Raw genomic sequence first — 83727 nt, 5'->3', positions numbered from 1 at the left:
AGTCTATGTTAAGCTTCAGAGAGATATCTGCCTGTGAATCCTAAGCTAAAAATACAATTCTGAAAGCAATTCACAACAACTCATGGTGGGAGAAACAAGGCCGTAAACCTGTGAATCCTAAGCTAAAAATACAATTCTGAAAGCAATTCACAACAGATTTATCTTAGTGGCTTTTTGTTGGTTACCTGTGAATCCTAAGCTAAAAATACAATTCTGAAAGCAATTCACAACATTTTCCTAGATGATAAGAAGCCCCGAAAACCTGTGAATCCTAAGCTAAAAATACAATTCTGAAAGCAATTCACAACAGTCTATGTTAAGCTTCAGAGAGATATCTGCCTGTGAATCCTAAGCTAAAAATACAATTCTGAAAGCAATTCACAACCGCGCCCTGCTGTCGCCTCCATCTCCAACCCCTGTGAATCCTAAGCTAAAAATACAATTCTGAAAAAGAATAAATTTAAAATCATAAAAATTCTACTTCAGCTAAAAAGCTTACTCCTTAAAAATAGCATTTTCAGCAGACTTTTTTCCGAAGAAGAAAAAGGGATCAAATGAGCAGCTTCAACTGATTTTCATCAGATTTTCACGACTTTTTAACCCAATGCGCCAAACAAACTTTTTTATATACCTTACTTTTGCACCAGAATTTGAAAACTATGAACAAAGGACTTTATATAGCGACTTTAGAGCCAAACAGTGGAAAATCTTTGATTTCCCTGGGCCTTATGCGGGCCCTGTTAGGGAAAACGGTCAAAGTAGCCTATTTTAGGCCAATAATCAATGAAGAAAAGCCGGGAAAACTCGATAACCACATCGATACCGTCCTTAAATATTTTGATCTTCCCATGTCGTACGAAGATTCTTATGCCTACACCAGGAATGAGGTCATTCAAAAACGCAACGAAGGAAAATCGGGTGAGATTATTGATACCATTATAAGGAAGTACAAAAAACTTGAAGAAACCTTTGATTTTGTGCTGGTAGAAGGCAGTGACTTTTCGGGTGAAGGCAGTGTTTTTGAATTTGACGAGAACGTAAATATCGCCAAAAACCTGGGCCTTCCGGTGATTATAATCGCCAGTGGTCGTGGCAAAACTAAAGAAAGCCTTATGGGAAGCCTGCAAATGGCCTACCAAACGTTCATAAAAAAGGATGTGCAGGTGATCGCTATGGTAAGTAACAAGATTGAACTTGAGAACCTTACTATTGCCACCAACGGCATGAGGGAATTTTTGCCAGATGATGTCGCTGTATTCGCCCTGCCTCTTATAGATATGCTTGCAAATCCAACCCTAAAGGAGATCGTGGAAACCCTTGATGGAAAGGTGCTTTTTGGGGAAGAGTTTCTCGACAACCAGTCGGGAAGCTTTAATGTGGGTGCCATGCAGCTACGGAATTACCTGAAACATCTCAAAAACGAAAGCCTGGTGATCACCCCGGGTGACCGTGCCGATATTATTCTTGGAGCCCTGCAGGCCCATATTTCCAGTAATTATCCGAGAATTTCGGGGATCATCCTCACAGGAGGATTAATTCCTGAAGATTCTATTATTAAATTAATTGAAGGCCTTTCTCAGGTAGTGCCTATTATTTCTGTAGAAGAAGGAACCTTTAGCGTGACCAACCGCGTGGGTGCTATAAATTCAAACATCTATGCCGACAGTACGCAGAAGATAGAGACATCAATCAGCACTTTTGAAAAATACATAAATATAGATCCTCTTATTGAACGTTTCTCGGGCATTCAGGCTAAGGGCCTTACGCCCCGCATGTTCCAGTACAGCCTTGTAAAACGGGCACAGCAGCAACGCAAGCACATCGTATTACCCGAAGGGACAGACGAGCGCATACTTACTGCTGCCTCCCGCCTCATAGCTATGGATATTGTAGATCTTACCATCCTTGGAGATCAGGAAGAGATCAAAAAGATGATCATGAACCTGGCTATTCCTGTAGACCTGGATAAGCTAAATATCATTAACCCTACTACATCTGACTATTTTGACGATTACGTAAACACTTTTTACGAGCTGCGTAAGCACAAAAACATCAATATGGATATTGCCCGCGACCTTATGAGCGATGTTTCCTACTTTGGTACCATGATGATCTACAAGGGGCATGCCGACGGGATGGTTTCGGGAGCGGCTCATACCACCCAACACACCATTCGGCCAGCACTTCAATTCATCAAAACAAAACCTGGGGTATCGGTAGTGTCATCGGTGTTCTTTATGTGTCTAGAAGACCGGGTTTCGGTATTTGGAGATTGCGCAATAAACCCGAATCCTACTGCCGAAGAACTGGCTGAAATATGTATATCTTCTGCAGAAAGCAGTAAAGCCTTCGGAATTGAGCCTAAAATTGCAATGCTCTCCTACTCCTCCGGAAGTTCAGGAAAAGGAGAAGATGTTGACAGGGTTCGCGAAGCCACTGAAATTGTGAAGGTGAAACGACCAGATCTTAAAATAGAAGGCCCAATACAATATGATGCTGCAGTTGACCTTAATGTAGGCCGAAGCAAATTACCGGGATCTGAAGTGGCAGGACAGGCAAGCGTGCTTATCTTCCCTGACCTCAACACCGGGAACAATACCTATAAAGCGGTACAGAGAGAAACAGGCGCATTGGCCATTGGTCCCATGCTACAGGGACTTAACCAGCCGGTAAATGACCTTAGCCGTGGTTGTACTGTAGATGATGTCTTTAACACAGTAATTTTAACAGCAATTCAGGCACAAGGACTTTAAATGTATAAGGTTTAAGGTTTAAGGTTTAAGGTTTAAAAGATAAAAATTTCAAATTCAGGATTGAGTACTCCACCTACAACAGGTAAAAAAATAAACTCAATTCTCAATACTAAATACTCATTACTAGATAAATGAAAAATATACTGATAATAAACTCCGGAAGTTCTTCTTTAAAGTTCCAATTGATCGAAATGCCTTCAGAGAAAGTGCTGGCTTCTGGATTGGTTGAAAGAATTGGACAGGCTTCAGGTAAAATACATTACAAGTCTGAAGCATTTTCCACTTCCGAAGAGATGGAGATAAAAGATCATTCTGTAGCATTAAAGGAGGTGACAAAACATCTTATGCACAATGACCACGGTGTGATACATGATCCTGCCGATATTCCTGCTATTGGCCACCGTGTGGTTCATGGAGGTGCAAGTTTCTCGGATACTGTGGTCATAGACGAAAAGGTAAAGCAGAAAATAGAACAGCTGTTTTCACTGGCACCACTTCACAACCCTCCAAACCTAAAAGGTATACAGGTAGCTGAAGAGATCTTTCCCCATGCTACCCAGGTGGCGGTATTTGATACAGCTTTTCACCAAACCATTCCAACCTGCGCCAGTAAATATGCCATTCCAAACGAGCTTTTTGAGAAGAAAAAGATCCAGATGTACGGATTTCATGGTACCAGCCATAAGTATGTTTCAGAAAAAGCCAATGAATATCTTCAAAAGGATCATTCCAAGATCATTACCGTGCATTTGGGTAATGGATGCAGCATGACAGCGGTAAAAGATGGAAAAAGTATAGATCATACATTAGGGTTTGGTCCTGTGAACGGCCTTATCATGGGTACGCGCAGTGGGGATATCGACCAGTCGGTGATTTTCTACCTCATTGAACAATTGGGTTACACTGCGAAAGAAGTCAGCGATCTGCTCCATCACAAAAGCGGAATGCTGGGGCTTACCGGCTACAGTGATCTCAGGGATATTGAAGACCAGGCTGAAAAAGGAAATAAGGAGTGCCAGTTAGCTCTTGAAATGAACGCTTACCGCATTAAAAAATATATTGGTGCCTATGCAGCCGCCATGAATGGGCTGGATGCAGTGGTTTTCACGGCCGGTATTGGAGAAAATTCCGACGTAATTAGGAAACTTGTGTGTACCGATATGGATTACCTGGGCCTCTCACTTGATGAAGAGAAGAACAGTGTTCGGTCAAAAGAAATGAGGAATATTGGGAAAGAAGAATCTAAAGTTAAGATCCTGGTTATTCCTACAAACGAAGAACTGGAAATTGCCAAGCAGACCATTTCTTTCGTATAAATACCTTTTAAAAATGACATTTTTGAGCGGTGAGGTTTACACAAATAAGTGTGCCTCCCCGCTTTTTACTTTTGCAGCAAATACACTGATATCTTCTTCTAATTCTTTCCTGAACTTCTGCTTTAGCGGCTGCACAGAAAAATGTACAGGGCAGGGTTGCTCCGAGCTGCATTTCTTTAGCCCCAGCACACAATCATCAAGCCGGTTAGTACCATCAATAATATTAATCACTTCTATCAAAGGAGTTTTCAAAGCTTTTGCGGTAAGGTAAAATCCGCCGGTAGGCCCTTTTGAAGAAGAAATAATATTTTCACGGGACAGGGACTGCAATAATTTAGAGAGAAAAGGCGAGGGCAGCTTTATTGCTTCTGCAATTTCCTTTGCTCTTATCTTTTTTTGTTCATTAGAATGAACGGCCAGGTAGAGCACGGCATTCACGGCATATTTACTGGAGCTGGATAGCATATTTTTGTAAAATTTGTTTCATTAGATCTGAATTTAAAATCAGGGGAAAGCAGCCAAAATTAAATTAATCATCCTACATATCATATTTTCCCGGTCTTAATTAGGAGTTTTTTATCTTTTTACCTTTATATAGCTTTGCTCCTTCCCTTTTCGGCCTAACTTCAAAGGTACTTATTTCTTCATTACAATATTTAAAGGCCTTATTATCTTTTTATCTTATATTGTTATAAATTTATAAGACTTAACCCCATAACCACTATCATTATGAAACTAAAATTCTACTTTTTTTTAGCCTTTTTAGCTCTTTTACTTAATGCCTGTGGTGAAAAAGAACAAAAGGAAAAAATTAAAATAACCGACCAAAGTACTGCAGTACAAAAAGAAGTGGTACAGGAAGCAGCTTCTACCACTGCTGAAGTAGATGATATGCAGAACAAAGGCGTTGGGCCTATAGATAATTTGAACCTTAACGAAACCATAGATGAAGCTATGGCAGTTCGCGGAAAAGAATTGTTTAACAATATGTGTACAGCCTGCCACAAAATGGATCAAAAATCAATTGGCCCTGCTCTTGCAGGAGTGACTGAAAGACGCAGCCCCGAATGGATTATGAACATGATTTTAAGGCCAGAGAAAATGATCAAAGAAGATCCCATTGCCAAAAAATTACTCATAGAATCAAATATGGCCGTTATGGCAAATCAAAATATGAGCGAAGAAGAAAGTAGGGCAATGCTGGAGTATTTTAGAAGTTACGACCAGGAAAATTAGCCTGATATGATATTCTTAGAAGATTTTTTGAGAGCTTTTATATCATCCTGATTGAATATTTCGACATATTTATATAATAGTATAGGTATCTGTTCCAAATCTCTAAAGTGGTGAAAAACATGACTTTTAACCCTTTGTTGAATATTGTTTAACAGCAATTAGGAGCCTGTAGCAGCTCATTTTGGTAACTTGAAGTCAAGATTAAGTTTAACCAAAAACCAATACAATGAGAAATCAGGAATTTTTAAATAAGTTATCAAACTGTATCAACCACTGCAACTATTGTGCAGATGCCTGTCTTGATGAAGACAACCTCAAAAAAATGGTTGATTGTATCAGAAAAGATAAAGTGTGTGCCTCTGCCTGTGCTTCGCTTGCCGATATTTTAGCCATTAAAGATGCCAACGCCACAGGACTGGTAAAATATTGTGAGCAGGTATGTAAAGAATGTGCCGAAGAATGTGAACAACACGAAACACAACACTGCCAGGATTGTGCAAAAGCATGTCGAGAATGTGAAGAAGCCTGCAAAAAATATTTAGCAGCGTAAAGATTCGATTATTATTAGTAGAGGCTGTCTCAAATTCGATCAAGATCTTTTGAGACAGCCTTTTTTGTATAAACTATCTTTGTACTTAATTATTCCCAGTTCAATTTTTCCATTCAACTTCAGTAAGATCTGAAATCATTACTGATAGAAAAGCACCGCTATTTTTCCTTCCAAAAATGGCATTTTTGAAGCGTATTTTACTGCGAAATTCTTCCATATAATTCATTTTGTTCGTAAAGTTCTTCTGCCCTTTTATAGGGAATCTCTTCTGAAGTAATTCGCCATGACCAGTTTCCCTGAGTACTACCCGGCGTGTTCATTATGGCTTCGCTGCCCAGCCCAAGAATATCCTGCAACGGCAGGATAGCCACAGCTGCTACCGATTGTAATGCCATTCGGCAAAGCACCTCATGAACATTATTTTCAGTGACTTTTTGGCCTGTATATCGCTCCAAATGCTCCCTCACCTCTTTTCCGCTGTCTATAAACCAGCCCACGCTAGTGTTGTTATCATGGGTACCTGTATAAACTATACTATTAAAATCGTGATTATACGGGATGTATGGGTTCTTACGGTTGGCATCTCCAAAAGAAAACTGCAGCACCTTCATGCCCGGAAAATTAAACTCCTCCAAAAGGTCATACACCGCCTGGTCTAATAATCCCAGATCTTCTGCGATAAAAGGCATGTCAGGGAATTCGGTTTTTACCTGGTTGAAGAAATCAATTCCGGGAGTTTCTGTCCATTTTCCGTTTATCGCGGTCTTCTCCCCTGCCGGCACTTCCCAATAATCGGCAAAGGCCCTAAAATGATCAATTCGCACCACATCAAACAAGAGCAGGTTTTGGCGCAGCCGCTCTTTCCACCAACTGTAGTGGTTTGCTTTGAGCACTTTCCAGTCGTAAACCGGAGTTCCCCATAATTGCCCGGTTTTACTGAATAAATCTGGCGGCACACCCGAAATATGTGTCGGTTGTTTTTGATCATCCAGTTTAAAAATTTCAGGATTCGCCCAACAATCGGCACTATCATGATTTATATAAAATGGTACATCTCCAAAGATCTGGATTCCGTTATTGTGGGCTTCCAGTATTAAACGGGACCATTGCGAGAAGAACAGGAACTGCACAAACTTTTCCCGCTCAATTTGATCTTTTAATTCATTTCGGGCCTTTTCCAGGGCTTCCGGTTTCCTGTCCCGCAGTTCAGGTGGCCAGTCGGTCCAGTTTTGCTTGTCGTACTTGTAACGCAGGGCGAGGTAAAGACTGTAATTTTCGAGCCAGTCGGCATGAGTTTCACAAAATTCAGAGAAATCGGGATCTACTGTACCGGCCGACTTAAATTTGCTGTAAGCCGCATCAAAAACTTGGTTTTTGTACGTCACTACGGTGTCAAAAATGACTTTTTTAGCCTGCATTTCGGGAGGTACAGGGAAATCCTCCAGGTTGACATAACCTTCTTCTTCCAGCAACTGCGGACTAATCAACAAAGGATTCCCCGCAAAAGCCGAATGACTGCTGTAGGGGGAATGATGATAAATTCCGTCTGTAGGATTAAGCGGAAGGATTTGCCAGTAGGTATAACCCGATCTTTTCAGGAAATCGAGGAACTTGTAGGCTTCGGGCCCCAGGTCTCCAATCCCAAAACTGCCGGGCAAAGAGGTGATATGTAAAAGAATTCCACTGCTTCTTTTTAGTTTCATATTAATTGTTCTTTTTTAAAAGTGCAACGGGAAAGCTGCTGAAAAGCTTTTGAACTTCAATTTCTTCGGAAGAAAAATCTTCTTCAGAAATGACATTTTTGAAAGTTCCCTTTAGGTTTTCAGGCAAAATTATTTTCAGCTCCTGTTTCTGGTCTTTAATCTGAAGATCTTCAGTAAAAAGATGGGTGACCATGACCGGCACAATAACCAGAACCGTATTTTTTTCATCCTTCCTGGCAAAAGCCACTACGCTTTCGCGCAATTCCCCTTTAACTTCCAGCGGTATATATTCCCCTTTTTCAAAAGTACTGGGTATTTCCCTACGCGCTTTAAGTGCCCGGTGCAGGCAGTACATCTTGATCTTTCCTGAAGTGTAATCTCGCTTCAGGTTCTCAAGGTGCTGCCCCGTTGCTTCGGGAGTTACTAAATCAAATTCGGCCAGATATTTCTTCCGAAGTTCATAATCTACAGGACGGCGGTTATCGGGATCTACATAGCTTAGGTCCCAAAGTTCGGTGCCCTGGTAAATATCGGGTATTCCCGGGGCGGTAACTTTCAGCAGAGATTGAGAAAGTGATTTTATTGCTCCGTAGGCCGAGATCTTCTCGTGAAATTGAGTAAATGATTTCTTGAAAGACGGGTTTTTCAGCAAAGCTTCAAGAAAACCATATACTTTATTTTCATAGTCTTCATTTGGTGCAGCCCATGACGAATTTTCCTTAGCCTCGCGCAGTACCTTTTGCAGGTAGGCTGTAGATCGCTCTAAAAATTCTTCTCCCGGCTCGCCAATATATGGCCAGGCTCCTATGAGCATCTGGAAAATGAAATACTCTTCATTTGCATTGGGAACAGCAGGATCTTTTCTCACATTTTTGGCAATCTCCCTCCAATCGGCTACTTTTTGAAACCACTCTTCTCCCACTTCACTCAGTACATCGAGTCTCATGCGGGCATCTTCCCCACGTTTGGTGTCGTGAGTAGCGGTAGCATTGATAGAAAGCGGAAAATCTTCGAGCCGTAACTTCATTCTCTCGTGAAAACCGTTTACCGAAAGCCCAAAATTTTCGGGTGAATCCCCAACTTCATTGTGGGAGATCAATTCATTATAAATATAAAAGGTAGTGTCTTCAACGCCCTTGGCCGCCAAAGGTCCCGTAAACTGCTGACACCGCTGCAGGAATTGCAGCATGTTTTCCCGGTCTTTTTTTGCCTCTCCCAGAAAAATATCTTTAACCTTTTCCAGCTCATTATTAAGATCGGGCTTATGTGCTGCAGCAGTTTTAAAAGCTGCATCAATGATCTTTTTTTGCCTCTTTCTCAAGGGATATTCTTCAGGATAAATGCGGTATACAGGAAAGGCAGCCAAAAATGCCCCCAAAGCCTGCTTGTATTTTTCCTCTTTTTCGAGAAGGTTGAATTTTAAAGCCAGTTCCCTCAGGTTTTTATATTCGCCCCCCATTCTCTCTTCCAGGATAAATAGCTTTTGCTCATACACCAGGTCATGATAATCTTCCTGCTTTGGGTAAAGTGCCTGGTAAGCGTCAAAAAATTCATTCTCACTCTTAGGGTTGGTAAGTAATTGATTTACAGTCGCTAAAAATCCATATCCACTAGTGCCTTCTACCGGCCAGTGTACAGGTAACTTTTCATCCCATTCCAGGATCTTTTCTATAGTGATGTAAAAATCGGGCCCCAGTTTTTCCCGAAGCCTTTCAAGATAAGCCTTTGGATCCAGGAGTCCGTCGATATGATCAATGCGCAGGCCGTGAATTAGATCTTCCTCACACAACTGAAGTATGAACCGGTGATAACTCTCAAAAACCTCTTTGTCTTCCATTCGTAAGCAAATGAGATCATTTATGGTGAAGAATCTGCGGTAATTAATGTTGGTTTCGGTCTCTTTCCAATGAGCCGGTAAAAAATACTGTTCTTCGAGGATCTTCCTGATTTTTTCTTCGGAAGCGTTGATCTCTTCTACTCTATTGTCAATTTTACTTCGGAAGTCTGGTTCTTTGTCATACTCCCTCAGGAAATATTCTTTCAACTCTTCCCAATTCTCACTTTCACCCGAAAAATTCCTGAATTTATCCTGCCATTTTTCACCGAATTCTCTTCCGAGGATTTCTGCGTAAGAACGGGCGGAGGCCATATATTCATGATCAAAATACCTGAACAAAAATCCCCTTTTTGACACCTTAAGCTGTAATTCTTTGTTCTTAATGACCTCGGGCAGGGGGTTCCCAAGAAACGGGGCCATAACTTTTCCTGATTGTTCCCAATCTATATCGAAGAAATTATAGTGCAAAGATTCGGGGCCAAGTTCAAAGATATCCTGCAACCAGATGTTGTCTCCGTCAAAAGCCATGTGGTTGGGAACGATATCCTGAAGCCATGACATCTTCTTTTGTTTGAGCCTGTTACTTAGATTCCTGAAGGTATCAAGCCTTCCAATAGCTTTATTGAGTTTAAACGGATTGGTAATATCATAGCCGTGGCTGCTCCCCTTGCGCGCCTGAAAAAAAGGTGCCGAATAAATGGTAGAAATCCCAAGTTTCTCAAGGTAGTCGAGAATTTCATTGAGATCTTCAAGCGTGTAATCAGGGGAAAGCTGAATTCTATATGTAGAAACAGGATTTTTCATTCGACAGTGAGGTTAACAGATTCTTCTAGTTCCTGGAAGGCCGGCACCCATTTTACTGCAATTTCATCTCCTTCTTCACTCCGCTCAAGCATAGCCTGATAATGTTCTTCTTTTATGCCAAAAGTGATATTCTGTGCCTGCCATTTTTCGGGAGATAACGGCGTATCTTCCAGCATTTGAAGCAGGGAATTAACTTTTTTCAGCAATTTAAGATCTAACGGATTTTTCTCAAGTTCCAGCATTTTTTCCGTAAGGCGACGGTCAACAAGGAAGTTTAGGGTCACCATGTCAAGGTTGGCCTGTATAGATATTGCCGATTTTATTTGGAGCTCCAGCTTTTTAAAGTTGCAGTCTTTTTTCTTGAGTTCTTTTATAAGCCTGTTGTTAACGGCCATTTCTACAGGTAATTTGAGCCTGGAGGGAACCCGCATGTCAATCTCCTGGAAGGTTTTCAATAAAGGATAAGTGTTGTCATACAACTGCTGCATAGCACCCTCGGCCCCTTTCAGGTTGTTTTCCATCACCTGTTTCATAATAAGATGTTGCTCATCCCTGAACAAATGCCAGAAGGAGTAATTGTGATTTCCGAAGTGCGTATCCATCAAATTGAAAATCTCGTAAATATTTCCTTTTTCGAAGTAAAAAGACATTTTATTGTGCAGTTCTTCAAGTGATTCGGCGTCTATATACTGCCTTACTCCCCCAAAAATATGATGATCTCCCATGTATAGCACGGCATACGAGATATCAAGCTTTTCCCAGGTAATATCGCTGCGAAACTCTGTACGGGCAATCATTAGTTTTTGTTTTCCGGCCTCATAATAGTGACTGGCTTTGGTAGTAGCACTAAAATTATAAAGCGTCACCTCTTCGGGAAATTCTTCAAAAATAGAAGAGATGGCATAGTGGGCTCCAATCCTTATCATATCGAGCTCCATAGGTTTCACAAAAAGCTCGTAAGCCTTATGCACAGTGCCATATTCCGGAATATTACTCGGTATCCTCTTGAGCGATGCTACAAAATCTGGCTCGTAACTGTCGCCACTTACTTCTTCAGCCAGCTGCACAGCCCGTTGTGCATAGAAAATATCCTGCATAGATTCAATGCCGCTCACCTCGTCAAAGAACCAGCCACAACTGGTGTACATCAACATAGTGTGGTACTGCATTTCCAGTAGCTTAAGCAGTTTCACTTCATCCTCTTCGGAAAGCTCCCCTCCAAAATTTTCTGAAAGAAAGTTCTTTACATTACTGTTTTCCCGGTTGAGGATCACCTGTATATATTTATTTCTCACTTCCCAGGGATTGGAAGTATAGGGTTGCATTTGCTTTTCATAAAGAACTATGAGTTTCTCCCGAACCCCGTCAAAAGCCTCCCGCAGGGGTTTACGCCACTTTTGGTTCCAGTCTTCATTGCCACCGGTGTTACAACCACAGTCGCTGCGCCAGCGTTCTACGCCATGATAACAGCTCCAGGAGGTATCTTCAATAATTTGTGCTTCATATTCGGGAGGAAACTTTTCCAGGAATTCTCCGTAAATGGTAAGATTTACCTCTTCATCCTCTTCCAGCGAGTGCAGGCAGTAAGAAAGAGCCATTTCCCCCAGCTTATGATGGTGACCGTAGCTCTCGCCATCGGTTGCAATATGTACAAGTTCCATTTTGTCGTGATCGGCAACCTGGCCTTTAAGTCTATCGGCAAAGGCTTCCCCGTTATTGAGCAGCCCTTCAAACGCCACTGCCTGTGAAGCCGGGCCGTCGTAAAAGAAAAGGCTTATTTCATTGCCCGAAGGCAGCTTGCAGGTATAGGCACGGCGGGTGTTTACTTTGGCACCTGTGGCGTCTTCCCAGTCTTTTGTGCCAATTTTTCTCACCTGTTTAGCCTGATACGGCGATAAAATGGTGAATTTTATACCGTGTTTTGCCAGCATTTCGAGCACATCGGTATTCACGGCGGTTTCTCCCAGCCACATGCCTTCGGGCATACGGCCGTAGCGGGATTTAAAATCCTCGATTCCCCAAATTACCTGTGTTTCCTGATCCCTCTTATTGGCCAGCGGCATGATAAGGTGGTTATAAGCCTGGGCCAGGGCGGCGCCATGACCCGAAAATGTTTCCTGGCTCAGCTTATCGGCTTCCAGGATGGCCTCGTAAGTTTCGGGAGTTTCATTTTGCATCCAGGCCAGTAAAGTAGGCCCAATATTGAAACTCATCCAGGCGTAATTATTCATGATCGCCTGTATTTTTCCCTCCTCATCTAGGATCCTGGAAGCAGAATTCCTCACATAACATTCTGCGTTAATCCTGTGATTCCAGTCGTGGTAAGGGTATGCCGATTCCTGTATCTCTACCTTGTTCAACCAGGGGTTTTCTCTTGGTGGCTGGTAAAAATGCCCGTGCACACATACATATTTCTTGCTCATAATATTTTTTAATTAGTTAGTGATCCCTCCGGGAACTTAGGTTCCAAAAAGGGCATTTTTAAAGGATCTTTTTAAGATTTGTAAATCAAAACAGCCTCAGGGGGCACAGTGATACTTTCTGCTTTTAAGAGCTCCTCCACGTCCATATCTCCTCCCCATTTTTTATCTGCGGAAGCTATAAGGACTTCAAAATTGCCTTTTTCTGAAGTTTTTTCTGAATAAACCGATTTTCCGAAGTTATAGATCCCGATTAAAGCTGAATTTCCTTCCTGTGCAGAAACCTTCAGAAGGTTTTTGCCTTCAGAAGCTTCAAAAATGGTATTTTGATGACCAAACATCTCAAAAGCACCGTCTTTCTTCAGTCTTATTAATTCTTTGTAAAAGTTGAAGAGCTGATCTTGTTGCACATCTTTCTGAAAATCCCATTTCAGTTTAGAATTTTTGAAAGTAGCTTCGGCCTGCGGATCGGGAAATTCCCCATCAGAATGAGAGTGAAAGAAGTACTTAAACTCACTTTTTCGCCCTTCCTGTACTGCTTTTACAAGATCAGGGTCACCATGACTAATAAAGTACTGAAAGCGGTTCTTTTCCCCAAACTCCTCTCCCATAAAAAGCATAGGAACAAAAGGGGCTGAAAGTAAAGTTGCCGCAGCCAACTTCAGTTTATCAAAACTGACCAATTCGGCCATTCTTTCTCCCAAAAGCCGATTGCCCACCTGGTCGTGATTCTGGATACATACCACGAAATTTGATGGCTCCATTCCTTCAGGATTGTTGCCTATGCTACGTTTGCGAAAGGGGGAATAAATGCCATCGTAGATAAAAGCCTGTTTAAAGGATTTCGCCAGGTATTCCATTTTTCCGAAGTCGGCATAATAACCTGCGTCTTCACCTGTTAGCACCGTATGCAGGGCATGGTGAAAATCGTCAACCCACTGGCCTTCAAGTCCAAACCCGCCGCTCTCGTAGTCTTTTATTAATTTAGTGTCGTTGAGATCACTTTCGGCAATAAGCGCATAACTTCTTCCGGTTTTAGCCTCCAGCTCATCGGTCTTCTCGCTCAATTCTTTAAGAAAATGCCTCGCCCCCCTGTCTATAATTTCATGAACCGCATCGAGCCGCAATCCGTCAAAATGAAAGTCTTCAAGCCACATGAGGGCATTCTGTTTAAAATGATGCCTTACCTGATCGGAATATTCGTCATCAAAATTAAGGGCACTACCCCAAGGGGTGTGGTATTTATCTGTAAAATACGGGCCGTATTGGGAGATATAATTACCTTCCGGACCAAGGTGGTTGTACACCACGTCAAGAATGATGCTAAAGCCCCGGGCATGACAGGCGTCTACAAGTTTTTTAAGGCCTGCAACTCCCCCGTAGCTATCTTGCGCCGCGAAGGGATAAACCCCATCGTAACCCCAGTTTCTCGCCCCGGGAAATTGAGCAATGGGCATAAGTTCGAGTGTGTTTATACCCAGTTCTTCAAGATGATCGAGCTTATCGATTACCGCCTCAAAAGTACCTGCCCGGGTAAAAGTGCCCACATGCAGTTCATAGATGATCATTTCTGAAAGCTTCCTGCCCTTCCATAGCTCATCCTGCCATTGATGGGCCTTAAGGTCTACTACTTGTGACCAGGAATGAACGCCTTGGGGTTGTGAAAGAGAAGCAGGATCGGGAAATTCATCTTTGTGATCAATGCGGTATTTATATGTTGCGCCCGGTGGTATATTTTGAACCTCTTTAAACCAGTAGCCTTTTTCGTCCTTTATAAGAGCTTCAAATTTTCCTGATTTTTCGAAGTGTACTTCAACAGATTCGGCAAAAGGTGCCCATACGCAAAATTCAACTTTTTCATGTCCTATATATACTGCACCAACTTTCTTTCCCATAAATATCTTTCTTCCTGAATTTCAAATACACTCAAAGCTAAGAAGGATAAAATGGAAGATTTAATGTTTAATAGTTTTTTAACTAAGGGTGTGCATATACTTACCTAAATTTAAGTGTTTTAGAATGCAGACAGACCCGAAATCACTGGCATTTCGGGAAATAATCAACCATTTATCCAATAAAATCACCCTATGAAAATTAATGGTCATAAGCGAGTTAGTATTAGAAATGTAAAACCCCAAATTGACTGTGGAAAGTACCCTATAAAAAGAGTTGTAGACGAAGACATAAAAATTGAAGCCGACATCTTTGGAGATGGTCATGACAAGGTGGATGCTGTACTTCTTTTTCGCAAGAAAAAGAAAGGTCGGGGTCGTGAGAAAAAATGGCAGGAACAGCCAATGATCTTTGAAGGCAACGACCATTGGAGCTCAACCTTTGCTTTGGGAGAGACCGGAGATTATGAATATACCATAGAATCATGGGTAGATCATTTTTTAACCTGGCAGGATGGCCTTAAGAAAAAAGCCGCCGCCAATCAAAATTTAAAAACTGAGTTACTTATAGGAGCCGAACTTATGGAAGAAGCCCTTCCCCGCGCCTCTTCACCCAATAAAAAGAAGCTGAAAGAATGGATTGAGCTCTTGCGGGATGAAGAGCATGGGCAAAGAGCGGTTTCTGAAGCTTTAAGCGACTCAGCTTCAAAAGCAATGTATGAATCAAGAGATCGCGACAAAGCTTTTCCATACGACAAAACTTTGGAGGTCAGAGTAGAAAGAAAAAAAGCCCTCTTTAGCGCATGGTATGAATTCTTTCCAAGATCGGCATCTCCCGAAAAAGGTAAGCACGGAACTTTCAGGGATTGTGAGAACATACTTCCTGAGGTGTCAAAAATGGGATTTGACACTATCTATTTTCCGCCAATCCACCCAATAGGACGCAGCCACCGTAAAGGCCTTAATAATGCTACGGAAGCCGAGGAAGGAGATCCCGGCTCACCCTGGGCTATTGGAGCCAAAGAAGGTGGTCATAAAGCCATTCATCCCGAATTGGGAACTATGGAAGATTTTACCCGACTGGTAAAAAAGGCTAAAGATATGGGGATTGAAATAGCACTAGATTTTGCTATACAGTGTTCCCCAGACCATCCTTATGTTAAAGATCACCCACAATGGTTTAAATGGAGGCCTGATGGTACAGTACAATATGCCGAAAATCCGCCGAAGAAATACCAGGATGTACTACCGGTAAATTTCGAAACAGCAGACTGGGAGAACCTTTGGGATGAATTAAAAAGTATTGTAGAATTCTGGATTGATAAAGGGGTTACGGTATTTAGAGTTGATAATCCGCACACCAAGACCTTTCCTTTCTGGGAATGGTGCATAAGTGAAATCAACAAAGACCACGAGGGAATAATTTTTCTGGCCGAAGCTTTTACACGGCCCAGAGTTATGGAAGAACTGGCAAAAATAGGCTTTAACCAGTCTTATACTTATTTCACCTGGAGAAATACAAAAGAAGAATTTGAGGAATATCTCACCGAACTAACTAAAACGGAAGTACGGGAATATTACCGGCCCAATTTCTGGCCCAACACGCCTGATATTCTTCCTATTTCCCTGGAGCACAAAGAGGAGCCTTCTTTCCTTATAAGATTGATCCTGGCAGCAACAATGTCTTCTAATTACGGTCTCTACGGCCCCGTCTTTGAATTCGGTCTTAATGAGCCCTACCCCGGAAAAGAAGAATATGTTCATTCCGAAAAATACCAGATCTACCATTGGGACTGGCACCGGAACACCCGTATCAAGGAGATGATTAGTATCCTGAACAGAATAAGAAATGAGAACGAAGCACTGCAAACCACCTGGAATATAGAATTCTGTAAAACAGATAATGATCAATTGATCTCTTATTCAAAGGTTGATAAAGATGGTAACAACAAATTGATCATTGTAGTCAATCTCGACCCTCACCATACACAATCTGGCTGGGTAGAAGTTCCTCTCGAAAGGCTGGAAATTGGCGATCATGACTCCTATTCGGTGAAAGACCTATTAACAGGAGCCAGTTATATATGGCAGGATGCATGGAATTATGTAGAGCTGCACCCAAGGGCCATTCCCGCACATATTTTAAAAGTTGAAACTAAGAAACCAATACAGTAAAAAAGATATAACCAATGATCAAACCACTGCAAGCGAGCGATCAGGAAACCTGGTATAAAGATGCTATTATTTACGAACTGCACATTAAAGCTTTTTTTGATAGCAATGGTGATGGAATAGGAGATTTTGAAGGTCTCCTGCAAAAGCTGGACTACCTGGAAGACCTGGGGGTCACCGCAATATGGCTGTTACCCTTCTATCCTTCCCCCCTTAGGGACGATGGTTATGACATAGCCGATTATTACAGTATCAATCCTTCTTACGGAGATCTTGATACTTTCAAAAAATTGATAGATGAAGCCCATGAACGGGGATTAAAGATCATCACCGAGCTGGTAATTAATCACACCTCAGACCAGCATCCCTGGTTTCAGAAAGCACGCCACGCTCCCGTAGGTTCTCCCGAAAGAGATTATTACGTGTGGACCGATGATCCCACAAAATATAAGGACACCCGAATCATTTTTACAGATACCGAACCTTCCAACTGGACCTGGGATCCTGTTGCACAGCAATATTTCTGGCACCGTTTCTTCAGTCATCAACCCGATTTAAATTTCGACAACCCAAAAGTACAGCAGGAAGTTTTTGATGTACTTGATTTCTGGTTTGACCTGGGTGTAGATGGTTTCAGGCTTGATGCAGTACCTTATCTTTTTGAAAGAGAAGGCACAAATTGTGAAAACCTGCCCGAGACCCATGAATTTCTTCAGAAGCTAAGGGCACATGTAGATAACAAGTATGAAAATAAACTTCTGCTTGCAGAAGCAAACATGTGGCCCGAAGATTCGGCGGCATATTTTGGAGAAGGAAATGAATGTCATATGAACTATCACTTCCCCATTATGCCCAGAATGTTTATGTCGGTCAAAATGGAAGACAGGTATCCTATTATGGATATTATTGACCAGACACCAGAAATTCCTGAGAACTGCCAGTGGGCCATTTTTCTTCGGAATCACGATGAATTGACCCTGGAGATGGTTACCGATGAAGAAAGAGATTACATGTACAAGGTCTACACTAAAGACCCGCAGGCAAAGATCAATGTTGGGATACGTCACAGGCTGGCTCCCCTGCTTGAGAACAATCGCAACAAGATAGAGTTGATGAATGTACTGCTGTTCTCCCTTCCCGGTACCCCGGTGATCTATTACGGAGACGAAATAGGTATGGGTGATAACTATTACCTTGGAGACCGCGATGGGGTGAGAACACCAATGCAATGGTCGTCTGACCGTAATGCAGGGTTCTCCCATGCCAATCCGCATAAGCTTTACCTTCCGGTTATTATAGATCCTGCATACAAGTATGAGTCAATAAATGTTGAGACCGAACAGATGAACTCTTCTTCACTATTATGGTGGATGAAGCGGATCATTAGCATGAGAAAAAAATATAAGGCCTTTGGCCGTGGTGATATTAATTTCCTTTCGCCGAGTAATGCCAAGATCATAGCTTACACCAGAACCTTTGAAGATGAAGACATTCTGGTATTAGGGAACCTTTCCCGCTTCCCGCAGGCAGCCGAGCTAGACCTGGAAGCCTATGAGGGTTATATTCCCGTAGAGGTGTTTAGTCACAACAAGTTTCCACGAATCACAGAGCATCCTTACCTTTTTACCATGGCGCCTCACGGTTACTACTGGTTCCAGTTACAAAAAGAGGAAGGCCATGTAGCACAATCGGAAACTCCGGCTTTGAGCATTGATAATTGGGAGCAACTTCTAAATAATAAGACCAAAACCAAATTAGAACAAAATATACTTCCCGGGTACCTCAACACCTGCCGCTGGTTTGGGGGCAAATCAAGAGTCATTCAGAGTATCTCTGTGGTGAACAAGGTAGATATACCCGTAAAAGATATTCCGTCAACTTTAATCACTATTGAAGTGAGTTATAATGACGGACTTCCCGAGGTTTATCAGCTGCCACTCAGTTTTATGAGTGAAACTTTAGAAGATGCATACAAGGATATTCCGGGGAAAGGAATTATTGCAAAACTTAAGATAGACGGGGAAGAAGGTTATCTTTTTGATTCGGTTTACAGCGAGAACTTCAGAAATGTGCTCTTCAGAAATATTAAAAAAGGAAGAAAACTAAATAGTGGGCGTGGCAACCTGGTATTCTATCACAGTGAGGATCAATTTGATGCTGAAGCAGAAAAGGTTAATTCCAAGATCCTTAATGCAGAGCAAAGTAACACCTCACTTATTTTTGATAACAGGTATTTTTTAAAGTTGTACAGGAAGCTGGATAACACTATTAATCCAGACCTGGAGATTACCCGATATCTTACTGAAAAAACAGAATACAAGAATTCTCCCCGATTTGTGGGAGCAATAGAATACAAACCCGACCCCAAGAACATCATCGTGTTGGGTATGATGCAAGATCTGGTACCAAACCAGGGAGATGCATGGGATTATACAAAGGATGCCTTAAACCGCTTTTTTGACAGGGTACTCACCTTGCCAAAAGACCAGGAGTACGAGCCAATAGCGCATACGCTGAGTCCGCTCTCCTACCAGGATCTTTCAGAAAATATGAAAGAGTTACTGGGGGCTGTTTTTCCCGAAAGGATGTTCCTGCTGGGACAAAGAACTGCCGAGATGCACAAGGCACTGGCAGCAAACCCAATGGAGGTAGATTTTGAGCCGGAACCTTTCTCTTTGCACTACCAGCGATCATTATTTTCTTCCCTGCAATCCCTTACACGGAATGCTTTCCAAAACCTTCAGAAGAGTATTAAAACCCTTCCGAAGCATATTCAGGAGGAAGCACAGGAAGTATTGGATATGAAAGCAGAAGTGCTTAGCACCTTCAAAAAAGTCTACGACCACAAAATTCCTATAATGAAAATCAGGACCCACGGGGATTATCACCTAGGCCAGGTTTTATGGACAGGTAAAGACTTTGTAATAATTGATTTTGAAGGAGAACCGGCGAGGTCCTTTAGTGAAAGAAGATTAAAACGTTCGCCGCTGCGCGATGTAGCCGGAATGGTTCGCTCCTTTCATTACGCTGCCTATAGCAGTATAATGGAATCTGAAATTGACGACCATAATAAAGAAGGAGAGTTAGACACATGGGCCGATAGCTGGTACTATGTGGTCACTAAAATTTTCCTGGAAGGTTATTATGAGCATGTAGGAGAAAATGATTTCATACCGCCAGACAAGGATGATACCGAGATCCTCATGCAGATATTCCTGCTTGAAAAAGCTATCTACGAGATGAACTACGAACTAAACAACCGGCCAGACTGGGTCTTGATCCCGCTTAGGGGAATTAAATCATGCATAAAACAATAAATCATGGCTAAAAAAGAAAGTAATAAAAAAGATATAGATAAAAATATTTCAGGCACCGGAAAAGCTCCGAAAGGTCCTGTAGATAAAGGCAAAAGATCTGCTGAAGAATCGGGAGATGTAAAAGGGCCTAAAGGAGTAGGTAAAAAGACTCCGGAGAAAACAGGATATAAAAAAACCTCTTCAGGAAAGTCGGCTTCAAAAAAAGAAGCGGCTAACAAGAAGACTTCAGGTAAAGCTGAATCTTCTGAAAAAGAGTCGACCAAATTAAATACAGGTTTGCCAAAGACAAAGATGCCCGATGCAGATGCTGCAGCCAATCCGAAGCCGAAAAAACAGACCAAAAAAGCATCAGCAAAAGACAAATCTTCTCCTAAAGAAGGGGCTACCAAATTAAAAACAGGTTTACCAAAAACCAAGATGCCCGATGCAGATGCCGCGGTCAATCCGAAGCCAAAAAAACAGGCTGGAAAAACTTCCGCAGAAAAGAAAAAATCGGGTACTACTTCTAAACCTGCCAAGTTCCAGAAGCCTCTAACCGATGAGCAAGTACCCGATGTTGCCGCCCCTGCAACCAAGGTAACCACTACGCCCCAGGAAAATCCCGAGAAAAAGACCGGCACTAAAAAACCAGCTGATAAAAAAGCAAATAAGAAAAGTACAGATTTAAAAACCGGAGAAAAACAAGCAGAAAAGAAGCCGGTAAAGAAGATGTCCCGGCAGAAAAAAATTGAGGGAATTAGTGCGGAAGAAAAAATGAAGCTGCCCAACACCTCCCCTTCTGAAGATCTTAAAGACGCAGCAAAAGAAACTGCCGATAATATAAAAAAGAAGGTCACTCCAAAAAAGGGCACCAAAAACGACCTCGAAAAAATGGCTAAAGATCTTCTCCCTGATGCCGAAGATATCGAAAACATGAAAGATGCAGCAGGCAGTTTTGCCGAAAAGCTCATTCCAAAAGCCGAAAAAGCAAAGAAAAAACTAGAGGATATCATACCCGATAAAGAGGAAATGATGGCGGCTGCACAAAAAGCCAAAAAACAAGTAGAAGATCTTACCACAGATAAGAAAGAGGAGCAGAAATCATCTTCAGGCAAACCGGTAGAAGCCACTTTACTTACAGAATTTGATATTCACCTGTTCCGTGAAGGCAAACACTACCACCTTTACAACAAGTTGGGATCGCATCTTATGGAATATATGGGTACCGAAGGAGTTTATTTCGCTGTTTGGGCTCCCAATGCTGAAAAAGTTGCGGTAGTGGGAGATTTCAACAATTGGGACAGGGAATCCCACCCCATGAAAGCCCGTTGGGATGGTTCCGGGATATGGGAAGTGTTTATCCCGGGTGCCAAAAAGGGCAGTTTGTACAAGTATTTTATCAGGTCAAACAACGGTTATGAAGCCGATAAAGGAGACCCTTTTGCTTTTCAATGGGAAACCCCACCAAACACAGCTTCTGTGGTATGGGACCTTGAGAACACCTGGAAAGATAAGGTCTGGATAAAAGACAGGCAGAAAAAAGAAGGCAAGCCACAACCAATGTCGGTTTACGAGTTGCACCTGGGATCCTGGAAACGTGTTCCCGAAGATGGGCTTCGTTCTCTTACATATTTAGAACTGGCCGAGCAACTTCCGAAGTATATCAAAGAAATGGGATTCACACACGTAGAATTCATGCCTGTAATGGAGCATCCTTTCTTTGGTTCGTGGGGCTACCAGATCACTGGCTACTTCGCTCCTTCCAGCCGCTTTGGTACTCCGCAGGAATTTATGCAGCTTATTGACAGTCTTCACCAGGCAGGAATTGGAGTGATCCTCGACTGGGTTCCCTCCCACTTCCCTTCAGACTTACATGGGTTGCACTATTTTGATGGCACCTATCTCTATGAACATGCCGATCCTAAAAAAGGTTTTCACCCAGACTGGCAGAGCTACATCTTCAATTACGGCCGTAATGAGGTGCGCTCGTTCCTTATAAGTAACGCAGTATTCTGGCTGGACAAGTTTCATGCCGACGGATTGCGTGTAGATGCCGTGGCCTCTATGTTATATCTGGACTATTCGAGAAAAGAAGGCGAATGGGAACCCAATGAACACGGCGGAAATGAAAATCTGGAAGCGATAAGTTTTCTGAAAGAATTTAATGAAGTAGTGTACAAGGAATTTCCTGATGCCGTGACCATTGCTGAAGAATCTACCGCCTGGCCCATGGTTTCAAAACCTACCTATATTGGAGGCCTTGGCTTCGGAATGAAATGGATGATGGGTTGGATGCACGATACACTGAAGTATTTTAGTGAAGATCCTATCAATAGAAAATACCACCAAAATACCATCACTTTTAGTTCGAATTACGCTTTTACTGAAAACTTCATGCTACCCCTGTCACATGATGAGGTGGTGTATGGAAAACAGGCTATTCTCAATAAAATGCCGGGAGATGAATGGAACAAATTTGCGAATCTTCGCACCTTGTATGCGTACATGTACGCCCACCCCGGAACGAAACTCCTGTTTATGGGTGCAGAATTTGGCCAAACCACCGAGTGGGATCACGATTCCAGCCTTGCGTGGCATTTAACCAATGATAATTATCACCGCCAAATCCAGGAGACCTTTAAAGAACTCAACAAACTGTACAAAAAGGAACCTGCACTGTACGAAAAAGCTTTTTCACATGAAGGGTTTGAATGGGTAGATATTAAAGATGAAGAGAATAGTATTATTAGCTTTTTAAGAAAAGGCAATGATCCTAAAGACAACATTCTCGTAGTGTGTAATTTCACACCATTACCCCGTGAAAATTACCGGATTGGAGTTGAAAAAGCAGGAAAATGGAAAGAGATCTTCAATAGTGATGATAACAGGTTTGGCGGTAGTAACGTGAAGAACGATGGAGAGATAGAAAGTACAGAACTGTCAGCCCACGGGCAAGATAATTCCCTATCCCTCACCATACCACCAATGGGTGTTATCTACCTGAAAAAGGGTTAAGAAAGTCTTCATATTCATAAACAAAACTGCCCCGGGAAATCCCGGGGCAGTTTTTATAAGTAGTGATTGATCCTTAATTAATAACTACTTTTTTAGTAAACTCTTCTTCTCCCCTGTAAAGTTTTACAAAATACTCTCCCGATGGAACTCTTGAGAAATCAAGAGACTTTTGGAAATCCTTACCAGAAGCTTTGACAGTGGCCAGGATTACTCCAGAACCATCTTCAACGGTCATATTCAAAGGCTGCTTGTCGGGGTTTGATATGTAAACATTAAGAACTTCTTCGTGAGTTCGAAAATGGGGCTTCCCTATAGTAGAAGAACTTCCAAGGATTTTTACCCCTTCAGAAGATTTCTGGATCTTCCATGTTTTTGTCGCTAACCTTTTATCCACCTTTAAAAAGTAGATCCCCTGCGGCACCATTTCAAGGTCCAGCCTCTTGTTATACTTTCCACCTCTTACCAGGTCATCCTTGTAAAGCGTTACGCCATATTGATCTTCAAATAAAATAACCGTTCCCTGATTCAAATTAGAAAGGTCTACTAACAAAGTTTGCTCTCCATTTAATCTTACCTCCTCCTCTTTTTCCATATCACCTGCATAAGAAAAGGTGGAAAGGAAAAAAACAATTACTGCAATGTTTTTTAGCTTTTTCATAATTTTCATCGTTTTAGTTAATAGATTAGATATTACACAACAAACATAATCGCTTATCTCCTTTACAAATAGATCAAAATTGGCACAAAAGTGTTCAAAATTGATATTAATAAGGCTCACTAAAACGTTATAGGTTAAATATGCACCTATATCGGGTAATTTTGCAGAAGTAGAGTATTTTCATTCAGATTAAATTTCATTCAAACTTTACTCCTATTTATGAATATTAATGTAAAACCTGAACTGGAAAAAATTGAACCTGCTTTTGGAAGTTCTATTTTGTATAGAACCTATAATAAGAACCACCAAAACAGGAAACATACTTTTTGGCATTATCATCCAGAAATAGAACTGGTTTACGTGAATAAAGGATCAGGAAAAAGACAGATTGGAAGTCACATCTCCTACTATCGTGACGGGGATCTTATGTTAATAGGTTCCAATCTTCCTCACTGTGGCTTTACAGATGGGCTTACAGGTAACGAGAACGAAACCGTGATACAGATGAAACCCGATTTTTTGGGAAATAGTTTTTTCGAACTCCCCGAAATGAAGAACATAAAAGCACTTTTTGAGAAGGCAACCATGGGAATTGTCTATTATGGGGAGTCAAAAAAGGATATTGGAGAGAAAATGGAATCTCTTGAAAATAAACCTCCTTTTCAACGCCTTCTTGGACTTCTTGAAATTTTACACCTAATGGAAAATTCTACGGAATATTCTGTGCTGAATGCAAAGGGGTTCCTTCTGGAAACCGAACTTCAGGACAATCATAGAATCAATAATATATTCAATTTTGTAAAAGAAGAATTTCAACGTCCCATTGGCCTTGAAGAGGTTGCCGGTAAGGTGAGCATGACTGTACCGGCTTTCTGCAGGTATTTTAAGAAAATTACAGGGAAAACATTTACCCAATTCGTAAACGAGTACCGGTTGGTGCACGCTGCCAAATTACTTCATGAGAAACAGGTAAGTATAACCGAAGTGTGTTTTGAAAGTGGATTTAATAATTTCAGCCATTTCAATAAGCAGTTCAAAAAGTTTACGGGAAAATCTCCTTCGCATTACAGAAATGAACTTAAGGTAGTTTTAACCTGATTGCAGGCTAATTCTTAATGAGAAAATTGTATCTTCAAAAGTCCTAAAATAGTTACAGAAAAAAATTACTATCGTGGACCATTTCAACAAAGTATATGAAAGAACATAGCAGTAAACATGTTCGCTACTCCTTTGTTACAAATATGAAATCACTTAAAAACCAAACCTAAGCATGAAAAGAAAAGCAACAGCCGTATGGAACGGCACAATCAAAGAAGGAAAAGGAAATTTATCTACCCAAAGTCAGGTACTGCAAAAAACTCCCTATTCCTTTCACACCCGGTTTGAAGATGAAAAAGGAACAAATCCTGAAGAGCTTATTGGAGCTGCACATGCCGGCTGTTTTACAATGCAGCTTTCGGCCAATCTTAGTAAAGAAGAATTTAATCCGGTTGAACTTGAAACAAAATGCGAGATCACCTTTGAGGATGGAACCATCAAGAAGTCTCACCTAATTCTCACAGCAAAAGTACCCGGCATCTCGCAGGATAAATTTAATGAGCTGGTGAAGCACGCTAAAGAAAATTGTCCTATTTCAAAATTACTTAATTCAGAAATCACCCTGGACTCTACCCTCAACGGTTAAGAGGCCAATTATGACATTAACCTGAAAAGCGCTTCAAAAATGTCATTTTTGAAGTGCTTTTCCATTTTATTATTTTGAACAAACTTTTGATTAACCTCCAGCTCAATGCCCAAATATTGCTGCGGAAATTTTTGGCGCAGATAAGTAGTAAATCCGTCATCAATCCCCAAATAGGGATAATTGAATCTTACCCGCAAATTTTCATTCTGCTGAAGAAGACTTTCTTCAAATCTTTCACAGAATTTCACTTCACTCTTACGGGCGGGATCAAAGAGCAGGCCAATATCAGCATTTCTTACCTCCCCATTAAGCTCTGGCGTAAAACTATGAACCGAAATATGTACAATTTCTTTGCCTGCTGAAATAAGATCGCCAATCCTGCTTTCAATATAAGTCCGGTATGGGATATAAAAATCTTCCAGAATTTGCTCTTTTTGAGCCTCCTGAAGTTGGGCTGTAAATTCTGAAAAAAGCTGCGGATGGCCCAGCGAACGGTTAGGTTCCACCAAAAGCCTGCTTATCATATATTCCTGCCTAAAAACTGCCAAAGGCGAAAGCTCCTGGAATAGATCTAATGCTCCGGGATCATAACCCCGGTGCGTCTCCAGCACTTCCTGCGCTTCTGAAAACAGTTGTTCATATTCCTGCGGAATTTCATTTCCGGCGTGTTCACAGGTTAGTATAAGATTCAAAGCTTAGTTTTAGTGGTTAATTTCAGAATAAATTACTGGTAGTTACACCTCGAAGAACCTGTTTTCCTGAAGACAATTCCCCAATTCCTCATAAACTTTTGTGATCTCTGCTTTAGATGGGTTCTCATCCAAAGTTTTAAGAATTCTTGTAGAAAGGCTTCCGTGCTGCAGTAAAAACTCGATACTCTTCTGGTGTTTTTCAGAAATATTTTCCTTCACAAGTGAATAAATTCTACTCCATAGATCTTTAACAGAACTTTCGGGCTGTAAATCAAAAATATCAGCAAATGCGGCATTTTGAATGATAGTTGCTTCAGCATCTACGATCACGTCATTAAAGATTTCAAAAAGGGCATTTTCATGCCACTTTTTTTGATCCTCCAGAGACACCAGTTCTTCACTAACCAGTAACTTCAGGGCTTCAATGATGAGTACTGCTATGGCAACATCAGCTTTTGGGCATTCCTGCAGGTCTATCACTCTTATTTCGATAGCACCACGATCAAAGCGGGCAATAGCTCCTCTTGAATTCAGAAAATGATGATCGAGAATATTCTCAGTATCATGTGGTTTTATTGCCTTATTGATAGGTTCAAAAATTCGGCTGTAATAATCCTTTTTTGAAAAGAGTTGTTCGGGAATGACTTTACCGGTCATCTCCGGAATTTCTTTTTGATTGGTTTTATATACATGCATCCGGGCATCTTTAAAGCCGGTAAGTTTTCCCTCAAAAATGGGCGAACTGGCACTTAATCCAGGAATTACTGGTAGCAGGATCCTTACCGCAGCATGTAACTTCTCAAATTCTGCATCTCCCAAAAATGGCAGATTTATATGCATACTTTGAACATTGCTCCAGCCATGCCCCCTACAGTCAAAAATACGATTGTAGAGTGCGTATATTTTGCTGTAGTTGTGCTGCCACAACTGCATTTCTGTTTCGGGATCCATGAGAGGATGAGCCGCTGTGGGTAACAGTTTAGCATTAAATTCCTTGAGCAAATCGTTGATTTCGCCAATATTTTCAGCAAAAAGATCATCCAGGGTATCAAGATTGGCGGTAGGCCCATTGGTTTTTAATTCCACTACATGTGCTACAAGCTCATTGCTCCATTCTATCTTACCATTTTCAACATCCGAAGTTAAAGCTCCATTCTTTTTGGTCAATAATTTATCTACAACCGGCTTCACTTTCATTGTGGCAGCGTCTACCAACATGTACTCCAGTTCTATCCCGTAAACTTCAAAAAGCTGATAACTCATTCCGATTTCTTTTCAAGGCGATTTTTAAGAGCAGTAATAATTTCGGTATAAATTTTATCACCATAGAAACGATCTTCTACCCCAAAATCTATGTTTGGATTGTCATTGATTTCTATGACAAGAGGTTTTCCATTTACTTCTTTTACATCAATCCCATAGAGGCCTTTTCCCATAAGCCTTGCCGAACGAAGAGCTACATCCATGATCTTTTTTGGAACTTCATCAATAGACATTACGTCTGCATTACCTTCCTGGTCATCTTTTTTGCTGGCATTCCAGTTGTAGATTTGCCAGTGGCCTTTGGCCATATAGTAACGGCAGGCAAAGAGCGGTTTATCATCAAGAATACCTATTCGCCAGTCATAATCTGAAGGCGTATATTCCTGTGCTATTACAAGTTCAGATTTTTTAAGCATCTCCCCAACCAGTTTTTCATATTCTTCGGCAGTAGCAGCTTTTTTCACCCCAAAAGAAAAAGTAGAATCAGGTGATTTCAAAACTAGCGGAAGTCCGGTCTTCTCAATAACGTTATTGCGGTTGTCTTTGTGAACAATGATAGTTTTAGGAGTGGGAATACCTGAATTCTCAAGGGCTTCGGCCATAAAAACTTTATTACAGCACTTAAGGATAGCATCGGGATAATCAACGATGGCTATATCTTCCTGTTGAGCTTTGCGGGCAAAAGCATAGGCTTCATTGTTCACCTCTGTACTTTGCCTGATAAAAAGGGCGTCAAAAGACGACAGTCTTGAAAGATCTTTTGGAGAGACAAACTCTACATAAAAGTTCATTTTTTCGGCAATCTCTACAAATTTCTTTAGAGCTTTAGGATTACTTGGCGGCGCAGGATCGTGATCTTGCACAAGAATTGCCAGATCGTACTCAAAAGTTTCATTTTTAGGGGTATCGTAACGCTTCTTTGCAAAATACTGTATGGCAAACTGCCTCATAGCATCCCGGTGTTCATTGGGGATCTCTACTTCAGATAAAGCTTTAATAGATTTGATATTCCACCTGTTGGTGTAAGAGAACTTCACTCTCAAAAATGGTATTTGAAAGTGCCGGTGAAACATAGCACTCAGTTCCCTGTACTTTTGAGCAACATTCTGCCCAAAATAAATGCTAAGGGTAAACTCGGCTGACTTAATTCCCTTTAAACTTTTTTGAATAAGATCATCAAATTCATCTGAGACGATCTTAACAAGCTTTGGTTCCCGTAAATCTACCAGGTTCATCACAGTAGGAATTGCGAGGTGACCACGAGCCTCAGCTAAAAGTGAAACATAATACCCCTTACTTTGGTAAGAATAATCCTTACATAAATTAAAAATACGTGCTTTTTTAAGACGGGCATATTCAGGATTTGTAAGATAGTCCCTGGCCGAAATCACCTCCATATTCTCAAGTGCAAGGTTCCAGTTTTCGGGATTATTTACAACTAAAAATTTCTTCATTAAATGGTTTAAATATATTCAAAGGTATATCAAAATTCTTCTGAAAATTCGGTGCCGGAATATTTTTTCAAAAAGCTTAACTAAAAGTAAAACTTCCTTTTTGAAGACCTTTAAAATAATGGTTTATAATTTGTTAACCTAATATTTTTATCCGACAAACATTTTGCGGCAGATTACATTGAGGGTTTGAAAAAACTGAACGTTTGAAAGAGTTCAATGCCTAAAAAGAGCTATATGAACCAATAAAAAACCTCCCGGAAAGGCCGGAAGGTTCTTATTCAATGGAAGCAAACAGATCTTGCTCTATATTAGCCCCGAAATATTTCCTTCCAAATCTATATTTATATTCTCTGATGCAGGGTGTGCCGGTAATCCGGGCATGCGCATCATATCTCCTGTAATTGGGATTAAAAATCCTGCACCGGCAGCGATCTCAATCTCCCTAACGGTTAGCGTAAAACCTGTTGGTCTTCCTATAAGTAAGGGGTTGTCTGACAATGATTTTTGTGTTTTAGCAATACAAACGGGTAAATGATCTAATTCAAGATTGGAAATAGTCTTTAGATCCCGTCTTGCTTTTGCAGCGTATTCAACCCTATCGGCCCCATATATTTTTTTTGCAATGGTCTCTATTTTATTCATAACCGAATCTTCCCAATCATAAAGTGGTGTAAAGTTAGAACGGTCTTCTTCAATAGCTTCTACCACCTTTTTTGCGAGATCAAGAGCGCCTTCCCCTCCTTTTGCCCAGCCATCAGAAACTGCAACTTTTATATTCAGTTTTTTAGCCAGGTCTATGATCACCTGTATCTCTTCATTACTGTCACTGTAGAATTTATTTATGGCTATAACAGGAGTGATATTAAACAGGCGGGCATTTTCCAGGTGTTTCTCTAAATTGGGCAATCCTTTTTCTAAAGCCTCTACATTTGGAATAGTGAGAGAAGAAAGAGGTACCCCACCATGGTATTTTAAAGCTCGTATTGTCGCGGTCATTACCACAACCTTGGGAGTAAGGTCTGCGCTTTGACATTTAATATCCAGAAATTTTTCTGCACCAAGGTCAAAACCAAATCCGGCTTCGGTGACTGTATAATCAGAAAGACTCATCCCCATGCGGGTGGCGATCACAGAATTAGTTCCCTGAGCTATGTTGGCAAACGGGCCAAGGTGGATTATGGCAGGATTCCCTTCTATGGTTTGCACCAGGTTAGGTTTAAGTGCATCTTTTAAGAGTGTAGCCATGGCACCTTCTGCATTGAGGTCGCGGGCATAGATGGCTTTTTTATCAAAGGTGTAGCCAATAAATATGTTTCCCAAACGCCCTTTTAGGTCCTCCAGGTTTTCAGCAAGGCACATGATGGCCATAATTTCGGAAGCCGCAGTAATATCAAACCCGCTTTCTCGGGGAATTCCTGAACCTGTTCCGCCAAGTCCTATAACAATATTCCGCAGGGAACGGTCATTAACATCCATCACCCGTTTTAGGGAAACCGTCCGCGGATCAATTCCTAAATTATTTGTTTTTGACTGAATATTATTATCTACAAGAGCTGCCAAAAGATTGTGAGCTTTTTCAATAGCCGAAAAATCTCCGGTAAAGTGAAGGTTGATGTCTTCCATGGGTAAGACCTGTGAATACCCTCCTCCGGTAGCGCCCCCTTTTAATCCAAAAACAGGGCCTAATGAAGGTTCTCTCAGCACTACAGTGGTTTTCTTGCCAATCCTGTTCATAGCTTCTGAAAGACCTATAGAGACGGTGGTTTTTCCTTCTCCTGCAGGAGTTGGTGAAATAGCCGAAACAAGAACGAGATTGCTTTGTTTTATTTTGTCGTGATCAATATTGTGAAGCGGTATCTTAGCCTTATATTTCCCGTACATCTCAATATCATCTGGATCAAGACCAAGCTTTTGAGCTATTTCTGTAATGGGGGTTAATTGAATTTTATGAGCGATATCCAAATCGGTGAGTGGAGAAGTTGTCATCATATTCCTTCAGGCTTTAGATTTACAGGTCAAAAATATGATGAAACTATTGCTCTAATAATGATCACTATCAGGTTTTCGTACTTTTTTCAAACGTTTTCGCTAGCTTCAGGTGACCGCTTTATAAAAAGAGTCAATATGCTCCTGATCCCCACTCACAAATACAAGGTCTTCTCTTAGTAATTTGACGTTGGGAAATACCGTTTTGATCATTTGCCCTTTTCGGGAAACCGCGAGGATATTGACCCCATAGTTCTTTCTAACATCAACTTCTTCAATAGTCTTTCCTACTACAGCACCACTATCTGCCATCACTCTCACACAGCTTATCTTAAAATCGGGAATAGTTGAAGATTTAAAAGTCTGCAGTCGTTTGTGGGACTGGAAGACCTGGTAATTATCTGCTCTAACCGAATCTATTAAATTTTCCAATTCATCGAGGGGTACAAGAAAATTGGTTAAAACCCGTGAAAAGATTTCAATTGAAGTTTCAAACTCTTCGGGAATTACTTCATCGGCACCAAGCCCCAGTAGAGTTTCTATCTCTTTCACATACCTTGTTCTTACTACTATATGCACCGAAGGAGAAATATGCCTGATATTGGAAACAATGGCTTTGGTAGCGCGAGGATCAGAAATAGCAATAACCACAATACGCGCTTTATTTACATGTACAGCTTCAAGCATGTGCTCCTGCACAGCATCTCCATAAATTATGGGTTCTCCCCTGGCCTTTTGCTGTCTCACGATCTGCGGATTAAGTTCCAGAATCATATACGGGATATCGGCATACTTAGCTGCTTTTGCAAGGTTTGCACCATTGATCCCGTACCCGATTATAAGCAGGTGATCTTCGGGCTCTTGAGCATCCTGTCGGGAAAGTGGAACCGTCCGATGAGAACCTGGTGCTATTTTTCTCAAAATAAAATTCGTGGCCCTTCCCGAAAAAAGGAAAACAAAAGGCGTGAGGAGCATGGTGAACACCGAAACCGAAAGAAAATACTGGTTCATTTCCTCCGAAAGTAGCCCACTTTCTATACCAATACGGGAAAGGATAAAGGCAAATTCCCCCACCTGGAACAATGCCATTCCTGTCAACAATACAGTTCTTATAGGATATTTAAGGGCTGCTGCGGTAAGGGAAACCACTCCTCCTTTTAATATAAATACCACCACGACCATAAGCATGATCACCGCTGCATTTTTCATAAAGAAGTCCAGGTCTAGCAGCATCCCGATTGAGATAAAGAAAAAACTGATGAACAGCTCCCTAAAGGGAAGAATGGTACTTGTAGCCTGGTGACTATAGTCTGACTCCGAGATAATAAGACCTGCCAGGAAAGCTCCAAATGCAAGAGAGAGTCCTGCAGATGCAGTGATAAAAGCCACTGTAAAACAAAGCGCGATGGTAGCCAGTAAAAACAATTCCTTACTTTTTGTCTGGGCAATAAGGTACATGGCCCGCGGCACCAAATATTTTGCTCCAACATAGGTCAAAGCTAATACCAGGGCACTTTTAAGAACAAGAAGAAGCACTTCATTGTAAAGATCACCTGTAGTTCCGGCCATCATGGGAGTGATCAACATCATTGGCACCACAATCAAATCCTGAAATATTAAGATTCCAAGAGCCATACGTCCATGAGGCGCAGTGATCTCATTGCGATCATACAAGATCTTTAGCACAATTGCTGTGCTGGAAAGTGAAAACAGGAAGCCCATGAATACGGCCTCGTTCCAGGAAAAGCCGAGTACAGAAAATATAAATGCAGTTACGATAATACTCAATCCCACCTGAAGCAAACCACCTAAAAAGACAGTTCTTTTCATGGACGCAAGCTGCTTGATTGAAAGTTCCATTCCAATAACAAACATCAACAGGATCACCCCAATTTCGGAAAGGATCTCTATTTGCTCAGGGTTTTCAATAAGTCCGAAGCCAAAGGGGCCAATAATAATCCCTGTAACTAAAAATCCTAACACCGATGGTAACCTTAATCGCTGTAGTAAAAGCACAACAACTACAGAGAAACCAAGTAGTACCACAATGTCCTGGAGTAATGGAAAATGCATGTTCAATCAAATTTTGTAATGCCTAATTTATTGAATTCTGCCCTAACAAAGGGGATTTATCGGGGATGAATAAGAGATAAATAAAGTTTTAAAAAACCATGATGGCAAGTATAATCCTGTGCTTCAGGAATTTTGTATAGGATTTAAGAATCTACGGTTTCAAATTTTATAAATTATGATCTCCAAAAAATCTTTAGATGTTTGGCATAAGCGACATTCCAAAATTTCTGCTGGCATTTTTCCTGGTACTGCCCCTTATCTCAATCTTACATGAAGCAGGGCACGTGTTCTTTGCCTGGCTTATGGGTGCAAAGAATATCCGTATCGTAGTGGGAAGTGGAAAACCTGTCTTTAATCACGGAATATTGGAAATTAGACAGTATTACTTCTGGTATGGGTTCTGTACCTTCGAGAATATTGAACGCAAAGAGAAGCTGGCGAATATTTTAATTTTTTCGGGGGGTGCTCTTTTTAATCTTCTTAGTACCATCGCAGTGATCCTGTTAGTTGAGAACGATGTTTTAAAAGCAGGAATGCTTACCTATCAATTCACGTATTTCTCCATGTACTATGTTTTCTTTGCTCTCCTGCCCATGCTTTATCCGGGAGGAAATTTTAGTGATGGAAAGGTGATCCTTGAACTTTTAAAGAATAAAAAAGAAGTTGTAAAGGAGCGCACGTATCGGCTAAAGTGTAAAGCTAAAGATAAAGAATGGGAGGTCCTCAATCACCGTAATGAATTGATACAGACCTTTGATAAAGAAGAAGATGCACTGGATAAAGCCCGAAAATTGGCTCAGGAGCATCGCCCCAGCCGTATTATCAGGATTAAAGGAGATGATGAAAAAGAAATTCAGAATTATCCCCGAATCCCTTTATAGCACTATTTTACCACCCACAGTGGCACATTCAGGTTTGCATTGAACAATTCCTCGGTCATGGTACCCACAGCGAAAGGAGAAAAAGTGTTACCTCCTTTATCTGCTACCATAAGGAGGTCTACCGGCGAGTTCCGAAGGTTTGCAAGTATCTTCTGTGCTGCTCCCGATTCTCTTCCCATAAAAATGAGAGGCTCAATGTTTTCGGAATAATTCAGTTTCTTCAGGAATTTATCAAATTTTTCTTTCACATGCTTTTCCACTTTTGGCCCCATTGATTCGGGCGAAACATATGGAGAAAATTGTACGGGCACACTGTAAACATGAACCACCTTCAGCAGTACGTCCCCTCCCTCCTGCAGTTCTTTGGTTCTGCTGAAAACTTTTCGGGAATCCTGTGAAAAATCGGTTCCTGCCCAAATAACCTCTATTTTTTCATGGGCAGATGCAGGAACAGCCAAAAGGTCACATCGCAGCAACCTCAGCAGTTTACTACTCACTACTCCTGTTCCTTTCTCATGCTTCTTGTTACCAACCACAGCCAGATTGATACTGTACTTGTCAACGATGTACTTGAGAAGGGATTCGCTGTAAGGATCTTCAGAAATAAGCACCTCCCAGTTTGCAGAGGCCGAAAAATGTGTTTTTACTTTCTCATTTAATTCATCCCCAATCACCTCATCCAGGTTCACATCCTTCAGGTGTTCTTCAAAAAGCTCAGAGATCTCGTATTTCTTGATATTGTGTACAAAATAAACGTTCTCTGCCTGCAGCTTTTCAGCAATAAAAGACGCATAGGTAATTAGTTTTTCATCTATAGCTGAAAGATCCAGGGCGACAAGAATATTTTTGATCTTTTTCATGACTGATTTTCTTTATGGGTTCCTCCTCTTTTTTTGATAATATCTGAAATTACTTCTTCATAACTTTCTAATTCCTTCTGCGCCTTTTTCTCTTCAGATTTTAAGTATTCATCCCGCACGCCAATATAGAGGGAATAACACATGAAGAGCAGGATAAAAGCAAAAGGCAACCCGGTTACTATTGAGGCTGTTTGCAGCGCCTGCAAACCTCCCCCTATTAATAGTACGGCTGCAATGGCACCTTCGGCTACTGCCCAGAAAATACGTTGCCCTACAGGGGCATCTATTTTTCCTCCCGAGGTTAAACTGTCTACTACCAAAGAACCTGAATCTGACGAGGTGACGAAAAAACCTGCGATTAAAATGACTCCGATAATATTTAATACCACCGAAAAAGGAAAGTCTTCAAGATATACAAAGAGCGCAGTGGCCACATTATCATCAACAGCATTAATGATAGTTTGGTCTCCTAAAAGTGCCTGCTGAATAGAGGTACTCCCAAAGGCTGTGATCCAGAAAAAAGTAAGAAGCGAAGGCACAACCAGCACTCCCAGAATAAACTCTTTTATGCTACGCCCCTTTGAAATTCGGGCGATAAACATCCCTACAAAAGGAGACCAGGCAATCCACCAGCCCCAGTAAAAAACGGTCCATGCGTTTTGCCAGTTATTGCCGGTGTAGCTTTCTGTCCAGGATGATATTTCTAAAAAGCTATAGAAATAACTTCCGGTGTTTTGAACGAAAGACTGAAAAATGAAGATTGTTGGCCCCAGTACTACCACCAGAAGCAACAGCAAGACCGCTATTCTCATATTCCATTCACTCAGGAATTTGACGCCTTTATCTACACCCAGCACAACAGAAATTGTGGCAATAGCCGTAATGATCGCAATAAGGCTTACCTGGGTAATGATACCGCTGTCCAATCCAAAAACATGGGCTAGCCCTGCTGCTATTTGCTGTACACCCAGCCCCAGGGAAGTTGCCAGTCCAAAAAGAGTAGCCAAAACAGCAAATATATCAATGAGATCCCCTCTTTTTCCGTAGATTTTATCGCCTAAAACCGGGTAAAAAACTGAGCGTATGGTGAGTGGCAAGCCGTGGGAATAAGTGAAATAAGCAAGTGAAAGCCCTACAAGAGCATAGATTCCCCAAGCATGAAAACCCCAGTGTAAAAAAGTGAAATTCATAGCTTCCTGCGCAGCAGCGGGCGTGCCACCCTCTGTTAATGGCGGATTCATAAAATGTGTTACAGGTTCGGCGATACTCCAAAAAAGGAGCCCAATACCCATCCCTGCACTAAAAAGCATGGCAAACCACGAGAGAGTCTTGAACTCGGGTTTTGCGTCCTTTCCGCCTATTTTAATATTTCCGAATTTACTAAAGGCCAGGTACAGCACAAATATTAAGTAGATGTTGACGCATAAAACAAAGAACCAACCTCCGTTATTGGAAACGAAAGCCTGAATAGCATTAAAATATCCTTCGGCCTGCTCCTCGAAAATAAGGGTGAGTGCTATACTTATAATAATGATAATAGATGAAGTGAAAAACACAGGACCATTGACGTTGAGGCCCATTATAGATTTCCTTTCATCACTTCTTACGATCTTTTTTGCCATGGTCTCTAAATTTTAATTCGTCTCTCCGGACTTAAAAATAATATCCGAAATTAATATTGAACCTCGCTTCCCACTTTGCATCGGGGTTCCCTGCGGCAAAGTCATTTACAAAATTCCCGCCCAGCCAGGAATGGTTATATCCGGCGGCATAATCTACGTAGGTATACAGGTTACCTGCTGAAATCAATACTCCCGTAACATTCATAAATGAATCTTCAAAAGAAGCCGGCTTTTTCTGCATGTACCCAAAATCATTATAGAACTGTAAATTGGATACCGGCCCCCAACTCACCGGCACATCGCGGGCAATTGCAAGGGTATAAAGATTGAAATCGGAAGCTACTTCGTAAGGAGCCCCATAAGCCGCCATGGTAATGATCTCTCGTGAAACACCTTCTGCATTATTGGGATTATGAGAAACCAGCATGGCTTCGGTCTTAAGATTCCACTGCTTAAAATCGGCTTCATAATGCGCAGCCAAAGCGTAATGGTCTCCCTTTCTTTTGGTATTGATATTATAGAGTCCACCGTATTGGGCTGAAACTCCAAGTCGCGACTTTAAACTGTCTCCCCATTTATAGAGCAGCTTGATATTTCCCTGATGCACTTCCTTATTATTCCCCGCCACGTCATAAGAATACCTGCTGGGAGAAACCACTGAAGCATCTCCAAAATTCAACTCCTCGGCATTTTTAAAATAGGCTATCTGGTATTCCCATTTCTCCCCCAGGTTCATATACTTTATTCCCATATCGTGATCGTCCTCCAGTCCCATATAATACCCAAGGTTAAAGAACCAGTTGTGGGAATTGTATTGCTGTATCCCTAATGGAACCTGGGTGAGGCCTACCTGCAGCTCCTCAGCTTCATTAAACCGGTAACCAAACCATCCCTGCTTTAACATTCCGCCGCCAAAAGCTTCAGAATAATGACGGAATTCGGCATTCACATAGATCCCACGATATGCAGCTACAGCATTGATCCTGAACATGTCGTAGCCAAAGTCTCCGCCCCTGCTTTTCTGTTCGGGTTTCCAGGAAGAAAGATTGTAATTGAAACGTAATGCACCCCCTATTTTGACTTCAGGGGATTCCTGCGCCTGCACAAGATTCGAAAAGAAGCAGCCCCACAGGAAAAATAAAAAGATTAAAATTCGTAGAGGTTTTTTCACGGAATAATTTTGAATGAACCTCTAAATTAAGTTGAATAGTATGGAAAGTACCTTTAAAGGCCTATAAAATATTGTTAAGACGCCTGTTCTACGACTTTAAATGTCTGAAAAATGATACAGAATCAATTCTTTTCTGAAAATGTAAAAACTTCCAACACGTCCCAGGTTTTTCCATTGTGTTTAAAGAGAGTTAACGCATCCACCTGAAATTCAGCTGAAAAAATGCCATTTTTGAACTCCTGCCACACTTTTGGAAACTTCTGATAAGTGAGATCCCGCGTGGCTAGAGTAACATGAGGATGCAGCTTCTCCGGATGGTTGGGAGGTAGTAATCCTGATAATTTCTGAAGTAAGTTTTCATGCAGACTGTTTACAGGCTCATGGTTTACCACATTGATAAAGATGGTGCGCTGTTTAAAATGCCCAAAATCACTGAGGGCTATACAAAAAGGGCTTTGATCTTGTGAAACCGATCTAAGAAGGGTAATAAATTGTGTTTCCTGGTCTTCTGAAAGCCACACAGGTGGAATAAGAGTGATATGGGCTGGTAATTTGAGTGCATGCGCAACCTGAAACTTTTCTTTGATCTCCAGTTTCATATTCTTCACCTGCTCTTTCACTGCTGTGGGAGGAACGATGGCTACAAAATAAAGAGCTCTTGAAAATGCCATTTTTGGAAGCTTATACCATGCGGGTCAATAAAGTTTTACCCTTCATTTTTTCCCGCCTGTCACAAGCCGATCCTATCATTACTCCCATTAGCAACCCTCCCAGAGGGCTGTAATATTTAAAACTTGATTCTGTATAGAAGAAAAGCAATAAAAGTAGAATGAAGCCTGCCGCCAGCCCTACACGCATGCCTAACATGGCGCAATAGCCTTCGGGAACCAAACCAAAATCTGTACGTAGAAATTTAACCAGATTTTTAAGGTGAGCCTGCAGTTGCTCATCACCATTATTTCCTTCCAGGTTAATGTCTTTGAACATAATATCCAGCTTGTGTTCAAGTGGTGCCAATTTTTCTGGCGGAAAATTCTTGTATTTCACCTCCTGAAGGATGGTACTAAAACGCTGCCTGATCTTTACCGACTCTGTTGTGCCCGGTGCTGCCGTGTATCGGTCTAACCGTTGAATGGCCTCCTCTATTCTCATTTTTTGAAAGTATGCGCTTGTTACCTGTTTGACGCATATTTGAGAAGAAAGTTACTCTAAAAACACCTCTTTTATAAAAAAACAGCAATTATTTTTTAAAACCCTGTGTGGCGTTGGCCTCAGAAGTAGTACAATTAAAAACTATTTATATCCTGCCGCCTGCAGGTTGAACAATTCCGAATACAGCTTATTGTTTTGCATAAGTTCTTCGTGAGTTCCCAGCTCAAGTACAGCCCCATCTTTTAAGACCATGATCCTGTCGGCAATTCGCACTGTGCTAAAACGGTGAGAGATAATCACGGCCGTTTTGCCCCGGGTAAGTTTAATAAACCTGTCAAAAGCTTCAGTTTCGGCACGGGCATCAAGAGCCGAGGTAGGTTCATCGAGGATCAGGACTTCGGCATCTTTCATATAAGCCCTGGCAATGGCAATCTTTTGCCACTGGCCGCCAGATAGGTCTTTTCCCTGCTTGAACCTTTTGCCCAGCTGTTGGTCATATCCAAAAGGCAGTTCACTCACAACCTGGTTTGCTAGGCTTTTTTCGGCCGCCCCTTCTATACGGCCCTGGTCATTAATTTTGGTGATCTCGCCCATCGCAATGTTTTCCCTGAGGGTGAGTTCAAATTTTACAAAATCCTGAAAAATAACACCAAAGTACCTTTGATAAGCCGCCCTGTCAAATTGTTTTACAGGAATGCCATCCAGTAAGATCTCACCTTCAGTGGGTTCGTAGAACTGAAGCAATAATTTAATAAGTGTCGTTTTTCCGGCGCCGTTCTCTCCAACAAAAGCAAGCTTCTCCTCGGCTTTCAGCTTAAAATTGATATTCCTCACCACCCACCTCTCAGACTTCGGATATTTGAATCCTACATTCCTGAATTCTAAGCCTTCTTTAAGTTCCTTCGGAAGCGGAGTTTTACCTCCTGAAGCCGATTCGTGATAGGAAAGGTCAAGAAATTCGAAATAATCCTGAAGGTATAGTGCGGTCTCGGTGATTGCGGTAAAGCGGGTGAAAAATCCCTGCAGCTTTTGTCTTAGCCGGTTAAACGACCCGGAAAGAAAAGTTAGGTCCCCCAGGGAAAAAACCCCTGCCACGGTTCTAAAGATAATCAGCACATAGGCCCCATAATAAGCTGTGGTGCCAATAACGTTGAAAAAAGATCCCCAGCCGGCACGCTGCTTCGCCAGTTGTTTGCTCTGGGTGTAATAAAGATCAGACAATCCCTTGAACCTGTTGGCAAGATAGTCTGAAAGGCCAAAAAGCTTCACCTCTTTGGCGGTCACATCACTGGCTCCCGCATACCTCAAATAATCGAGCTCCCGCCGTTCCTGCGTCCAGCTTCTGGCCAAAGAATAACTGGTACCGCTAAATTTAACCTCGTTGATCATGGTGGGAACGATAGAAACTACCAGCAGAATAATAAGCCAGGGTTCAAAAACCACCACTCCCGCCAGTAAAGTAGCGATCACTATAATATCTTCGGCCTGGGTAAGAATGTTAGACATCAAGCCAACCCGACCTGTGGTTTGCTGGCGTGCCCTTTCAAGCTTGTCGTAGAATTCTGAATCTTCGAGTTCATCAAGGTTTACTTCGGAAGTTTTCCTGATGATCTTTACTGAAGTATTAATTGAATACTGGTCTCCTAATAACGCGTCACTCAGGCTAATACCACGGCTAAAAAGATCAGATAACACGGCCAGGGCAAATTCGGCTGCCACCAGTGCCCATAGGTGATCAAGGTCTTTGACATCTGCCGCTATTTGTACTACCACCTCGTCAATGATCAATTTTCCCACCCAAAGCATAAGCACGGGCAATACAGCATTTGTAAGACGAAGAAAAATATTCAGGTAAAAAAGCCGCGGATTAACTTTCCTGATCTCCCCGAAGAATCGCGGCACAAATTTTAGGGAAGCAAAACTCTCCCGGAATTTAAATTTATTGGGTTCAAGCGATTTTTGGGGTCGTGGCAAATTATTAAAGTATTAGGTTAAGTAACGGCTTAAGCCTGCTCAAAAATAGCATTTTTGAGGCAGATTATACTCCGGGAATACAGGAAGGGAATTCGCGAGAAAGAAAATTTGAAAATGTAGAACTAAAAGCTACTTCGGAAGGATTGTAGTAGCTGGAAAGCTTCAGTTTATCAATATTTAGATTAAATTGTTGCTTCAAAACACCCATTTTTCACTTCCGGAAGCATTCTACTTCAGTAGTTTTTATTTCAGTCTTGAAGGAAAACATTTTCAGAAATAATAAACACAGAAGTTTCAGAAAAGAGCTTTAAAAATGCCATTTTTGAGACCCCAGAAGATCACATCACGGAAAAATTCCGAAGAAATTTCAGAAAAATTATTAGACAAAATACCAGCCGTGACTGCCTGCCACCGCTCCAAAAATGGTGATAAGGCTTAACACCAGTAAAACCCAGTGGGCGCGGTGAATAATCCTAAAAGCCTTTTCGGGGTCTTCTGCAGCGTATTTCCTGAATAGCCTGTGTAAAAAGAAAGGTTCAAGAATAAAAAGGATCACGGTGAAAATGATCCATACCAGGATCATTGCGTGAATCCACCAAAACCGCAGGTCAAGCAGTCTTTCCCAGCCGTAAAGGTGCAGCATATAGAAACCTGTAAGTGCTGTGAGCAGGGTGGTGATTTTTGCCTGTAGCGAAAATCTTCCTTCAATCTTTTCAAAGGTTTCCATCTGTTCTTCCCTGGAACTCATTCTCTTTACCGCCGGAATGATTACGGTAGTGACCATAGAAACTCCACCTATCCACACAACAACTGCCAGGACGTGAAGTACACGGGCCAGGGTTAAATATTCCATAGTGAGAGTGCTCTTTTTAGGAGGTTAATGCTGATAAAATTAGAGGAAACAGCCATGCCTCCTGCCGGGCATAACATACCTCTCAAAAATGTTATTCACCTTTCTTTTTATCACCATTTACAGGCCCGGCTTCGGCAAGGTAAAAATGATCAAGACTGAAAATAAAGGTAGCCCAAATGATAACCAGTACCACCGAAACAGTGATGCTTACAGTGCGGCCCAGGTAATATCCCATAAAAAAATCGGTAAGGATGGGCAGGGCTGCGGCGGGCAAAATTCCCACAACGGCAAGTAAAATTCTCCTGCGGGCATCTACAATTAGTTCTGCACCACAATTTCTACATTCCCAGGGGGAAAACACATTCTGAAAAAAGTGCTTTTTAAGGTGCAGCCAAAAGGAATACTTGTAACCACAGTTAGGACAGGTTCTTGCTTTCATGATGTGTAATTTATTGCGGGAGGCAAAAGTATTGAAGTTTCTTATAAATAAGTTAAAACTTTTAAAAATTATAGACTTAATTGAGCGCTAAAACTTTTCCTAAAAACTTTAGCGCTTAGTTATTTACTTTTTATTTCAATGTTTCTTCAAGCCATTTGAAAAATTCCTTTTGCCATACAATTGCGTTTTGCGGATTTAAGATCCAGTGGTTTTCCATAGGAAAATAGAGCAATTTACTTTTAATTCCACGTAACTGTGCTGCCTGGAAAGCTTCCAGCCCCTGCCCTATGGGTACGCGAAAATCTTTTCCGCCCTGTACGATCATGATGGGTGTATCCCATTTTTGTACAAAGTTCACCGGATTAAAATCGGTATAGGCTTTGGGAACAGGGTCTTGCCAGTAAGCGCCACCCATATCTTTATTTACGAAGAAAAGTTCTTCAGTAGTACCATACATGCTGCGGGTATTGAAAATTCCGTCGTGAGCAATGAAGCTTTTAAATCGGCCTTCGTGCATTCCGGCAAGAAAAAACACGGAATACCCCCCGTAGCTTGCACCTACAGCACCCAGGCGGTCTTTATCTACATATTCTTCTTTACTTACGGCATCAATAGCCGATAAATAATCCTGAATGTTTTGTCCGCCCCAGTCACCGCTTATTTGTTCATTCCACGCAACGCCATGGCCGGGCATTCCCCTGCGGTTTGGTGCTACCACGATATATCCGTTTGCAGCCATTAACTGGAAGTTCCACCTAAAGGAATAGAACTGAGACAAAGCCGATTGTGGCCCGCCCTGCAGGTAAAGAAGGGTGGGGTACTTTTTATTAGGATCAAAGTCGGGAGGATAGATCACCCAGGTAAGCATCTCCTTCCCATCGGTAGTGGGAACCATCCGCTTTTCAATCCAACTCATTTTTATTCCGTCATAAAACTCATCGTTCACGTGGGTAAGCTGGGTAAGGTCTCCTGTTTTGAGATTAACCGTATAAATTTCGGCTGCATGGTTCATATCGGTCCTGGTGACTACCAGGATATTTCCCGATTGCCCTATCATTCCCGTTAGATCAAACTGACCTTGCGTGATCTGCTTAACTTCAGAAGCTTTTTTGGAGAATGGATCAATTTCAAAAAGCTGCTGGGTGCCTTTTACAGGGGCCAGAAAATAGATCTTTTTGCCATCATTACTCCATAAAAAGCTATTCACTGTTCCGTCCCACTGCTGGGTTAGATTTATTTTGCGGCCGTCTCTCAACACGATAATATCATTCTTATCGGCTTCATATCCGGGTTCGTCCATTTGCAGCCAGGCCAGAACTCCATTTTTGGAAAATGCCGGCTGAGTATCGTAACCTTTATTTTCTGAAGTAAGATTTTCGGTAGTTCCTGTAGCTATATCATAGACATAGATGTCGGTATTTGTACTAACGGCATAATCTTTTCCTTTAAGCTTCTTAGACACGTAGTACACCTTTGTGCCATCATTGTTCCAGATATAATCTTCGGGGCCTCCAAAAGGTTGCAAAGGAGTATCGTGAGGTTCGCCTTCCATGATATCGATCTCTGCCTGGGTTGAAGTATTGTGAAGGAATAAATGGCTGTAATGCCCATCTTCCCATGTATCCCAATGCCGATAATTGAGGTCGTCATAAATATATACGTCAGATTTTTTTAGATCGGGGTAGAAATCTTCTCCTGTAACAGGCTCCACTTCCACTTGCTTCGGAATGATCTTCCATTCCCCTGTAGGTGAAGTTTTTCCGTCACTGTAAATGCTGTCGATACTTTTGACGGCAACCGGCTCTCCTCCTTTTAGCGGGATTACAAAAGTTTCTGAAGTGCCTTGGTTTTCAACCATATCATAAGATCGGGTCCTGAAAATGACACTTTTGCCATCCTCTGTCAATCCCACGCCCGATACGCGATCAATAGACCACAGCTTCTCGGGGGTCATTACCTGGGCGTTAGCGCTAAAGCCGAAGGCTATAAACAATAGAAGGATAAATAAGTTTTTCATGTTTGAATTTATTAATACCGGGAAATTCCCCCGGGAACTTTATGGGGTAAAAGCCGTTAAATTGATATGTTAAAAATAAGAAAAAAGCCTGATGTAGAGAGGTGAAAAATTCCTTGCAACCAATTACCGAAGGCGAAACAGCAATACCTTTTCCTCTTCTCCTGGAAAGCTTATTTCTTCAGCACACTGCATTCCCAGTTTTTCCAACAGCTTTTGAGAAGCGAAGTTTTGTTTAGAAGTTATACCGGTGATTTTAAATTGAGGGATTTCTGCCTTTGCAAACCTTAAGAGGCCCGATGCAGCTTCAAATCCATAGCCCTGTTGCTCATATTGGGGTAAAAAGGCAAAACCTATATCGAGATCACTAAAGCCGTTCCTGACATTGAGGCCGCAAGTACCCAACTTTGCCCCATCGGCTTTGCGAATCACAACGTTATTGGTAAAACCCAATTTTTCGAGCTGCGGCAGCATTTTTTCGACGATGTATTCTTCTGCTTTTGCAATACTGGTAATATTTCGATCTCCAATGTGTTCAAGCCATTTTGGGGTGTTGAGAAGCTCGTAAATAAAAGCGGCATCTTCTCTCCCGGCAGGCCTTAGATAAAGCCTCTCAGTTTCATATAAGGAAACAGGTCTCATGAAAAAACAGAAGGGATTTTTGTCATTTTTGAATAGTTTACTCAGATTTTTCAGCCGGTAGTTTGCTGAAATACTTCAGTAGGCTCGAATTCCGCTTTTGGCGCTATTACATTCAGAAAAAACTTCAGAAATAACTGCTTCCACTTCAGAAGAAATCTTCAGAAGGAAAAAATTTCCGAAGTGATAAAACAACGAATATTACCTAAGATGCGGAGAAACCTTTGGGTTTAGATCTTTCAGAAAAAGATTGAGCTTTTGCAAGGATTCAGTTTCTATGAAATGCTTCTCGATACGCATTGATTCGTTGTGAGTTTCAATTTTATAGCTATCCATATACCGCCTCACCCTTTTGATATCTGATAAAGCAATGCTCTTAGGGATAATAGTATGCCTTATAAGCCGGTCTTCGCGTATGGTGAGGTATTGATATTTTTGGCGGTAATAAGATGTACCTGCCTGAAGGATCCCCAAAAAGATCCATAAATAGCTAAATACTGAACTGCTATTGATGTAAACAGCAAAAAAACCTAACCCAATCATGGTAAGGCCGTACCCGTAGTTGTTCCTGATGACGCTTTTGCAATATCTAATTTTCATGACCTGCACTTTTAAAGTGTTACTTCGGACTCAGTAATTCCTGTTAAATTTTTAACAAGGTATAAATAACAAAATAAATATCCGAATCAATAGGGAAAAACCTGCATCAAGATCTTCAAAACAGTAGAATACAATAACATGGGAATATCGAACTTCAGTAGTCTTACAACTCCTAAAGCTTCCCAAATCACAAGAGAAAATAAATTAGTATTTTGAGCCATTCAAACTAAATCCAAATTTTTATGTTCTCAAAAAAATACCTGCTTGTATTTTTCGCGGCCTTTGCTGCAAGTGCACAATCTACTGATGATGACCTTTTAAAAAAGGCTCAGGAGATCCACCATGAAGTAATTACAATAGACACCCACAACGATATTAATGTAAATAATTTTACTGCCGAAACAAACTACACCCAGGATCTTGACACCCAGGTTAACCTGCCAAAAATGGAAAAAGGAGGGGTTGATGTCACCTGGTTGATTGTCTATACCGGGCAGGAAGAACTTAACGCTGCAGGTTACGAGACGGCGCTTAAACAAGCGCTCGCAAAATTTGAGGCCATTCACCGGCTTGTAGAAGATATAGCTCCAGAACAGATGGGCCTGGCCACCACCAGTGCCGAAGTTCGCAAATTGGTTGCACAGGGAAAGAAAGTGGCGATGATTGGCGTTGAAAATGGCTATCCTATTGGGACAGACCTACAAAACGTTGAGAAATTCTATGATCTGGGCGCGCGCTATATGTCTTTATCTCATAACGGGCACAGCCAGCTTTGTGATTCAAACACCGGCGAAGCTAATAATGAGTGGCTACATGGCGGGCTAAGTGATTTGGGGAAAGAAGTTGTAAAGGAGATGAACCGCCTGGGCATGATGATAGACGTTTCGCACCCTTCTAAAGAATCTATGCGCCAAATGATCGAGCTGTCTAAAGCTCCAATTATTGCTTCACATTCTTCGGCAAGAGGTTTGTGCAACCACAGCCGAAACCTTGATGATGAGCAGCTGCAGTGGTTAAAAGAGAACGGCGGGGTGATTCAAACAGTAGCTTTTGACGCTTATCTCAATACCGAAAAGAACAATGCTTATGATGCTGCGGTGAATAAGGTTTATGCTGAAGTAGGTAAAAAAGTAGGTTTTGAGCTCCTGCCCCGTACTGAAGTATGGCAAATGGAAGAGGAAAAGCGCAGTGCCTACTACGAAGATTTCAGAAAAATGAGAAAACTGGCCGAGCCAAAAATCAAAAAATTAAAAGAAAAAGTTCCACCGGTAGGCATAGTAGATTTTGTAGACCACGTAGATTACCTGGTTGAGAAAATTGGAATAGACCACGTGGGGATTAGTTCAGACTTTGATGGCGGCGGCGGAATAGAAGGCTGGAGTGATGCCTCTCAATCTTTAAATGTGACTCTCGAGTTAGTCAAAAGAGGCTATACCAAAGAAGAGATAGCTAAACTTTGGGGCGAGAACTTACTGCGGGTACTTGACGAAGTACAGGCCGTGGCTCAAAGTCTTCAAACGAAGTAAAAAAATACTACGGAACAAAAACTGCCTGAGATTTGCCCTTTTTAATACCTAAAAGGCTGTTTCAGGCAGTTTTTTTATTTAAAAAAGGAATCTCGAAAATAGAAACATTCAAATATTTCTGAAAACAGGTGGTTTTAAAGCTGACTTCAGCAGAAGAAGGGCTACAGGAAATAGCTCTATAACTTCAGAAAAGATCATCTTCAAAAATGCCATTTTTGAGAGGTAAAAAGATCTTAAGCCTTTGACTTTCTCACCTTTTTATCCCAATAAACAAAGGCTATAAACAAAACAAGACTTATTATAGACGTCCAGATAAGACCCGTTTTGAGACGCTCATAATCTCCTCCCAAATAAGCAATAAAGACTATGAGGGGTGATATACCCAGCATGGTGGCGCCAATGAATTTCCAGTACCCCATTCTTAAGACTCCGCCTACAAAACTAATGGCGTCGTTAGAGAGGAAAGGACTTAGCCGGACAATAATTACCGTCCAGAAGCCGTAATCGTCAATAAAATCTGATATCTTTTTTTCAGTTTTATGCCCCACCACTTTCTCCACGATCACAGGCCCAAAATAGCTTCCAATAAAATAACCGATGCTGGAAGCCAGGAAAACAGCGACAAACAGGATGGCTGCTCCTGCCCATGGCCCGTAAGCCAGTACGGTCACTACCATGAGCAAAGGAGTGGGAATCACCAACAGGAACATTTGCAACACCATGGTTATGATAATTACCACCGGCCCAAACCACCCGAATTGAGAGACCCACTGCTGCGTACGCTGCTTATCGCCACTGGTAAGCACATCCCAGCCGTTATTTAGAAAATCCTGCACCTGCGGTATAAAGAAATAACTTAGTACAAGTGCCACAACAATCGCAAGGGAAATATATAAAGGGGCTTTACTCTGCTTTACAGAAGGGGTTTCAATAGGATCGGGCATAAATTATTTAGATGTTATGGTTACACGGTGAATGGTTCCCGGTTCACCTTCACTGGAGATATACAAATTCCCTGAACTGTCAAAAGCAAGGCCTTCGGGCTGCGGAAATGCTTTTTGATCGAGCAGGTGGAATTCTTTGGGAGTTCCCGATGCATCTAAAATTAATAACCTCGGCTCCCGGGCTTCAAGAATAAAAATTTCTCCGGTTTTAGGATGTATTGCAACTTCGGAAGGAAAAAATGATTCTCCTCTTTTCTCTTCTCTAATCTCGTTGAAGATCTCCTCCTCAAAAGTCAGGGTGAACACCGGCGCTTTATTCACTTCCATAGAAGGTAACTGGGCGGCATAAATACCTTTTTGATCTTCAGAATTGGGGTCAAGAACCTTTACAGCAAGCAAAAGCCTGTCTTCAGCTTCATCATAGAATAATCCTTCCATATCATTTTCTTCAGTAAAAAACGTATCGAAGGTTTTCACCTGTGCTGTATTCATAAAATCTTCTACCTCGTAAATTTTTCCGTTAGCTTCAAGAATATATGCCGTATTCTCTTTTATCGCTATACCTTCAAAATCGCCATTTGCTGCAAATTGAATTTCTTTTTCAATCGCCGAATTATCGAGGTTATAAATAAAGATGCTTCCTTTTTCATCCTGCACACAGGCAATCTTATTAGAACCTAAAAATGCAATTCCCGAAACTTCAGCCAGTTGAGGTGGCAAATCCCAGGTTTGGTCTATGGTTATATCTTTAGAAATATTGGCCTGGTATTCTTCGACCTCTTTCTCATAAGTGAATATAAAAGCTGCCGATAATAGCAAAAGACCAGTGGTAATAAGGAATACCGTTTTATTATGTCCCATTCTTTTCATTGTTTAAAAGTAGAAAAATTAATACTCGGGTAGAAAGATTTTAATCTTTCCTTGAAAAACATTAGCAGGGTTTTAGGAAATCTCATTTCCTAAAGTTTTTTAAACTTGAGGACTTTTTTTTGTAAGTCTTCGTTTATTTGACAGACATTTAACCTATGATTTTGAAAAACCTGCAATTGACGCCTGTAAAAAAATGGGTGTTAGGGATCTCACTAACATTTATCGCCCTTTTTGGCTTCTTTTTCCTGAGTATTTACTGGGGTTGGTGGGGAAAGTTGCCCGATACTGAAGAACTGCGGAACCTCAACCAGAATGAAGCCACAGAAGTTTTTTCTTCGGAAGGAAAACTACTGGGGAAATATTACATTTTTGACAGGCAGCCGGTGCTCTATGAAGATCTACCTCAACATCTAATAGATGCTCTTATTGCGACCGAAGATGTAAGGTTTTATGAGCATTCGGGAATTGACAATCGCAGCCTTCTGCGTGTATTTTTCAAAACCATTCTCATGGGAGATGAATCTTCGGGAGGCGGTAGTACCATCACTTTACAACTTGCAAAAAACCTTTTTGGCCGAAAAGATTACGGCCACCTTAGCATTGTGGTTAATAAAGTGAGGGAAGCCATCATTGCACAACGGCTGGAAGATATTTATTCTAAAGAGGAGATCATCAAACTTTACTTTAATACGGTTCCCTTTAGTGACAACACCTACGGAATAGAAAGTGCGGCCATGAAATTCTTTAATTCCGGCACAAAAGACCTTACCCTCGATGAAGCTGCAACCCTGGTGGGCACGCTAAAAGCATCACATTATTACAACCCGCGGCTTTTTCCCGAAAGAAGCCTGGAAAGGAGAAATGTGGTGCTGTCTCAAATGAACAAGTATGGTTACCTTCCTTCCGAAGAATATGTGAAAAACCGGGTTAAACCCCTGGAATTGGATTATCAGTACTTCAGTAACAATGATGGGGTGGCTCCTTACTTCAGGTCACAGTTAAAAAAAGAACTCAGTAAGATCCTTGACACTCTTGAAAATGAGAAGGGAGAACCATACAACCTTTACAGGGATGGCCTGCAGATTCACACCACGATAGATTACCAGATGCAGCAGCTGGCAGAAGAAGCCATGAAAGAACACATGACTTCGCTGCAGCAGCAGTTCGAAAAAGCATACGGCAAAAATGCACCCTGGAAAAGAGAGGATATTTTAAACGAAGTACTTCAAAACAGCAAACAATATAAAAACCTTGCTGCTGCCGGCTGGAGCCGGGAGAAAATCATGGATTCCCTGCACCGCAAAACCGAGATGGAATTGTTTGACTGGGGGCAGAAGAAATTGCTTTCAGCCAGTATAGCCGATAGTTTACAGCATTACATGAAATTCTTAAACATGGGAATGATCAACCTGGATCCTTCAACCGGGGCAGTAAAGAGCTGGGTGGGAGGAATAAATCACAAGTATTTCAAATATGATCACGTCTCTCAAAGCAGGCGGCAAATTGGCTCTATTTTTAAGCCAGTGGTCTACACTGCAGCAGTTGAAGCCGGTATAGACCCCTGCACTTATTATTCGGTTAGGGAAGTGACCTATGAGGGTGGCTGGACTCCTTCCAATTCGGGTAGCGAGGAAGAAGATCCTTATACCAAATATCCCATGGCTACAGCTTTAGCGCAATCTGTCAATACTATTGCTGTAAAAGTGCTTTTTGACGTGGGGCTTGGAAATGTGCTTACCCAGGCCAAAAAGATGATGTTCCCAGATGATCTTCCCGCCTACCCTTCTATTGCTCTTGGAACGGCCGAAATGAGTGCCGCCGAACTCGCCGGCTCATTTTCGAGTTATGTGAATCGTGGGAAAGCGGCCAAACCTTATTACCTCACCAAAATTCTGGATAAGTACGGCAATGAAATCGCCACATTTGAACCACAGGTTGCGGCACAACCTGCTTTCTCCAATACCACACGACAGGTGATGATAGAAATGATGAAAGGCACAGTGAATTCGGGAACGGCGTCAAGATTGAGATACAAGTATAATTTACCCAACGATATTGCCGGAAAAACAGGTACTACACAAAATAACCGTGACGGCTGGTTTGTGGGGATCACACCAAAACTGATCTCTGTAACCTGGGCAGGTACCGATGATGCAAGGATTGGCTTCCCGTCTACCTATTTAGGGCAGGGAGCAAATTCGGCTTTACCGGCTTTTGCCATACTCCTGCAAAAGATGAATGCCAGGCCTGAATTCAGCGACATCACCCAGGCAAAATTTGCAGCACCTTCTTCTACGGTACAAATGATGCTCAATTGTGAACCCGAAAAAAGAGATAACTTCCTGGAAAGACTTTTCACTAAAGGAGACAAGCCTAAAAAGGCCAAAAAAGAAAAAAAAGGCCTGTTTGGTAAGATCAAAGGCCTGTTTAAAAAGAATAATTAAGTGGAATATAAGGTTTGAATTGATCTTTATATTCAAATATTATATTTTACTGCTAATTAAAGGCTAATCCCTTCCGAAGCATAAAGGACAACTGAAATACCTACGAAAAAAGGGTGTCAAAAATGCTATTTTTGACACCCTTTAAAATTTTAGTTTCAAGAGAAATTTCCTGGAAATATTAAAATGTCGCCTGATTAATTTTTTGCCGCAGCTTCCTCATATAATCTTCCCTAAGCCAGTCGCGGTAATTTTTGGTGCTGTTGCTTATACAGTAAGAGTACTTGCGTATACGGTAGGCTATATCTTCTTCAAGCTCTTTAGCTAAAAGACGGGCATCAAAGACATCTTCACTGTTTTCTACACACATGGTAGTATGCTGGTCTAAAGAACGCTCGAGAACTGTTTTAGATTTAAGTCCTTTTTTAATGATATCGTCGTATTCTTCATCTACATCAAAAGACACATCTTTAGTGTTTGCAAATTTCTTCCGAAGTTCTTTTGGCATTTCATATCTAAAATTCTGCTCAATTTCTTCGTCGCTTACCAGGTTCTCAAGGAAGTAGTCTGGAGATCTAAAAATTTGCTTCCAGTCAATAGGTGCACTCCAAAGGCCAAAGCGTGCAGCATTGTTTCCAAGATCTATAACCGAGAATTCGCTTTTTCCGGGTAGTACACGGGAACCACGACCAATCATCTGGTAGTAAAGAGTAAGAGATTTTGTAGCCCGGTTCAAAATAATCGATTCCACCGAAGGTTCATCAAAACCAGTTGTAAGTATACTCACCGAAGTTAAAATAGCATCGGGTTTTTTCCTGAACCAGCGTAAAATGTCTTTTCTATCCTGTTTGCTGGTGGTATTGTCAAGATGCCTTACATCATAACCTGCATTTCGAAAAGTCTCGTATACCTCTTTTGAAGTGTTTATCCCGTTATTAAAAATAAGGGTCTTCTTGCCCTGAGATTTTTCCATGTAAGCATCGAGAAGCTTCTCCTGCATGCTAAAATTAGAATACAGTTCTTCGGAAGATTTCACGGTATAATCTCCATTTATACCAACCTTAAGCGTAGACAGGCCTACATCATAGCTATAGGTATTGGCCTTTGCTAAAAATCCTTTAGAAATTAAGCTGCTTATAGAATCGCCCACAATAAGTTCCCGGTAATTATCTTTCATGGGAAGCTTGATATTTGAGCTAAGAGGCGTGGCTGTAACCCCAAGGATAAAACACTTATTAAAGAATTTAAAGAGCTTTCTAAAAGAATTGTAATGAGCCTCGTCAATAATCACCATTCCCAGGTTGTCTAACTCTACTTTGTCGTCGTTAAGGCGATTGTTAAGAGTTTCTACCATGGCGACAAAACACATGAACTCATCCTGGTCTGGCAGCTCTTTGATGCTGGAATTAATGATCTTGTTGTGCACCCCAAAACCGGTGAGCATTCGGGAAGTTTGCTTACAAAGCTCTATTCTATGGGTAAGGATAAGCACCTTTTTATTGGCACGCTGAATATATTCCCTTACTATTTGTGAAAATATTACTGTTTTGCCCCCACCAGTAGGAAGCTGGTAAAGAAGGTTGTAGCGTTCGGGATGAGCTTCGAGCACCTTAAATATCTTATCGATATCCTCCTGTTGGTACTCATAAAGTTCCTTGTCCATTTTTTTCTCAACGATCCCGAAAGTGTCCTGCGTCATCTATTTTTTTCTTTCAATTGCAATTTTGCAAAAATAGCTGAAATAAAGGTTCATCCAAAAATTTAGACCAAAAAATCCTGATAAAGAATTTTTTGCGTTTAACAATCTTCTCATTTTAAATGAGTTATCTTTACAAATGGATTCTTTTCCTGCCCCAGGTTTTCGTTTTTGTTAAGTCGGGATCATGTATGTGGAGTAAACGAAAACAAATAAAGCTTATAGCGTCTTTACGTGGTAATAAATTACTTAAAGACCTTCCGCAGGAAGACCTTTTGAAGCTTCTTTCTGAAATGGAGGAAGTTGTGTGGCCAAAACACACCTGTAACATCAATAAAGACAGGACCTTCTATTATTTTCACTTTCTCGTATCGGGCAGGTTAAAAGTCTACCAGATTGAGCAGAATACCGGAAGGGAGTTCACCTTTTTTCTTCTGGGAAATACTGATGCCTTTGATATTCTCTGCCTTCTTGACGGATATGAACACAACGTTTATTACGAAGCCATAGACCGGGTTGTGCTTTTATCTCTTCCTATGGAAAGAATGAAAATATGGGTATCGAACCATCCCGGGGTCAACAAAAACCTTCTACCATATATGAGTAATCAAATGAGAATTCTGGAAGAGTACGCCTCAAACGTCACATTAGTTGATATTTCTACAAGGTTAGCCAGGCTTATATTGAGTAACATAAACAAAGAATCGCGTGAACTGGAGTTGATCAATGATCTTTCTAACGAAGAGCTGGCCAATTTAATTGGTTCTACCCGGGCTGTAGTAAACCGACATTTGCAGGAGTTCAAAAATGACGGAATCATAAGCCTTGGCCGGCAAAAAGTTGAGATAAAAGATATAGATTTGCTTCTCCTGAAGGCTAATAAAAACGGGGCTTCAGCTCCTTAATACTTTAACACGATATGCTACCTGGGTAGTATTTGATCCCATTTGCTCATAGTACTTTTATAAGATATTAATCCAAAATATATGAGCTATGAAAAATTTAATTTTTGGAATGTTCCTGTTTGGTTTTATTGCCACAGGTAATTCACAGATCCTTTTAGAGGAAACAAAGATCGAATACCAACCGGTATCATTGGCACTAGATCGAAAGTCCCACCAGCTTTCGATTGAACTACCCGAAAAATTGTCGGGGGAATTTCAGCAAAACCCATTGGCTTTTATGAAAACCAGGTTTAATGTACAAAAGTTCCTGAAAGATAACGAAGAAACAGATTATGATGCTTTTGAAGTTTTTTTCAAAAGCAAAAAAGGGTATTTAAAAGCCTCTTTTAACAAGACTGGAGACCTTATTTCTTCAAATCAGAAATTTAAAAACATACCCCTGCCCCAGGATGTGCGTTTAGAGGTCTTTAGACTTCACCGGAATGCTATGATAGAAGGTACAAAATATACCGCATTTTCAAAAGGATGGGATATTACTAAAGAGATCTATAGAATAAAAATTAAAGATGGTGACAAGACTCGCAGAGTCCGCATCAATAGGAACAATGACCAATTGTCTCTCGCCGGATTCTAAGAATAAAGAACTAAAAAAAGAGACGCCGAAAAGCCATTTTTGACACTTCAGGTTTACTTCTTTTAAAATTTAAACCCGAACGTAGATAATAGTTTTCCGGCAGTCTTTTATTTTTTTTCAAAAAGATCTGAAGACAGGTAGCGATCTCCTCGGTCACAAACAATACTTACCACTACCCCGCTCTCAAGTTCGCTACACAGTTTCACGGCAGCCGCAGCAGCACCTCCGCTGCTCATTCCGGCAAAGATCCCTTCTTCCTCGGCAAGCCTTGCAGTCATAGTTCTGGCTTCCTGTTCATTTACTTCCATAACGCGATCTACCTTGCTTTCATCAAAAATAGAAGGTAAATATTCTTTAGGCCATTTTCTTATTCCGGGAATACGGGCGTCATCACCGGGTTGTACACCTACTATTTGTACATTTTTGTCCTGTTCTTTTAAAAAGGTAGATGTTCCCATTATGGTACCTGTAGTCCCCATAGAAGAGACAAAATGTGTAATCTTATTATTTGTATCCCGCCAAATTTCAGGTCCTGTTGTGGCGTAATGGGCCTGCCAGTTGTCATCGTTTCCAAACTGGTTGAGCATAAAATAATTTCCTTCTTTCATCCTGGCTTCAGCAAAATCCCTCGAACCTTCAATACCTCCTTCGGCGCTTGTAAGAATTACCTTTGCCCCGTAGGCTCTCATGGTCTGTACTCTTTCAGCAGTAGAATTTTCGGGCATTACCAGCTCAATGTTCAGCTGCAGTAAACGGGCCACCATTGCCAGGGCTATTCCGGTATTTCCGCTGGTAGCTTCAATCAGTTTGGTTTCACGGGTAATATTTCCCCTTTCCAGAGCTTTTTTGATCATATTATAGGCGGGCCGGTCTTTCACGCTACCTCCGGGGTTTTGCCCTTCGAGTTTAAAATATAGCTCTACCGCAGGATTCTCAACCAGTTTTTGTGCCCTCACAAGAGGCGTATTTCCTATAAGATCTAATACTGTTCGATTCATTTCTGAAGATTTTTAATTTTTATTACCGGGTCATGGGTGACAAATGAATTGGCCGGAACTGTACGGGTAAGCCAGGCATTCCCCCCAATGATACTATTCGCGCCAATAACCGTCTCCCCACCAAGTATGGTAGCATTGGCATAAATTGTCACGTTGTCTTCAATGGTAGGATGCCGTTTCTTATTGCGCAATTCTCTTTCTACGTACAAAGCCCCCAAAGTAACCCCCTGGTAAATTTTCACATTGTTTTTTATAATGGTTGTCTCCCCAATTACCACACCTGTGGCGTGATCAATAAAAAAGGAATCGCCAATCTGCGCCCCGGGATTAATGTCGGTCCCTGTTAATTTGTGTGCACATTCTGTCATTAATCGCGGCACCAGCGGAAGATTCATTTTATAAAGCTCATGACTAAGGCGGTATACTGCGATAGCAAAAAAACCGGGATAAGAAAGGTATACCTCTTCTACAGAATTCGCTGCCGGATCGTTGTTTGCTATTGCAATAGCATCCAGATTAATCTTTTGAAGCAGGTGGGGCAATTTACTGCAGTACTCTTCCCATATTTCTGAACAGGATTTACCCGGCTCCCAACACACCAAATCCCCCAGCTCCTTAAAATCGGCAGCCAGCTTATCCAGATTATCTTCTACGGGAGTATCCTTGTCAAACAAGGTATAAAATAGATTTTGGGTAAAAGCTTCAGCTTTAGTCTTGATCCTGAACCTTAGGTTTGTATTCTTCTTTTGAGCGGTAATTTGCTTAATTATGTCCTCGTGGTTCATACAATTCAGTTGATTTGTAAAATTACTAAATAGCTGCTCAATGCAGGTAGAGCTTTACTACTGATTTTTCGATAAAAAAATTAACTATAAAAGAAAGGTTAAAAAAATCACATCTTAACACTTTGTATCTCAATGTGTTGTACTTTTAGTAGTGACATTAATCAAAAACTTTTAACCATGGCACAAGATCAAAAAAAACAGAACGAGAAGCAGGACAAAAAGAGTGAAAAGTCTACTCAAAAAACTGAAAGACAGCAAACCAAAAAATAAGCCTGTCTTTTATATTACATGTTTGTATTTTTTTAGGCCACCTCAAAAGGGTGGCTTTATCTTTTCACACCCATGGTTTTTTGAAGCCCTTCACTCATCTCCAATAACCATTTGAGCCTGTCTGTAAGAATATGAACTTCCTGTAATTTCTCACGTACGCCTTCTTTCTCAACGCTTTCATCTTTCTCAAGATCAAGTAGCTCCTGGTATAGATTTTCATAAAATGTGGCAGCCCTGTCAATCTCTTCTGAAAGATCTTCTTTTTGAGCCTCATCATTTTTTACTGAAGCCTGTAAATTAGCTTTGATAGCCGATAAATAGTTGGCAAAATGAGCTGAAGCCTTTGTAGTGGGATGAGATCGTATAAACGTACCCAAAGAAACTGTAGCCGAAAGAAACTCCTGGTTGAGTGATACGATCCTGAAGATTTCCTCAAGATGTTTTTTATCTGTCTTTGGCTCCTGCGCCATGCGTTGAAAAGCGGCATTTAAATCTCCCATCGCCAAAAAAGCTTTTTTTCTTGCGAGGCGATAAGACGCAGGCAAGGCTGACTTATGATTATAAAAAGCTTCTACTTCTTTAAGAAAGGAAAGGTTTGCCTTTATACTTTCTCTTATAAAATTCTGAATAAGTGTATACTCCCATGTAGGCCAAAGAAACTTAGCTCCCAAAAATGCCAGCCCAGCTCCCACTACTGTATCCAGTACCCTAAACTCAATTACTTCAAGAACATTTGGTTTTAAAAGGCTGTAGACAAAAATTACATTAAGCGTAATAAATGCCGCTGCAGTCTTGTAATTGCGCTGTATCATAGAATGGGCAAGCACCAGGCATATTACCGCAAGGATAGCGTAGACGGTTTGATTTCTTATAAAGAAAACCAGAGAAATAGCCACAGCACCGCCAATGAGGGTACCATAAAGCCTGTGTTTAAACCTTTCCTGAGTGAGTGCATAGCCAGGGCGCATAATAACCAGGGTGGTCAATAAGATCCAGTAGGCGTTTTGTACTGCAAAGAATTCCCCAATTACATAACCCAGGGCCATAACAACCGTCAACCGCAGGGAATGTCGAAATATTGGAGACTTGAAGTCTAGATTATCCTGAAGCGTTTTGAAGTTATAATCTGGAGTGGTGAGAAATTTGGCAGCATCTTTCCTTCCAAGCTTTAGCTTTTCATCACCTTTCCACTCTTTCATAAGCCTCATTAAGGAAAGTAATTTTTGATGCTGTTTTTCCTTAAAATTCAGGAAGTTTCGGTAAACGAGTAAAGCTTCAGCATCAGTTGATTTATTGGCCGACGCCTCAAATTCTTTATATGCTTTCCAGGCTTGTCTTCTTTTAATTAATAACTCACCTTCTTCAAGGTTTAGAAATTTGTTTTGAGGTGTCTGTCCAAGAATCCTTAAATGAGCAGCCATTACCAGGCTCCATTCCTGGATGTGCTGGATCTTATCTTCATGAGAAACAAATAAGGCTCTCATTCTGGAAAAATTTACAGGATGTGCCATTCCCAGTTCCAAAATATCAACCAGTTCCATAAAGATGAGCAGCCTTTTTCTCACCATTTCCGATCGTCCAAAATTCTTTCTTCGGGTTATAACAAGTTCCCGAATAATCTCGTGCTTTTCATTAATGGACGTTTGCAATGCAAAAAGCTCTTTTTCAGCCTGCTCCCGCTTTTCATCTGTAACGCTCATAAGATGGGAACGCTTCTCCAGGTATTGAGCTGTAAGTTCAAAGACATCCCTTAGAAGCTGGTCTGTTTCCCGTCTCTGCAATAAATAATGGAAGAAAAGCGAAAATAAAAGATACCATACACCACCCATCCCAATCCAAAATGCGTGGAGGAGAATACTTCCTTCCGCAGTGACCTGGGTCATACTTAACACCACTGCAAATAATCCCGAAAAAGCAATGAGCGAAGCCCTGAACCCAAAGACCGAGATCATGGAGTAATGAAAGATCTGCAATACCAGTACAACAATAAAAAAGACAGGATATGCCAGAGAGAGGCCTGTGAGAATGGTGGCAGCTACGGCAATAGCAATAGATAAAGAAACACCTATCACCCGGCGCCTCAAACTTCCCGGCACGTCACTGGGAGAAGTGAGTAGCACCCCAACTGCCATGGCGATCCCTATTTTTATTTCTCCCATTTGAGAGGTGACCAGTAAGGGTACGATAGCTGCAACAGCAAACCGGATTCCTTTAGAGAATTCGCCCGTCTTCAAAAGTGTAAAAAAGGACTGCAGTTGCCTATAAAGATTCAAAAGAAGTGAAGTTTCTGCAAAATTACATGCTTTACCAAAGCAGACGCAGCAAAATTGAATAAAATGATGACCCCATGAAGAATTTAACCTTTAATTAGTATCTCAGCTTTGGCTTTAGCCCCCGTGCGTTGTAATTTTAAGATCCATCAAAAAGGCCGAATTGACAGGCCATTCCAAACTTTAATTAAAAAAAGAACTATGAAGATTTTAATGGTTTTGACTTCTCATGATAAATTGGGAGACACAGGTAAGAAAACAGGATTTTGGGTAGAAGAATTTGCTGCACCTTATTATGTACTTGCAGATGCCGGTGCCGAGATCACCCTTGCATCGCCAAAAGGGGGCCAACCTCCCATTGATCCATCAAGTACTACCGAAGACGCGCAAACCGAAGCCACAAAGCGTTTTGATAAAGACGATGACCTGCAAAAAAAGCTTTCGCTTACAAAAAAACTGGAAGACGTTGACGCTAAAGAATTTGACGCAGTATTTTATCCAGGTGGTCACGGTCCGCTTTGGGACCTTGCAAATGATCTAAAGTCGATTGCACTTATTGAAGCTTTTAACGAGCAAATGAAACCTATGGCTTTTGTTTGTCATGCCCCCGGTGTACTGGCAAATGTTGAAGATCACAAAAACCCTTTAGTAAGAGGTAAAAAAGTTACCGGCTTTGCAAATTCTGAAGAAGATGCAGTGGGCCTTACCAATGTAGTTCCTTTTCTTGTTGAAGATAAAATGAACCAGTTGGGAGCAGACTACAGCAAAGGTGACGACTGGAGTTCTTACGTACTGGTAGACGGCAAACTAATAACCGGACAAAACCCGGCTTCTTCTGAAAAAGCAGCCCGCGAACTCCTGAACATGCTTCAAAAATAAAAGCAGCCTATGGCTCAAAAAGAAAAATCTGTTACCGAAGTAATCAAAGAGCATGAAGCTTCCGGAAAGTATTTTGATGTAGACGGCATAAAAACCTTTGCATTAAAATACGGCCGGGGCGAACCTGTTCTTTGCCTTCACGGAGTTCCTACTTCATCTTTTTTGTATAGAAAGGTACTAAGGTCTCTGGAGAAGAAAGGTTACAAAGGAGTAAGCATAGACATGCCGGGACTGGGATTAACAGACAGACCTGATAATTTTGATTATTCTTTTTCTAACCTGGCCGATTTTCTTTATAAAGCTGCTAAAGTCCTTAAGCTTAAAAAGTTTCATCTCGTAGTTCACGACGTGGGAGGGCCAATAGGTTTTGCACTTGCTGCAAGACATGCCAATCGCATCATGTCCCTCACCATTCTCAATACCTGGGTAGATGTAGTGAACTTCAAGAAACCGGTAGTAATGAGGCCTTTTGAAAAAAGGGTGTTGGGAGAAGCAGAACTTAAAATGATAAGCCATGTCACCTGGCCTGTAATGTTTAAACAAATGGGCGTGGTGAATTCTTCACGCATAAGTACTTCTGAAATAAACGCCTATGTAGATCTTCTAAAAAGGGAGGACAATGGAAAAGCCTTTTTAAAGATCATGAGGAACTTTGATCATTCCAAGGAGTTTCGTGATCTGTGCTACAAAGCTGTTCAGACTAAAGAATATCCTGTACAGGCTATTTGGGGTGCAAAAGATCCGGCGTTGCAGCTGGAAACTTATGGCGAGGAAATCAAAAAAGTGGCGGGGCTAAAAGAGGTCCACACCTTAAGATCCCGGCACTTTCTACAGGAAGAAGCCTGGTTGGGAATTGCTGATAAGGTGATAGACCTGGCACAATCTGCGCAACTTAAGACAGCAAAAAAGGAGGTTTAAACCTCCTTTTTTGATACTTATAGTTTTTATACTTCCCGTTATTTTTTAGGTGGCGTTGTTGGCCTAATCTCTATTTTGCTAGGCAAAGCCCTTTGGTTCATTTTCAACAGGTCTACAACTAACTCTCCAATATCTTCTTTCTGAATTTTCCAGGCATCTTCGTCTCCCGGATTGTGATCATTAAAATGTGTAGCTACAGAACCAGGCATAATGGTAGTTACCTTGATTTCGTAATTCCGAAGATCGAGCATAGCAGCCTGAGTGAATCCTGTTACTCCAAATTTACTTGCATTGTAGGCAGAACCCCCGGCAAAGAAATTTGTACCCGCCAGGCTGGAGATCGTAAAAATGTACCCCTTGCTTTTTTTCAGTTCGGGAATAGAAGCCTTTAAGCTATAAAAGACACCGGTTAAATTTGTATCTATAGTTTGTTGCCACTGCTCGGGTGTGAGATCTTCTATAGAGCCAAAATGCCCGACTCCGGCATTAGCCACCACAACGTCCAGCTGCCCCCATTTGTCGGTTACCTGTTTTATGGCCGCTTGCTGACTCTCAAAGTTTCGCACATCGGCTTCAATTCCAATCACTTCGGCTTTTCCGTTTTTGGTAATTTCTTTTGCGGCCGATTCTGCTTCTTCTTTATGCCTGCTGGTAATCCCTACTCTTACTCCCATAGCAGAAAGAGCAGCTGCAATCCCGTATCCAATTCCTTTACTTCCGCCAGTAACGAAAGCTACTTTATTTTCTAAATTATTCATTTGTATTTAATTTTATTCAGCCTAAAGCTACCAAATATGTGGAGCAAATGAGACCACAAAGCTTTTAAGACTTTGTTAATTCTTCCGAAGAGGGGCAGAAAACCAAATTTTAACTTCTAAGAGAAAAATCTTTAAAATTACTAACACAAATTACACGCAGAATCAATTATCTTTGCCACCTTTCCGAAGAGACCTAAAATAGCGGTTTTTTGGAAATTTAGTTTAATTATTCATAAAATACTGTAATCGTTGGAAAATCCTAAGGCACAAAAACTTCTGAATAAAATACAGCGCGACCTTATGCGCAATGGTATTATTACTAATACTATAGTTGAAGATTTAAAGGAGTTGCGGCCATATGCTGTTGAGGAAAAAAGCCCGCTACTGGCTAAGGTGATAAGGCTTACTTATGAGCACATTGAAGCGCACAACACCTTTGACATTCCAATTCCTGATGACGAACCTGTTGAAGGTTTTGAAGAAGAAACTCCCAGCAGTGAAGGTTTTGATCCTGCCGAGAGCCTGGATTACCTGTTGTCTCTCATGGCAGAAGCCAAGAATAAAATTAACGCTATTGAATTGCGGGAATACAGTAATAGTTTGATTGCCTACGCTGAAGAGAATTAACCTTTCGTTTTGTTGGATTGGCTCAATAATTGAAAAGATTATTAATAAAGAGCCATTTAATGAAGAAGTTGAATATGAAAAAGAAAAATGAGGTTGTCTTGAACAAAAAACCACGCTGGAAATTACTTCACCAATATTACAATTACACAGGATTCTACAAGTTTGTAGGCAATAGTCTCAAAAAGGCCATTTTACCGGTCCTACTTTTTCTTGCTGCTCTATTTGCAATTAACGAGTATGTAATCAACATCAACAGCATTCTGGTTACGGTTACCGAGACCTATTCTCCTGTTGGAATACTGGCGGTATTTTTGGCTTCTGAATCTATTTTTCTTGGATTGGTTCCCCCCGAGCTTTTTATCGCATGGTCAGGGAAATCAGCCATGCCCATAACTTATCTTAGCTTGTTGGCCCTGGCTTCTTATTTAGGCGGAATTATTTCTTACTGGATGGGTAAGGCCATTAAAATGATCCCGGCAGTACATGACGCTATGGAGACTAAAATGGCAAAGCACATCAAAAATACTGAAAAATGGGGCGGATTTCTTATTGTAGTAGGAGCTCTTTTACCCATTCCATTTTCTATAACCAGTGTGGCCGCAGGGATTATCAATTACAAATTCAGATATTACTTATTATTTGGCCTCTTGAGATTCATAAGATTCTACGGTTACGCACTTGTGATCTTTAAGATTGTATAAAATATAAGGAGCAACGCTCCAAAATCCTTTTAAAATCCCGTATTTTTGAGAGACAAAACGGGATTTTTTATGGGTCACGATCACCACCACGGATCAAGTAAGAATATAAAATTCGCTTTTTTTCTCAATGCCGCCTTTACAGTTTTTGAACTCATTGGAGGATTTTACGTAAACAGTGTGGCCATTATCTCAGATGCTGTCCACGATCTTGGGGATACCATTTCCCTTGGCAGCTCCTGGTATCTGCAAAACAAATCGAGACAGGGACGAAATAACAGGTTCAGTTTTGGCTATAAGCGCTTTTCACTCTTAGGTGCATTAATTAACAGCCTTGTACTCATTGGGGGTTCAATATATGTAATATCTGAAGCTATTGACCGCCTTATAAATCCTGAATATTCTGATGCTACCGGGATGCTGGTCTTTGCCCTGGTTGGAGTTGCTGTTAATGGCCTTGCAGCCTGGAAACTCTCAAAAGGCTCTTCTATGAATGAGAAAGTGGTTTCCTGGCACCTCATAGAAGATGTGCTGGGGTGGGTAGCAGTTCTTATTGTATCTATAGTACTGCATTTTTACGAAACCCCTTATCTTGATCCTGCCCTATCGCTGCTAATCACCGTTTTTATTCTTTACAATGTTTTTAAGCGACTTAAAGAAACCCTGTTTATCTTTTTACAGGGAGTTCCAAAAGAGATCAATCTTGAGGAAATCGAACATAAAATCCAGGCTATTCCACATATTGCCTCCCTGCACCACATGCATGTATGGTCCCTTGAAGGTACAGATCATGTATTTACCACCCACATAAAGCTAGAAGACATCAGTAAATTCCAGCAGTTACTGGATGTAAAGCGGGCGGTGAAAAATGTACTGCAGGAGTATCATTTTGACCATTACACCATAGAGACCGAACTTGACAAAGAAAGCTGTGATCTTCTCTAATTAGCGAATCTGGGTGAATTTTATATTTAATTCCCTTTCCATCTGGCGCAGCTTTTTAAGTTCATATTGATTAACAAGGGCGAGTGATAACCCGGTATTTCCGGCTCTTGCAGTACGGCCACTTCGGTGAGTGTAGTAATCGGTTTGATCTGGCAGTTGATAGTGCACCACAAAACCAAGATTAGCCACATCAATACCCCTGGCAGCAACATCAGTAGAAACCAATAGCCTCAGGTTTTTTCCCTTAAAAGCTCTCATTACTTTATCCCGGTCTTTCTGAAGCATATCGCCTTCAAGTAATCCAACTTCGTAATTTTTAGCAGCCAATTGTTTTGAGAGCGTTCTTGCCGCGGTTTTTGTTTTCGTGAAAATGATTCCACGCTTTTTCCCCTGACTTTTAAGAAAGTATGCAAGCGTATCAAGTTTACTGTTGTCATCACCGGTCACAAATTGATGTTCTATACCGGTGTTTACAGCATCCTCTTTATCAATGCTCACTTTACGGGCATTCTTTTTGACGTATTTATTAATGATCTCATTAAGATCCTGCGGCATGGTAGCCGAGAAAAGCCATACATTTCTTTCCTGTGAATAGGTACCTTCCAATATTTCGGTAAGATCCTTTTTAAAGCCCATGCTCAGCATTTCATCTGCCTCATCAAGCACCAGGGTCTTTACCTTCCTAATATCAATAGCTTTACGCTTCATAAGGTCAATCAACCTTCCGGGTGTAGCTACTACAATTTGAGTAGGGCGGTTAAGTCTGGAGATCTGTATATCTATTTTCTCACCGCCATAAACAGCTTCAGTAAAAACTTTATCGGTATACTTGGTGAATTTAAAAAGTTGTCTGGCAATTTGCTGCCCCAATTCTCTGGTTGGTGCAAGAATTAAAGCCTGTATTTCATCTTTAGCAGGATCAACCTGTGCGAGAATAGGCAAACCAAAGGCTGCTGTTTTCCCGGTACCTGTCTGTGCCTGCCCCACAAAATCTACCTCTCCTTCGGTTAATATTGGGATTGCAGCTTCCTGAATCTTTGTTGGGTTTATAATCCCCATCTCGTTCAAGCCTTTAATAATGTCTTCTGATACTCCCAGGTCCTTAAATGTCATTGCACTAATTTTTTGCGAAGATAGCCTTTTCCCGATGAACTTTTTAGTTAGGGCTACTGAATGAAGTTAGTAGCTCTTTACTTTTTAAGATCCATTTTATAGAGGTCTTAAGATATTAATTATCTGCATGTTAAATTGAAGCTAAACCAAAAATATGCGGAGAAATTTTAATAATTTATCATTAATTTGGTTGTATAACCAATAAAAAAAGAAACATGCTGACAATCATATTGAATATCCTTTTACCTCCTTTAGCAGTTTATTTAAACCATGGAGTAGGAACAACTCTCTTGATAAGCATTATCCTGACATTAATAGGTTGGTTACCCGGAGTTATTCATGCGTTTATTGTAAACTAACTGAAGCATATAAAACTGTCTAAAATGTAAATCCCTTATGAGCTCAATGTGAGAGATTGGGTTCTAGAACTTTCCTTCAGGAAAGTACACACAAAGTTTGAATTAGCCTTTAAGCTTATATTTTAGACAGTTTACTTTTTCTAATTTTTCTCCTCTAGCTTCTGCTGCCATTTCCAGGCACTTTCCATAGCATCTTCAATATTAAATTCTGCTGTCCAGTTTAGCACTCCGTTGGCTTTGGTAGTATCGGCATAAGCAGCAACAATATCCCCTTCCCTTCTGTCAACAAAGGTATAGGGCAGTTTTTTTCCTGATACCTTTTCAAAAGCCTTTACGGCTTCTAAAACAGAATTTCCTTTTCCGGTCCCTAGATTAAAGACCTCGTAATTTTCGGCCTGCTCATCATCCAGTAGGCGCTCTAAGGCAATTACATGGGCACGAGCTAAATCCATTACATGAATATAATCCCTGATACAGGTACCATCTGGTGTAGGATAATCATTACCAAAAATGGAAAGCTGTTCTCTTTTTCCGGCTGCAGTTTGAGTGATATACGGCACCAGGTTTTGAGGTGTTCCTATAGGCAATTCTCCAATATTTGCAGAATGATGGGCTCCTATGGGATTGAAATATCGCAAAGAAATTGCTTTTAAATGCGGTACCGCACTACAGGTGTCAAAAATGATCTCTTCGCCAATTTGTTTTGTATTTCCGTAAGGGGATTCTGCTTTCTTAACAGGGGCGTTTTCAGTAATAGGTAATTCATCTGCCTGGCCATAAACAGTACAGGAAGAACTAAAGATGAATTTTGGCGCCTCCTTTTCCTTTAGCTGTTGTAACAGATAGATAAGAGTATTGAGGTTATTTTCATAGTAGAGCAACGGATTCTGGACACTTTCTCCCACAGCCTTAGAAGCAGCGAAATGTATAACCCCGTCTATATCCTGATATTTTTCAAAAAAATTATTAACTGCCTGTTTGTCCCGCAGATCCAGATTTTCAAATTCCGGAGAAATTCGGGTGATCTTCGTTATGCCACCCAGGACTTCGATTGAGGAGTTTGAAAGATTATCTATAATTACTACATCAAAACCTCTTTCCTGAAGTGCAACCACCGTATGGGATCCTATAAAACCCAATCCACCGGTGACCAGTATTTTTTTATTCATTTTTACTATTTCTGAGTATCCCGCAAATTAAGAAATTAACCACTAAAATTGAGAGGCCACGACCTAAAATGTTATGTCTTTTACATACTGCTAATATGTGATTAACATTCAAAGAACAAGAGCTTCAGCAGGAGCCATCCGGGAAATAAATTAGGAATTTTCAACCTCATTTTAAGACCTTTTAAGGTATATTTGCAACTTGAAAAAAGCACAGCTATGTCATTAGAATCACAAGTAAAAATATTTAAGTGGATAAGCATTTTTGAAGGGGTTTCCTTTCTGGTCCTTCTACTCATTGCCATGCCTCTAAAGTACATTTGGGAAGCGCCAGAAATGGTGCGTATTGTGGGAATGGCCCACGGTTTATTATTTGTAGCCTATATCTTTGGAGCTTTACTACTATTCAAACCTTTACAGTGGAAGACAAAAACTTTGCTCATTGTTTGTCTTAGTTCTGTGTTGCCCCTGGGCCCTTTTTATGTAGAGAAGAAATATCTCTAGAGGATGAAGGAACAAACAAGAGAACTGGGTAACTTTTTAGCGAACTACTTTATTGAACAGGGAATGGACGTAGATGTCGCTCATTTTCTGAACATGCTTATCAACATTGCCATAGTAGGTGTTCTTTGGTATGTTATGCATTACATCACCAAGAAGCTGGTGCTTACCTCATTTCAAAGATTTACGAATAAGACCGTAACCACCTTTGATGATTATCTTGTAAAAAGCAATTTCCCGCGGTATATAAGCAACATCTTCCCGCTTTTGTTGCTCATACTTACGGTGCCTGTAGTATTTGAAGATTACCCCAAGCTGCTCTCTGTATTCGAAAAGCTGGTAGACATCTATATTATTTTTCTTACTGTATTTATTGGAAGAAGCTTGGTTCGTACCACTACGAATTACATGAAAAGGCATGAGCGTTACCACGACAAGCCTATAGAGAGTTACGCACAGATTCTTATCATATTTTTCTGGTCTATAGGGATCATATTCATGTTCTCGGAACTTACTGGAAAATCTGTTGTCGGTTTTCTTATTTCGTTAGGAGCGGCTTCAGCCATTATCCTGTTTATTTTCAAAGACACCATTCTTGGATTTATCGCCTCCATACAGGTTTCGGTAAACGATATTGTGCGCATTGGAGACTGGATAACCTTCAGTAAATATGGAGCCGATGGTTTTGTGACCGAAATCAACCTCGCCACCGTAAGAGTCCAAAATTGGGACAATACTTACACCACAATTCCTACCTATAACCTGATTTCTGATTCTTTCCACAACTGGCGGGGAATGCAGGAGTCTCCCGGGCGGCGCATCAAACGTTCCCTTAATATTAAACAAAACTCCATACGGTTTATTAATGATGAAGATCTGGCTAGGTTCCAGGAGTTTGATTTGATTGCCTCATACATACACGAAAAGCAGGAAGAGATCAACGCTTATAATAGCAAGTTGGGAGTAGATAAAAAGCATCTTATCAATGGAAGACATCAAACCAACCTGGGTGTTTTCAGGCAATACGCCCTCTCTTACTTAAAAGCGCATCCCAAGATACACAAGGAAATGACCATGATGGTAAGGCATCTTCCTCCCACAACTCAGGGAATTCCTATTGAAATTTACTGCTTTAGCGAAGACAAGAGATGGGAATATTATGAAGCTATTACAGCCGATATCTTTGATCACCTTATAGCTGCCATTCCTTATTTTGATTTGCAACTATTCGAATCTCCTTCAGGTGACGATATTCTGAAAGCTCTTAAACCCCTGCAGTCCAAGTAAGCTTTACATTACACTTCTCTTCGGAAGGAATTTTTATAAAAAGTGGGAGTTTAGAAAACCTTGGAAATAAAGCAAACAAACAGCACCAGCAACAGTATTAAAAACTCCTGAAGCTTGTGCTGTTTTTAGTTTTATGCCAGAATCGGCTAATCTTTCAGTCGGTCTTTCACGTATTCGATCTTTGTCTTACCGTGAGGTTTTGCCTTTCCGTTTTCATCAAGAGAAACCATTACAATCCGGTCTATAGTAATGATCACTTCGCGGGTCATTTTATTACGGACTTCCGAACGAAGGGTTATGGAAGCATTTCCAAACTTCACCACATCCATTCCTATTTCAATAATATCACCTTCCCTGGCAGAGCTTTTGAAATCTATCTCACTCATAAATTTTGTAACGGTGCGGGAATTCTCCAGCTGTATGATAGCGTAAAGCGCAGCTTCCTCGTCTATCCATTCTAACAAGCGGCCGCCAAAAAGCGTACCATTGGGGTTAAGGTCTTGTGGTTTAATCCATTTTCGGGTGTGAAATCTCATAGGGAACTCATTTTTTTAAGGGCAATAAAGTTAATCATTTTGCCCCAGAAATGCCTCCCGTGCAAGCTCAAGAATTTCGGAATGATCAAAAGCCAATTCGGGTAGATCATTCAGAAAAAACCAGCGTGCATCGGCAGCATCATCGCTTCCCTCAACTTTTTCTTCGGAAGTTACCTCGCCCCAAAACGGAATACTAATCGTCCAGCCCCTGGGATCTCTTCCGGGGGTTCCAAAAGCCTTAAGTTGTTTCAGGTTTTCCACTTTTAGACCTGTCTCTTCTGCAAGCTCTCTTTTGGCACCAATCTCCAGGGGTTCCTCATCTTCAAGAAAGCCTCCCGGAAGCGCCCACTGGTCCTTAAAAGGATCTTTTTTCCGCTTAACCAGCAACACTTTTGGCTGATTATTATTTCTGAAAAAAATCACACTATCTGTTGTAACTGATATATTCTGCCTTGCCATATTTCTTACTTAAAATACACTGTCTGGATATTTACAAATTCTCTAATACCAAATTTTGATAGTTCCCGGCCATAACCCGACTTTTTGGTGCCTCCAAAAGGTAAACGCGGATCACTTTTCACCAGCTCATTGACAAACACTGCCCCATCTTCTATTTTCGGAATAAGATTTTGAGCTTTTTCCCGGCTTTTCGTAAAAAGAGACACTCCCAGGCCAAATTGGGTCGAATTTATAAGTTTTACGGCTTCTTCATCAGATCTAAAAGTGGTAATCCCTATGGCCGGTCCAAAAGTTTCCTCTTTAAAAACCGGCATTTCAGGAGTCACATCTTTCAAAACAGTAGGTGCGTAAAATGCCTTTTTTCGCACCCCACCCGTGAGGATCTTCGCGCCCATTTCAACGGAATCATTTACCTGCTTTTCCAGGTCTTTCGCCAGGTCTTCCCTAGCCTGTACGCCAATAAAAGTATCTTCATCTATAGGATCTCCCGCTTTTAATTCCTTAACCTCTTTGAGGAACATTTCAGTGAACTTTTCAGCAATATTATTATGCAGCAAAAGGCGTTTTCCGGCTATACAGCTCTGTCCGGTGTTTTGAAACCTTGCCTGTACACAGGTTTTGACGGTTTCTTCCAAATTGGCATCATCAAAAACTACCAGGGCATTGCTCCCACCCAGTTCGAGCACCGATTTTTTTATTTCTTTTCCTGCTGTCGCCGCAACACTGCCTCCGGCACCTTCACTGCCTGTAAGGGTCACTGCTTTTACTCTTTTATCTTTCACCACTTCCTCCACTTTTTTACTTCCAATGGTGAGATTTTGGAAACAACCTTCAGGGAAGCCGGCTCTTATAAACACTTTTTCGATATTCTTCCCGCACATCATCACATTGCTAGCGTGTTTAAGCACCCCAACATTCCCCGCCATTAAAGCCGGAGCCGCGAACCTGAATACCTGCCAAAAAGGGTAATTCCACGGCATAATTGCCATAATCACTCCTAAAGGCGCATAATTGATGTAGCTTTTTTCGGCATCAGTTTCTATAGTTTCAGGAGCAAGTTGTGCTTCGGCATTTTCAGCATAATATTCGCACACCCAGGCGCACTTTTCTACTTCAGCAATAGCCTGTTTAATAGGTTTCCCCATTTCTTTGGTAATAGTTTCGGCATATTCCTGCTTATTTTTTTTAAGTTCTTCGGAAGCTTTCAGCATAAGCTTTGACCGAAATGAGAAAGATGTGGTTTTCCACTCCCGGAATACTGCCGTAGCTTTTTCCAGTGCTTTGTCGATATCTTCTGAAGTTGATTCTTTATGTTCTTGCAGGGTTTCCCCTGTATATGGGTTTTTTGAAAGGATCATAAAAATGGCTTTTTTTAAAGGTAAGAAGAACGTATCGCCAGAAGAAATTATTAAAAAGACTTTAACTGAAGCGCAATTGTTTACAACAGGTTTATAATTCACAAAGGCCGCCCGGGGAAGCAGGACTTACTTTCGCTATCTTTAAACAAAACCAAAGCGATGAAAGAACGTGATGAACTCCTTCTCCAACTAAGGCCACATATAGAATCGGCAGTCGTAAAAGCTTCAACCCTACCCGATGAGCAATTCCAAAACCTCACTTTGCGCCCGGTGATCTTACTGCAAAATGACCTGCTACTGGAAGCCTTCAGGAATTACGTACAAAAACACAAGAACGTGTTTTACGGCATGAGCATAGAAAAAAGACTGGCGTATATAGAAAATGCTGTTCAGAAGGACATGAAATTCCGAAACAGCTTAAAAGGAATGATTATAGGACAATTCACTATTAAAGAGTACAGCTACTACATTACCAATTCATCGGCACTTAACAAAAGGATGATGGATTTGGTGAAAAACAGGTTGCAAAGCAATATACAGCTGCTCGATAAACTGCCGGCGGTATAAGGGGATTCCGAATAAATTGTAATTATTAAACTTTTGCTAATTGTTCTTTTTTGAATATCACGTTGGCTAATTTTAAACAAAACGAGAAAAAAATGAGCATTAACAAAGAAGAATTATTTAATAAATGTCTGGACCAGGTCAATGATAAAATTGACCAGTATAATGAGAAAATGAACACCATTAGCGGCCAGAACGAGCAGCATAAATTTCATCCCGATTTTGACGAATACGGGAATAAAGGAGAGATGCTGACCGAATATGAGAAAAACGCAGTTTATCTTGACCGGGTGCGCAACATGAAAGAAACGCTGGCGAACCTGGACAGGGACCATCGCAGCGAAGTGGTTAGACCCGGTAGTGTGGTGGAAACCGAAAACAACTACTACTTTGTATCTGTCCCTCTTGGAGAGCTGGATATGGAAAGTGGCAGCAAAGTCTACGCAATCTCTACAGATTCCCCTATTTATAAGGAAATGGAAGGTAAAAAAGCAGGAGACTCCTTTAGCTTCAGAGACGGCGAAGTGAATATTGTAAAGGTGTGGTAAAACCTACTCCGGGTACTCTATCCTTAGATGGTAGATATTTTTAAGCTTGCGCTTCAGCACCTTTTTTACCTGCTGAATTTCCATAAAGGTAATATTTGAATTGAGGAACTGGCCATCTTCCATTTGTTTGTTGATGATCCTTTCTACAAACTCATCGATCATATTGGCCGTAGGTTCCTTAATACTTCTGCTTGCAGCTTCAACACTGTCGCACATCATAAGGATAGCAGTCTCTTTACTAAATGGCATTGGCCCGGGATACCTGTAATCGTCTTCATTCACGTGCTGATCATTTTCCATGGCTTTCTTTAAAAAATAATAGACCGTAGTGGTGCCGTGATGGGTTCGAATAAAGTCGATAACCCTGTCTGGAAGGTTCCTTTTTTTGGCAACCTCTATCCCATTAATAACGTGTTCAATGATAATCTCTGCACTTTCTTTAGGGGAAAGTTCATCATGAGAATTTACCGATGTAGTTTGGTTCTCTGTAAAATACGTTGGATTTCGCATTTTCCCAATGTCGTGATATAACGCTCCTACCCTCACCAGCATGGCATTTGCATTGATCTCATTTGCCGCTGCCTCTGCGAGATTAGCCACATTGAGCGAGTGATGAAAAGTACCCGGGGCTTTATCTGAAAGTTCTTTCAGTAATTTAGAATTGGTATCAGACAATTCGAGCAGCGACATATCCGAAATTAATCCGAAGATTTTTTCATAAGCATAGATCAACGGCTGCACAAAAAGCGTTGCCAAACCTCCCAGCAGGAACATGAGGAAAGTTTCGGGTTCTACTTCATAGATTGAACCTTCCTGAATTATGGTAAAGGCAAAATAAGAGACGATATACACGAGGGTAATTTGCCCTACTGTAATAAATAAATTAGCTCTTTTATAAAGTTCTGAAACCGTAAGAATCGTGACAATACCTGCAATTATTTGAAGGAACATGTATTCATAGCTATCCGGAACAATGAACCCCAGTAGCAATACAGTAATAACATGGGTAAACAAGCCAAGCCTTGAATCAAAGAAGCCTTTAATGGTAAGCGGCAGCACACATAAAGGCACCACGTAAACGTACGCTACATTAAACCTTATCACCAATACGGTGAGCAGCACCATGAGTGTGACATTAAAGAAAATGAAAGTCACTTTTATATTGTTCTGAAAGATGTCATAGCGATACTTTCGAATGAACAACATCAACATGAGCAAAGCGAGAAAGACAAGTAGCGTATACCCCACAATCACCCAGTTATAGTTAGCCTCACTCCACACCTGCGATTCATATTCGGCTTTAAGAGAATTGAGTACCTGCAGTTTATCTCCCTCTACCACTTCTCCTTTCGCAACAATGATTGTCCCCCGTTCAACATTCCCGCGGGTATATGAAATCTGGTTGTACCTGCTTTCAAGATCACTTTGCGTTAAGGCTTCATTATAGGTAACGTTAGATTTCACGCTGTCAAAAAACAACCCAATCAACTCCTCCCTATAATTTTGCAGCTGCGCCTTATCTATTTTCCTGTTGAGAAAGTCCCTCAACTGGTTCTGTTTTATAATGCTTTTATAGGTAACCTCGGTGACTTCATTCCCCTCCCGCAGGTAAACCAATTGATCTGGGCTTAGCGGAACAATCTCCTGCAACACCCCGGCATCATAGATCTCTTCAAAAGTATTCTGAATAAAATCCTGAAGTCGCATATTTTCTCTCCGGGTTAGGGTGTCCGGAAATATTCGGACAAACTGCTCATCCAGGCTAGCCTCAACCTGCGAGACAACTTCAGCATTGTAATCGTAGTAAGGAACATGAGTCTTGTTGATCTCCTCTTTTTCTGCAGCAAGTTCATCGGGGGCCTTTAAAATGGCAAAATCGAAAGGGGCATATAGGTTCTCGTACTGCCATGGCTTCCCTTTAGGGATCTCATATTTAAATTTTCCACCTTTTGGAAACATGTACACAATGATGAAGGTGGTAAGTAGAAATAAGAAAACTTTGTAAAAAAGATCCTGATTTTTATAAAGGCTGTTTATAAATGATTTCATTCCGGGCTATCTCTTATCAAAAGTACTAAAAAAAGCTGGCTGTAGAGAACCCGTTGGTTTCTTCCTTATAAAATGATTAAATTCGCAAAAAGTAAAATCTTAATCCGCTAAACCATGAATAAGGAAGTAGTCATAGTGAGCGCCGCACGAACTCCAATAGGTAGTTTTTTGGGTAGCTTATCAACAGTTCCCGCAACCAAACTGGGATCAATAGCCATTAAAGGAGCCCTGGAAAAGATCAACCTGAAACCTGAAATGGTAGACGAAGTCCTCATGGGAAATGTAGTACAGGCCGGGCTGGGGCAGGCACCTGCAAGACAGGCTGCTTTGGGCGCCGGCATTCCTTATTCTGTACCATGTACTACGGTAAATAAAGTTTGTGCCAGCGGTATGAAAGCAGTAATGCAGGGGGCACAATCTATAGCCCTGGGAGACGCTGATATCATTGTAGCCGGCGGAATGGAAAATATGAGCATGATCCCTCACTACCTTCACCTTAGAAATGGCCAGAAGTTTGGACCTGCTACTATGATTGACGGGTTGCAAAAAGACGGCCTTATGGATGCTTACAACCAGCTTGCTATGGGAGTTTGTGCCGATAATTGTGCCATTGAACATGAATTTACAAGAGAAGACCAGGATAAATTTGCTGCGCAATCTTATCAAAGATCTGCAAAAGCGTGGGAAGAAGGCAAGTTTGACAATGAAGTGGTACCTGTAGAAGTTCCCCAACGAAAAGGAGATCCGGTAATTGTGAAGGAGGATGAAGAATACAAGAATATAAAAATGGATAAACTTGCATCCTTACGCCCTGCTTTTTCTAAAGAAGGTACGGTTACAGCTGCAAACGCTTCTACTATAAACGATGGTGCCGGTGCTGTGGTTCTAATGAGCCGTGAGAAAGCCGAAGAACTGGGACTAAAGATCCTTGCCAGCATTAAAGGGTTCGCAGATGCCGCCCAGGACCCGGAGAAGTTCACCACTGCTCCCGCTATAGCTTTACCTAAAGCTCTTAAAAAAGCCAATATTCCTCAGGAAGAAGTTGACTTTTTTGAGTTCAATGAAGCCTTTTCTGTAGTAGGGTTGGCCAACATGAAAATATTGGGTTTAACCGATAAAAATACGAATGTTAATGGTGGTGCCGTTTCTTTAGGTCATCCCCTTGGTTGTTCTGGTGTGAGAATCATAATTACCCTGCTAAGTGTTCTGGAGCAAAACAATGCCAGAATAGGTGCTGCGGCCATTTGTAACGGGGGTGGTGGTGCTTCGGCAATAGTCATTGAACGTCCACAATAATTCAGGTTAGAAAGCACCTTTTTGATGCAATATGCCATTTGTATTTTAGGTACGGTTCCGCTAAGAGCAGAACCTGCACACACCGCCGAAATGGTTAGTCAGCTGCTATACGGGGAAACCTTTAAGGTTCTGGAAGAAAGAGGAAAATGGTCAAGAATACGCACTTCTTTTGAAGACCTCGAGGCCTGGATAGATAATAAACAACTGTTAAAGATCTCTCAACCCGATTTCGAAAAACTGGAAGCGGAAGAACTTCAACTTTCAGCAGACCTTATGGAGTTTGTAACAGGCGAAGGACAGCTTGTTCCAATTCCTATTGGCTCTGTTCTCAATGCGGTTACCCTCATGAAACATGAACATTCGGGTGCGGTCACTACAAAAGCACAACCAAAAGAAAAGCTGATAGAAACTGCCTTTTTATACCTCAATGCGCCCTTCCTGTGGGGTGGAAAAAGTCCTATGGGCATTGATGCCAGTGGTTTTACCCAAATGGTATACAAGCTTAACGGCTATAAACTTTCACGAAATGCAGCCCAACAGGCGAAGCAGGGAGAGTCTCTTAGTTTTATAGAAGAGAGTGAACCAGGTGACCTGGCTTTTTTCGACAGCCCCGACGGATCAATTAATCACGTGGGCATTATGATGAGAGACAACTACATTATACATGTAGACGGTAAGGTGCGGCTTGATCGTATAGACCATTCGGGGATCTATAATGCCGAATTACGCCGGCATACCCATAAGCTTAGAGTGATAAAAAAGATCATATAAAAAAAGCCCGTTCAAAAAATGAACGGGCTTTTTTGTCAAACAAATATTCTGTTTACTGCTTTGGAGCCGCTGCGCTTGAAGCTTCAAGCTCTGCGATCTTAGCTTTCATTTCTTCTGCTTTTTCAGTTTCATTTAACTGATAGTAGATATTCATAATCGTTCTGGCAGCTTCAATGTTATCGGCATCTCTGTCCATTACTTTTTGAAGGTATGGAAGGGCGTCTTTATAAATTTGCTGACGTTCTTCAGCAAGCTCATCATACTTCTTTTGATCTGCCTTACTCATACCAAGACTATTCATCTCTTCTACCAAAGGAGTTTCTTTAGAAAGAATTACAAAAGCAATGTTGATTCTGGCATTGTTCATTTCAGGATCAATTTCAAGAGCTTTTTTGTAATATTCTACAGCACGTTCTTTTTCTCCAAGTTCTGCTGAACTTACTCCCATATTGTAATATAGAGTGGCATCATTTGGATTTTGACTTACAACTTCTTCAAGAATTTCCCGGTATTTTGCCATGTCCCCCATTCTGTAGTACATGTCTGCTTCTGCCTGCATAAGGCTTGCATCATTAGGATTTGCCTGTTTGGCTCTTTCCATTGCCGCAACCGCCTTTTCATTGTCTCCTTTTTCAATGTAGATTAAGGCAATGTTCTTAGCGATCTCTCCTTCTTTAGATTCCTCTTTCTTATCCTGAGGATTGATGTAATTACCAGATTTTACAAAAAGGTCTCTCTGCTCTTTGGAAGCCATTCTCTCTTCTTCGCCGGTTTCTTTGTTTACTGCGGTATAGATAGTTTCTTCTCCTGTAAAACCAAGATCCTGAAGCTCCTTATAATATCTTAAAGCTTCATCGTAATCTTGTGCATTTACAGCATTAGATGCTGCATAATAAAGATACACGGTGTCACGATTACTCATTCTAAAACTCGCTTCCAGTTTTTTGGAGGCATCTGAAAAATTTTGAGAATTTTGGTCTGTAATAGCTGCATTTACCAGGGCATTACTTACTGCAGCCATTCCCTGCTCTGCCTCATCATGACCAAGTTCCTTAGCTTTTTTCATTGCTTCAGAAGCTGCCATTAAGTCGGCAGTAGCCACATTTTCTCCGTTTCCTACCAATGCATATCCTCTGTAAAGGTAGAAATCAGCTTTTTCATCCTCGTCAGCGCTAGCTAACTGTGCTTCTGCCTGCTGAAGGTAATTCTTAGCTTCCTGATATTCTCCTTTCTCAACCGCTTTACCGGCTCGCTTGATTTCCTTCTTTTGGGCAAATGATACGACAGTAAACATAGCGAATGCTGCCGTTAAAATTCTGGTTTTCATCTTTTTTGGTTTTGATTTAAAATTATTCCTCACTGTCATTCGCAATAGTTGTGCCATCCTGATTTTGATCAGTCGCTTCGGGGGTTGCGTCACCAGCTACATCCTCAACATCTTCTTCTTCATTGATCACTTTAGCCACTGCAGCAATAGAGTCATTATTTTTAAGGTTAATTAACCTAACACCCTGGGTTGCACGTCCCATTACCCGTAGATTTGAAACAGATGTTCTAATAGCAAGTCCAGATTTATTGATGATCATAAGGTCATCAAGATCTGTAACACTTTTAATAGCCACAAGACTACCTGTCTTAGAGGTTATAGAAATGGTTTTAACACCTTTACCTCCACGGTTTGTAATTCTATAAGTTGGTTCTCCATCTTCAGGATCATCTATATAAGTACGTTTTCCGTAACCGTTTTCAGAAACAACCAGTACAGTTTCTTCCATCGGGTTCTCTATAGTGATCATACCTACCACCTCATCGTTATCATCGGCAAGGGTTATACCTCTTACTCCAGAAGCATTCCTACCCATAGGTCGGGTTTTACTCTCGTCGAACCTAATGGCTTTTCCGCTCCTTAAAGCCAGCATCACCTGACTTTCTCCTGTAGTTAGTCTTGCCTCAAGAAGTTCATCGCCCTCGCGAATGGTAATTGCATTAATACCATTTGTTCGGGGTCTTGAATACTGTTCAAGAGAAGTTTTCTTCACCTGCCCTTTCTTGGTAGCCATCATCACATAATGGCTATTGATGTACTGTTCGTCTTTTAAGTCTTTAGTACAAATAAATGCTTTAAGCTTATCATCGGGTTCAAGGTTGATCAAATTCTGAATCGCTCTACCCTTTGAAGTTTTACTTCCTTCAGGAATCTCAAACACCCTCATCCAGAAACACTTACCTTTTTCAGTAAAGAACAACATATACTGGTGGTTAGTACCAATAAACAGGTTCTCAAGGAAGTCTTCAGTTCTTGTTGTAGAACCCTTTTGTCCTACTCCTCCTCTGTTTTGGGTTTTATATTCTGTAAGAGAAGTCCTTTTAATATAGCCTGCGTGAGAAATAGTTATCACTACCTGCTCATCTGGAATCATATCTTCCATGCTAAGGTCTCCACCGGCATACTCAATAACAGAGCGTCTTTCATCTCCGTATTTTTCCTTGACCTCAAGCATTTCATCTTTTATCACCTGCATCCTTCGTTCCTTACGGGCAAGAATATCTTTAAGATCTTCAATGGTCTTCATGATCTCTTCATACTCAGCACGAAGTTTATCTTGCTCAAGACCTGTAAGCTGTCTTAAACGCATCTCAACAATAGCCTTAGCCTGTATCTCGGTTAGTTCGAAGCGCTCAATTAACTTAGTACGAGCTTCATCAGCATTACTCGAAGCTCTTATCAAGGCAATAACCTCGTCAATATTGTCTGAAGCAATAATCAAACCTTCAAGAATATGTGCCCGCTCTTCAGCTTTTCTTAGCTCATACTCTGTTCTGCGTACCACAACTTCATGACGATGCTCCACAAAATGATAGATCATATCCTTCAAATTCAACATTTGAGGACGCCCGTTTACCAGTGCAATGTTATTCACACTAAAGGAACTTTGAAGTGCGGTGTGCTTATAAAGTAAGTTTAGAACAATATTGGGGATAGCATCTCTTTTTAATATATAGACGATGCGCATCCCATTTCGGTCTGACTCATCTCTAATTAAAGAAATACCTTCTATTTTCTTTTCATTAACCAGTTCGGCGGTTTTTTTGATCATTTCAGCCTTATTGACCTGGTAAGGGATCTCAGTCACAATAATAGCCTCTTTGCCTGCAACTTCTTCAGTATAAGCTTTGGCTCTAATAACAACCCTGCCACGCCCTGTTTTAAAGGCTTCACGAACACCGTCATAGCCATAAATGGTTCCGCCTGTAGGAAAATCGGGAGCCTTTACGTGCTCAATCAGTTCGTTTATTTCAATGTCATTATTCTCAATATAGGCTGTTACACCGTCAACAACTTCTGAAAGGTTGTGAGGCGGCATATTTGTCGCCATACCAACAGCAATACCACTGGCACCGTTCACAAGGAGATTGGGAATACGTGTAGGTAAAACTGTAGGCTCGTGGATAGTATCATCAAAGTTAAGCTGCATATCAACAGTTTCCTTGTCAATATCGGCCAACATATCTTCACTTATTTTACGCATCCTGGCTTCGGTATAACGCATGGCAGCCGGGCTATCGCCATCAACTGAACCAAAGTTACCCTGGCCGTCAACTAACATATAACGCAAACTCCACTCCTGGGCCATACGCACCATAGTGTCGTAAACAGAAGAATCCCCATGCGGGTGAAACTTACCAAGTACTTCCCCTACAATTCTTGCAGATTTTTTGTGAGCCCTGTTGGATAGTACCCCCAGTTCATACATTCCATATAATACCCGGCGATGCACCGGTTTCAAACCGTCACGCACGTCTGGCAGTGCACGTGACACAATGACCGACATTGAATAATCAATGTAGGCCGACTTCATTTCATCTTCAATATTGATAGGAATTAACTTTTCTCCTTCAGCCATAAATATCTGTTATTTTGGTTCAAAAATCTAACGTGCCAATTTACGCATTTTGCCCCACCCGGGCGCACTATTCATTGAGGTTTTCTTGTATTTTATTAACAAATTTTTAGTTGTGCTTGGTTAATAAGTTCATTACATTCTGCTTTGTTTTATTGAAGCAAATTCGTCAATTAGCTTTACTTCATAAAAAACGAACAAAAAGAATCGGGTACGGTTTTTGAAACCTGAATAAATATAATCAAGAGAGAAAGGAATTAACATGGATGATAATTTTTCACCAAGAGTAAAAGATGTGATTGCCTACAGCAAGGAAGAAGCCCTAAGGCTTGGTCATGACTTTATAGGCACAGAGCATTTAATGCTGGGTCTTCTAAGGGACGGTGATGGTAAAGCCATTAATATACTTAACGCCCTGGATGTTGACCTCACTCATTTAAGAAGAAAAGTAGAGATTCTTAGCCCGGCTAACCCCGATGTAGCTGTAGAGTCTAACGAGAAGAGAAACCTTCATTTAACCCGCCAGGCAGAAAGAGCCCTTAAAACCACATTTTTGGAAGCCAAGCTTTTTCAAAGCACTTCCATTAATACAGCTCACCTGCTGTTGTGCATTTTGAGAAACGAAAACGATCCTACTACAAAGCTCCTCAACAAGCTGAAAGTAGATTATGACGGAGTTAAAGATCAGTTCAAATATATGATCACCAATGATGATGATTATATGGACGCTCCTACTGCCGAATCATTTTCAGATGAAGACGCAACTTCAGACGACGCCGGAAAGAGCAACCCTTTTGCCGGTACACCCGGTAAATCAACAAAGAAATCCAAAACTCCCGTTTTAGATAACTTCGGAAGGGATCTCACTGCACTTGCAGAGCTTGATAAACTTGATCCTGTTGTAGGCCGCGAGAAAGAAATTGAACGCGTTTCACAGATCTTGAGCCGAAGAAAAAAGAACAACCCGCTTCTTATTGGAGAACCCGGAGTAGGAAAATCGGCCATTGCTGAAGGTCTTGCCCTTAGAATTGTAAAGAGGAAGGTATCAAGGATCCTTTTTGATAAGCGTGTTGTAACACTTGACCTTGCCAGTTTAGTGGCAGGCACCAAGTACCGCGGCCAGTTTGAGGAAAGGATGAAAGCTGTAATGAACGAGCTGGAGAAGAATGACGATATTATTCTTTTCATTGATGAGATCCATACCATTGTAGGTGCCGGTGGCGCTACAGGAAGTCTCGATGCCAGCAACATGTTCAAACCAGCATTAGCAAGAGGTGAAATTCAATGTATTGGTGCTACTACTCTCGATGAGTACAGGCAGTATATTGAAAAAGATGGTGCTTTAGAACGTCGTTTCCAAAAAGTGATCGTAGAACCTACTACTATTGAAGAAACTATTGAGATCCTTAACAACATCAAGGATAAATACGAAGAACACCATAATGTTACCTATACCGATGAAGCTATTGAAGCTTGCGTAAAGCTAACAAGCAGGTACATGACCGACAGGTTTTTACCAGATAAAGCTATAGATGCGCTAGATGAAGCAGGCTCTCGTGTTCACATCACCAACATTGATGTGCCAAAACAGATCCTTGAACTTGAGCGCAAGCTTGAAGAAGTAAGGGAACTTAAAAATACAGTCGTAAAAAAGCAGAAATACGAAGAAGCTGCAAAATTACGCGATGATGAGAAAAACATAGAGAAAGATCTTGCCCAGGCCCAGGCACGTTGGGAAGAAGAATCTAAACTGCACAGGGAAACCGTAACAGAAGATAATGTTGCCGATGTAGTATCTATGATGACAGGCGTACCGGTAAACAGGATCGCCCAAACCGAGATCAACAAACTATATAAGTTACCCGAATTAATTAAAGGAAAGGTTATTGGCCAGGATGATGCGGTTGGAAAAGTGGTGAAAGCCATACAGCGTAACCGTGCAGGTCTTAAAGACCCTAACAAACCAATTGGTTCATTTATATTCCTTGGTCAAACAGGGGTAGGTAAAACTCAGTTGGCGAAGATACTTTCGCGTGAGCTGTTCGACAATGAAGATGCGCTGATACGTATCGACATGAGTGAGTACATGGAAAAATTTGCGGTGAGCAGGTTAATTGGTGCACCTCCGGGATATGTAGGATACGAAGAAGGCGGACAGCTTACTGAAAAAGTGAGACGTAAACCTTATGCAGTGATCCTGCTAGACGAGGTGGAAAAAGCTCACCCCGATGTTTTCAACATGTTGCTACAGGTTCTTGATGACGGATATTTAACTGACAGTTTAGGTCGTAAGATCGACTTTAGGAATACCATTATCATCATGACCTCTAACATTGGAGCAAGAAAACTGAAGGATTTTGGTCAGGGAGTCGGATTTGGCACCTCGGCGAAGAAATCTCAGGTAGACGAGAACGCCCGTAGTGTGATTGAAAGTGCACTGAAAAAAGCCTTTGCGCCCGAGTTTCTTAACCGTGTTGATGACGTAGTGATCTTCAATCCTCTTGAGCAGGAAGATATCCACAAGATCATCGATATTGAGCTCGAAAAACTCTTCGGAAGAATTGGAGCTTTAGGTTACAATCTTGAGTTAAGTCCAAAAGCCAAAGACTATATTGCTGAAAAAGGTTTTGATAAGCAATATGGGGCAAGGCCGTTGAATAGAGCTATTCAGAAGTACATTGAAGACGCATTAGCCGAGGAAATAATCACCTCGCACATCTCTGAAGGAGATAAGGTCTTTATGGATCTGGATGAAGAGAAAAATGAATTGACGATCAAGGTCGAAAAGACCAAAAAAGAGAAGAATTCCGAAGATTCTAAATAGAATTGAATGAATTATTTTGAATAGCCTGTGATCCACATCACAGGCTATTTTTATTTACTGTGTCTTGACTTTAGAACTTCAATGACATCATTGAGCTTGTAGCCTTTGGCCTGCAGTAAGATCAAATAATGGAACAAGAGATCGGCACTTTCATTAAGAAACAGGTCATCATTATCATCTTTTGCCTCAATCACAACTTCCACAGCCTCCTCTCCAACTTTCTGGGCGATTTTGTTTATGCCGCTTCTGAACAATGAAGCCACATAGCTCTTATCATTTGCAGGATTTGATCGTCGGTCTGAGATGACTTCTTCCAGGGTATCCAAAAATGTCATTTCTGAAGTATTTTTTTCACCCCAACAGGTATCGGTTCCTTTATGACAGGTGGGACCTTGAGGATGAACAGAAACCAACAGCGTATCGTTGTCGCAGTCCACTTTTATATCTACTAAACGAAGAAAATTACCACTTTCTTCCCCTTTGGTCCAGAGTCTCTGCTTACTTCTGCTGAAAAATGTCACTTTCCCGCTCTCTTTGGTTTTCTCCAAAGCTTCCTCATTCATGTACCCAAGCATAAGTACATTTTTCGTTTGTGCATCCTGAATAATCGCAGGAACTAAACCGTCTTTATCTTTTGAAAAATCTATTTTCATTTATTTTAATTTTTATAGTTGTGGTGGGTTGTCAGGTTCTTCTGCAGACCTCACAGGTTTAAAAAACCTGTGAGGTCTAATTACTAAACATCACATTCTAACTTCAATCCCTTTTTCCTTCATTTTCTGTTTTAAATCCCTGATTTCAATCTCCTTGAAATGAAAAACACTTGCCGCCAAAGCAGCATCGGCTTTGCCTTTGGTAAAAGCATCACAAAAATGCTCTTTATCCCCTGCCCCACCTGAAGCAATTACCGGAATACTCACCATATCAGAGATCTTTGCAAGGGCTTCATTGGCAAATCCTGCCTTGGTACCGTCATGATCCATAGAAGTAAAAAGGATCTCTCCTGCTCCCCGCTCTTCAACCTCCTTTACCCAGTCAAAAAGGTCAATTTCTGTCGGGACTTTTCCACCTACCAGATGTACCAGCCATTTGCCCTGTACCTGCCTGGCATCTATAGCCACAACAATACACTGCCTGCCGAATTTTGCTGCCAGTTCATTGATAAGTTCAGGATTTTTTACTGCGGCAGAATTTATAGATACTTTATCGGCTCCATTTTGCAGCAGCACATCCACATCTTCTACTGAAGATATTCCGCCGCCAACAGTGAACGGAATATTAACGGTAGCAGCCACTTTTCTAACCAGTTCTGCAAGAGTCTTTCTTTTTTCTTCAGTTGCTGAAATATCCAGGAACACAAGCTCATCTGCGCCCGACTTTGAATAAATTTCAGCAAGCTCCACCGGATCTCCAGCATCTCGTAAACTCACAAAATTTACTCCCTTAACGGTCCTTCCATCTTTGATATCCAGGCAGGGAATTATTCTTTTTGTCAACATTTTTATAGTATTGAGTAATTAGAATTGAGTACTGAGTTGAACTCGTGACTCTATTTTTATAATTTTATTCTATCGGCACATTATCCTCTTCACATTTCAAATTTGAAGCCTGGAATTTGAAGCCTGGAATTTGGTGCTTGGAATTTGGAATTTTATCCAATGAATTCTTCCAGTTGCTTTAGACTGATTTTATTTTCATAGATCGCCTTTCCTAAAATAGCACCTTCACACCCAATTTCCTGCAGCTTTGGAAGATCATCAAATTCAGCTATTCCTCCCGAAGCGATCAATTTCACGTCCTGAATTTCACCCAGAATTTTTC

General features: G+C 41.1%; 68 protein-coding genes (1 of these 68 running past the window's edge). 27 read left to right on the top strand and 41 right to left on the bottom strand.

What is annotated here, in order from left to right:
* Nucleotides 1-659 precede the first annotated feature (659 nt).
* Nucleotides 660-2753, top strand: coding sequence for a phosphate acetyltransferase (pta, locus tag OQ279_RS04510; RefSeq protein ID WP_266068628.1), 2094 nt, complete (start codon nucleotides 660-662; stop codon nucleotides 2751-2753).
* Nucleotides 2754-2884: 131 nt separating this feature from the next.
* Nucleotides 2885-4069, top strand: coding sequence for an acetate/propionate family kinase (locus OQ279_RS04505; RefSeq protein ID WP_266068627.1), 1185 nt, complete (start codon nucleotides 2885-2887; stop codon nucleotides 4067-4069).
* Nucleotides 4070-4105: 36 nt separating this feature from the next.
* Here the strand turns inward: OQ279_RS04505 and OQ279_RS04500 are convergent, their stop codons facing one another.
* Nucleotides 4106-4534, bottom strand: coding sequence for an RrF2 family transcriptional regulator (locus OQ279_RS04500; RefSeq protein ID WP_266068626.1), 429 nt, complete (start codon nucleotides 4532-4534; stop codon nucleotides 4106-4108).
* Nucleotides 4535-4798: 264 nt separating this feature from the next.
* On the opposite strand from OQ279_RS04500, the gene OQ279_RS04495 reads away from it, so the two are divergent.
* Complete coding sequence (locus tag OQ279_RS04495; protein WP_266068625.1) at nucleotides 4799-5305, top strand: c-type cytochrome; 507 nt, start codon at nucleotides 4799-4801, stop codon at nucleotides 5303-5305.
* A gap of 226 nt (nucleotides 5306-5531) precedes the next feature.
* On the top strand, nucleotides 5532-5855 hold the full coding sequence (locus OQ279_RS04490; RefSeq protein WP_266068624.1) for a four-helix bundle copper-binding protein: 324 nt from the start codon (nucleotides 5532-5534) through the stop codon (nucleotides 5853-5855).
* Nucleotides 5856-6052: 197 nt separating this feature from the next.
* Here the strand turns inward: OQ279_RS04490 and malQ are convergent, their stop codons facing one another.
* The 4 genes from malQ to treZ all read right to left on the bottom strand — a co-directional run bounded on the left by malQ (nucleotide 6053) and on the right by treZ (nucleotide 14514).
* The gene (malQ, locus tag OQ279_RS04485) at nucleotides 6053-7558 is read right to left on the bottom strand and encodes a 4-alpha-glucanotransferase (protein WP_266068622.1); all 1506 of its coding nucleotides are present in this window, start codon (nucleotides 7556-7558) and stop codon (nucleotides 6053-6055) included.
* Nucleotide 7559: 1 nt separating this feature from the next.
* On the bottom strand, nucleotides 7560-10199 hold the full coding sequence (gene treY, locus OQ279_RS04480) for a malto-oligosyltrehalose synthase (protein WP_266068620.1): 2640 nt from the start codon (nucleotides 10197-10199) through the stop codon (nucleotides 7560-7562).
* Nucleotides 10196-12622 (bottom strand): DUF3536 domain-containing protein, encoded by a 2427-nt coding sequence (locus OQ279_RS04475; protein ID WP_266068619.1) that lies wholly within the window; start codon nucleotides 12620-12622, stop codon nucleotides 10196-10198. Before OQ279_RS04475 ends, treY begins: the two co-directional genes overlap by 4 nt.
* A gap of 71 nt (nucleotides 12623-12693) precedes the next feature.
* Entirely contained in the window at nucleotides 12694-14514 is a 1821-nt protein-coding gene (gene treZ / locus OQ279_RS04470; protein WP_266068618.1) for a malto-oligosyltrehalose trehalohydrolase, read from the bottom strand.
* A 192-nt stretch (nucleotides 14515-14706) separates the two neighbouring features.
* Here treZ and OQ279_RS04465 point away from each other — a divergent pair, with 192 nt between their 5' ends.
* From OQ279_RS04465 to glgB, 3 genes are all read left to right on the top strand, one after another.
* Nucleotides 14707-16686 carry an alpha-1,4-glucan--maltose-1-phosphate maltosyltransferase gene (locus OQ279_RS04465; protein WP_266068616.1) on the top strand — a complete coding sequence of 660 codons (1980 nt, stop codon included), beginning with the start codon at nucleotides 14707-14709 and terminating at the stop codon, nucleotides 16684-16686.
* 14 nt (nucleotides 16687-16700) lie between these two features.
* Entirely contained in the window at nucleotides 16701-20000 is a 3300-nt protein-coding gene (treS, locus tag OQ279_RS04460; protein WP_266068614.1) for a maltose alpha-D-glucosyltransferase, read from the top strand.
* 1008 nt (nucleotides 20001-21008) lie between these two features.
* Nucleotides 21009-22994: a 1,4-alpha-glucan branching protein GlgB gene (gene glgB, locus OQ279_RS04455; RefSeq protein WP_266068653.1), complete on the top strand. Its 1986-nt coding sequence runs from the start codon at nucleotides 21009-21011 to the stop codon at nucleotides 22992-22994.
* 73 nt (nucleotides 22995-23067) lie between these two features.
* Here glgB and OQ279_RS04450 read toward each other — a convergent pair whose 3' ends face one another.
* Nucleotides 23068-23652, bottom strand: a complete 585-nt coding sequence (locus tag OQ279_RS04450; protein ID WP_266068613.1) for a T9SS type A sorting domain-containing protein — start codon at nucleotides 23650-23652, stop codon at nucleotides 23068-23070.
* 219 nt (nucleotides 23653-23871) lie between these two features.
* Here OQ279_RS04450 and OQ279_RS04445 point away from each other — a divergent pair, with 219 nt between their 5' ends.
* Nucleotides 23872-24750 (top strand): AraC family transcriptional regulator, encoded by an 879-nt coding sequence (locus OQ279_RS04445; RefSeq protein WP_266068612.1) that lies wholly within the window; start codon nucleotides 23872-23874, stop codon nucleotides 24748-24750.
* A 172-nt stretch (nucleotides 24751-24922) separates the two neighbouring features.
* The gene (locus OQ279_RS04440) at nucleotides 24923-25336 is read left to right on the top strand and encodes an OsmC family protein (RefSeq protein WP_266068611.1); all 414 of its coding nucleotides are present in this window, start codon (nucleotides 24923-24925) and stop codon (nucleotides 25334-25336) included.
* An 8-nt stretch (nucleotides 25337-25344) separates the two neighbouring features.
* Here the strand turns inward: OQ279_RS04440 and OQ279_RS04435 are convergent, their stop codons facing one another.
* From OQ279_RS04435 to OQ279_RS04415, 5 genes are all read right to left on the bottom strand, one after another.
* Nucleotides 25345-26028 carry an N-formylglutamate amidohydrolase gene (locus tag OQ279_RS04435; RefSeq protein WP_266068610.1) on the bottom strand — a complete coding sequence of 228 codons (684 nt, stop codon included), beginning with the start codon at nucleotides 26026-26028 and terminating at the stop codon, nucleotides 25345-25347.
* Between the two features lie 42 nt (nucleotides 26029-26070).
* Nucleotides 26071-27291, bottom strand: a complete 1221-nt coding sequence (locus tag OQ279_RS04430) for a carboxylate-amine ligase (RefSeq protein ID WP_266068609.1) — start codon at nucleotides 27289-27291, stop codon at nucleotides 26071-26073.
* Nucleotides 27288-28745, bottom strand: a complete 1458-nt coding sequence (locus OQ279_RS04425) for a RimK family ATP-grasp domain-containing protein (protein WP_266068608.1) — start codon at nucleotides 28743-28745, stop codon at nucleotides 27288-27290. The genes OQ279_RS04430 and OQ279_RS04425 overlap by 4 nt, the downstream gene beginning before the upstream one ends.
* A gap of 303 nt (nucleotides 28746-29048) precedes the next feature.
* Entirely contained in the window at nucleotides 29049-30734 is a 1686-nt protein-coding gene (locus OQ279_RS04420; protein WP_266068607.1) for a formate--tetrahydrofolate ligase, read from the bottom strand.
* 105 nt (nucleotides 30735-30839) lie between these two features.
* Nucleotides 30840-32804 (bottom strand): monovalent cation:proton antiporter family protein, encoded by a 1965-nt coding sequence (locus tag OQ279_RS04415; protein WP_266068605.1) that lies wholly within the window; start codon nucleotides 32802-32804, stop codon nucleotides 30840-30842.
* A gap of 197 nt (nucleotides 32805-33001) precedes the next feature.
* On the opposite strand from OQ279_RS04415, the gene OQ279_RS04410 reads away from it, so the two are divergent.
* Complete coding sequence (locus OQ279_RS04410) at nucleotides 33002-33685, top strand: site-2 protease family protein (RefSeq protein WP_266068604.1); 684 nt, start codon at nucleotides 33002-33004, stop codon at nucleotides 33683-33685.
* 2 nt (nucleotides 33686-33687) lie between these two features.
* On the opposite strand, the gene OQ279_RS04405 is transcribed toward OQ279_RS04410, so the two are convergent.
* From OQ279_RS04405 to OQ279_RS04350, 12 genes are all read right to left on the bottom strand, one after another.
* A complete protein-coding gene (locus OQ279_RS04405; protein ID WP_266068603.1) occupies nucleotides 33688-34545 on the bottom strand; it encodes a universal stress protein in 858 nt (285 codons plus the stop codon).
* Nucleotides 34542-36167 carry a BCCT family transporter gene (locus tag OQ279_RS04400; protein ID WP_266068602.1) on the bottom strand — a complete coding sequence of 542 codons (1626 nt, stop codon included), beginning with the start codon at nucleotides 36165-36167 and terminating at the stop codon, nucleotides 34542-34544. Before OQ279_RS04400 ends, OQ279_RS04405 begins: the two co-directional genes overlap by 4 nt.
* A 31-nt stretch (nucleotides 36168-36198) precedes the next feature.
* The gene (locus tag OQ279_RS04395; RefSeq protein WP_370866495.1) at nucleotides 36199-37338 is read right to left on the bottom strand and encodes a hypothetical protein; all 1140 of its coding nucleotides are present in this window, start codon (nucleotides 37336-37338) and stop codon (nucleotides 36199-36201) included.
* 122 nt (nucleotides 37339-37460) lie between these two features.
* Nucleotides 37461-38009 (bottom strand): 2'-5' RNA ligase family protein, encoded by a 549-nt coding sequence (locus tag OQ279_RS04390; protein ID WP_266068601.1) that lies wholly within the window; start codon nucleotides 38007-38009, stop codon nucleotides 37461-37463.
* Nucleotides 38010-38019: 10 nt separating this feature from the next.
* Nucleotides 38020-38490 (bottom strand): hypothetical protein, encoded by a 471-nt coding sequence (locus OQ279_RS04385; RefSeq protein ID WP_266068600.1) that lies wholly within the window; start codon nucleotides 38488-38490, stop codon nucleotides 38020-38022.
* 141 nt (nucleotides 38491-38631) lie between these two features.
* Entirely contained in the window at nucleotides 38632-40464 is a 1833-nt protein-coding gene (locus OQ279_RS04380) for an ABC transporter ATP-binding protein (RefSeq protein WP_266068599.1), read from the bottom strand.
* Nucleotides 40465-40528: 64 nt separating this feature from the next.
* Nucleotides 40529-40663: a hypothetical protein gene (locus OQ279_RS04375; protein WP_266068598.1), complete on the bottom strand. Its 135-nt coding sequence runs from the start codon at nucleotides 40661-40663 to the stop codon at nucleotides 40529-40531.
* Nucleotides 40664-40843: 180 nt separating this feature from the next.
* The gene (locus tag OQ279_RS04370; RefSeq protein ID WP_266068597.1) at nucleotides 40844-41317 is read right to left on the bottom strand and encodes a hypothetical protein; all 474 of its coding nucleotides are present in this window, start codon (nucleotides 41315-41317) and stop codon (nucleotides 40844-40846) included.
* Between the two features lie 91 nt (nucleotides 41318-41408).
* A complete protein-coding gene (locus tag OQ279_RS04365; RefSeq protein WP_266068596.1) occupies nucleotides 41409-41756 on the bottom strand; it encodes a hypothetical protein in 348 nt (115 codons plus the stop codon).
* Between the two features lie 130 nt (nucleotides 41757-41886).
* Nucleotides 41887-43773 (bottom strand): S9 family peptidase, encoded by a 1887-nt coding sequence (locus OQ279_RS04360; protein WP_266068595.1) that lies wholly within the window; start codon nucleotides 43771-43773, stop codon nucleotides 41887-41889.
* A gap of 123 nt (nucleotides 43774-43896) precedes the next feature.
* Nucleotides 43897-44412 carry a GNAT family N-acetyltransferase gene (locus OQ279_RS04355; protein ID WP_266068594.1) on the bottom strand — a complete coding sequence of 172 codons (516 nt, stop codon included), beginning with the start codon at nucleotides 44410-44412 and terminating at the stop codon, nucleotides 43897-43899.
* 198 nt (nucleotides 44413-44610) lie between these two features.
* A complete protein-coding gene (locus tag OQ279_RS04350) occupies nucleotides 44611-45009 on the bottom strand; it encodes a hypothetical protein (RefSeq protein WP_266068593.1) in 399 nt (132 codons plus the stop codon).
* A gap of 242 nt (nucleotides 45010-45251) precedes the next feature.
* Between OQ279_RS04350 and OQ279_RS04345 the strand changes: the two genes are divergently transcribed.
* On the top strand, nucleotides 45252-46535 hold the full coding sequence (locus OQ279_RS04345) for a dipeptidase (protein WP_266068592.1): 1284 nt from the start codon (nucleotides 45252-45254) through the stop codon (nucleotides 46533-46535).
* 233 nt (nucleotides 46536-46768) lie between these two features.
* On the opposite strand, the gene OQ279_RS04340 is transcribed toward OQ279_RS04345, so the two are convergent.
* Together OQ279_RS04340 and OQ279_RS04335 are read right to left on the bottom strand one after the other, a co-directional pair.
* Nucleotides 46769-47479 (bottom strand): TVP38/TMEM64 family protein, encoded by a 711-nt coding sequence (locus OQ279_RS04340; protein ID WP_266068591.1) that lies wholly within the window; start codon nucleotides 47477-47479, stop codon nucleotides 46769-46771.
* A gap of 3 nt (nucleotides 47480-47482) precedes the next feature.
* Nucleotides 47483-48340, bottom strand: a complete 858-nt coding sequence (locus OQ279_RS04335) for an SdiA-regulated domain-containing protein (protein WP_266068590.1) — start codon at nucleotides 48338-48340, stop codon at nucleotides 47483-47485.
* A 164-nt stretch (nucleotides 48341-48504) separates the two neighbouring features.
* Between OQ279_RS04335 and OQ279_RS04330 the strand changes: the two genes are divergently transcribed.
* On the top strand, nucleotides 48505-50793 hold the full coding sequence (locus OQ279_RS04330; protein ID WP_266068589.1) for a transglycosylase domain-containing protein: 2289 nt from the start codon (nucleotides 48505-48507) through the stop codon (nucleotides 50791-50793).
* 178 nt (nucleotides 50794-50971) lie between these two features.
* Here the strand turns inward: OQ279_RS04330 and OQ279_RS04325 are convergent, their stop codons facing one another.
* On the bottom strand, nucleotides 50972-52489 hold the full coding sequence (locus OQ279_RS04325) for a DEAD/DEAH box helicase (RefSeq protein WP_266068588.1): 1518 nt from the start codon (nucleotides 52487-52489) through the stop codon (nucleotides 50972-50974).
* 119 nt (nucleotides 52490-52608) lie between these two features.
* Here OQ279_RS04325 and OQ279_RS04320 point away from each other — a divergent pair, with 119 nt between their 5' ends.
* Complete coding sequence (locus OQ279_RS04320; protein ID WP_266068587.1) at nucleotides 52609-53391, top strand: Crp/Fnr family transcriptional regulator; 783 nt, start codon at nucleotides 52609-52611, stop codon at nucleotides 53389-53391.
* Nucleotides 53392-53479: 88 nt separating this feature from the next.
* Complete coding sequence (locus tag OQ279_RS04315) at nucleotides 53480-54025, top strand: hypothetical protein (protein ID WP_266068586.1); 546 nt, start codon at nucleotides 53480-53482, stop codon at nucleotides 54023-54025.
* Between the two features lie 107 nt (nucleotides 54026-54132).
* Here the strand turns inward: OQ279_RS04315 and cysM are convergent, their stop codons facing one another.
* The 3 genes from cysM to OQ279_RS04300 all read right to left on the bottom strand — a co-directional run bounded on the left by cysM (nucleotide 54133) and on the right by OQ279_RS04300 (nucleotide 58351).
* Nucleotides 54133-55023, bottom strand: coding sequence for a cysteine synthase CysM (gene cysM, locus OQ279_RS04310; RefSeq protein WP_266068585.1), 891 nt, complete (start codon nucleotides 55021-55023; stop codon nucleotides 54133-54135).
* Nucleotides 55020-55808 (bottom strand): serine O-acetyltransferase EpsC, encoded by a 789-nt coding sequence (gene epsC / locus OQ279_RS04305; RefSeq protein ID WP_266068584.1) that lies wholly within the window; start codon nucleotides 55806-55808, stop codon nucleotides 55020-55022. Before epsC ends, cysM begins: the two co-directional genes overlap by 4 nt.
* A 326-nt stretch (nucleotides 55809-56134) precedes the next feature.
* Nucleotides 56135-58351 carry an FUSC family protein gene (locus OQ279_RS04300; RefSeq protein WP_266068583.1) on the bottom strand — a complete coding sequence of 739 codons (2217 nt, stop codon included), beginning with the start codon at nucleotides 58349-58351 and terminating at the stop codon, nucleotides 56135-56137.
* A 198-nt stretch (nucleotides 58352-58549) separates the two neighbouring features.
* Here OQ279_RS04300 and OQ279_RS04295 point away from each other — a divergent pair, with 198 nt between their 5' ends.
* Together OQ279_RS04295 and OQ279_RS04290 are read left to right on the top strand one after the other, a co-directional pair.
* The gene (locus tag OQ279_RS04295) at nucleotides 58550-59227 is read left to right on the top strand and encodes a type 1 glutamine amidotransferase domain-containing protein (protein ID WP_266068582.1); all 678 of its coding nucleotides are present in this window, start codon (nucleotides 58550-58552) and stop codon (nucleotides 59225-59227) included.
* A 9-nt stretch (nucleotides 59228-59236) separates the two neighbouring features.
* Nucleotides 59237-60145, top strand: a complete 909-nt coding sequence (locus OQ279_RS04290; RefSeq protein ID WP_266068581.1) for an alpha/beta fold hydrolase — start codon at nucleotides 59237-59239, stop codon at nucleotides 60143-60145.
* Between the two features lie 38 nt (nucleotides 60146-60183).
* Here the strand turns inward: OQ279_RS04290 and OQ279_RS04285 are convergent, their stop codons facing one another.
* On the bottom strand, nucleotides 60184-60903 hold the full coding sequence (locus OQ279_RS04285) for an SDR family oxidoreductase (RefSeq protein WP_266068580.1): 720 nt from the start codon (nucleotides 60901-60903) through the stop codon (nucleotides 60184-60186).
* A gap of 249 nt (nucleotides 60904-61152) precedes the next feature.
* Between OQ279_RS04285 and OQ279_RS04280 the strand changes: the two genes are divergently transcribed.
* The 3 genes from OQ279_RS04280 to OQ279_RS04270 are packed head-to-tail and all read left to right on the top strand — an operon-like array spanning nucleotide 61153 to nucleotide 63173.
* Nucleotides 61153-61530, top strand: coding sequence for a hypothetical protein (locus tag OQ279_RS04280; protein ID WP_266068579.1), 378 nt, complete (start codon nucleotides 61153-61155; stop codon nucleotides 61528-61530).
* Between the two features lie 59 nt (nucleotides 61531-61589).
* The gene (locus OQ279_RS04275; protein WP_266068578.1) at nucleotides 61590-62231 is read left to right on the top strand and encodes a YqaA family protein; all 642 of its coding nucleotides are present in this window, start codon (nucleotides 61590-61592) and stop codon (nucleotides 62229-62231) included.
* 45 nt (nucleotides 62232-62276) lie between these two features.
* Nucleotides 62277-63173 (top strand): cation diffusion facilitator family transporter, encoded by an 897-nt coding sequence (locus tag OQ279_RS04270; protein ID WP_306419738.1) that lies wholly within the window; start codon nucleotides 62277-62279, stop codon nucleotides 63171-63173.
* Here the strand turns inward: OQ279_RS04270 and OQ279_RS04265 are convergent, their stop codons facing one another.
* Entirely contained in the window at nucleotides 63174-64286 is a 1113-nt protein-coding gene (locus tag OQ279_RS04265) for a DEAD/DEAH box helicase (protein ID WP_266068577.1), read from the bottom strand. It lies immediately after the preceding gene.
* Nucleotides 64287-64501: 215 nt separating this feature from the next.
* Between OQ279_RS04265 and OQ279_RS04260 the strand changes: the two genes are divergently transcribed.
* The gene (locus tag OQ279_RS04260) at nucleotides 64502-64645 is read left to right on the top strand and encodes a YqaE/Pmp3 family membrane protein (protein WP_093112854.1); all 144 of its coding nucleotides are present in this window, start codon (nucleotides 64502-64504) and stop codon (nucleotides 64643-64645) included.
* A 140-nt stretch (nucleotides 64646-64785) separates the two neighbouring features.
* On the opposite strand, the gene galE is transcribed toward OQ279_RS04260, so the two are convergent.
* Nucleotides 64786-65814 (bottom strand): UDP-glucose 4-epimerase GalE, encoded by a 1029-nt coding sequence (gene galE / locus OQ279_RS04255; protein ID WP_266068576.1) that lies wholly within the window; start codon nucleotides 65812-65814, stop codon nucleotides 64786-64788.
* Between the two features lie 216 nt (nucleotides 65815-66030).
* On the opposite strand from galE, the gene OQ279_RS04250 reads away from it, so the two are divergent.
* On the top strand, nucleotides 66031-66315 hold the full coding sequence (locus tag OQ279_RS04250) for a DUF3817 domain-containing protein (protein ID WP_266068575.1): 285 nt from the start codon (nucleotides 66031-66033) through the stop codon (nucleotides 66313-66315).
* Between the two features lie 3 nt (nucleotides 66316-66318).
* The gene (locus tag OQ279_RS04245) at nucleotides 66319-67599 is read left to right on the top strand and encodes a mechanosensitive ion channel family protein (RefSeq protein WP_266068574.1); all 1281 of its coding nucleotides are present in this window, start codon (nucleotides 66319-66321) and stop codon (nucleotides 67597-67599) included.
* Nucleotides 67600-67745: 146 nt separating this feature from the next.
* On the opposite strand, the gene OQ279_RS04240 is transcribed toward OQ279_RS04245, so the two are convergent.
* From OQ279_RS04240 to OQ279_RS04230, 3 genes are read right to left on the bottom strand one after another with little or no spacing between them, the layout of a single operon-like run.
* Nucleotides 67746-68135, bottom strand: coding sequence for an acyl-CoA thioesterase (locus OQ279_RS04240; RefSeq protein WP_265163383.1), 390 nt, complete (start codon nucleotides 68133-68135; stop codon nucleotides 67746-67748).
* Nucleotides 68136-68165: 30 nt separating this feature from the next.
* Nucleotides 68166-68594 carry an NUDIX domain-containing protein gene (locus OQ279_RS04235; RefSeq protein WP_266068573.1) on the bottom strand — a complete coding sequence of 143 codons (429 nt, stop codon included), beginning with the start codon at nucleotides 68592-68594 and terminating at the stop codon, nucleotides 68166-68168.
* Between the two features lie 5 nt (nucleotides 68595-68599).
* Complete coding sequence (locus OQ279_RS04230; RefSeq protein ID WP_266068572.1) at nucleotides 68600-69952, bottom strand: NAD-dependent succinate-semialdehyde dehydrogenase; 1353 nt, start codon at nucleotides 69950-69952, stop codon at nucleotides 68600-68602.
* A 159-nt stretch (nucleotides 69953-70111) separates the two neighbouring features.
* Here OQ279_RS04230 and OQ279_RS04225 point away from each other — a divergent pair, with 159 nt between their 5' ends.
* Both OQ279_RS04225 and OQ279_RS04220 read left to right on the top strand, forming a co-directional pair.
* Nucleotides 70112-70519, top strand: a complete 408-nt coding sequence (locus OQ279_RS04225) for a glyoxalase (RefSeq protein ID WP_266068571.1) — start codon at nucleotides 70112-70114, stop codon at nucleotides 70517-70519.
* 92 nt (nucleotides 70520-70611) lie between these two features.
* Nucleotides 70612-71064: a transcription elongation factor gene (locus OQ279_RS04220; RefSeq protein WP_266068570.1), complete on the top strand. Its 453-nt coding sequence runs from the start codon at nucleotides 70612-70614 to the stop codon at nucleotides 71062-71064.
* Nucleotides 71065-71067: 3 nt separating this feature from the next.
* Here OQ279_RS04220 and OQ279_RS04215 read toward each other — a convergent pair whose 3' ends face one another.
* On the bottom strand, nucleotides 71068-73113 hold the full coding sequence (locus tag OQ279_RS04215) for an HD family phosphohydrolase (protein ID WP_266068569.1): 2046 nt from the start codon (nucleotides 73111-73113) through the stop codon (nucleotides 71068-71070).
* A gap of 114 nt (nucleotides 73114-73227) precedes the next feature.
* Between OQ279_RS04215 and OQ279_RS04210 the strand changes: the two genes are divergently transcribed.
* Together OQ279_RS04210 and OQ279_RS04205 are read left to right on the top strand one after the other, a co-directional pair.
* Nucleotides 73228-74409 (top strand): acetyl-CoA C-acyltransferase, encoded by a 1182-nt coding sequence (locus OQ279_RS04210; protein ID WP_266068568.1) that lies wholly within the window; start codon nucleotides 73228-73230, stop codon nucleotides 74407-74409.
* 24 nt (nucleotides 74410-74433) lie between these two features.
* Nucleotides 74434-75180, top strand: coding sequence for a C40 family peptidase (locus OQ279_RS04205; RefSeq protein ID WP_266068567.1), 747 nt, complete (start codon nucleotides 74434-74436; stop codon nucleotides 75178-75180).
* Nucleotides 75181-75232: 52 nt separating this feature from the next.
* Here the strand turns inward: OQ279_RS04205 and OQ279_RS04200 are convergent, their stop codons facing one another.
* Complete coding sequence (locus OQ279_RS04200) at nucleotides 75233-76507, bottom strand: tetratricopeptide repeat protein (protein WP_266068566.1); 1275 nt, start codon at nucleotides 76505-76507, stop codon at nucleotides 75233-75235.
* A gap of 22 nt (nucleotides 76508-76529) precedes the next feature.
* Nucleotides 76530-79085 (bottom strand): DNA gyrase subunit A, encoded by a 2556-nt coding sequence (gene gyrA, locus OQ279_RS04195; protein WP_266068565.1) that lies wholly within the window; start codon nucleotides 79083-79085, stop codon nucleotides 76530-76532.
* 259 nt (nucleotides 79086-79344) lie between these two features.
* Here gyrA and OQ279_RS04190 point away from each other — a divergent pair, with 259 nt between their 5' ends.
* Nucleotides 79345-81906, top strand: coding sequence for an ATP-dependent Clp protease ATP-binding subunit (locus OQ279_RS04190; protein ID WP_266068564.1), 2562 nt, complete (start codon nucleotides 79345-79347; stop codon nucleotides 81904-81906).
* A gap of 50 nt (nucleotides 81907-81956) precedes the next feature.
* On the opposite strand, the gene hisIE is transcribed toward OQ279_RS04190, so the two are convergent.
* From hisIE to hisA, 3 genes are all read right to left on the bottom strand, one after another.
* Nucleotides 81957-82559, bottom strand: a complete 603-nt coding sequence (gene hisIE, locus OQ279_RS04185) for a bifunctional phosphoribosyl-AMP cyclohydrolase/phosphoribosyl-ATP diphosphatase HisIE (protein WP_266068563.1) — start codon at nucleotides 82557-82559, stop codon at nucleotides 81957-81959.
* 90 nt (nucleotides 82560-82649) lie between these two features.
* A complete protein-coding gene (hisF, locus tag OQ279_RS04180; protein ID WP_266068562.1) occupies nucleotides 82650-83405 on the bottom strand; it encodes an imidazole glycerol phosphate synthase subunit HisF in 756 nt (251 codons plus the stop codon).
* A gap of 152 nt (nucleotides 83406-83557) precedes the next feature.
* Nucleotides 83558-83727 carry the 3' portion of a 1-(5-phosphoribosyl)-5-[(5-phosphoribosylamino)methylideneamino]imidazole-4-carboxamide isomerase gene (hisA, locus tag OQ279_RS04175; protein ID WP_266068561.1) on the bottom strand. 550 nt of this gene lie beyond the right edge of the window, so 170 of the gene's 720 nt are visible here — the last part of the coding sequence; the start codon falls outside the window, past its right edge — the gene reads right to left on this strand; it ends in the stop codon at nucleotides 83558-83560.

It is taken from the genome of Salinimicrobium profundisediminis, assembly GCF_026241755.1.
Taxonomy (GTDB): Bacteria; Bacteroidota; Bacteroidia; order Flavobacteriales; family Flavobacteriaceae; genus Salinimicrobium; species Salinimicrobium profundisediminis.
This window is presented reverse-complemented; position numbering and strand designations above follow the sequence as displayed.

Excerpts from the sequence above, each read along its gene's own strand:
- pta (WP_266068628.1), top strand. The coding sequence starts at position 660 with ATGAACAAAGGACTTTATATAGCGACTTTAGAGCCAAACAGTGGAAAA.
- OQ279_RS04505 (WP_266068627.1), top strand. The coding sequence starts at position 2,885 with ATGAAAAATATACTGATAATAAACTCCGGAAGTTCTTCTTTAAAGTTC.
- OQ279_RS04500 (WP_266068626.1), bottom strand. The coding sequence starts at position 4,534 with ATGCTATCCAGCTCCAGTAAATATGCCGTGAATGCCGTGCTCTACCTG.
- OQ279_RS04495 (WP_266068625.1), top strand. The coding sequence starts at position 4,799 with ATGAAACTAAAATTCTACTTTTTTTTAGCCTTTTTAGCTCTTTTACTT.
- OQ279_RS04490 (WP_266068624.1), top strand. The coding sequence starts at position 5,532 with ATGAGAAATCAGGAATTTTTAAATAAGTTATCAAACTGTATCAACCAC.
- malQ (WP_266068622.1), bottom strand. The coding sequence starts at position 7,558 with ATGAAACTAAAAAGAAGCAGTGGAATTCTTTTACATATCACCTCTTTG.
- treY (WP_266068620.1), bottom strand. The coding sequence starts at position 10,199 with ATGAAAAATCCTGTTTCTACATATAGAATTCAGCTTTCCCCTGATTAC.
- OQ279_RS04475 (WP_266068619.1), bottom strand. The coding sequence starts at position 12,622 with ATGAGCAAGAAATATGTATGTGTGCACGGGCATTTTTACCAGCCACCA.
- treZ (WP_266068618.1), bottom strand. The coding sequence starts at position 14,514 with ATGGGAAAGAAAGTTGGTGCAGTATATATAGGACATGAAAAAGTTGAA.
- OQ279_RS04465 (WP_266068616.1), top strand. The coding sequence starts at position 14,707 with ATGAAAATTAATGGTCATAAGCGAGTTAGTATTAGAAATGTAAAACCC.
- treS (WP_266068614.1), top strand. The coding sequence starts at position 16,701 with ATGATCAAACCACTGCAAGCGAGCGATCAGGAAACCTGGTATAAAGAT.
- glgB (WP_266068653.1), top strand. The coding sequence starts at position 21,009 with ATGATGGCGGCTGCACAAAAAGCCAAAAAACAAGTAGAAGATCTTACC.
- OQ279_RS04450 (WP_266068613.1), bottom strand. The coding sequence starts at position 23,652 with ATGAAAAAGCTAAAAAACATTGCAGTAATTGTTTTTTTCCTTTCCACC.
- OQ279_RS04445 (WP_266068612.1), top strand. The coding sequence starts at position 23,872 with ATGAATATTAATGTAAAACCTGAACTGGAAAAAATTGAACCTGCTTTT.
- OQ279_RS04440 (WP_266068611.1), top strand. The coding sequence starts at position 24,923 with ATGAAAAGAAAAGCAACAGCCGTATGGAACGGCACAATCAAAGAAGGA.
- OQ279_RS04430 (WP_266068609.1), bottom strand. The coding sequence starts at position 27,291 with ATGAGTTATCAGCTTTTTGAAGTTTACGGGATAGAACTGGAGTACATG.
- OQ279_RS04425 (WP_266068608.1), bottom strand. The coding sequence starts at position 28,745 with ATGAAGAAATTTTTAGTTGTAAATAATCCCGAAAACTGGAACCTTGCA.
- OQ279_RS04420 (WP_266068607.1), bottom strand. The coding sequence starts at position 30,734 with ATGATGACAACTTCTCCACTCACCGATTTGGATATCGCTCATAAAATT.
- OQ279_RS04415 (WP_266068605.1), bottom strand. The coding sequence starts at position 32,804 with ATGCATTTTCCATTACTCCAGGACATTGTGGTACTACTTGGTTTCTCT.
- OQ279_RS04410 (WP_266068604.1), top strand. The coding sequence starts at position 33,002 with ATGTTTGGCATAAGCGACATTCCAAAATTTCTGCTGGCATTTTTCCTG.
- OQ279_RS04405 (WP_266068603.1), bottom strand. The coding sequence starts at position 34,545 with ATGAAAAAGATCAAAAATATTCTTGTCGCCCTGGATCTTTCAGCTATA.
- OQ279_RS04400 (WP_266068602.1), bottom strand. The coding sequence starts at position 36,167 with ATGGCAAAAAAGATCGTAAGAAGTGATGAAAGGAAATCTATAATGGGC.
- OQ279_RS04390 (WP_266068601.1), bottom strand. The coding sequence starts at position 38,009 with ATGGCATTTTCAAGAGCTCTTTATTTTGTAGCCATCGTTCCTCCCACA.
- OQ279_RS04385 (WP_266068600.1), bottom strand. The coding sequence starts at position 38,490 with ATGAGAATAGAGGAGGCCATTCAACGGTTAGACCGATACACGGCAGCA.
- OQ279_RS04370 (WP_266068597.1), bottom strand. The coding sequence starts at position 41,317 with ATGGAATATTTAACCCTGGCCCGTGTACTTCACGTCCTGGCAGTTGTT.
- OQ279_RS04365 (WP_266068596.1), bottom strand. The coding sequence starts at position 41,756 with ATGAAAGCAAGAACCTGTCCTAACTGTGGTTACAAGTATTCCTTTTGG.
- OQ279_RS04360 (WP_266068595.1), bottom strand. The coding sequence starts at position 43,773 with ATGAAAAACTTATTTATCCTTCTATTGTTTATAGCCTTCGGCTTTAGC.
- OQ279_RS04355 (WP_266068594.1), bottom strand. The coding sequence starts at position 44,412 with ATGAGACCTGTTTCCTTATATGAAACTGAGAGGCTTTATCTAAGGCCT.
- OQ279_RS04350 (WP_266068593.1), bottom strand. The coding sequence starts at position 45,009 with ATGAAAATTAGATATTGCAAAAGCGTCATCAGGAACAACTACGGGTAC.
- OQ279_RS04345 (WP_266068592.1), top strand. The coding sequence starts at position 45,252 with ATGTTCTCAAAAAAATACCTGCTTGTATTTTTCGCGGCCTTTGCTGCA.
- OQ279_RS04340 (WP_266068591.1), bottom strand. The coding sequence starts at position 47,479 with ATGCCCGATCCTATTGAAACCCCTTCTGTAAAGCAGAGTAAAGCCCCT.
- OQ279_RS04335 (WP_266068590.1), bottom strand. The coding sequence starts at position 48,340 with ATGGGACATAATAAAACGGTATTCCTTATTACCACTGGTCTTTTGCTA.
- OQ279_RS04330 (WP_266068589.1), top strand. The coding sequence starts at position 48,505 with ATGATTTTGAAAAACCTGCAATTGACGCCTGTAAAAAAATGGGTGTTA.
- OQ279_RS04325 (WP_266068588.1), bottom strand. The coding sequence starts at position 52,489 with ATGACGCAGGACACTTTCGGGATCGTTGAGAAAAAAATGGACAAGGAA.
- OQ279_RS04320 (WP_266068587.1), top strand. The coding sequence starts at position 52,609 with ATGAGTTATCTTTACAAATGGATTCTTTTCCTGCCCCAGGTTTTCGTT.
- OQ279_RS04315 (WP_266068586.1), top strand. The coding sequence starts at position 53,480 with ATGAAAAATTTAATTTTTGGAATGTTCCTGTTTGGTTTTATTGCCACA.
- cysM (WP_266068585.1), bottom strand. The coding sequence starts at position 55,023 with ATGAATCGAACAGTATTAGATCTTATAGGAAATACGCCTCTTGTGAGG.
- epsC (WP_266068584.1), bottom strand. The coding sequence starts at position 55,808 with ATGAACCACGAGGACATAATTAAGCAAATTACCGCTCAAAAGAAGAAT.
- OQ279_RS04295 (WP_266068582.1), top strand. The coding sequence starts at position 58,550 with ATGAAGATTTTAATGGTTTTGACTTCTCATGATAAATTGGGAGACACA.
- OQ279_RS04290 (WP_266068581.1), top strand. The coding sequence starts at position 59,237 with ATGGCTCAAAAAGAAAAATCTGTTACCGAAGTAATCAAAGAGCATGAA.
- OQ279_RS04285 (WP_266068580.1), bottom strand. The coding sequence starts at position 60,903 with ATGAATAATTTAGAAAATAAAGTAGCTTTCGTTACTGGCGGAAGTAAA.
- OQ279_RS04275 (WP_266068578.1), top strand. The coding sequence starts at position 61,590 with ATGAAGAAGTTGAATATGAAAAAGAAAAATGAGGTTGTCTTGAACAAA.
- OQ279_RS04265 (WP_266068577.1), bottom strand. The coding sequence starts at position 64,286 with ATGACATTTAAGGACCTGGGAGTATCAGAAGACATTATTAAAGGCTTG.
- OQ279_RS04260 (WP_093112854.1), top strand. The coding sequence starts at position 64,502 with ATGCTGACAATCATATTGAATATCCTTTTACCTCCTTTAGCAGTTTAT.
- galE (WP_266068576.1), bottom strand. The coding sequence starts at position 65,814 with ATGAATAAAAAAATACTGGTCACCGGTGGATTGGGTTTTATAGGATCC.
- OQ279_RS04250 (WP_266068575.1), top strand. The coding sequence starts at position 66,031 with ATGTCATTAGAATCACAAGTAAAAATATTTAAGTGGATAAGCATTTTT.
- OQ279_RS04245 (WP_266068574.1), top strand. The coding sequence starts at position 66,319 with ATGAAGGAACAAACAAGAGAACTGGGTAACTTTTTAGCGAACTACTTT.
- OQ279_RS04240 (WP_265163383.1), bottom strand. The coding sequence starts at position 68,135 with ATGAGATTTCACACCCGAAAATGGATTAAACCACAAGACCTTAACCCC.
- OQ279_RS04235 (WP_266068573.1), bottom strand. The coding sequence starts at position 68,594 with ATGGCAAGGCAGAATATATCAGTTACAACAGATAGTGTGATTTTTTTC.
- OQ279_RS04230 (WP_266068572.1), bottom strand. The coding sequence starts at position 69,952 with ATGATCCTTTCAAAAAACCCATATACAGGGGAAACCCTGCAAGAACAT.
- OQ279_RS04225 (WP_266068571.1), top strand. The coding sequence starts at position 70,112 with ATGAAAGAACGTGATGAACTCCTTCTCCAACTAAGGCCACATATAGAA.
- OQ279_RS04220 (WP_266068570.1), top strand. The coding sequence starts at position 70,612 with ATGAGCATTAACAAAGAAGAATTATTTAATAAATGTCTGGACCAGGTC.
- OQ279_RS04215 (WP_266068569.1), bottom strand. The coding sequence starts at position 73,113 with ATGAAATCATTTATAAACAGCCTTTATAAAAATCAGGATCTTTTTTAC.
- OQ279_RS04210 (WP_266068568.1), top strand. The coding sequence starts at position 73,228 with ATGAATAAGGAAGTAGTCATAGTGAGCGCCGCACGAACTCCAATAGGT.
- OQ279_RS04205 (WP_266068567.1), top strand. The coding sequence starts at position 74,434 with ATGCAATATGCCATTTGTATTTTAGGTACGGTTCCGCTAAGAGCAGAA.
- OQ279_RS04200 (WP_266068566.1), bottom strand. The coding sequence starts at position 76,507 with ATGAAAACCAGAATTTTAACGGCAGCATTCGCTATGTTTACTGTCGTA.
- gyrA (WP_266068565.1), bottom strand. The coding sequence starts at position 79,085 with ATGGCTGAAGGAGAAAAGTTAATTCCTATCAATATTGAAGATGAAATG.
- OQ279_RS04190 (WP_266068564.1), top strand. The coding sequence starts at position 79,345 with ATGGATGATAATTTTTCACCAAGAGTAAAAGATGTGATTGCCTACAGC.
- hisIE (WP_266068563.1), bottom strand. The coding sequence starts at position 82,559 with ATGAAAATAGATTTTTCAAAAGATAAAGACGGTTTAGTTCCTGCGATT.
- hisF (WP_266068562.1), bottom strand. The coding sequence starts at position 83,405 with ATGTTGACAAAAAGAATAATTCCCTGCCTGGATATCAAAGATGGAAGG.